Annotated in this window: 116 protein-coding genes, 1 tRNA gene and 1 riboswitch (1 of these 118 running past the window's edge); of the genes, 69 read left to right on the top strand and 48 right to left on the bottom strand. The window is 65.3% G+C overall.

The genetic code is table 11. The annotated features are described in order from the left end of the window. Window positions 1-38: 38 nt before the first annotated feature. The 8 genes from ssd to B4400_RS10830 all read left to right on the top strand — a co-directional run bounded on the left by ssd (window position 39) and on the right by B4400_RS10830 (window position 7,860). Window positions 39-1,103 carry a septum site-determining protein Ssd gene (ssd, locus tag B4400_RS10865; protein ID WP_502688393.1) on the top strand — a complete coding sequence of 355 codons (1,065 nt, stop codon included), beginning with the start codon at window positions 39-41 and terminating at the stop codon, window positions 1,101-1,103. Continuing rightward, window positions 1,100-2,128, top strand: a complete 1,029-nt coding sequence (locus B4400_RS10860) for a TadA family conjugal transfer-associated ATPase (protein WP_078311569.1) — start codon at window positions 1,100-1,102, stop codon at window positions 2,126-2,128. The genes ssd and B4400_RS10860 overlap by 4 nt, the downstream gene beginning before the upstream one ends. 362 nt (window positions 2,129-2,490) lie before the next feature. Next, window positions 2,491-3,075, top strand: a complete 585-nt coding sequence (locus B4400_RS10855; protein WP_052511080.1) for a DUF1942 domain-containing protein — start codon at window positions 2,491-2,493, stop codon at window positions 3,073-3,075. Between the two features lie 89 nt (window positions 3,076-3,164). Next, a complete protein-coding gene (locus tag B4400_RS24620; RefSeq protein WP_165589745.1) occupies window positions 3,165-3,335 on the top strand; it encodes a hypothetical protein in 171 nt (56 codons plus the stop codon). Between the two features lie 115 nt (window positions 3,336-3,450). After that, a complete protein-coding gene (locus B4400_RS10850) occupies window positions 3,451-4,164 on the top strand; it encodes a MoaD/ThiS family protein (RefSeq protein ID WP_054432060.1) in 714 nt (237 codons plus the stop codon). Window positions 4,165-4,261: 97 nt separating this feature from the next. Next, window positions 4,262-4,645: a BlaI/MecI/CopY family transcriptional regulator gene (locus tag B4400_RS10845; RefSeq protein WP_043079378.1), complete on the top strand. Its 384-nt coding sequence runs from the start codon at window positions 4,262-4,264 to the stop codon at window positions 4,643-4,645. Continuing rightward, window positions 4,642-5,586: a M56 family metallopeptidase gene (locus B4400_RS10840; RefSeq protein WP_043079339.1), complete on the top strand. Its 945-nt coding sequence runs from the start codon at window positions 4,642-4,644 to the stop codon at window positions 5,584-5,586. The genes B4400_RS10845 and B4400_RS10840 overlap by 4 nt, the downstream gene beginning before the upstream one ends. Window positions 5,587-5,919: 333 nt before the next feature. Continuing rightward, window positions 5,920-7,860 (top strand): heavy metal translocating P-type ATPase, encoded by a 1,941-nt coding sequence (locus B4400_RS10830; RefSeq protein WP_043079341.1) that lies wholly within the window; start codon window positions 5,920-5,922, stop codon window positions 7,858-7,860. 156 nt (window positions 7,861-8,016) lie between these two features. On the opposite strand, the gene B4400_RS10825 is transcribed toward B4400_RS10830, so the two are convergent. The 5 genes from B4400_RS10825 to B4400_RS10805 form a co-directional block, all read right to left on the bottom strand. Continuing rightward, on the bottom strand, window positions 8,017-9,258 hold the full coding sequence (locus tag B4400_RS10825) for an MFS transporter (protein ID WP_043079379.1): 1,242 nt from the start codon (window positions 9,256-9,258) through the stop codon (window positions 8,017-8,019). 83 nt (window positions 9,259-9,341) lie between these two features. Beyond that, window positions 9,342-10,367 (bottom strand): PLP-dependent cysteine synthase family protein, encoded by a 1,026-nt coding sequence (locus tag B4400_RS10820; RefSeq protein ID WP_054173176.1) that lies wholly within the window; start codon window positions 10,365-10,367, stop codon window positions 9,342-9,344. Between the two features lie 187 nt (window positions 10,368-10,554). After that, window positions 10,555-11,007: a putative copper homeostasis (lipo)protein LpqS gene (gene lpqS, locus B4400_RS10815; RefSeq protein WP_043079342.1), complete on the bottom strand. Its 453-nt coding sequence runs from the start codon at window positions 11,005-11,007 to the stop codon at window positions 10,555-10,557. A 75-nt stretch (window positions 11,008-11,082) separates the two neighbouring features. Then, a complete protein-coding gene (locus B4400_RS10810; RefSeq protein ID WP_043079343.1) occupies window positions 11,083-11,640 on the bottom strand; it encodes a hypothetical protein in 558 nt (185 codons plus the stop codon). A 47-nt stretch (window positions 11,641-11,687) separates the two neighbouring features. Beyond that, on the bottom strand, window positions 11,688-11,894 hold the full coding sequence (locus B4400_RS10805) for a heavy-metal-associated domain-containing protein (RefSeq protein WP_043079344.1): 207 nt from the start codon (window positions 11,892-11,894) through the stop codon (window positions 11,688-11,690). Window positions 11,895-12,078: 184 nt separating this feature from the next. Here B4400_RS10805 and B4400_RS10800 point away from each other — a divergent pair, with 184 nt between their 5' ends. The 4 genes from B4400_RS10800 to B4400_RS10785 all read left to right on the top strand — a co-directional run bounded on the left by B4400_RS10800 (window position 12,079) and on the right by B4400_RS10785 (window position 14,365). Beyond that, window positions 12,079-12,576, top strand: a complete 498-nt coding sequence (locus tag B4400_RS10800; RefSeq protein WP_043079381.1) for a hypothetical protein — start codon at window positions 12,079-12,081, stop codon at window positions 12,574-12,576. A 96-nt stretch (window positions 12,577-12,672) separates the two neighbouring features. After that, entirely contained in the window at window positions 12,673-12,939 is a 267-nt protein-coding gene (locus B4400_RS10795; RefSeq protein ID WP_043079345.1) for a hypothetical protein, read from the top strand. A gap of 192 nt (window positions 12,940-13,131) precedes the next feature. Beyond that, window positions 13,132-13,488: a hypothetical protein gene (locus tag B4400_RS10790; RefSeq protein WP_313869460.1), complete on the top strand. Its 357-nt coding sequence runs from the start codon at window positions 13,132-13,134 to the stop codon at window positions 13,486-13,488. Window positions 13,489-13,642: 154 nt separating this feature from the next. Beyond that, the gene (locus B4400_RS10785; RefSeq protein ID WP_043079383.1) at window positions 13,643-14,365 is read left to right on the top strand and encodes a YoaK family protein; all 723 of its coding nucleotides are present in this window, start codon (window positions 13,643-13,645) and stop codon (window positions 14,363-14,365) included. 37 nt (window positions 14,366-14,402) lie between these two features. Here B4400_RS10785 and B4400_RS10780 read toward each other — a convergent pair whose 3' ends face one another. After that, window positions 14,403-15,269, bottom strand: coding sequence for a polysaccharide deacetylase family protein (locus B4400_RS10780; protein ID WP_043079346.1), 867 nt, complete (start codon window positions 15,267-15,269; stop codon window positions 14,403-14,405). A gap of 161 nt (window positions 15,270-15,430) precedes the next feature. Between B4400_RS10780 and B4400_RS24615 the strand changes: the two genes are divergently transcribed. Then, window positions 15,431-15,874: a hypothetical protein gene (locus B4400_RS24615; RefSeq protein ID WP_196770509.1), complete on the top strand. Its 444-nt coding sequence runs from the start codon at window positions 15,431-15,433 to the stop codon at window positions 15,872-15,874. Window positions 15,875-15,984: 110 nt separating this feature from the next. Continuing rightward, a complete protein-coding gene (locus B4400_RS10770; protein WP_043079347.1) occupies window positions 15,985-16,329 on the top strand; it encodes a hypothetical protein in 345 nt (114 codons plus the stop codon). 89 nt (window positions 16,330-16,418) lie between these two features. On the opposite strand, the gene B4400_RS10765 is transcribed toward B4400_RS10770, so the two are convergent. Then, entirely contained in the window at window positions 16,419-17,057 is a 639-nt protein-coding gene (locus B4400_RS10765; RefSeq protein ID WP_109475890.1) for a DUF1942 domain-containing protein, read from the bottom strand. 83 nt (window positions 17,058-17,140) lie between these two features. Next, window positions 17,141-18,691 carry a multicopper oxidase family protein gene (locus B4400_RS10760; protein ID WP_043079385.1) on the bottom strand — a complete coding sequence of 517 codons (1,551 nt, stop codon included), beginning with the start codon at window positions 18,689-18,691 and terminating at the stop codon, window positions 17,141-17,143. Window positions 18,692-18,795: 104 nt separating this feature from the next. On the opposite strand from B4400_RS10760, the gene B4400_RS10755 reads away from it, so the two are divergent. The 5 genes from B4400_RS10755 to B4400_RS10735 all read left to right on the top strand — a co-directional run bounded on the left by B4400_RS10755 (window position 18,796) and on the right by B4400_RS10735 (window position 21,407). Then, complete coding sequence (locus B4400_RS10755; protein WP_109475888.1) at window positions 18,796-19,287, top strand: hypothetical protein; 492 nt, start codon at window positions 18,796-18,798, stop codon at window positions 19,285-19,287. Between the two features lie 125 nt (window positions 19,288-19,412). Then, window positions 19,413-19,733: a hypothetical protein gene (locus tag B4400_RS10750; protein ID WP_043079350.1), complete on the top strand. Its 321-nt coding sequence runs from the start codon at window positions 19,413-19,415 to the stop codon at window positions 19,731-19,733. Beyond that, window positions 19,727-20,125: a putative quinol monooxygenase gene (locus tag B4400_RS10745; protein ID WP_043079351.1), complete on the top strand. Its 399-nt coding sequence runs from the start codon at window positions 19,727-19,729 to the stop codon at window positions 20,123-20,125. The genes B4400_RS10750 and B4400_RS10745 overlap by 7 nt, the downstream gene beginning before the upstream one ends. 94 nt (window positions 20,126-20,219) lie before the next feature. Continuing rightward, a complete protein-coding gene (gene lpqS, locus B4400_RS10740) occupies window positions 20,220-20,621 on the top strand; it encodes a putative copper homeostasis (lipo)protein LpqS (protein WP_043079386.1) in 402 nt (133 codons plus the stop codon). 228 nt (window positions 20,622-20,849) lie between these two features. Further along, a complete protein-coding gene (locus B4400_RS10735) occupies window positions 20,850-21,407 on the top strand; it encodes a carbonic anhydrase (RefSeq protein ID WP_043079352.1) in 558 nt (185 codons plus the stop codon). 115 nt (window positions 21,408-21,522) lie between these two features. Here B4400_RS10735 and B4400_RS10730 read toward each other — a convergent pair whose 3' ends face one another. Further along, on the bottom strand, window positions 21,523-21,807 hold the full coding sequence (locus B4400_RS10730; RefSeq protein WP_407028674.1) for a hypothetical protein: 285 nt from the start codon (window positions 21,805-21,807) through the stop codon (window positions 21,523-21,525). Window positions 21,808-22,227: 420 nt separating this feature from the next. Further along, window positions 22,228-23,097 (bottom strand): alpha/beta fold hydrolase, encoded by an 870-nt coding sequence (locus tag B4400_RS10725; RefSeq protein ID WP_078311665.1) that lies wholly within the window; start codon window positions 23,095-23,097, stop codon window positions 22,228-22,230. A 204-nt stretch (window positions 23,098-23,301) separates the two neighbouring features. Here B4400_RS10725 and B4400_RS25145 point away from each other — a divergent pair, with 204 nt between their 5' ends. After that, window positions 23,302-23,667 (top strand): four-helix bundle copper-binding protein, encoded by a 366-nt coding sequence (locus B4400_RS25145; RefSeq protein WP_474623346.1) that lies wholly within the window; start codon window positions 23,302-23,304, stop codon window positions 23,665-23,667. A 123-nt stretch (window positions 23,668-23,790) separates the two neighbouring features. Here B4400_RS25145 and B4400_RS10715 read toward each other — a convergent pair whose 3' ends face one another. Next, window positions 23,791-24,048, bottom strand: coding sequence for a helix-turn-helix domain-containing protein (locus B4400_RS10715; protein WP_043079355.1), 258 nt, complete (start codon window positions 24,046-24,048; stop codon window positions 23,791-23,793). A gap of 62 nt (window positions 24,049-24,110) precedes the next feature. Here B4400_RS10715 and B4400_RS10710 point away from each other — a divergent pair, with 62 nt between their 5' ends. Together B4400_RS10710 and B4400_RS10705 are read left to right on the top strand one after the other, a co-directional pair. Further along, window positions 24,111-24,797 carry a hypothetical protein gene (locus B4400_RS10710; RefSeq protein WP_043079356.1) on the top strand — a complete coding sequence of 229 codons (687 nt, stop codon included), beginning with the start codon at window positions 24,111-24,113 and terminating at the stop codon, window positions 24,795-24,797. A 204-nt stretch (window positions 24,798-25,001) separates the two neighbouring features. Further along, on the top strand, window positions 25,002-25,493 hold the full coding sequence (locus B4400_RS10705; protein WP_286151336.1) for a cadmium resistance transporter: 492 nt from the start codon (window positions 25,002-25,004) through the stop codon (window positions 25,491-25,493). A gap of 218 nt (window positions 25,494-25,711) precedes the next feature. On the opposite strand, the gene B4400_RS10700 is transcribed toward B4400_RS10705, so the two are convergent. Next, window positions 25,712-26,101 carry a heavy metal-responsive transcriptional regulator gene (locus B4400_RS10700; protein WP_043079357.1) on the bottom strand — a complete coding sequence of 130 codons (390 nt, stop codon included), beginning with the start codon at window positions 26,099-26,101 and terminating at the stop codon, window positions 25,712-25,714. Between the two features lie 58 nt (window positions 26,102-26,159). Here B4400_RS10700 and merA point away from each other — a divergent pair, with 58 nt between their 5' ends. Together merA and B4400_RS10690 are read left to right on the top strand one after the other, a co-directional pair. Beyond that, window positions 26,160-27,566 carry a mercury(II) reductase gene (gene merA / locus B4400_RS10695; RefSeq protein ID WP_078311566.1) on the top strand — a complete coding sequence of 469 codons (1,407 nt, stop codon included), beginning with the start codon at window positions 26,160-26,162 and terminating at the stop codon, window positions 27,564-27,566. 24 nt (window positions 27,567-27,590) lie between these two features. Then, window positions 27,591-27,824 (top strand): hypothetical protein, encoded by a 234-nt coding sequence (locus tag B4400_RS10690; protein WP_078311565.1) that lies wholly within the window; start codon window positions 27,591-27,593, stop codon window positions 27,822-27,824. Here B4400_RS10690 and B4400_RS10685 read toward each other — a convergent pair. The 7 genes from B4400_RS10685 to B4400_RS10655 all read right to left on the bottom strand — a co-directional run bounded on the left by B4400_RS10685 (window position 27,770) and on the right by B4400_RS10655 (window position 35,673). Beyond that, window positions 27,770-28,180, bottom strand: coding sequence for a hypothetical protein (locus B4400_RS10685; RefSeq protein ID WP_052511081.1), 411 nt, complete (start codon window positions 28,178-28,180; stop codon window positions 27,770-27,772). The two genes, B4400_RS10690 and B4400_RS10685, sit on opposite strands and share 55 nt — an antisense overlap. Before the next feature lie 3 nt (window positions 28,181-28,183). Next, a complete protein-coding gene (locus tag B4400_RS10680) occupies window positions 28,184-29,068 on the bottom strand; it encodes a DUF6192 family protein (RefSeq protein WP_043079359.1) in 885 nt (294 codons plus the stop codon). Between the two features lie 715 nt (window positions 29,069-29,783). After that, the gene (locus tag B4400_RS10675; protein ID WP_043079390.1) at window positions 29,784-30,185 is read right to left on the bottom strand and encodes a DUF6262 family protein; all 402 of its coding nucleotides are present in this window, start codon (window positions 30,183-30,185) and stop codon (window positions 29,784-29,786) included. Continuing rightward, the gene (locus tag B4400_RS10670; RefSeq protein ID WP_078311564.1) at window positions 30,178-32,433 is read right to left on the bottom strand and encodes a tyrosine-type recombinase/integrase; all 2,256 of its coding nucleotides are present in this window, start codon (window positions 32,431-32,433) and stop codon (window positions 30,178-30,180) included. Before B4400_RS10670 ends, B4400_RS10675 begins: the two co-directional genes overlap by 8 nt. Beyond that, window positions 32,420-33,628 (bottom strand): tyrosine-type recombinase/integrase, encoded by a 1,209-nt coding sequence (locus tag B4400_RS10665; RefSeq protein WP_043079391.1) that lies wholly within the window; start codon window positions 33,626-33,628, stop codon window positions 32,420-32,422. Before B4400_RS10665 ends, B4400_RS10670 begins: the two co-directional genes overlap by 14 nt. Before the next feature lie 16 nt (window positions 33,629-33,644). Next, window positions 33,645-34,847: an ImmA/IrrE family metallo-endopeptidase gene (locus B4400_RS10660; protein WP_043079361.1), complete on the bottom strand. Its 1,203-nt coding sequence runs from the start codon at window positions 34,845-34,847 to the stop codon at window positions 33,645-33,647. 58 nt (window positions 34,848-34,905) lie between these two features. Further along, entirely contained in the window at window positions 34,906-35,673 is a 768-nt protein-coding gene (locus tag B4400_RS10655) for a hypothetical protein (protein WP_043079362.1), read from the bottom strand. A gap of 340 nt (window positions 35,674-36,013) precedes the next feature. On the opposite strand from B4400_RS10655, the gene B4400_RS10650 reads away from it, so the two are divergent. The 5 genes from B4400_RS10650 (at window position 36,014) to B4400_RS10635 (ending at window position 38,280) form a co-directional block, all read left to right on the top strand. Next, complete coding sequence (locus tag B4400_RS10650; RefSeq protein WP_078311563.1) at window positions 36,014-36,787, top strand: type II secretion system F family protein; 774 nt, start codon at window positions 36,014-36,016, stop codon at window positions 36,785-36,787. Further along, window positions 36,784-37,368, top strand: a complete 585-nt coding sequence (locus B4400_RS10645) for a type II secretion system F family protein (protein WP_078311562.1) — start codon at window positions 36,784-36,786, stop codon at window positions 37,366-37,368. The genes B4400_RS10650 and B4400_RS10645 overlap by 4 nt, the downstream gene beginning before the upstream one ends. A gap of 75 nt (window positions 37,369-37,443) precedes the next feature. Continuing rightward, a complete protein-coding gene (locus B4400_RS10640; RefSeq protein WP_502688392.1) occupies window positions 37,444-37,611 on the top strand; it encodes a DUF4244 domain-containing protein in 168 nt (55 codons plus the stop codon). A 50-nt stretch (window positions 37,612-37,661) separates the two neighbouring features. Then, complete coding sequence (locus tag B4400_RS24890; RefSeq protein ID WP_286142125.1) at window positions 37,662-37,937, top strand: TadE family type IV pilus minor pilin; 276 nt, start codon at window positions 37,662-37,664, stop codon at window positions 37,935-37,937. Continuing rightward, a complete protein-coding gene (locus B4400_RS10635; RefSeq protein ID WP_286142162.1) occupies window positions 37,846-38,280 on the top strand; it encodes an Rv3654c family TadE-like protein in 435 nt (144 codons plus the stop codon). The genes B4400_RS24890 and B4400_RS10635 overlap by 92 nt, the downstream gene beginning before the upstream one ends. Window positions 38,281-38,333: 53 nt before the next feature. On the opposite strand, the gene treA is transcribed toward B4400_RS10635, so the two are convergent. Further along, window positions 38,334-40,004: an alpha,alpha-trehalase TreA gene (gene treA / locus B4400_RS10630; protein ID WP_078311561.1), complete on the bottom strand. Its 1,671-nt coding sequence runs from the start codon at window positions 40,002-40,004 to the stop codon at window positions 38,334-38,336. A gap of 155 nt (window positions 40,005-40,159) precedes the next feature. On the opposite strand from treA, the gene B4400_RS10625 reads away from it, so the two are divergent. Next, window positions 40,160-41,176: a LacI family DNA-binding transcriptional regulator gene (locus tag B4400_RS10625; RefSeq protein ID WP_170914969.1), complete on the top strand. Its 1,017-nt coding sequence runs from the start codon at window positions 40,160-40,162 to the stop codon at window positions 41,174-41,176. Between the two features lie 93 nt (window positions 41,177-41,269). On the opposite strand, the gene B4400_RS10620 is transcribed toward B4400_RS10625, so the two are convergent. From B4400_RS10620 to B4400_RS10610, 3 genes are read right to left on the bottom strand one after another with little or no spacing between them, the layout of a single operon-like run. Further along, complete coding sequence (locus tag B4400_RS10620; RefSeq protein ID WP_078311559.1) at window positions 41,270-41,638, bottom strand: hypothetical protein; 369 nt, start codon at window positions 41,636-41,638, stop codon at window positions 41,270-41,272. Then, window positions 41,635-42,555 carry a carbon-nitrogen hydrolase family protein gene (locus B4400_RS10615; protein WP_078311558.1) on the bottom strand — a complete coding sequence of 307 codons (921 nt, stop codon included), beginning with the start codon at window positions 42,553-42,555 and terminating at the stop codon, window positions 41,635-41,637. The genes B4400_RS10620 and B4400_RS10615 overlap by 4 nt, the downstream gene beginning before the upstream one ends. Before the next feature lie 30 nt (window positions 42,556-42,585). Further along, window positions 42,586-43,230, bottom strand: coding sequence for a TetR/AcrR family transcriptional regulator (locus B4400_RS10610; protein ID WP_078311557.1), 645 nt, complete (start codon window positions 43,228-43,230; stop codon window positions 42,586-42,588). A gap of 46 nt (window positions 43,231-43,276) precedes the next feature. On the opposite strand from B4400_RS10610, the gene B4400_RS10605 reads away from it, so the two are divergent. Both B4400_RS10605 and B4400_RS10600 read left to right on the top strand, forming a co-directional pair. Next, complete coding sequence (locus B4400_RS10605; protein WP_078311556.1) at window positions 43,277-44,236, top strand: alpha/beta hydrolase; 960 nt, start codon at window positions 43,277-43,279, stop codon at window positions 44,234-44,236. 93 nt (window positions 44,237-44,329) lie between these two features. Next, window positions 44,330-45,433: an NADH:flavin oxidoreductase/NADH oxidase gene (locus B4400_RS10600; RefSeq protein WP_078311555.1), complete on the top strand. Its 1,104-nt coding sequence runs from the start codon at window positions 44,330-44,332 to the stop codon at window positions 45,431-45,433. On the opposite strand, the gene B4400_RS10595 is transcribed toward B4400_RS10600, so the two are convergent. Continuing rightward, window positions 45,430-47,739, bottom strand: coding sequence for a DEAD/DEAH box helicase (locus B4400_RS10595; protein ID WP_139361357.1), 2,310 nt, complete (start codon window positions 47,737-47,739; stop codon window positions 45,430-45,432). The two genes, B4400_RS10600 and B4400_RS10595, sit on opposite strands and share 4 nt — an antisense overlap. Window positions 47,740-48,076: 337 nt before the next feature. Between B4400_RS10595 and B4400_RS10590 the strand changes: the two genes are divergently transcribed. The 3 genes from B4400_RS10590 to topA all read left to right on the top strand — a co-directional run bounded on the left by B4400_RS10590 (window position 48,077) and on the right by topA (window position 51,962). Beyond that, window positions 48,077-48,280 (top strand): cold-shock protein, encoded by a 204-nt coding sequence (locus B4400_RS10590; RefSeq protein ID WP_078292536.1) that lies wholly within the window; start codon window positions 48,077-48,079, stop codon window positions 48,278-48,280. Window positions 48,281-48,396: 116 nt separating this feature from the next. Next, complete coding sequence (locus B4400_RS10585) at window positions 48,397-48,984, top strand: hypothetical protein (RefSeq protein WP_078311553.1); 588 nt, start codon at window positions 48,397-48,399, stop codon at window positions 48,982-48,984. Window positions 48,985-49,172: 188 nt separating this feature from the next. Continuing rightward, window positions 49,173-51,962, top strand: a complete 2,790-nt coding sequence (gene topA / locus B4400_RS10580) for a type I DNA topoisomerase (RefSeq protein ID WP_078311552.1) — start codon at window positions 49,173-49,175, stop codon at window positions 51,960-51,962. On the opposite strand, the gene B4400_RS10575 is transcribed toward topA, so the two are convergent. After that, the gene (locus B4400_RS10575) at window positions 51,959-53,449 is read right to left on the bottom strand and encodes an adenylate/guanylate cyclase domain-containing protein (protein ID WP_078311551.1); all 1,491 of its coding nucleotides are present in this window, start codon (window positions 53,447-53,449) and stop codon (window positions 51,959-51,961) included. The two genes, topA and B4400_RS10575, sit on opposite strands and share 4 nt — an antisense overlap. Before the next feature lie 163 nt (window positions 53,450-53,612). On the opposite strand from B4400_RS10575, the gene B4400_RS10570 reads away from it, so the two are divergent. The 5 genes from B4400_RS10570 to B4400_RS10550 all read left to right on the top strand — a co-directional run bounded on the left by B4400_RS10570 (window position 53,613) and on the right by B4400_RS10550 (window position 57,943). Further along, a complete protein-coding gene (locus B4400_RS10570; RefSeq protein WP_078311550.1) occupies window positions 53,613-54,818 on the top strand; it encodes a DNA polymerase III subunit delta' in 1,206 nt (401 codons plus the stop codon). 57 nt (window positions 54,819-54,875) lie between these two features. Next, a tRNA-Thr gene (locus tag B4400_RS10565) sits at window positions 54,876-54,951 on the top strand. 171 nt (window positions 54,952-55,122) lie between these two features. Then, window positions 55,123-55,644, top strand: a complete 522-nt coding sequence (locus tag B4400_RS10560; RefSeq protein WP_078311662.1) for a hypothetical protein — start codon at window positions 55,123-55,125, stop codon at window positions 55,642-55,644. Continuing rightward, on the top strand, window positions 55,644-56,792 hold the full coding sequence (locus tag B4400_RS10555; RefSeq protein ID WP_078311549.1) for a hypothetical protein: 1,149 nt from the start codon (window positions 55,644-55,646) through the stop codon (window positions 56,790-56,792). Before B4400_RS10560 ends, B4400_RS10555 begins: the two co-directional genes overlap by 1 nt. After that, complete coding sequence (locus tag B4400_RS10550; RefSeq protein ID WP_286142208.1) at window positions 56,789-57,943, top strand: hypothetical protein; 1,155 nt, start codon at window positions 56,789-56,791, stop codon at window positions 57,941-57,943. The genes B4400_RS10555 and B4400_RS10550 overlap by 4 nt, the downstream gene beginning before the upstream one ends. On the opposite strand, the gene B4400_RS10545 is transcribed toward B4400_RS10550, so the two are convergent. Both B4400_RS10545 and B4400_RS10540 read right to left on the bottom strand, forming a co-directional pair. Then, the gene (locus B4400_RS10545; protein WP_078311548.1) at window positions 57,883-58,305 is read right to left on the bottom strand and encodes a helix-turn-helix transcriptional regulator; all 423 of its coding nucleotides are present in this window, start codon (window positions 58,303-58,305) and stop codon (window positions 57,883-57,885) included. The genes B4400_RS10550 and B4400_RS10545 overlap by 61 nt on opposite strands. A gap of 262 nt (window positions 58,306-58,567) precedes the next feature. Next, window positions 58,568-59,260 carry a GAP family protein gene (locus B4400_RS10540; RefSeq protein WP_078311547.1) on the bottom strand — a complete coding sequence of 231 codons (693 nt, stop codon included), beginning with the start codon at window positions 59,258-59,260 and terminating at the stop codon, window positions 58,568-58,570. A 204-nt stretch (window positions 59,261-59,464) separates the two neighbouring features. On the opposite strand from B4400_RS10540, the gene B4400_RS10535 reads away from it, so the two are divergent. Beyond that, on the top strand, window positions 59,465-60,160 hold the full coding sequence (locus tag B4400_RS10535) for a CPBP family intramembrane glutamic endopeptidase (RefSeq protein ID WP_078311660.1): 696 nt from the start codon (window positions 59,465-59,467) through the stop codon (window positions 60,158-60,160). Here the strand turns inward: B4400_RS10535 and B4400_RS10530 are convergent. Then, window positions 60,157-60,591 carry a DoxX family protein gene (locus tag B4400_RS10530; RefSeq protein WP_078311659.1) on the bottom strand — a complete coding sequence of 145 codons (435 nt, stop codon included), beginning with the start codon at window positions 60,589-60,591 and terminating at the stop codon, window positions 60,157-60,159. The two genes, B4400_RS10535 and B4400_RS10530, sit on opposite strands and share 4 nt — an antisense overlap. An 81-nt stretch (window positions 60,592-60,672) precedes the next feature. Between B4400_RS10530 and B4400_RS10525 the strand changes: the two genes are divergently transcribed. Then, window positions 60,673-61,233 (top strand): TetR/AcrR family transcriptional regulator, encoded by a 561-nt coding sequence (locus B4400_RS10525; RefSeq protein ID WP_078311546.1) that lies wholly within the window; start codon window positions 60,673-60,675, stop codon window positions 61,231-61,233. Here B4400_RS10525 and B4400_RS10520 read toward each other — a convergent pair. The 3 genes from B4400_RS10520 to B4400_RS10510 are packed head-to-tail and all read right to left on the bottom strand — an operon-like array spanning window position 61,230 to window position 65,219. Further along, the gene (locus B4400_RS10520) at window positions 61,230-61,793 is read right to left on the bottom strand and encodes a DUF4352 domain-containing protein (RefSeq protein WP_078311545.1); all 564 of its coding nucleotides are present in this window, start codon (window positions 61,791-61,793) and stop codon (window positions 61,230-61,232) included. The two genes, B4400_RS10525 and B4400_RS10520, sit on opposite strands and share 4 nt — an antisense overlap. Continuing rightward, complete coding sequence (locus tag B4400_RS10515; protein WP_078311544.1) at window positions 61,790-63,436, bottom strand: CocE/NonD family hydrolase; 1,647 nt, start codon at window positions 63,434-63,436, stop codon at window positions 61,790-61,792. Before B4400_RS10515 ends, B4400_RS10520 begins: the two co-directional genes overlap by 4 nt. A 10-nt stretch (window positions 63,437-63,446) precedes the next feature. After that, complete coding sequence (locus B4400_RS10510; RefSeq protein WP_078311543.1) at window positions 63,447-65,219, bottom strand: hypothetical protein; 1,773 nt, start codon at window positions 65,217-65,219, stop codon at window positions 63,447-63,449. 105 nt (window positions 65,220-65,324) lie between these two features. On the opposite strand from B4400_RS10510, the gene B4400_RS10505 reads away from it, so the two are divergent. Continuing rightward, complete coding sequence (locus tag B4400_RS10505; RefSeq protein WP_078311542.1) at window positions 65,325-66,269, top strand: NAD-dependent epimerase/dehydratase family protein; 945 nt, start codon at window positions 65,325-65,327, stop codon at window positions 66,267-66,269. On the opposite strand, the gene B4400_RS10500 is transcribed toward B4400_RS10505, so the two are convergent. Further along, window positions 66,213-66,581: a DUF2304 domain-containing protein gene (locus B4400_RS10500; RefSeq protein WP_078292552.1), complete on the bottom strand. Its 369-nt coding sequence runs from the start codon at window positions 66,579-66,581 to the stop codon at window positions 66,213-66,215. The two genes, B4400_RS10505 and B4400_RS10500, sit on opposite strands and share 57 nt — an antisense overlap. Continuing rightward, a complete protein-coding gene (gene ppgS, locus B4400_RS10495; RefSeq protein ID WP_078311541.1) occupies window positions 66,578-67,276 on the bottom strand; it encodes a polyprenyl-phospho-N-acetylgalactosaminyl synthase PpgS in 699 nt (232 codons plus the stop codon). Before ppgS ends, B4400_RS10500 begins: the two co-directional genes overlap by 4 nt. A 111-nt stretch (window positions 67,277-67,387) precedes the next feature. Here ppgS and B4400_RS10490 point away from each other — a divergent pair, with 111 nt between their 5' ends. Continuing rightward, window positions 67,388-68,773 (top strand): WS/DGAT/MGAT family O-acyltransferase, encoded by a 1,386-nt coding sequence (locus tag B4400_RS10490; RefSeq protein ID WP_078311540.1) that lies wholly within the window; start codon window positions 67,388-67,390, stop codon window positions 68,771-68,773. Between the two features lie 19 nt (window positions 68,774-68,792). Here the strand turns inward: B4400_RS10490 and B4400_RS10485 are convergent, their stop codons facing one another. The 4 genes from B4400_RS10485 to B4400_RS10470 all read right to left on the bottom strand — a co-directional run bounded on the left by B4400_RS10485 (window position 68,793) and on the right by B4400_RS10470 (window position 76,610). Further along, entirely contained in the window at window positions 68,793-70,085 is a 1,293-nt protein-coding gene (locus B4400_RS10485) for a polysaccharide biosynthesis protein (protein ID WP_078311539.1), read from the bottom strand. After that, a complete protein-coding gene (locus B4400_RS10480) occupies window positions 70,082-71,446 on the bottom strand; it encodes a M1 family metallopeptidase (protein WP_078311538.1) in 1,365 nt (454 codons plus the stop codon). The genes B4400_RS10485 and B4400_RS10480 overlap by 4 nt, the downstream gene beginning before the upstream one ends. After that, a complete protein-coding gene (locus B4400_RS10475) occupies window positions 71,443-75,447 on the bottom strand; it encodes a Pls/PosA family non-ribosomal peptide synthetase (RefSeq protein WP_078311537.1) in 4,005 nt (1,334 codons plus the stop codon). Before B4400_RS10475 ends, B4400_RS10480 begins: the two co-directional genes overlap by 4 nt. A 191-nt stretch (window positions 75,448-75,638) precedes the next feature. Next, the gene (locus tag B4400_RS10470; RefSeq protein ID WP_078311658.1) at window positions 75,639-76,610 is read right to left on the bottom strand and encodes a TerC family protein; all 972 of its coding nucleotides are present in this window, start codon (window positions 76,608-76,610) and stop codon (window positions 75,639-75,641) included. A gap of 256 nt (window positions 76,611-76,866) precedes the next feature. Next, a riboswitch (SAM riboswitch) is annotated at window positions 76,867-76,979 on the top strand. Window positions 76,980-77,004: 25 nt separating this feature from the next. Between B4400_RS10470 and B4400_RS10465 the strand changes: the two genes are divergently transcribed. The 4 genes from B4400_RS10465 (at window position 77,005) to B4400_RS10450 (ending at window position 81,418) form a co-directional block, all read left to right on the top strand. Then, on the top strand, window positions 77,005-78,300 hold the full coding sequence (locus B4400_RS10465) for an aminotransferase class V-fold PLP-dependent enzyme (protein ID WP_078311536.1): 1,296 nt from the start codon (window positions 77,005-77,007) through the stop codon (window positions 78,298-78,300). 82 nt (window positions 78,301-78,382) lie between these two features. Next, window positions 78,383-79,972, top strand: coding sequence for a flavin-containing monooxygenase (locus B4400_RS10460; protein ID WP_078311535.1), 1,590 nt, complete (start codon window positions 78,383-78,385; stop codon window positions 79,970-79,972). After that, a complete protein-coding gene (locus tag B4400_RS10455; protein ID WP_078311534.1) occupies window positions 79,969-80,928 on the top strand; it encodes an SDR family NAD(P)-dependent oxidoreductase in 960 nt (319 codons plus the stop codon). The genes B4400_RS10460 and B4400_RS10455 overlap by 4 nt, the downstream gene beginning before the upstream one ends. A 52-nt stretch (window positions 80,929-80,980) precedes the next feature. After that, window positions 80,981-81,418: a hypothetical protein gene (locus B4400_RS10450; RefSeq protein ID WP_170914974.1), complete on the top strand. Its 438-nt coding sequence runs from the start codon at window positions 80,981-80,983 to the stop codon at window positions 81,416-81,418. 3 nt (window positions 81,419-81,421) lie between these two features. Here the strand turns inward: B4400_RS10450 and B4400_RS10445 are convergent, their stop codons facing one another. Further along, window positions 81,422-81,943 (bottom strand): 2-oxo-4-hydroxy-4-carboxy-5-ureidoimidazoline decarboxylase, encoded by a 522-nt coding sequence (locus B4400_RS10445; protein WP_078311533.1) that lies wholly within the window; start codon window positions 81,941-81,943, stop codon window positions 81,422-81,424. A 114-nt stretch (window positions 81,944-82,057) separates the two neighbouring features. Here B4400_RS10445 and B4400_RS10440 point away from each other — a divergent pair, with 114 nt between their 5' ends. Continuing rightward, window positions 82,058-82,744 carry a hypothetical protein gene (locus tag B4400_RS10440; protein WP_078311532.1) on the top strand — a complete coding sequence of 229 codons (687 nt, stop codon included), beginning with the start codon at window positions 82,058-82,060 and terminating at the stop codon, window positions 82,742-82,744. A 6-nt stretch (window positions 82,745-82,750) separates the two neighbouring features. Here B4400_RS10440 and B4400_RS10435 read toward each other — a convergent pair whose 3' ends face one another. Next, the gene (locus tag B4400_RS10435; protein WP_078292562.1) at window positions 82,751-83,239 is read right to left on the bottom strand and encodes an inorganic diphosphatase; all 489 of its coding nucleotides are present in this window, start codon (window positions 83,237-83,239) and stop codon (window positions 82,751-82,753) included. Window positions 83,240-83,363: 124 nt separating this feature from the next. Between B4400_RS10435 and dacB the strand changes: the two genes are divergently transcribed. The 3 genes from dacB to tilS all read left to right on the top strand — a co-directional run bounded on the left by dacB (window position 83,364) and on the right by tilS (window position 86,763). Beyond that, a complete protein-coding gene (dacB, locus tag B4400_RS10430; protein ID WP_078311531.1) occupies window positions 83,364-84,761 on the top strand; it encodes a D-alanyl-D-alanine carboxypeptidase/D-alanyl-D-alanine endopeptidase in 1,398 nt (465 codons plus the stop codon). A 68-nt stretch (window positions 84,762-84,829) separates the two neighbouring features. Continuing rightward, window positions 84,830-85,831 (top strand): Rv3626c family coenzyme F420 biosynthesis-associated protein, encoded by a 1,002-nt coding sequence (locus B4400_RS10425; protein ID WP_170914973.1) that lies wholly within the window; start codon window positions 84,830-84,832, stop codon window positions 85,829-85,831. After that, entirely contained in the window at window positions 85,810-86,763 is a 954-nt protein-coding gene (tilS, locus tag B4400_RS10420) for a tRNA lysidine(34) synthetase TilS (protein ID WP_078311529.1), read from the top strand. Before B4400_RS10425 ends, tilS begins: the two co-directional genes overlap by 22 nt. 9 nt (window positions 86,764-86,772) lie before the next feature. Here the strand turns inward: tilS and B4400_RS10415 are convergent, their stop codons facing one another. Continuing rightward, complete coding sequence (locus B4400_RS10415) at window positions 86,773-88,269, bottom strand: flavin-containing monooxygenase (protein WP_078311528.1); 1,497 nt, start codon at window positions 88,267-88,269, stop codon at window positions 86,773-86,775. Between the two features lie 89 nt (window positions 88,270-88,358). On the opposite strand from B4400_RS10415, the gene hpt reads away from it, so the two are divergent. Further along, entirely contained in the window at window positions 88,359-88,940 is a 582-nt protein-coding gene (gene hpt / locus B4400_RS10410; protein ID WP_078311527.1) for a hypoxanthine phosphoribosyltransferase, read from the top strand. 55 nt (window positions 88,941-88,995) lie between these two features. Here hpt and B4400_RS10405 read toward each other — a convergent pair whose 3' ends face one another. The 7 genes from B4400_RS10405 to B4400_RS10375 form a co-directional block, all read right to left on the bottom strand. Continuing rightward, window positions 88,996-89,604, bottom strand: coding sequence for an SIMPL domain-containing protein (locus B4400_RS10405; protein ID WP_078311526.1), 609 nt, complete (start codon window positions 89,602-89,604; stop codon window positions 88,996-88,998). A gap of 3 nt (window positions 89,605-89,607) precedes the next feature. Continuing rightward, on the bottom strand, window positions 89,608-90,357 hold the full coding sequence (locus B4400_RS10400) for an SIMPL domain-containing protein (RefSeq protein ID WP_078311525.1): 750 nt from the start codon (window positions 90,355-90,357) through the stop codon (window positions 89,608-89,610). A gap of 24 nt (window positions 90,358-90,381) precedes the next feature. Beyond that, window positions 90,382-91,413 carry a zinc-binding dehydrogenase gene (locus B4400_RS10395; protein ID WP_078311524.1) on the bottom strand — a complete coding sequence of 344 codons (1,032 nt, stop codon included), beginning with the start codon at window positions 91,411-91,413 and terminating at the stop codon, window positions 90,382-90,384. Then, window positions 91,413-92,606, bottom strand: coding sequence for an LLM class flavin-dependent oxidoreductase (locus B4400_RS10390; protein ID WP_078311523.1), 1,194 nt, complete (start codon window positions 92,604-92,606; stop codon window positions 91,413-91,415). Before B4400_RS10390 ends, B4400_RS10395 begins: the two co-directional genes overlap by 1 nt. Then, on the bottom strand, window positions 92,603-93,568 hold the full coding sequence (locus B4400_RS10385; RefSeq protein ID WP_078311522.1) for an alpha/beta fold hydrolase: 966 nt from the start codon (window positions 93,566-93,568) through the stop codon (window positions 92,603-92,605). The genes B4400_RS10390 and B4400_RS10385 overlap by 4 nt, the downstream gene beginning before the upstream one ends. A gap of 10 nt (window positions 93,569-93,578) precedes the next feature. Beyond that, on the bottom strand, window positions 93,579-93,722 hold the full coding sequence (locus B4400_RS24610; RefSeq protein ID WP_170914968.1) for a hypothetical protein: 144 nt from the start codon (window positions 93,720-93,722) through the stop codon (window positions 93,579-93,581). 239 nt (window positions 93,723-93,961) lie between these two features. Further along, window positions 93,962-94,780: a Coq4 family protein gene (locus tag B4400_RS10375; protein ID WP_078311520.1), complete on the bottom strand. Its 819-nt coding sequence runs from the start codon at window positions 94,778-94,780 to the stop codon at window positions 93,962-93,964. A gap of 62 nt (window positions 94,781-94,842) precedes the next feature. Between B4400_RS10375 and B4400_RS10370 the strand changes: the two genes are divergently transcribed. After that, window positions 94,843-95,505 (top strand): TetR/AcrR family transcriptional regulator, encoded by a 663-nt coding sequence (locus tag B4400_RS10370; RefSeq protein WP_078311519.1) that lies wholly within the window; start codon window positions 94,843-94,845, stop codon window positions 95,503-95,505. Here the strand turns inward: B4400_RS10370 and B4400_RS10365 are convergent. Beyond that, window positions 95,502-97,070 carry a substrate-binding domain-containing protein gene (locus B4400_RS10365; protein WP_139361359.1) on the bottom strand — a complete coding sequence of 523 codons (1,569 nt, stop codon included), beginning with the start codon at window positions 97,068-97,070 and terminating at the stop codon, window positions 95,502-95,504. The two genes, B4400_RS10370 and B4400_RS10365, sit on opposite strands and share 4 nt — an antisense overlap. A 206-nt stretch (window positions 97,071-97,276) precedes the next feature. Here B4400_RS10365 and B4400_RS10360 point away from each other — a divergent pair, with 206 nt between their 5' ends. The 15 genes from B4400_RS10360 to clpC1 all read left to right on the top strand — a co-directional run. After that, window positions 97,277-97,702, top strand: coding sequence for a hypothetical protein (locus tag B4400_RS10360; protein WP_078311656.1), 426 nt, complete (start codon window positions 97,277-97,279; stop codon window positions 97,700-97,702). 161 nt (window positions 97,703-97,863) lie between these two features. Beyond that, window positions 97,864-100,155 carry an ATP-dependent zinc metalloprotease FtsH gene (gene ftsH, locus B4400_RS10355; protein WP_078311517.1) on the top strand — a complete coding sequence of 764 codons (2,292 nt, stop codon included), beginning with the start codon at window positions 97,864-97,866 and terminating at the stop codon, window positions 100,153-100,155. 1 nt (window position 100,156) lies between these two features. Next, window positions 100,157-100,771 carry a GTP cyclohydrolase I FolE gene (gene folE / locus B4400_RS10350; protein WP_078311516.1) on the top strand — a complete coding sequence of 205 codons (615 nt, stop codon included), beginning with the start codon at window positions 100,157-100,159 and terminating at the stop codon, window positions 100,769-100,771. A gap of 7 nt (window positions 100,772-100,778) precedes the next feature. After that, the gene (gene folP, locus B4400_RS10345; protein WP_078311515.1) at window positions 100,779-101,807 is read left to right on the top strand and encodes a dihydropteroate synthase; all 1,029 of its coding nucleotides are present in this window, start codon (window positions 100,779-100,781) and stop codon (window positions 101,805-101,807) included. Beyond that, window positions 101,804-102,190 carry a dihydroneopterin aldolase gene (gene folB, locus B4400_RS10340; RefSeq protein ID WP_078292579.1) on the top strand — a complete coding sequence of 129 codons (387 nt, stop codon included), beginning with the start codon at window positions 101,804-101,806 and terminating at the stop codon, window positions 102,188-102,190. The genes folP and folB overlap by 4 nt, the downstream gene beginning before the upstream one ends. After that, window positions 102,187-102,723, top strand: coding sequence for a 2-amino-4-hydroxy-6-hydroxymethyldihydropteridine diphosphokinase (folK, locus tag B4400_RS10335; RefSeq protein WP_139361355.1), 537 nt, complete (start codon window positions 102,187-102,189; stop codon window positions 102,721-102,723). Before folB ends, folK begins: the two co-directional genes overlap by 4 nt. Then, the gene (locus tag B4400_RS10330; RefSeq protein ID WP_078311514.1) at window positions 102,723-103,190 is read left to right on the top strand and encodes a DUF3180 domain-containing protein; all 468 of its coding nucleotides are present in this window, start codon (window positions 102,723-102,725) and stop codon (window positions 103,188-103,190) included. The genes folK and B4400_RS10330 overlap by 1 nt, the downstream gene beginning before the upstream one ends. Before the next feature lie 70 nt (window positions 103,191-103,260). Further along, on the top strand, window positions 103,261-104,754 hold the full coding sequence (locus B4400_RS10325; RefSeq protein ID WP_139361354.1) for a DUF6779 domain-containing protein: 1,494 nt from the start codon (window positions 103,261-103,263) through the stop codon (window positions 104,752-104,754). 154 nt (window positions 104,755-104,908) lie between these two features. Then, window positions 104,909-105,862: a Rossmann-like and DUF2520 domain-containing protein gene (locus tag B4400_RS10320; RefSeq protein ID WP_078311513.1), complete on the top strand. Its 954-nt coding sequence runs from the start codon at window positions 104,909-104,911 to the stop codon at window positions 105,860-105,862. A 9-nt stretch (window positions 105,863-105,871) separates the two neighbouring features. Then, window positions 105,872-106,825 carry a pantoate--beta-alanine ligase gene (panC, locus tag B4400_RS10315; RefSeq protein ID WP_078311512.1) on the top strand — a complete coding sequence of 318 codons (954 nt, stop codon included), beginning with the start codon at window positions 105,872-105,874 and terminating at the stop codon, window positions 106,823-106,825. Between the two features lie 12 nt (window positions 106,826-106,837). Continuing rightward, entirely contained in the window at window positions 106,838-107,260 is a 423-nt protein-coding gene (gene panD / locus B4400_RS10310; RefSeq protein ID WP_078311653.1) for an aspartate 1-decarboxylase, read from the top strand. A 2-nt stretch (window positions 107,261-107,262) separates the two neighbouring features. After that, window positions 107,263-108,078: a type III pantothenate kinase gene (locus B4400_RS10305; RefSeq protein WP_078311511.1), complete on the top strand. Its 816-nt coding sequence runs from the start codon at window positions 107,263-107,265 to the stop codon at window positions 108,076-108,078. A gap of 65 nt (window positions 108,079-108,143) precedes the next feature. After that, entirely contained in the window at window positions 108,144-109,646 is a 1,503-nt protein-coding gene (gene lysS / locus B4400_RS10300; protein WP_078311510.1) for a lysine--tRNA ligase, read from the top strand. Window positions 109,647-109,808: 162 nt separating this feature from the next. After that, window positions 109,809-110,153, top strand: coding sequence for a histone-like nucleoid-structuring protein Lsr2 (gene lsr2 / locus B4400_RS10295; RefSeq protein WP_078292586.1), 345 nt, complete (start codon window positions 109,809-109,811; stop codon window positions 110,151-110,153). A 337-nt stretch (window positions 110,154-110,490) separates the two neighbouring features. Then, window positions 110,491-112,559, top strand: the 5' portion of a protein-coding gene (gene clpC1 / locus B4400_RS10290) for an ATP-dependent protease ATP-binding subunit ClpC (protein WP_078311509.1). Its footprint extends 466 nt past the window's final position; only the first 2,069 of its 2,535 coding nucleotides appear in the window; its start codon is at window positions 110,491-110,493; its stop codon lies beyond the right edge, outside the window.

Genomic DNA, 112,559 nt, shown 5'->3' with positions numbered 1-112,559 from the left:
CTCATCGCGCAACCTCGATGGTGGAGCGCGTGGAGGGAATGGCGGGAGAGCCGATCGTCGTCGCCGTGGGCGATCGAACTCTCGGCAACGACATCGAACGGATCGTCGCCGCGACCGGTAGACCGTTGATCCTCGCTACCGACGCCGGCGCGATCGGCAGGCAGGCGTGGACCCGTGCGGGCGCTGTGGTGCTCGACGGCGCTGATCCGTCGCTGGATGCGGTGAGTCGACTGCCGCGCCGAGCGCGGGTCCTGCTTGTCTCTCGCGACGAGCCGACGAGTGAGATGTGGCGAAGGGCAGTTGCGGTGGGTGCCGAGCAGGTGCTCGCCTTGCCCGAGGATGAGGTCCGGCTCGTCGAGGCTTGTTCAGCAATACCGCCCACCGCACGGGCGGGCCAGGCCCCGGTGATTGCTGTGGTGGGTGGGCGCGGTGGTGCCGGTGCATCTGTTCTGTGTGCCGCGATTGGCCTGAGCGTGCCGGGAGGTGCGCTCATCGTGGATGCCGATCCTTATGGCGGCGGAATCGACTTGCTGCTCGGGTGGGAGGACATCGACGGCCTGCGGTGGCCGGATATTGATATGCGCAGCGGTCGAGTGAGTTTCGACGCTCTTCGTCGTGCATTGCCACATCGTCGCGGGCTTGTTGTCGTGTCGGGCGATAGAACGGGAGGCGGCGGAAACGCGGAGGCAGTCGGTGGGGTGATCGACAGCGCACGGGAAGCCGGAGTGCCGGTGATCATTGATCTGCCGAGGCGGCTCAGCCCGACGAGTGTGGCCGCACTGGAGCGTACGGATTTGGTCGTCGTGGTGACGCCGGCCGAGGTACGGGCGTGTGCAGCCGCAGCGCTGGTGACTGCCGCGATACAAGCCACCAACCAGAACATCGGCACGGTGGTGCGCGGTCCGGCGCCGAGCGGGTTGCGCCCGGCGGAGGTGGCCGAAATCGTGGGAGTTCCAATGATCGCCGCTATGCGGCCAGAACCGAATCTCGGCAATCGTCTCGACAACGGTGGTCTACGGCTATCGGGGCGTTCACCATTGGCGGGTGCCGCGCGAGCAGTGCTGGCGCTGGTTTCGCGGGACGGCAAGGGTGCGGCGGCGTGACCGGATCGTTGATCGACCGTGTTCGGGAGCGGCTCGCCACCGAGAATGTCACGCTGCGTCCCTCGGCAGTGGCGGCCCTGATTCGCGCTGAATCCGGTGGCGTACTGGGCGATAGCGATGTGCTACACAACATAAAGGAGCTCCAGAGTGAGCTGGCCGGTGCAGGCATTCTCGAACCGCTGTTGTGCGCTGAGGGTACGACGGATGTCTTGGTCACCGCACCCGATCGGGTCTGGGTGGATGACAGTCAAGGGTTGCGGCTCACTACAGTGAGATTCGCCGACGAGGCTGCCGTGCGCAGACTCGCGCAACGGTTGGCTCTTGCGGTTGGACGACGCCTCGATGACGCGCAGCCATTTGTTGACGGACAGCTGACGGGCATCGGTCCGCCCCGTTCGGTGGTGCGTATCCACGCGGTGCTGGCGCCCGTCGCAGTAGGCGGCACCTGTGTATCGCTGCGCGTATTGCGCCCCACTGTTAAGGGTTTGGAGCAGCTGATCGCCGACGGCACCGTTGCGGAGGATGCCGGTGCGCTACTTCGCGGAATGCTTGCCGCCCGGCTGGCCTTTCTTGTCACCGGGGGCACAGGCGCAGGTAAGACCACCTTGCTTTCGGCACTGCTCGGAGCGGTCCACCCGTCAGAACGCATCATCTGCGCCGAGGACGCCGCCGAGCTCGCGCCGCGTCACCCGCATGTGGTCACGCTGTCGGCGCGCACCGTCAACGTCGAGGGCGCCGGGGAAGTGACTCTGCGCCAGTTGGTTCGTCAGGCATTGCGCATGCGTCCCGACCGCATCGTGGTCGGTGAGGTGCGCGGAGCCGAGGTGGTCGAACTGCTGACCGCCCTCAACACCGGCCACGATGGCGGTGCGGGAACCGTCCATGCGAACGCTCCGGCAGAAGTCCCCGCAAGGTTGGAGGCGCTCGGCGCTCTGGGCGGCCTTGACCGCGCCGCACTCCATTCTCAGTTCGCCGCAGCCATTTTATCTGTAACTGCTCGGGTGGTGTATCTGATTGTTCCCTAGGTGTTTTATTGATCATTTGGGGACCGTGGGATACATGATTTTGTGTAGCTGTGTATTCAACGTTGGGGGGTGACGTGCGCGGGCGATGTCCGAGTTCGTGGTTGTCCACCGATAGCGGGTACGGGCCTGAGGCCTCAGCGGCCCGCTCGCGACGACCAGATGGGCCATGGTCTGCATCGCCAGCACCAACCTATGATCTACTGTCTATGTACGTAGATAGTAGATCGGTGTCGGGACAACAGAACGCGCGGCGCCGGTGCGTACGTAGGTGCTGGGCGCCGAGGTATTGGGCGCTTGGGTATTTGGGTGTGTGGTACTGGATTTCGGCCGGAAGGGGTAAGCGCGTGCGTGGTTTGTCAAGGATGTTGATGAGTGCTGCGGCGACGGCGGCGATGGCTGCAGTCGGTGGCGTGTCGGTAGCTGAGGCGGCTACACCAGGCTGTTTGCACGCGATGGGCACACATCAGCGGATCGGTGATGCTGATGGCGCCGTGGTGCAGGAGTGGACCGTGAGCGGGCTGCGCCAGAGTGCCGATGCGGCACCGGGTTATCCGGTGGCCGGACAGCTCTGGGAGGCAACGGCGTGGGTGTACGCCGCAGCGGGGCCGGTGACTCCCCTCATCCCAGATCTGTCGGCGACTTCGGCGGCCGGCGAGCGGTACCCGGTGCTCTGGCAGGTGGCCAGTCCTTATGGCATCCCGGCGGCCACCTTGGCTCAAGGGCGCGCCGCGACCGGCAAGGTGTACTTCGATGTCACCGGTGATGCGCCGGCGATGGTGTCCTACCGCGCCGGTGGCGCCCCGATGCCGGCCGGTATGTGGTGCGACAAGGCGGCCATGAAAGCCATGATGACGGCGATGAAGTCCGCGCCGGATGCGGGCTGCCCGTGCTGCGCCGAGATGTCCGCACCCGCGCCTGCCCCGGACTGCTGCGCCGACAAGTCCTAGCGGGAGCTTCTTCGTGGCGAATTCGCCTGGCGGGCAGGGCGATGCGGCCGGCGGTTCCAGGTATATGGCCTGCCCCGGACAGGAGTGCGATGACCTACATACTGACGGCGGCGGCGGTACTGGTCTGTCCGCTGGTGATGGGCGCCATGATGTGGACGATGATGGGCGGCGATGGCGCCAAGGGTGCGGCGCCATCGGAGCTGCAGGCATTGCGCGCCGAGCTCGACGAACTCAGGTCACTGCGTGAGCGCACCCAGTAGTGGGCGTGGTGAGCGCGGTGGCGCCCCGTTTCGTCCGTGCCAGCGGGTGCGTCGGTGCATCCGGGCGTGGGGTCGGGGCCCCGTCTAGTGAATCTAGTGAACGGAAAGTTGTTCTATGGCTCTGGGGAGAAAAACGCGTGCTGTCCGGTGGCGCGGCGCGGGCACCGCGATGCCAGATTTGCGGGCAGACGTCAGTGGGCGTTGGGTCTGGGGTGTAGGTGTGGCGGTGGTGTCGGTATTCGCGGCGGTAGTTATCGCCGCGACGGTGACCTCGCGGGCCGGGCAGCGTGCCGCCCCTGATCCGGTAACGGGCTTGGACCATCCACCGGCGACCGTGGCAGTGGGCGCCCAGGTGCTGCCGCCGTGGCCTGCGCCTGCCGATGCTTCCGCGGCGGCTCAGGCGGCGGGGCTGCCGATGGCCCGCATGGAAGGCATTGTGCAACACATGCATGCCCACCTTGATGTGGTGGTCGATGGCCTGCCGGTGCCGGTGCCGGCTGACATCGGGGTCGATACCCGCCGGGGCACGATGAGCGCTCTGCACACGCACGACAACAGTGGTGTGGTCCATATCGAGTCGCCGGTGTCCCGCCAGTTCAGCCTCGGGGAGTTGTTCAGCGAATGGCAGCTCAGCTTGGCGGCCGATCATCTCGGCGGCCTGTACGTCGGGGCCGGAAAGCAGCTGCGCGTTGTGGTCAACGGGCTGATCCGGCCGGGCAACCCCGCCGCGGTCATCGTGGCCGACCACGATGAGATCGCCATCGTGTACGGCCTGCCGCACCCGGATGAGTCGATCCCCGCCACGTATCGGTTTCCCGAGGGCACCTAGGACCGCAGCGACGTACTATTTACGTACGTAGAACGTAAATAGTACGACGTAAATTTAGGTGCCGGTGGCGCCCCGGGTGGTGTGGGAGAGGCCGAGATTGAGTAGCCGAGGGTTCGGTGATCTGGAAGCTGTGGTGATGGACCGTGTCTGGGGCCGCGGCGATGACAGCTGCACCACGGTGCGGGAGGTTTTTGAGGAGCTGGCCGCCGAGCGTGACATCGCGTACACCACGGTGATGTCCACGATGGACAACCTGCACACCAAGGGCTGGCTGGCCCGCGAGCGCGACGGTAAGGCATACCGGTATTGGGCCACGTTGACCCGTGAGCAGCACAGCGCCCGGCTCATGCGTGAAGCACTCACCGGCGGCGGCCGCGCTGAGTTAGTGCTGACCCATTTCCTGGAACAGATCAGCGCTGAGGAGTCCGCGCGGCTGGCCGCGCTGCTGCCCCGTCCCGCCACCCGGCCGCGCCCCCGATGAGCATTGCGGTCTGTCTGCTGCTCTACAGCGCCGTGGTCGCCGTTTTAGGGCCGCGGGTGTTGTCGCGGCTGCGCTGCGCCGAGCACGCCCCGCATCTGGCGATCACGGCGTGGCTAGCTGCGATCGCCAGTGTGTTGGCCACCTGGCTGGCCGCGACCGCCCTCATGGGCATCGACGTTGCCCGACACTGGGATTCGCCGGCCCTGGTATTGGCCGCGTGTGTGACCCGCCTGCAGGCGATGGCCGTGGGCCAATCCGGTGTGGCGGCACAAGTTGCGCTGGTGGCCGCAGCGACGGGGACCGGTGCGGCCGCTGCGGTGCTGACGGTGCGGCTGGCCCGGGCCCTTGTTGGGCTGCGCAAGCGCGCCCACGAACACGCCCGCGCGGTACGCATCGTGGGCCGGGCCAGCGGCGACGACGATGTACTGGTGGTGGACGCCGCCACACCGGGCGCCTACTGCGTGGCCGGGCGCCCCGCGGCGATCGTGCTCACCACCGGCGCGCTGGGCGCTCTCGATGACCGACAGCTTGCCGCGGTCCTGGCCCACGAGCGTGCCCACCTGGCCGGGCATCACCTTCAGCTTGTCTGCGCGCTACGTGCTGCGGCCGCCGTCCTGCCGCGGGTGCGGCTGATCACAGAGGGAGCCGCTGAAGTAGCACGGCTGCTGGAAATGTGCGCCGACGATGCCTGCGTGCGCCAACACGGTAGCAGCGCGCTGCTCTCGGGCCTCAGGGAGCTGGCAGCCACCGCCCCCGCCGGCGCCCTGGGCGCGGCCAACCTCGCCGTCCTGCGCCGCGCCGAACGACTCGTCACACCACCAGGGAATGCAGCACGCGCCCGCGCCGCGGCGCTGTGGGCCACGGCCGCGGCGCTGATCGCGGCCGGCCCCGCGCTCATCGCGGCGCTGTCCCTGGCCGGGGCGCTGCTGTGCGGCTCCTGAACAGGACAGGGCCGATCCACCGACTACCGCGGGCATACACAGACCACGGCAAGCCCGTCAGGCACACCGGCGCTTGCTAAAAGCGGTCAGCAACACTTGAAGATATACCCCCAAGGGGTATATGTTGGGTGGGTGGACACCGCAGCCAACCATTCCGGGCACCATCAGGGACACCAGCTCGGCACACCCGGGCATGCCGAGCACGACGCGGCCGCACACCAGCGCGATCAGCATGCGGGCCATCATGAAGGCCATGCCGATCACGGCCAAGGGCAGGGGGGCCATCACGGCCACGGGGATCATGTAGGGCAGTTCCGCAGACTGTTCTGGATCATGGTGGTTGTCGCGGTCCCAGTAGTGGCTTTCGATCCCATGTTCGCGATGCTTATCGGCTATCAGTTACCCGCCGCCGGCTGGGTGCGGTGGGTGTCGCCGGTGCTGGGCACGGTGGTGTATTTGTGGGGCGGCAAGCCATTTCTGGTCGGGGCGGTCAGTGAGATTCGCAGCCGCACACCAGGAATGATGCTGCTGATCGGTTTGGCTATCACGGTGGCCTTCACCGCCTCCTGGGGGGCGAGCATTGGGGTGCTCGACCATCAGCTCAGCTTCTGGTGGGAGCTGGCGCTGCTGGTGGTGATCATGCTTGCCGGGCACTGGATCGAGATGCGGTCGTTGGCGCAGACGACTTCGGCACTGGATTCGCTGGCGGCGTTGCTGCCGGATACCGCCGAGCGGGTCGCGGGCCAGCAGGTCGTGGCCGTGCCGCTGGCAGATCTGCACGTTGGCGACATTGTGGTGGTCCGCCCCGGCGGGTCGGTGCCGGCCGATGGCCGGGTGGTCGAGGGCAGTGCCAGCCTGGACGAGTCGATGGTGACCGGCGAGTCAGCGCCGGTGCGCCGCGAGGTTGGTGATCAGGTAGTCGCCGGTACGGTGGCCACCGATTCTGGGCTGCGGGTGCAGGTCAGTGCTGTGGGGGCTGACACAGCGTTGGCCGGTATCCAACGGCTAGTTGCCGATGCGCAAGCCTCGACGTCGCGGGCTCAGCGGGTCGCTGACACCGCGGCCGGGTGGCTGTTCTGGTTCGCGTTAGGTGCGGCCATCATCACTGCGGCGGTGTGGATGCTGCTGGGGCATCCCGATGCCGCGGTGGTGCGGGCCATCACGGTGCTGGTCATCGCCTGCCCGCACGCGCTGGGCCTGGCCATCCCGCTGGTGGTTTCGATCGCCACTGAGCGCGCCGCCCGCGGCGGCGTTCTGGTCAAAGACCGGTTGGCCCTTGAACAGATGCGCACCGTCGATGTGGTGCTCTTCGATAAAACCGGCACCTTGACCAAGGGCACCCCGACGCTGACCGGGATCGAAGCTGCCCCTGGATGTGACGGCGAGGCGGTGCTGGCTCTGGCCGCGGCCGCTGAAACCGATAGCGAACACCCGCTGGCGCGCGCCATTGTGGCCGCCGCACAACAACGCGGCCTGGATATCCCGGCCGCGAGCGGGTTCGCCTCCGAGCCGGCGCTGGGCGTGAGCGCCGACGTCGCCGGGTCCGGCGTGCAGGTAGGCGGTCCGGCGCTGCTGGCAGCTCACGACGTCGCCGAGCTGCCGGTCGCTGAGCAGTGGCGCACCGAAGGCGCCATCATTTTGCATGTGCTGCTCGACGGGCAGGTCGCCGCGGCGCTGCGGCTGGCCGACGATATTCGCCCCGAGTCCGCCGATACCGTCAACGCCCTGCACAAGCTCGGGGTCAGGGTCGTGATGATCACCGGCGATGCCCACGCGGTCGCCGAGACGGTGGCGGGCCGTCTGGGGGTGGACCGCGTTTTTGCGCAGGTGCGGCCACAGGACAAGGCCGCCGCTGTAGCCCAGCTGCAAGATGAGGGTCACACCGTGGCGATGGTCGGCGACGGCGTCAACGATGCCCCGGCCCTGGCTCAAGCCGATGTGGGTATTGCCATCGGCGCCGGCACCGACGTGGCCATCGCCTCGGCCGGGGTCATCTTGGCCAGCTCGGATCCCCGCTCGGTGCTCTCGGTCATCGAGCTCTCCGCCGCCAGCTACCGCAAGATGAAGCAAAACCTGTGGTGGGCCGCCGGCTACAACCTCATTTCGGTGCCCTTGGCCGCTGGGGTCGCGGCCCCGATCGGCTTCGTCATGCCCATGAGCGCAGGAGCGATCCTGATGTCGCTCTCGACAGTGGTGGTCGCCCTAAACTCCCAGCTGCTGCGCCGCCTGGACCTGCGCCCACAAACCAGCGCCCGCCACATCCTGAACTCCTGACCCGAGCCCCCGGCACAGCTTGTGGGCGCCCACGAGTTCAGGTGCGCGCGGGGCATCGCCCCATGGGGCCCGACAGCTTTTCGGCCCGGACGGGTCCAGGCCCAGCGCATGCAGCCCCGATATGCGGCATCGTGTGCGCCCGCGCGCATCTGCGGGCTACCGCCGCGCCGCCAGCTGATGATCAGGGCAGGGCTGCTCACCCGGTGCCGCTTGGCTGCCCCGGTCGAGCAGTCCGGCCCGCCGCAGCGCGAACAATGCCGCCCCGCACACCAGTCCAATACCGGTGAGCGATACCCACAGCAAGGCGGGCTTACCGTGCTGCTGGCTGTAGCCGAATATCGAGCCGGTCAGCAGATTCCCGGCCAGAATGCCGACACCGACGATCGTGTTGTACAACCCGTAATGAGTGGCAACCAACCGGTTACGCGCCAACCTGACCACGGTGTCCATCTCGAACGGGAAGGTCGCGATGGTGCCCACGGCCAGCAGGGCCGCCGCCAGCAGCAGCGCAACGATCGCCGGGACCGACCCGGCTGCTGCCGACGGCAGCAGCGCCAGTGGGACGAAGGCCGCCGCAATGACCAGCATCCCGAGCACCAAGCTGCGACTGGGGCCGAATCGCGCGGACAACCACCCAGTGAGCCGCACCTGCCCGGCGATGGCCACCAGCCCGGAGACCACGAAGATGCTTGTCACCAAGACCGTTTCGGATTTCTTGTCGCTGGTCAGCAGCGCCGCCTGCAGCGGCAGCGCCAGGTACACCTGGAACGTCAGCACGTACGAACCGATCATGGCGCCGGAGAACAACAGGAAGGCCTTGTTGGACACCACCGAGCGCCAGTCGGCCAGCACGGGCTGCCGATCCACGTCCTGCTCGGCGCGGTTCGGTGGCAGGGCCATCAATTGGATCACCGTCAGGACCGCGAAAACCGCTGCGGCGACGGCGCAGGTGATCCTGAAATCCCAGGCTGTCAACGCCAGACCGATGATCGGCCCGAAGAGGATTCCCGCCTGGTAGAAGACGTTGAAGACCGCGAAGGCCTGCACCCGGCGCTCCCCAGAGTCCGCCGCCAGGTATGCGCGCACTGCGGGATTGAAGAGTGCGCCCGCGAAACCCGTTGCCGCCGAGGCGATCAATATCGCCGGCAGGGAGCCGACAAAGACCAACATCAGGAATCCGGCGACGCGCAAGAGACATCCGGCCACGATCAGTGGCTTGTATCCGAACCTGTCGGCCAGAGTGCCGCCGACCAGAAACATGCCCTGCTGAGAGAAGTTTCGGACACCCAGCACCAGACCCACCATCCACGCCGCCAAACCCAGTGGACCGGCAAGGTATCCGGCGAGGTACGGCATCAGCATGTAGAAGCCGACGTTGATGGCGAATTGGTTCACCATCAGGATCTGGCTGGGACGATCGAAAGACCGGAACTGGCCGAACAGGGCGTGGCCAGTCCCGGAGGGTCTTACCTGCGCATCGGTCACGCCGTGCGCCCTATCGGATCGATCACATGGGTCAGCCTGGTCCAGCGGTCTACCACCCGATCCGAGGGATCGTCGATCACATCGGGATCTTGGGCCGGGGGGCGATCCAACAGATCGTGCTCGCGGCAGTAATCGTCATCGTAGATGGTGCCGTGGTAGCGCATCGGGCCGTCGGGGAAGACGGCGGCGACCCGGGTGCCGGGGGCTGAGGTGCGCGCCACCCACCCTGCGACCAATGCCACCGCCCCGACGCTCCATCCGCCGCTGGCATGATAGCTGGCGGCCAGGGTGCGGGCCGCCCAGACGGCCTCATTGGGTGCGACCCAGTGGGCTTCGTCGAATGCCGGGTAGTCGACATTGCCCGGATAGATGCTCGACCCGAGGCCGCGCATCAGCCGCGCGCTGGCGGGCTGCCCGAAGATCGTGGAGCCGATGGTGTCGACCCCGACCAGCCGCAGGTCCGGATTGTGTTCGCGCAGCACACGTCCCACGCCTGAGGAGTGTCCACCGGTTCCCACCGAGCAGACCAGGGTGTCGATGGTGCCGAGCTGGTCGATGAGCTCCTCGGCCACGCCGCGGTAGGCGTCGACGTTGTCGGGGTTCTGATACTGGTCGGGGCACCATGAATCCGTTTCGGCGGCAAGTATTTGCGCGACGCGATCCTTGCGTGCCTGCTGCCAGCCCCCGACCGGATGGGGCTGCGTGACGATGTCCACCACGGCGCCGTAGGCGGTGAGCATCTGCACGATGATCGGTTCCAGCCCGGGATCGGTGACCAGGGTGACCGGATGCCGATAGATGATTCCGGCCAGCGCCAGCCCCAACCCCAATGTTCCACTGGTTGATTCGACGATCATGGCGCCAGGCTTGAGATCCCCGCGTGTGCGGGCTTGCTCCACCATGTACAGCGCGGGCCGGTCTTTCATGCCGTTGGGATTATGTGCTTCGAGCTTGGCCCAAAAACCGGTCCCGGGGCCCGAGAACGGTTCGGACACCCACAACACCGGGGTGTTGCCCACCAAGGTGTTGGGATCGTGAAACTTCGGTCCCAGGTGAGTGCAGCTACGACGAGATGACAGAGCAATGCTGTTGGTCATGTGAGGAAAAGTCCCTGCGTGAGGGCCACGAGGATGCGGCCGGAGATGGTCACGGGCGTAGGGGCGGCATCAGCGACCCACAGATCGCTGCGCCAGCCCAGGGGGGTGACCCTCAGCGGCGGATAATGCACAGATCGGTCAGAAGAACCCGCCCGAAGCGCGGGGTTGTGCGGTTTGGGCGCCGGGGCGGTCCCCGGCCCACCCGCGCCGACCACCACATCGCCGCGATACCGGCGCCCGGTACGGCAGCGACCACCCACAGCACCCGCAGCGGATTATCGGCGCGGGCGATGACCGCCGGGGCGGCCTCTAAGACCGAGCACCACGCGGCGTGTACGGCGGTGCCGGCATGCGGATGGGCCGATACCGCAGCAGGATTAGGTGCTGCGATGCCCGAGACGGTGATCAGTACCTGATGGTGATGCTCGGGGCGCACCGGGTGGCTCGCACCGGCAAGGCAGTGCGCCATCGGCACCCCGAGCGCCACCGCGATACCGGCCAGCAGCGCCGCCACCAACCCCAGCCGTGCCCGGCCAGAGCGAGGGCAGCGGCCCCAGATCCTCATGGCCCCAACCTACCACAGCTACCCCATACCCCTGCCGGGTATGTGATCGGATTGTGACGCAGCGTGGTGGCGCCGTTACGGCGTCTCGGCGGGGGCGGGGGGTTGCCCGTGCGGGTCTTCCAGGATCGGGGCCGCCGGTGCGCCGGGCATGACCGTGGGCGGTGCGGCAGCCTCGGCGCCGGCGATGCTCTGCGGGGACCGCCCGTAGGGGTCTTCCAGTGCGGGATTTTCATTGCCCGCCGCGAACTGCACACCGGTGGTGCTCGGCGCCGAGGCCGGCCGCACGCCCCCGGCGATCCCGTACCGGGTGCTGGAGGACGATTGGATGTTCGGTGGGTGCGCGGCGTTGCCGAGCTTGCTGCCCGGCAGCCCGGCGGCGGTGGCGCCCGGATCGGCGTTGGTGGCGATCTTGACTCCCCGGGCGTCCACCGTCGCCGGGGCCACGGCCGGGAAGTTGTAGTAGCTGTAGGTGTAACTGCCCGGCACCGCCGGCAGCGGCGCAGGTATCGCGGGAATGAACGGGATGGGCGGCGCCGGGTCCGCGGCCGCTACAGGGGCGGACAGTGCGGCCAGCACACCGGCCAGAATGCTCACCGCACCCACCGCGGGCGCCAAGATACGGGTAGTGATCATCGGATGTCCTTCACAGATCTCGGGGGATTTTCGGGGGGTGGCGGGCTTTAGCTGGCCAGTGCGTAGCCGGCCGCCCCGATCGCGGCCGCCAGCGCCTCGGCCGGCAGCGCCCCGGTGCTGGTGACGGTGACCGTGCCGGTAGCCACGTCCACCTGCACGCCGGTGACCCCCGGCACGGCGGCCACCTGTTCACGCACCGCCGCCACGCAATGCCCACAGGTCATGCCCGAGACCTTCAGCGTTGTCGTGCTCATCAGAGACCTCCTTACTCGCGCAATGTATCGGGACAGGCTACCCCCGTAGGGTTCAATCTGCAGGCTGTAGAGCGAGAGTTCAGTGCGGCCCTGCCCCGCCAGTGGTCCCCGGGCACCCGCACCCGTTCTCACTTTCTCGCCATATACCCCCTACGGGTAGCGATGCGGGGTGTACGGTCAGGTGATGGCGCTCACCGGTGATCGTGCCCGCGCCCGCGGCGGCCGCGTCGTCGCGGTGCGCTGGGTGCTGCTGTTGACGCCGCTGATGACGCTGTTGTTGGCGTTGGCCGTGGCACTGGTTCCGGTGCTGCGGTGCCCTCCGGCACTCGATGTCGAGGCTCCCCATGCGGTGGGCGCATCGCTGGCGCACGTCGGCGCGACAGCAAGCCCTCAAGTCGTGCGGGTTCAGGCCGGCGCCGAACATATCGCCGCGGCACAGCTGACCGCCGTACAGGTCGTGGATGTTCACTCCGGGTGCTCGCTGCCGGCAGCGGTCCTTGCGACCATGGCCGCTGCCGGCCCCGGGCACGGGTGGTGGGCGCTGGCCGTGGCCGCGGCGCTGCTGGCTGCTGCGGCCGCGGCATGGGTGCCGGCCTCGCGCGGACCACCCGGGCGTGGCCGACTCGGTTTTTTGTGCAGTGGACGTGAACGTTTGCAGCATCTTTGCGTGATGCGGCGCTGACCAGCTGTCCGCCGGTGCCTGCGTGCACCCGGCACACGGTCAACGCCATCCACTCATGGCCACCCTGCGGTGGCCCCCTCACGCAAGGAATCACCCATGATCATCAACTCTGTTCACCGCGTCGTGGCGGCCGTGGCCGCACCCGTGGCCGCTGTCGCGCTGGCCCTGTCGACTCCGGTGCTGGCGCAGGCCGCCGCAGAGGCCCCGGCCTCTCCGGCAACGATCAGTGCCGCCGGGCCCGCTCCGGCAGGGCCCGGCTGCCGGCACCACAACTGCTGGCCCCGCCCCGGACACGGCGGCTGGGGCGGCGGCTGGGGTCACGGCGGCTGGGGCGGACACGGCGGCTTCGGCGGGCACCGCTAACCCCCCCGTGAACCGGTGCCGTCCCCGCTCACTTGCGTCCACGCGGGGGCGGCACCCCCACCCACATCCGGCGGCGCCGGCTGCTGCCTTACGCCGGGCATCTGAACGCCCCCAATATGCCAGAGCTACTAATACTGTTGTGACACAAGGATATTCATGACCACACCAATAGCGATGTACAGGTATGCCGACATGGGTACCGCCACATATACCTCTTTGAGAGCAGCGGCCCGACGCCCTGGGCGGCTCGTGGTGGGGGTGGCGCTCGGTGCCGCGCTGACCGCGCTGACATGGGCGGCGCCGGCCGCCGCGGGGCCCGCCCGGCCCGGGCCGCAGGCCCCGGGCAACGCGCAGGTCATCATCACCGAATTGAAGGCCCGCGGCGATCAGGTCATCATCAACGGCGATACCACCGGAAAACCGTTGTCGAAATGCACCGCCACCGCCGTGCGCGTCGGGCGGCACATCTACAACCAGGTGCCCCAACGTAAAGGCCCGCCGACCCGCACCCTGGCTTCGCACGTCATGTACGTCACGGTGCAGTGCTGACCGCCGCACCCGGCGCCTGCCCGCACCGCCAGGCACTGAATAGCACCGCTAGCACGGCAGCAGCGGGGTGTGCCTGTGCCGCGCAGAGGGCCACCGGGGATGCGTCATGGCAGGGGTAAGAACGCACCCTGCGGTGGACCGGCGGGCCCTTGCGGTGGGCTACAGCGGGTCCCTGGCCGCAGTGGCCGGCTATGTCAATTCGGTGGCGCTGCTGGTGTGGGTGTTTCCTGTGGGCAACCTGACCGCGCTGACCACCCGGGTGGGCATGCATGCCAGCAATCCGCTGCTGTATTCGGGCCGCATGATCGCGGTGATCGTGGCCGGGTTCGTTGTCGGTGTCATAGCAGCCGGTGCGGTGCTGGCAGCGGCGCACACGCACACCGGCCCGCGGCAGGCCGCAGTGCTGGTGACCGAGGCGGCGCTGCTGGTGGCGGCCGCGGGAATCGAACACCCGTTGATCCGGGCGCCGCTGGCTGCGGCCGCCTGCGGATTGCAGAACGCGATGACGTCCGGGCTTCCGTCGATGGCCGTGCGGACCACCCATTTCACCGGGACACTGACCGATCTGGGGCTGCTGCTGGCCCGCGGCTACCGCCATGGCGTGGACCGGTGGCGGGCCGCGATGCTCACCGCCACGGTGGTGCTCTTCGTCGCCGGTGCGGCCGTAGGAGTGATCGTCGGGGGCCGCATCGGCGATCACGCGCTGATCCCGGCCGCCGCGGTCTGTGCTGCGATCGGCGCCGCCAACCTGCACCATCACCGCCGCCGCGCCCGCGACCCCGCACACCCCGCGGCGAGATCCCCGCGTCAGCCGGACACACCCGTGGGCACCCCGGTGGCGCCGGGCAGCGCCAGCGCACGGGACGAGCGGCCATGATGACTACCCGATCGAATACTTCTCTACCGTGCCCGCCTCATTGGGGGCCGCCGGGGTTTTGGCCGTCGATGTCGGTGATCGGCAGGTTGGGTGCCGGTCGTGGTGAGGGCGTGGCCGGCAGGGCCGGGATCTGTGCGGGCGGGATGTCGTGAATGTCATTGACGGGCGGACCGTTTTCGCGGCCCCCGTAACTGCTGCCGGGGGCGCGGTCGCCGAGCAGGTGGCTGACGGTGACCATGTGGTAGCCGTTGGCGATCAATACCGGCAGGAACTGATAGACGATATCGACGGTGCTCGAATAGGTGTCGTGCAGCAGCACCACCGAACCGGGCTTGATCTGAGTTTTGAGCATGTACACGGTGGCGGCGGTGTCGGCGTCGTTGATCCAGTCGAACGGTATGACATCCCACAAGATTTCGGCCATGTGCTGGCGGCCGGCTTCGGCGCGTACCGCCGCGCGAGAGACCCCACCGGCGGGCCGATACAGATGTGGCCGGATCCCGGTGGCCGCGGTGATCGCCTCAGCGCCCCTGCTGAGCTGGCCGCCGATAGCCTCGATCGGGATGGTCGCCATGTTGGGGTGCTCCCAGGTGTGATTGGCCACCTCCATCCCGGCCGCGGCGATGCGGCGGGCCGCAGCAGGGTCGGCGGCGACCTTGTTGCCGATCAGGAAAAAGGTGCCCTTGGCGCCGCGGTCGACAAGCACCTGCAACAGCCGATCGGTAAACGGGGTCGGGCCGTCATCGAAGGTCAGCGCCACACATTTGTAGCGTGCACAATCCACCGTGTCCGGACCCAACAGCAGCCGGTGGCGCACTGCGATCCCGACCACCCCCGCCGCAGCCAACACCACCGCCGCGACCACCGCGATCTGCAGCCGCACCGACGCCAGCACCGCACCCACCGATCCACCTCCTGCATCCAGCCGGGCCGCCGCCGCGCCCCTATCCGCCGCGCGGCCCGGCGGTACCCGTGGGGGGCATCCTTGCACGAGTTCCTGGGTATCGGCGGCACACCACCTCAATATGGCTATACCGGGTAGGGGTAGGCGCTAGGATGGGTGGCATGCGGATACGCCCGGGGCGCCGCCATTGCCGCCTGCGGCAGCAGATCGCGGTGGTCGCGGCGGCGGTGCTCATCGCGGCGCTGGCGGCGATGGCGGTGGCCGGGTGTGCGGCCGATGCGCACCGTGCCCGGGCTGCCGGCGGCGGTGCCCTGGTGCCTGTGGCCGCCGCCGCGGCGGCGGGGGCGCCGGGGCTTTTCAGGGCCCCCGCGGACCCGGTGGGCGCGCAACTGGATGCACCGTGCCCACACGCGCAGCTGGCCCCCGCGGCGGCACTCGGCGGCGACGAGCTGTCCCTGAGGTGGGCTCTGCCGATGGTGTCGAGCGCCGTGCCCGCCGCCGATGCGGTCATCGGGGCGCCCGTGCGGGGGCCGCCGGGGCCGCCCCGTGGGGCCGCGGCCGCCGGCCCGCTGTCTTTACATCAGCTCTGCGTGATTCGGCGCTGAGGCACACCCTGCCGATGTCTGGCCCCTGTGGCCGCACGGTATCGGCTTCGGGTGTTCTTCGCCAGCTCCTCGCCGCCTTGTGTGCGGCGACCTCAACGTAGGGAATTCTCATGGGCAACAACCGTTTTCTGTACCGCAGCGCCGCCGTCACTGCCGCCGCCGCGGCAGCTGTTGCTGCGGCGACCTTGGCCGCTGCCGGTCCTGCCTGGGCGGGTCCGGCCGCGCCCAATGCGCTGCAGGTCATTCTGGCGCTGCAGCGTCAGGGCGACAAGGTCATCGTGAACCGCACCGGCGGCAAGCCGCTGCAGATGTGCACGGTGACCTCGGTACGCGAAGGCAGATCCGAGTATTGGTGGACCCACCCGCAGGTGGTCGACCCCAACCGGGCCAAACGCGCCCATGGGGTGGGTACCCAGCTGCTGTATCGCACCATGTACGTCGACGTGCAGTGCTGACCGGCGCCGGCGCCGTCAACTGCTAGGAGCCCGGGCCCGGGCTGTGGCGGTGCCCGCAGGATTTACGGCGTGCAGGCAGGCTGGGTTGGCTAGGCCGGGTCCGGGGCGGGCCCGCAGCACGGGCACCCGGCACCGGGCGCAGCTGTGGGGGCGGGCATGTCCTGGCAGCACGGGCAGTGCGCCATCATGGCCTTCATCTCGGCGTTCATCTTCGGGTCCATGGTCTTGTTCGCGGATGTACCCATCGCGGCGTCGCAGCACCACATCATCGCCGGCGCGCCGGCGCCGGCGGTGTAGACCACGGCCATGGGGTCCGGCCCGGTGACATCAAAATATACTGTGCCCGAAGATGATTGGCCCTCATCGAGGGTGGCGGCGGGCAGGCCCTGATCGGTGCCAACCTGCCAGAGCACCGGGTAGTGCCCGCCGATGGCGTGGGCGGCCAGGTTCGGGATGAGCGGGGTGATGGTGCCGCGATCGGCCCGCACGGTGGCAGCGGCTTCCCAGAGCTGACCGGCCGGGGTGTAGCCGGGCAGGACGGCGGCCGATTTCTTCAGGCCGCTGACGGTCCATCCCTGGGTACCGCCGCCGGCGTCGGGCAGTTGTTGAGCGGCCCCGAAGCGGTGCGGACAGGACCCGGCGGCGTGCCCCAGCGGTGGGGCCAGCAGCCCGGCGAGGAAAAACCCGGCCGCGGCCAGGGCCAGCCCGAGGACACGCAGTGTTGACACGGTGATCTCCTTATGTGTAGTCGATGACATTTTCGCGCCGATCGCGCGGATGGCCGTGCAGCGAGACCTTGTGGTGTTCGGGATCATTGGCGGTAGGAGATGACGGTCATCATTCCGGCTTCGCCGTGATAGATGTTGTGGCAGTGGGTGAGCCACTGGCCCGGGTTGTCGGCGTCGAAGTCGACTTCAACTGTTTGCATGGGCGCCACCAGCACGGTGTCTTTGCGGGCTCCGTAGGCCCCGGACGCGGTCCGCACGGCGAAGGTGTGTCCGTGCAGGTGCATGGGATGAAACATCATCGAGTTGTTGAGGTAGCGCAGCCGCACCCGCTGGCCTTCGCGCACCGGCAGCCCGTCGGCCGGGTTGTAGGTTTTTTCGTTGATTGTCCAGGCGTATTTGGCGCCCGGCCCGGCCAGCCGCAGGTCATAGGAGATGTCGGGTTCACGCACGGCCAGCGTGACCGCCTCGGTGGCCGTCAGGGACGCGGTGTCCAGCGCGGTCATCGTCGGTAGCGCCGCGGCCGCGTTGGCCGCAGAGCCGGTAACGGGTTTGCCGCCGGCGCGCAGCACCAGCTGGGCGTAGCCGTCTTTGCCGTAGGGGGCGGCCAGCAGCGGCACCGACATCTCACCGACGGTGATGATCGCATCGATGCGCTCGCCCATGCCGATCAGCAGCGCATCGGCCTGCCGGGGCGCCACCGGGAAGCCGTCGGTGTGGGTCACCGTCAGCGCCGTACCGGGGGCCGCGACCCGAAACGCGCTGTCGCCGGCGGCGTTGATGATGCGCAGCCGCACCCGGGTTCCGGGCCGGTAATCGACGGTCTGCGGGTCGGCGGCCACCCGCCCGTTGATCAGGTAGTACGGGTAGGTGACATCGCCGCCGTCGGTACCCAGCGGCGCGGCGGCACTGACCCCCATCGAACCCATCGACATCCCCGGCATCCCCGGCATCTGGCTCATCGAGCCCATATCCATGCCGGGCATGCCCTTGTCCCGCAATCCCGCCAGCACCTTGTCGGGGTCGGTGCCGGTGCCATCGATCCAGTCATCGAGCACCACCACCAGTTCGGCGTCGTAGTCGGCGCGCTCCTCGGGGTCCTCGACGATCAGCGGCGCATACAGGCCCCGATCCAGCTGGGTGCCCACATGCGGATGAAACCAGTACGTGCCCGCATGGGCCAGCGCGAATTCGTAGGTGAACGAACCCGCCGGCGCGATCTGCGGCTGCGTCAGATCCGGTACGCCATCCATGTCGTTGCGCAGCGCGATCCCATGCCAGTGCACCGTGGTGGGCGCCGCCAGCCCGTTGGTCAAGTTCACCCGCAGCACCTGGCCCTTGCGGGCGCGGATCGCCGGGCCGGGAATCTGGGTGCCATACCCCCACGTCGACACGGTCGTGCCGGCCAAATCCAGCTGCAGCGGCCCCGCGTGCAGATTCACCGGCACCAGCCGCCCGCCGCCGTCGCGGCGGATCGCCTCGACTGCACCCACCCGCGGTGAGTCCGGCCCGATCAGCTGCCCGCCGGACCCGCCTGATGGCCGGGTGCCGCAGGCGGCCAGCACCCCAGCTGCCGCCGTGGCCGCACCCAGGTGCAAAAACTCGCGCCGGCCCCACCGCGATCGCGCTACCGCCATGAACTGCTCCCTTCCATGCCGCGTCCACACCACCGCGCCGACCACCGAAAAATACACGTCAAATACCGGGTAAGGGTATGCGCATATCATGTTATGGTGAAGGGGTGTTGCCGTCCACTGGCGAGCTGCAACCTGCCGGGAAACTCCCGGCGGGGCGGTCGGCGATGATGCGGGCCCGGGTCCGCATCCGGCCGGGTGCGCCGTGGCTGGGAGCCTTGATCGTGGCCGCGATGATCACTCTTTTGCTGCTGTTGCAGTGCGCCGGGCCGCCCCACCACATGAGCGTGCCGGCGGCGGCGCCGCATCACGCGATTGCCGCCGGGTCCGCGCTGCAGCGCAGCCAGGCCGCGATCGCCCCCCATAATCATCTGGGGGCACCCGCCCCGGCGATGTGCGCGCTCACCGATGCGGTCAGCGCCCAGCTGACCGCGCCCGCGGCGGTACGGGTGCTGTGGATCGCGGCGCTGATCGTGCTCGCGTACGCGGTAGGCACGGCAGTCTTGCCGGTGCTGATGCGCGGGCCGCCGCATACCGGGCCGGTGGCCATCGTCACCGGCCGCACCCTCATACACCGTCTGTGCGTGCTGCGCCGCTGATCGCGGCCCGGCCCAGTGCTGCACGCCGCGTTCAGCGTGCGCTCTGAGGTCTTCTCGCCGACCCTCAGCCGCCCCGTTCGCGCTCTTGTGCGCGGCGGACCCACACCTAACGAGGTGCATCTGTCATGAACAGAAATTTCCGTGGCCGTGCCGTTGCCTGGACACTGGCCGCCACTGCTGCCGCAACACTGCTAATGGCCCCGGCCGCTCAGGCCGGGCCCGGCAGTCTCGGGGACGCCGATGACGTCATCAACAGCCTCAAGGCCCAAGGCAACAAAGTCATCATCACCAAAACCGGCAACAAACCGCTGTCACAATGTGTGGCCACCCGGATCCGCAAAGACCTCGACGTCTACGGCAATCCCCGGATCTACCCGAACATCTCCTCCGGGCCCACCAGACGGACATGGCTTTACAGCGTGTACCACGTCGACGTCCAATGCTGACCGGCGCCGACGGGCCAGCGCCGGTGTATGTGGCCGGTGAGGTCACCGCAACACTGGGTGCCGAGGAAACGGTGTGGGGCCTGCTCAACATGCTGCTCGAACGCACCCGCTACGACCCGGGCAACCTGGGCTACGAGATTTTCCGGGACGCCGGCGACCCCGGCCATTTCCTGATACAGCAGACCTGGAAGACACCGCAGCTGTTGGAGCGGCACCTGCGCTCGGCGGCGGTGAGCTGGTGCATCACCAGAATCCAGCAGGTAGCCCACATCCCGCTGCGCTTGACGGTCTGCGATGTGCACCGTGCGCACAGCAAACCCGCGCCGCTGCACAGGGCGCGGGCCATCGCACCGATCAGCGGCTGGGCGGCAGCGGCGGACACCCCATGCTGAGCCCGTGCGGTGGCGCGCACCCGCACATTCCGGCTCGGGTGCCGGTGGCGGAGGCGTGAGGGCCCTGGTGCGCAGGCCCCGCCGCAGCCAGCTGGTGCTGGTGGCGCTGCTGGTCGGTGTGCTGGCGGCGGCGCCCGCGGTGGCGCATTGCCTGCCCGGACAGAGCCATCACCGCCACGGGCCTGCCCGCCAGCAAAGCACGCTGATCACAGCGTCGGCCGCAACAGCAGCCGGGGGCACCGGTGTGTCCATCACACCCCGGCGCGCCCAGGAGGCCGCACATGCGGCGCTGTGCCACAGCGTCGAGGCACTGGCCGCGACCGTGCGCGCCGAGACCAGTCCGGGTCTGTTGGCCGCATCCGCCGCAGCGTTGCTGGCCGCGGCCACCGCGGTACCGCTGCTGGCCGGCATCAGCCGGGGCCCGCCGGTGCGTGCCGCCGCGATATCGAGGTCAGGGCGTGTGCTGCTGACTGAGCTGTGCATCCTCCGCCGCTGATCTGTGCCACGTGCGGTCACCGGCGTGCGCCGGTGACCGTCGGCGATGGCATCACCGAACACCCAACGTTGCCGCAGCACCGCGATCGGCCCACTCGATCGCGTGCGGTGCTGCACCGAGGGTCCACGAGCCGCCGCCGTGCCTGCCTGCCGATTCGCCAACCTTCCATCCGGCCCGGCACACCACCGGTGTGCTTGGTGCTGCTTTTTCGATTGGGGCACTTTCGTCATGAACTCTTTCCTGGCCACCGACACCACGGCCCACCCGGACGCGCTGTATCTGACCTGCTCGGATTGGCCGGTTGGGCCGCCAGCGGCCACCGGCGCGCTGTGCACCATCCGCAATGTCGGCAACCTGGTACCCACCGATCCGGCCGAAGGATCGGTCGATGCCGCACTGGATTTCGCGCTCAACGAGCTTCGGGTGCGTTCGATCGTGGTGTGCGGGCACTCGGGCTGCGGGGCCATGGCTGCGCTGCTGTCTGAATCGATCGACGCACCCACGAGCCCGGTCGGCCGCTGGCTCGACAACGCCCGCGACACCCTGGTGGCCTACCGCGATCATCACCTGGCCCGCGTGGGTGCGGCCGCCAGCGGCTTCAGCCAGGCCGATCAGCTGGCCGTGGTCAACGTGGTGATCCAGGTCGAACGCCTTGTGCGCCACCCGATCCTGGTAGCCGCCGCGGTCTCCGGGCGCCTGCGGGTGGCCGGCACCTTCTACAGCACCGACACCGGGTGCCTGCATGAAGTCAGCGCCAACGGCATCCCGGCACCCGGGCCCCTATAACGACACACCGCACCCGACCCGGGCGGGGCCAGCATTGATGAAGAACAACCACCAAACCGGCGCCAAAAGAGATGACCACACCCACCGCCCCGTTTCCCCGCTTCCGACGGTGCAGCTAGCCCGCGTTGTTTTGGTTGGTGCCAAAGGGCACAAGCGGATTGGTGCCATAGGGAACCAGTGGGTTAGCCCCGCCGTAGGTCGGCTGATGCACCCCTTGCGGGTACTGCACCGAACCTGGGGCCAGGCACGGGATGTGCTCGATCGCGTTCACGCTCGGCTTGGCCGCATAGCAAACCGGTGGCGGGGGCGGATCAGCGTCCGCCGGTGCCGGTGTGGCCAGCCCGGCAACACCGGCCGCACCGATCATGGCGAGCGCCGCGAACATCGTCATGTGCATGATTTCGCAACCTCCTCTCCGCACCCCGGGCAGGCCTGGCCGCTCGGCCCAAAAATAGGGAACGTACACTTATTTCAACGAGTAACACGGCCCCAACGTTCACCGCGGCGACGATCATCAGCAAACTATCAGGCGATTCTTCGCTGTTTCACAGCGGCCGCCGGGATGCGGTGGTGCCCCGCCGCGGCCGGATCTGGCGGCTCGCGCTACCGCACCACGCTATCGGCAACCATTCTCGCCGGGCTAGGGGACGTGAACGTCAGGGGCCCCTGGCCCGGCCGATATACCGGTGGCGCAACGGGATACCAGTGGGCGGGGAGCTGTGGATATGCATGCCGCACATAGGAATTCGGCGGCCCGACAGCGCCGGGGGCGGACCTTGCGGGGGCGGGCTGGTTGACGGGCGCGATGTGCGCGCGCTCGTTAGCGCGGTGTGGTCGCGATACGTGCGGCGATGCCGCTGATCTCGTCGGCGATCAGGTGCGGTTCGGTGAACACCACGAGGTGCCCGGATTTTTGGGCGAGCACGTGGCGGGCGCCGAGGCGTTCGGCGGCGCGGCGGTGGGCGCCGAGGAACGCCGCGCGGATCGAGCGGTCCAGCAGTGTGGTCTTGACCCCCGAGATCACGGTGACCGGGATGCCCCCGAGATCGGGGCGCTGCGCACGCAGGCTGGCCAACCCGGCCAGAAAGAACTGCTCCTCGGCGTCTGCGGCCTGCTGCGCGGCGACGGTCAAGTCTTCGGCGATCAGATCGGCGGCCACGTCGGCGGGCAGCCCCGGTGCCGCGCGGCGCACCAGGGGCCCCAGCAGGTGCAGCCGCCGCAGCACACCCATGCTCCAACGGCCTGCCAGCGCCAGCCGGCGCAGATGTTTGAGCGAAGACCCGCAGCACACATCGAGCTGCTCATCGGAATGATCCACGAGCACCAGCGCGGCGATATCGGACCGATCGCCGGCGGCGGCCAGTGCGATCGTGCCCCCGTAGCTGTGCCCGACCAGGATGTACGGGCCGCCATCAAGAGCTGTCAACAATTCCCCCAGATCGGCGGCCAAACGCTGCACTGTGCGCGGGGCCCGGTCGGGGTCGCTGCGGCCCAGATTGGCCCGGTCATAGACCACCGTCGGGAACTGCTCGGCCACCAGCGGCGCCACCAGGCCCCACTCCGAGCGTGAAGCACCCAAACCCGACTCGAACACCACTGTCGGGCCGGCACCGCTACCGGCGCGCATATAGTGCAACGCCCGGCCATCGGCCAGAACCATCCGGGCACTGTGACCCAAGGTGTGTGCCATCTGCGCTCTCTTCTCCGCGGAAACGAATCGGTGATGCCACACGGCCATAGCCGCCGCACCCACCAACACCACTATACCCCCACGGGGTATGTCTGCGGGTGGGGTGCGTGCATCGGTGTTTACCCCCGGGGCGTACGGGTATGGCTCGCTGTGTCCGGGAAACACCAACCGCCGGGCTGCCATGACAGGGTCCGGGTCCGGTGAATGCCCAGCCGAACAAGGAGGTTCTTGATCATGTCAGTGGCAATGGTCAGCGCTGCGAACAAAGCCTGCGTGGATGCCTGTAGTGAGTGCGCGCAGGCATGTGAGGTGTGCGCGTACAACTGTTGTGTCAATGACGGGCAGATGGCCGATTGCGCCCGGCTGTGTCTGGATTGCGCGGCGATCTGTGCGGCGTGCATAACCCTGTTGTCGCGCGGGTCCAGCTGGGTCGGCCCGTTGTGTCAGGTCTGCGCCCAGATCTGCGCGGCGTGTGCCGCCGAATGCGACAAGTACGACATGCAGTATTGCCGGGCGTGCGCGGCGGCCTGCCGGCGATGCGTCCAACAGTGCCAGGCGATGGCGCACTGAATACGCCGGCGGCGCCGGGGATGATCTGAGTTCGCAACGCACCGTAGCGCCAGGGCTTTTCGCACAGGCCCTGTGCTGTTGAGGCCGCCATGGTGTTGCGCGATACCCAGCAGCAGAAATCGATCAGGTGTCGCCGAACAATGAGCCGGTAGGCACCACCAGTGCCTCGGCAATGTCGACCAAACGCTCGTAGAGCAAGCCACGGCGGCCGTGTTCGACGTCGATCAACACATTGCGGGTCACCCCGCAGGCCAATGCCAACTGCTCCTGAGTCAAACCCTGCCGCAGACGTTCACGTCGAATCCGGGCGCCCACCTCGACGCGGACGCGTTCCCACTGCGCGACACGCTCGGGATCGTTCTGACTGGGACGGGTGGGCACGCACCTCAGTAATGAGGCGCCCGTACCAAAAGTCTGCCCTACTAGTAGTACATTGCTGGATCGTGTTCGAAACTGACTCTGACTTTGAGCCCAACGAAACGGTGTCCTCGTTTGCCTTGGACGTCATCGATGAGGTGCGCATGAAAATGCTCGAATGCCTTCTGGTGCTGCACACTCTGCCCGAGGAAGCCGACCTTAATTTCACCGATCTGGCCAACGACATCCTGGCCGCGCACCGAGCCACCCTGGAGGCCTATCAGGCGGCCAGCATCGTGCACCAGGGCGCCGAACTCGACCAGCGATGGGGCAACGGCTTATCGCGCCCCAAAGCCATCTTCGCCCGGCACAACGCCGCGGTGCGCCGCGGGGCAACGAAGGTAACCGCGATGCCCGCGCTGTGCGACCGGCTAGAGCGCCACCTGTACCAGCTGCCCCGACCCGACCGCACCCAAACCGTCGCCGGCGCGCGCCCCAAATGCTCGGCCCTGGTCAAGAGCACCGGCCAGGACTGCACCAACTCGGCGATCTACCTCGGATCGGGAATGTTTGGCGCACACTGCTATTCACACGCCACCCCCACCGAACGCGAACAGTACCGAATCCATCACGAACAAAACGACGCCCGCCAAGCCCGCTCCCACGCCGATCTACGCAACCTGCAACGTGCTGTGGGCCAGAAGATCGCCGACCACTGGATCTCCACCCGCGAACAGCGGACCCAATGGGTCAACGACATCATGCTCAACTGAGAATTCCCACACGGCCACATCGCGGGCCGCTGATCGAGAACCGGGCCCTTCTTCGTCAACACCTTCCTACAGATAACCCGGCCACGACAGAGCCAAAATGCGACAGCCCGACACCGTCATGAACGTCAAACCCGCACATTTACGACTTTACGACCTAGAGATAACTTTGGGCAGGCGCCGGGCCATCGAGGAGCAGCCATCCGGGTGATCGCCGGTCAGTACCTCGCGTTCATCGCGATCGTGGCAGTCTCGATCGCGATCGCCGCCCTGGGATCGACACTGCTGCCGCCCGCCGCGCTCCCATACTTCGGGCTGATACCCATCTTGCTCGGACTCAAAGCGGGCTGGAGCGCCTACCGTGAACGCCGCAGCGACCCCGACCCGGCCCCACAGATACCGGCGGTCCCGCGTCAGGGTCCCAGAATGTGGCAGGTCGCCGCCGTCACCTTCGCTAACGGCGGCGACAACATCGGCGTCTACGTGCCGATCTTCGCGGTTGCAGCCACCGCCACTATTTCGATGTTCACCGCCGTGTTTCTCATTGGCGTGGCCATCTGGTGCGCGGGCGGAAAGTACGTCGCTTCGCACCCACTGATTGCCAACGTGCTATCGCGCTGGGGTCACATCGTGCTGCCCGTAGCGCTGATCAGCATCGGCGTCACCATCCTCATCACCGGTGGCGCCTTCGGGCCGTAGAGCCCCCCATTCGGCAACCATCTCCCGCCCGGGGCCGAACTACTTGACGAAACCGACCCATGCCGTACGCGTAGCCCAGGTTGCCTTTAGCGGGCGTGCCCAGGTCGATGCTTATGTCCTCCGGTACCGCAGTACGGTCAGGGTGTCGCTGATGACGACGGAGCGCACTATCTTTGCGTATCGGGTGTCGGTGCTCAGGGGTTTGCGACGAGCCCCTTCTACAGGTAGCGGCAGACGTCGTCAGCGTTGCACGACCCGGGGTCGACGGTGTCGGCCTGCTCGCGCAGCCGGGCGATGGTGGCCCGCAGCGCAACCAGGATGCTGATCTGTTCATCGAGATCGGCCAGGCGGGTGCCGAGCAGCTCACGTACGTGCGTGCACGGTGCGTGGCCGCTGTCTCGGACGGTGAGGATCTGGCGGATCTGGGCCAAGGTGAGCCCGGCTGCCTGGCCCCGATGAATGAAGCCGACCCGGGCGATCGCATCACCGCCGTATTGGCGATACCCCGCTGGGGTGCGCTCGGCGGGCGGCAGGAGGCCCTCGTCTTCGTAGTAGCGCAGCGTCGCCGCAGTCGTCCCGGTCGCTTCGGCGAGTTGCCCGATTCGCACGAGGTCTCCTCACCGATCACTTGACTTTCAAGCCTACTTGAAGGTTGAGGATGGGTGCATGAGGCAGAGATTCGACCTTGCGGTCATCGGGTCGGGCGGGGCGGGGATGGCCGCCGCGATACGCGCGACCTCACTGGGCAGGTCGGTGGTGATGATCGAGCGCGGCACGTTCGGTGGTACGTGTGTGAACACCGGCTGCGTGCCGTCCAAAGCGCTCATCGCCGCCGCTGGGGCCCGGCACACCGCGGCCGGCGCCGAGCGCTTTCCCGGCATTTCGGCTACCGCGGGCCCGGTCGACATGGCGGCGCTGATCGGCGGTAAGCAGCACCTGGTGGACCGGCTGCGCTCGGACAAATACGCCGACCTGGCCGACACCTACGGGTGGCGTCGAATCCAGGCTGACGCCACGTTCGCGGGCACACCCGAGGACCCGGTACTGCGGGTGGGCACCCACACGATCGAGGCCGCGCAGTATCTGGTGGCCACCGGTGCGCGGCCGTGGATGCCGCCGGTCCGTGGACTCGACCAGGTGGACGCCCTGACCTCGACCACCGCGATGGAACTGGCCGAGGTTCCGCAGTCACTGCTGGTGCTCGGCGGCGGGTACGTCGCGTTGGAGCTGGCGCAGCTGTTCGCCCGGCTCGGGTCGGTGGTCACGATGCTGGTCCGCTCCCGCTTGGCGTCCCGGGAGGAACCGGAAGTGTCCACGACACTGCAGGACGTGTTCGCCGACGAGGGCATCACTGTGGTGCGCGGCGCCACCATCGTGAAGGCCGAACGGGTGGGCGGGCAGGCGGTCGTGACCGCAGCGGTCGCAGGCGGCGAACAACCCTTCCGTGCGGACAAGCTGCTGGTCGCGCTCGGGCGCTGGCCTGTCACCGACCTGAACCTGGCCGCGGTCGACGTCAAGACCGGCGCGGCCGGCGAGATCGTGGTCACCGACCGGTTGCAGTCGTCGAATCCGCGTATCTGGGCGGCCGGTGATGTCACCGGGCACCCCGAATTCGTGTACGTCGCCGCCCATCACGGCGCGCTGGCCGCCGAGAACATGTTCAGTGGGGCGGACCGGTCAGTGAACTACACCACCCTGCCGCGGGTGACGTTCACCAACCCGGCCGTGGGGGCGGTCGGGATGACCGAAGCCGACATGCGCGCGGCGGGGATACGCTGCGACTGCCGGGTTCTGCCCCTCACGTACGTGCCGCGGGCACTGGTCAACCGCGACACCCGCGGGTTCATCAAACTGGTCGCCGACGCTGGCACCGGACGGCTGCGCGGCATCACCGCCGTCGCCGACGACGCCGGTGAGATCGCCGCCGCGGGGGTGTACATCCTCGACGCCGCGATGACCGTCGACCAGGTCGCCCGGTCCTGGGCGCCGTACCTGACGATGGCTGAAAGCATCAAGATCGCCGCCCAGTCGTTTACCACCGATATTTCGCAACTGTCCTGCTGCGCGTCCTGACCCGCGCCCTACGACGAGGTGACTATGACGAATTTCCTTGACCGCCTGGTTGTTCCGGAGAATCCCGGGCTCGACCCGGCCCTGCTGGTGCCGCTGCTGCGGCTGCTCGACGACGGCCAACCCGTCGCCCTGGACACCCTCAGATGCTTCCGGAGACCGTGGGTCGGTGCCGTGGTCCTGTGGTGCACCGTGATGGTCGGTACTCAACTGGCTAGCCGGGTGATGCTTTCCAGTGATGCACGTACGCCGACGAGTTGATCCAGCAGCAGCCTGGCGTAGTCATCGTGCGGCAGAAGTTGCTGGTGGGGATAAACGGTGCCGGTGATCAGGCGCACGAATCGGGTCAGTGCGGTGTGGGCTTGGGCTCGTTCGTAGGCGATCCAGTCGGAGGGCTCCTCGGGAAAGGCGTAGCCGTTCTTGCGGGACCAGGCAAAGGGGGTCATATGTTCCATGGCGGCGTGTTCCTTGATCTCTCTGAGGCCGTCACGGATCTGGCTTGCGGTCAGACCTGTTGCGGCACAAAGCTGTTGTAGGGTAAGGCCGCCGGGTCGGGCTTGTAGAAGTGCTAAGCGCACGCGCTCGGATTTGACGGTGCGGGGGATGCGGTGGGGCATGGTTCACCCGCCTTTGAGTAATTCGGCAAGAGCCTCATCAAGGCTGACATCCCCGGTGTCCATCGCATGTTGTATCCAATCGGCCGTGCTGCGCACCCGGGCCAGGTTCTGCTGGACCGCGGCCTTTTCCTGCGTGCTGAACTCCTGGCCGCGCAGGTTGGGCAGGATGCGGCCGACGCCGGCGACGAACTGGGCGCAGGCACCGACCAGATCGATGTATTCGATGCTATGTTCGAGCGCCCGGATGGCCGGTGTGCGTTGGCGTGCGCACACGATTGTTTGCCGGGATCGGTCGTATTGGGCGCTGTTGACCGCGTGGCGTGCTGATTGGTCGCCCATGGCTTCGAATGCGACGTTGGGGCGTTTGAGCAGGTCCCGAGCCACCGATACCGCGACGTGGTCGTCCTTGGTCAGGTCGTGGACCTGGTTGACTTTCTCTTGGCTGGTAACGGGGGTGCGTGGCGTCCACCCGACCGCCCGGCGGGCAGCCTCGCTATCCCATCGGCGCTCACCAGTACGGCTGTTCGTGGGTGGTTGTTGTATCAATGCGTACCGGTTGTCGTGGCCGGCGAGCACCTTGTGGATGTAGTGCGACACGGTGTGCACTCGCTGACCGGTGGGCCACCGCGAGGCGACCCACCGGTAGTCCATGATCGTCGATGCGGCCAGGCCAATGTCCTGGGCGTACATGGCGATCGCGGCGGTGACGCTGAGCAGCTCGACGCCCGGGCCGGGGTGCGCTCCGCCGCGCGGCTGCAGCGGCTCGATTTCCAGGGCTCGATCACCGAGCTCGAACTGGCAGCGAGATTGCTGCTCGACTAGGTTGCGGCCCTCGGCGACCAGCTGGTCGTAGCGGCGCTTGCTGACGTTTCCGATTTTTTCGGGCATTGTTGTCTCCTCGCGTGATTCCCGTCCGGGGCCACGCGGGCCTGCACTGCACCTGATGCTCGATGCACCGCGGTCACGCCGTCCGTGCGCCGTGGGCCGAGCCCCTGCGCTGCAGCGGGGGCCCGCATGATCGATGTGCTTGTGTCTATCACCTTCTTGCGCGCACCGGTGCCGCTTGAAGAACGGCTGCAAACCGGCTGTTGCATCATTGTGCGCTTGCCGCGGCCGCCGATCAAGAGTTTCGGATCGTTAATTACGCTGGTCAGGCCCGGTGTTAAAGAGATTTGTGTAGCCGTTCGCGGTAACGGTCACGGTGACGTCTACAGCGAACGGCAACGCCGCCAAGCCCGGGTCCGGCACCGATGCGAACAGTAAATAGTCCCGGCCCGGTGCTCGAGTCCGACGACCCAGGTGCTGTCACACTCAGCGCATCGGGCCCGCAGCTGGCCCTCGCCGCGCATCGCGCAGATCCGCGAGCGGCTGCGTTGGGCCCACCGCCAATGCCGTGCCCGGCACGCGGACGAACAATAGAGGGCATCGTGGCGCACCCGGTCCGGCAGTTCGGCGCCACAGGACGGGCAGTAGCGGACCGCGACCGCGCCGCGATCTACCTGAGCAACCATCTGAGCCTCCTTACTCGGGTTAGCTCAACGATAGTTCGATCTGTCGTGAGACATCGGGCATCAGGCAGAGTCCCCCTGCTGCTGCAGCTGGTCTAGCGCGGCGGGTTTGAGAGGCGGGCGATTTCGCCGTGCGCGGCCGCAAGCGCTTCGTCGCGGGCTTTGAGTTCGGTTCTGAGTTTGCTCAGTTGAGTTTGTTGGGTGGTCAGCTGGCGGCGTAGTGCGGCCACGATGGAGCTCTCGGCTGCAGGCCGTGGTTGGGGTGCCAGTGGCGCCACGTGCAGGGGTGTGTGGGCGCGGATGCGTTCGAGCAGGTCGGGGTGGGCGTAGATGGTTTTACGGGTGACCCTGGCGGTGCGGGCGACGGCATTAACGTTGATCGGCTCGCCGCGTTTGCGCCGATCGCGGATGGCTTTATCGATGCGGCGGCGGGCCTCATCGGAGCGCTGATGGGCGTGGCGGCGCAGCCCGTCGGTGCCGCGGTGATGCTCAGCCATCGCTGCGCCGCCCGCCGCTGGCATGGTTGATGATGCTCTCGTGGGCGCCGCGGGTGGCGATTGGCAGCTGGGGCCGCCTGCCCGCGGTGGCCGCGCCCGCAATCGCGCTGGGCGCAGATCCGCTGCCCGCCAAAGCATCTGAATGATTGGACAAGCGAGCGATGATGGCTTGTAGTGAGACGATTTCGCGGAGGCGTTCGCTGACCCAAACGTTGTCGTCGGTTAGCTCGCGTCCGGTGCGCTCGGCGAACTGTCGCCGGCGCCCAGCCAGGAGGGTTTGGGTGGCGGTGAGCTGACCGCGCAGATCATGCAGGTGGGTGGCATCGGTGGCGAAGTGCCCGCACGACAGGCAGGCGTTGCCCTTATCGCATGATTTCAGCGGCGGCAACAGGCACACCCCGTTGGGCAGCACCCGGTCGGTGCGCTTGCCGAGTTGGGTCATCTCGTAAATGTCTGAGGGGCTGATCGCGATCTCGGCGCCCATCGCACCGATCTTCTTGTGTTTCAAGAATTCTGCTTCGGAGGTGGCCGCCAGCGTGGCGGCGTAGCGGGCGGTCATCTCCGGGCTTTTGTGACCCAGGTAGCGCTGCACGACATGGAACGGGACACCGTCATTGAGTAGCTCGGTAGCGCGTGTGTGCCGCAGCCGGTGCGTCTGGGAGAACCGCAGCGCATTGCCCTGGGCATCGACGAGGCGGTGGACGGCGTCCAGTTTCTTGAGTGCGTTCAGATATGAGGTGTAGGGGCGGGCGCGTTGGCCTTGGTGCTGGTGCACCATCCCCACAAACAGGTACTTGGGCTTGATGCCGGGGTAGCGGCGCGCCAGCCAGCGCTGCTGCTCGCGGATGACATCGACGATCTGTTGTTCTACCAAGATGGTGGGATCCACTCCGGCGACCTTGGTCTGCTGATAGCGCAGCCGCGCCACGAAGATGCCGGTATCTGCACCGGCCGGGGCTGCGGCACCCGGAATGGCTTGCAGCGGGTCATGATCGAGCATCAGGATCTCCGAGGCCCGCCGACCGGTCATCGCCTGCAGCAGCCAGGCGCGGGCGGCTTGCGGATCGCCCAGGCCGGCCATCACCGAGATCTGCCCGTCGGGGTGGGTGAGCACCACACGTTCTTCCGTGTCGGCGCTCAGCACCTGTAAGTAGGCCAGCATCCGCTGCAAATCAGCGGTGCTATACCAAGTCAGCTCGCGCGGCCGACGGGTTTTGCGCGGCAGGTAGGCCGGTGCCCACAGCCGGGTATGGCCGATCCCCAACTCTTTCCAGCGTTTGTCCCCGGTGGCGGCGGCAGCTTCGGCGCCGTGATCGTGCATGAAGGTGTAGAACGCTTGCACCTGGTACTGGATCTCGGTCACCAGGTAGTCGCCCAGGGTGCCGGATTTGGTGGTGGCCTCAGGGCTGCGCAAGTAGGCCAGAAAATCCATGAACACGGCGCGCAGCTGCTCGGGATCAGCGGTGATCAGCGGGTTGTCGTGGTAGTTGTTGCGTTGGCAGAACAGGCCCAGATGCCGGCCGAGAGTTTGGCAGCGGCTCACCGCGGTGGTCCAGGTGAACAGCTGGTGGGTGATGGCGGTGCGCATCCAGAACCGCAGCCCCTCCCGCAGCCACACCGGTTGTATGCCAGCGAGTTTGAGCACGCGCTCGTGATGGGGTTCATGCTCGCGTTGCGGGATCCGCGGGTCGATCCGCAAGTCCCAGGTGTCATAGCTCCACCACGGCGCCGAAGCGGTGCGCACCGCCAGCAGCGTGTGCAGGTGCTCGACGGTCCATTCCAGGTTGCGGCGGTAGGAGGCGGTGGGCAGGCGGTGGCGGCGCTGCTCGAAGAGCACCGTGGCGTGCCGCACGATGTCGGGCACACTGATATCGAGCAGGCTTGCCGGGGGTCGGCCGTGGCGGCGCCGGTATTCGGCGGCGGCGGCGGGCAGGGCCTGGGTGAACCAAACGATCTTGGCCGGGTCGATCCGGCGCAGCCCTTCGCGCCAGCATGTGTACACCCACCACGCCAGCTCGTCGGCGAAGCGGGGCGGCCCGGGCGGGGTGAAATCGTAGCCATCGCATCCGGGCGTGGCTGTGGCGTAGTAGCGGTTCTGCACGAACACCTCGCTAAACGGTGCCGTATCGATCCGGTACACCGGCTGGCGCCACGGCGCAGGCACTTTCGCCCACTGCTGCTCCCACGCAGAACTCTCGGCGCGGCAGGGGCCGAGCTGTCCGGTCGGTGGTGGGTCAGTGGGTGCCATCGTGCAGGCCCTTCCATCCGGCGGCGTAGTTCTTCCACTGCGCCGCGGTGCGCATCGCAATGTCTTCGGTCACCCACCCGTAGGTGGACAGGGTGGTCTGGATATCCAGATGCCCCAGCCGGCGCATCACCACATGCGCGGGCACACCGCAGGCCAGCAGGGCGCTGGCATGGGTGTGGCGCAGCCAGTGCGGCGACCAGCCTGCCGGGAGAGGGTCTTTGGCGGCCCTGTTGATCGAGCGAACCTTGGCGTACACGGTTTCGGGGCGCAGCGGCGCGAACAGGGCGCCGGCGGCGCGGTTGACGAACACGAAATGGCTGTCCAGATCGGGCACGGCGAGGTCCGCGCCGGCGTCCACCAGCTGCCACACATACGCCGAATACAGGGCCTCTAAATCATCTCCGACATAGATGCGTCGCGGCTGGCCCTTGACCCGCACCCCGTGCGGGTGGTCCTGGCGGGCCGCCACATCGATCCACGGGGTGCCTCCGGCGCCGATACAGAAATCCTGATGCCGCAACGACAATGCTTCGCCCAGACGCATCCCCGTCTCAGCCAAGGTGGCGAACAGCAACCGGTCCCGCAAACCAGCCTGCGATCCTGACCACAGCCCATCGGTGTCCTGGATGGCGCACGCATCCAGGATCAGCTGTACCTGCGTGGGCAGCAAAATAGGTGTGCGGCGGGCATTCTCACCCCGCACCCGGTAGATGGGCCGGTCCCGGCGCGGTCGCCGCCCGACCCCGGCCAGCATCGGCACGTAGCGGGAGCGGCCCCGCTTGCCCAGGGAGCCGTAGAGCTTCTGATAGGGCACGTCCAGGTTGTGGGCGTGCGCCTGATAGCGGTAGAACGCCAGCACCGCGGCGGCCCGCTGCTGCACTGTCGCCGCCGCCAGCCAGCTTCCCTCAGGCCCTACCCGTGTGGTCCCGGGAAGATCCCCGGTGCGCAGATACGTCAGGAAACCGCCGAACAGTGAGGTCGAGATCTGTGTCCAGCCGGTCCCGGTGTGCTCCAGCAGCGTCCACCACGCCGCCAAGCCGGCGGCGTACGCGCGGACCGTGTGCGGGGAGGCCTGATCATCGCGCAGGAACGCGATGTATTCGGCGACCGGGGCGATCGGCAGGTGATCAGCACCGACCACCGTGTACCAGCGCGAACCATCAGCTACATCACGCACCCGCTGCACCCGCGCCACCACAGGCCCCGTCCGCTCAGGCCCGCCGCCGCCGGTACGCGGCGAAATCGGCCACACCACTGGAACCGCGCGGCGCCGGCCGTGTCGCAGTGCTCAAGGCGGGCACGGCCATACGCTGACCGACCAGAAATTCCTGCAGCATGTCCAGCGGCCACATCACCCGGTGTGCCATCAACGCCTCCGGAGAGCTGACACCGAACGCAAACTCGATCCACTTGCTCATCAACCGGGGTCGCTCAGGTTTACGGTCATCCCAACCCGGCTCGGTACGTCCCCAGGTGAAGCCGGTGTCAGCGTTGATCCGGGTGTACAGCTGGGTGCGCAGCATGTCGTAGCGGTCGTTATCGAGGGCGCCCGAGTCATGGAAATGCCGAAGCAACGCACCCACCGAGATACCCCACTTCTGCTTGACAGGAAGCAAATTCAGCAACGACGGAGCACTTTTGACTGAGTGCGATACCGCGGCGAACGGCGCCAGGAACTCCGAAGCGAACCGCGATGCCTGATCTTCGTGCTCATCGGTCAACTCGGCGGCATTGGTGTGCAGAATCAAATGCCCCAGCTCGTGGGCCAGTGTCCAGCGGGTCCGTTCCCAGGAATCGAGCTCCCGCAACACAATCAGCGGCCGCTCCCGGAACTCACCCACCCAGGTCGAACAACCCAGATGCTTTTCCAGCCGACCCCGTGAATTGTCTTCCGGCGCACTACCACCGAAGCGCTCGTAACGCATCACTACCGGGATACCGCCGCGCTCGAACAAGTGCGTCAGATCGCCGATCGGCACATCACGATCAACGCCCAGGCATTGGCGAGCATGCAGAGCCGCCGCGACAGGGTCCGGGTCAGGGGCCGCACTGATCTGAACCGGAGGCAGCTTGTGCCGGCCGTTCATCTCCAGCAGAAAGTCGCCAGAAAGCGCAATGAACTGCGCCATCCGGTTCTTCTCGGTCTCCGTCGTCGATTTCGGAGCCCGGAATAACAGCTGATCAGGCTCTACACGACACACCGGCATGGAAGTGAAAAACAATGCAGGAACCCGTAATACGACCATCAACGCTGCCAGCTCGTCCTCGCGGACCTGGGCGGTCTCTGCCCGCTCCAGCCGCGACAAACGCGCACCGGACCATCCCACAGCCTCCATGACAGCCTTTGCTGTCAGTCGTCTCATCAAGCGGGCCTGGCGCACCCGCAGACCAAAAATTTCTACCGTCTTCGTCATAGCGATCCCGATTCAACACTAACGCCCGTGACGCTAACCGACAGGTATGACAAACCTGTCACGCTGGTGCAGGACCAGTACCCTCTTCGCTGTCCTTGCCGAAGTCCTCGAAATCGTTGTCGGAGGTATCTTCTTGCCGGGTAACCAACTTCGGCAGCGGCGCAGAAGCCACGATCACCGTGTTCGTGCTGTCGTCGATTCCGATCACCGCAGCCAAAAACACCTCCAGGACATGCAGACTGTCCGGACTCAACGTCCACAACACGAACCAGTCGTAGCCGGTGGGCTTGCGTTCGAGATGGTCGAACTCGCCACCAAAGGTGTACTGCCCGTTGATCACTTCCGGTTCGGGCGACCCGCCGTCGTCGGCCTCCGTGGTGGCCTTCTCGGCCACACGCTGCGCCTCGGCTTCGGCCAGCTTCAGCGCCGCCTCTCGCTGCGCCTTGGAGGGATACACAACCAGCCGATCGTGCTCGGCCACCACTTTCGAGGGCGCCTTGCGCACCCGTATACCCTCCCCGCCGCGGCCATCGTCCAAGATCGCTGACATGCCCTGACCGCAGCGAGTGGTCAAAGAACCCTTCGCTGGTTTCTCCCCCTCGGGCAGACCCACACCGGATTCGCGGTCGGTGCGCGCCTTGATCAACAACCCCCGCACTGAGGTGCAATGCAACTGGCCATGCATATCGGAAGGGTCCGAGAAAACCGGCTCCCACAACTCGGCCGTCTTCAACACCGCGTCGGCCACATCCTTGCGCACCTGCGCAAGCGCCTCGTGATGCTGGCGCACCAGAGTGTCGCACTCCACCTGCACTTCTAGGTTCATGCCCGAAGGATTCCATAGACGTACCTACTTCGCAATAGGTACACGCCGTTTTCTCTTCACAAAAATTATCGCGGCTCATCTACTTAGTATACATGCATACTAAGCATAAATTGCGTTGTGGCACAACATAATTAATCAAATTCTATCAATTCTTTTACTGATAATACGTGCAATGTGTTTGTCATATCAGAAGATTTGGAAACATCCGGAGGCTGACCGAGATCGCGGTGGTCTGCAAGGGCGAGGATGGGATTGCGCGGGTGATACCCGCATGGAATGTTGACGGCAGGCCTTGTTCCGGTGCGGCGCAGCTCGAGGCGTTGATCGCACGGAGTGCGACATGACGCAGGCTCTGCTGCTACTAGCTGCCGCATTTCTCCTTGTGCCGCAGAGGCACTCGAGGGTGGGGCGGGGTGGAGCATCTCCTCGGCGATGGAATGGAAAACTGGTGGCGGCCCCACTGGGTGGTCTGATGCTGGTGGCCGTGTGGTTGTTGCCGTTGTCGGTGGTGATGGCGGTGGGTATTGCGGGCGGCACGCTGTGTGTGCGGTGGCGCCGTCGTCGACGGTTGAGAGTCCAATCGGAGGAACTGATCGTCTTGGAGTCTTGTCTCGAGGTGATTGTCGGTGAGCTGAGGGTGGGCGCGCATCCTGTGCGCGCGTTCGAGGTCACCGCAACAGAGCTTGGCGGAACGACCGGGGAGGTGTTCGCCGCCATCGCCTCCCGCGCGCGCCTGGGGGTGACGCTCGATCCGGCCGTGCCCAGGTCGGGTCCATTGGCAACGCAGTGGGGGCGGATCAGCCGTGGCTGGATGCTGGCACAGCGTCACGGCCTCGCCGTCGCGGACCTGCTTGATGTGTGTAGAACAGATCTGCAAGAGCGACAACGATTTACGGCACGGGTGAATGCCGGCCTCGCGGGGCCGCGTGCGACGGCAGCGGTACTTACCGGATTGCCGGTAGCAGGAATCGGGCTCGGGCAGATGATCGGAGCCAAGCCGCTGAGCGTGCTCTGTGCGGGCGGAATGGGTGGCGTGCTACTCGTTGTCGGGGTGGCGCTGGCATCTGTCGGTCTGCTGTGGTCCGACGCAATCACTGCGAAGGCATTGCGGTGATTACGGCTCTGCTGCTGCTGGCCTCGGCAATCTTGAGCCTGCCGGGGGCGCTGCGGGCCCGTACAAGGCTGTCGTGTGGTGATGCACTTGTCGCGGCGGATCGTGACACCACCGAAAAGGGTTTGTTAGGAATGGCGTTCAGCCTTGACATGCTGAGCGTGTGCCTTCGATCGGGGATGCCAGTGGCGACTGCGGCGTTGGTGGTGTCCTCCTGCGCGCCATCAGAATTAGGCCGTGTCCTCAACCGTGCGGGGGAGATGCTCGCCCTGGGTGCATCGCCGTCGGCGGCGTGGGCTGACGCGGGATCTGCGAATGATCTGGGATACGAACAGCGGCAGGCGCTCGCCAGATTGGCACGGCGATCGGCCGACTCCGGTGCGGTGATGGCGGCGGGCATTGCGTCGCTGGCCGTTCAGTGTCGTAGGGATGCGGTCGACTCGGCCGTGGCTACCGCCGAACGCGCCGGCGTGCTCATCGGTGCGCCGCTGGGCTTGTGTTTTCTGCCGTCATTCGTCTGCCTGGGCATCGTGCCTGTCGTCATGGGTTTGGCGAGGGATGTGTTCAGCAGCGGTGTGCTGTGATCCGCGGAAGGGCCGCGGGATCAAGAGGGAGGGAATCCATTGATACACAACATATTGACGAAGTTACGTCTGCGGATGATGGTGGTCGTCGAGTCCGAGGATGGCATGTCCACCGTGGAATATGCGATCGGCACAATCGCGGCAGCGGCCTTCGGGGCGATTCTCTACACGGTGGTCACCGGGGATTCGATCGTCAGTGCTCTCACCAACATCATCGCGCGCGCACTCAACACCAGCGTCTAGGCGACGACACCGGAGCCGCCACCGTCGAGTCCGCCTTCGGCATAGCGGCGTTGGTAGCGGTACTCGTGCTCTGTTCCGCGGGAATCCATGCGGTATCGATGCAGGTGCGCTGTGTGGACGCCGCGCGGGAGGCGGCGCGATTGGTGGCACGCGGAGATGACGCCGATGCGAGAACGGTCGCACACCGGATTGCTCCGCGCGGTGCGGTGCTCGAGGTGCGGCGTGACGGCGACTATGCGGTGGCACGGGTCGCCGCGACGAGCCGATTGCTGCCTGCCATCACGATTGCCGCCGAGTCGGTTTCGGCGATGGAACCCGAGGGCTGACAACGGCTCGGCGACCATTGTCGCGGTGGCGATGATGGCGGTGCTGTTGGCGTTGACGGCTGGGGGCGCCGCGGTGGGCGAGGCCGTGGTGGCACGGCATCGGGCTCAGGCCGCCGCCGATCTGTCCGCGCTGGCCGGGGCGCAACGGGCGCTCTACGGTACCGCTCCCGCCTGTGCGGAGGCGACCGTTGTCGCCCGGAGGATGGGCGCCGCCGTCACCCGCTGCGTTGTCGATGATCTCGATATTGTTGTCAGCGTGGATATCCCGGTGGTGTTGGGCCGGTTCGGTGTGGGCCAGGCCCGGGCCGCGGCTCGCGCGGGACCGGTTACCGAAGGCGGGTGACGCAATGACGACTTTCGCGGCTCAGTTCACGTCACACCGGACCAACGGCGACCTCACGCGCCGTACAAATCAAGCAGCTTTAGCGTGACGCCATTGGTCCAGCCGAAGCCATCTTGCAGGGGGTACTCCCCGCCGCCTCCACCACCGGTATTACCGGCTGAGACCACGTACTTCTCGACCAGTTTGCCTTCGGTCGAATAGACGTGTTTCACAGTGGTGAGAAAACGGGTTCCGATTTCCTTCGCAAGTGCGGGCTCTCCGTATCGCCGCAAGCCATCGACCGCGATCCATTGAAGCGGCGCCCAGCCGTTGGGTGCGTCCCACTGTTGGCCGGTCGTCTCGGTCGTCGTTACGAGACCGCCGGGTTGTAGCAACGATTTGCGTGTTGCACTGGCCGTCATCGTGGCGCGTTCAGGCGACGCAACGCCTGCGAACAAGGGGTACAGGGCGGCCGCGGTGATCGCGTCACGTGGCTCGCGTAGCTGCCAGTCGTAATCGCCGTAGTAGCCGTGGTCATTCCACAAGTAACGGTTGATCGCTGTCGCGCGCTGCTGAGCGCGGGTGGAGAAGTCGGCGGTGCACGGGGCATCGCGTGTGATGGTGCAACCTTTCGCGATTGTCGTCTCGAGTTGGAACATCAGGCTGTTCAGGTCTACCGGCACGATTGCGGTAGTCCGGATGGTCTTGAGTGTCCGGCCGTCACCAAGCCAACGAGAGCTGTAGTCCCAGCCGCTTTCTGCGCCTGCCCGCAAGTCGCGCCAGACTTCGTGTGCGGGACGGCTAGGCGCTTCGTCCGCGGTCACGGTGTCCTCAAGATACGACTCGTCGCGCCTGGTGTCGCTCGCGTCCCAGTAGCGGTTCAGGACCGCGCCGTCGGGCATGGTGACCACATGGTGTGCCGCGGTGCCTGGCGGAGTTTCGTGCTCGCCTTGCATCCAGTACTCGTACTCCTTGCGCAGCGCTGGCAGATACTTTCGGTAGACGTCGTCGCCTTCGGCCTGCGCGGCGAGGGCGACCATGTTCGCGAAGAAGGGCGGTTGCGAGCGGCTCGCGTAATACGTGCGATTGCCGTTCGGCACATGGCCTACCGTGTTGATCAAGTGTGCGAAGTTGTCGAGCATGTCGTCGACGAGGTCCTCGCGCCCTGACACCTGCAAACCAAGCATCGTGGAATAGGTGTCCCAGTAGTAGCCTTCCTGGAACCGCCCGCCCGGCACCACATACGGTTTGGGTAGCGGGATCAACGAACTGTTCGGTGGCACAGAGACGCTGGTTTTTGTGAGCCTGGGCCATAGCCAGTCGATGTGCTCACGCAGCGTCTGGTTTGGTGGTGGTGTGACGCCCTCATCGGCAGGTGGTGTGAAGTGCTGTTCGGTGAAGGCCTTCAGAGAGAAGCCCGGTTCTGTTTTCTGTCGCTGGTATAGCTGAACGATTGTGGCCGGGTCGGTATCTAGAACGGAATCGACGAAGGTCTTCTGATCGGGGTATAGCTGTGAGCTCTGCACCGCGACGAAGAGGTCTCCGTAGAGTTGGTGTGGCGGCTGCGGCAGTAGCGCACTGGCGGTCGGCTGAGTGGACTGCGTAGCGGCCCGATTCTCGCTTTCTGTCAGCGAAACGCAGCCAGTAATGGTCAGGCAGGCGGTGGCTACGGTAATCGTCTTGCGGAGCCGCAGTGCAGATCTGGTTCTAGTCAAGGTGGCTGATTCGGCCTGCCATGGCTTCACCGTAGGTGTCTCCTCATTGTGTGTTCTGGGTTGGGCCGCAGATGTGGCCTTGGACAGGGCCGACCGCAAGAACTCAAGTGGCTGACCCGCCGCGTGTCGAAGTGCTTCGATGAACCACTTTATACGTGGTCGCGGGGGCGGCTAGGCTGATGGTCGTGACGAGCTCTGGGGGAGTGACGATCTACCATGTCGCCGAGCGCGCAGGGGTGAGCATTTCGACGGTGTCACTGGCCATCAACCATCCGAACCGCGTCAGTGAGAGGACGAGGGAGCGGGTTGTCGAGGCAGCGGGCGAACTCGGCTACCGTCCCGGCTCTACCCCGTCGGAACGCGGAAAGGAACGCACCGGACGCATCGCGGTGATCGCGCCCTTTACGAGCTACGACTCCTTCCGGCTTCAGCTGGTGGGAGTGCTTGACGCACTCAGCCCGCATGACGTGGACGTGCTCGTCTGCGATGCGCCGTCGGCGGCCGAGGCTCCATCGCCACGCCTAGATACGTTGCCCATTCGCGGTGATGTCGACGGGGCCATCGTCATGGGGCTGCCGCTGTCGGCAGAGGGAGCCGACCGGCTGACTCGTTGGGGGCCGCCGGTGGTGCTCGTCGATGCACCCCATCCCAACTTCTCTCATGTCGGGTTCGATGACGAGCACGCGGGCTACCTTGCGGCGAGCCACCTCATAGACCGCGGGCACCGCCGCATCGTGTATCTGTGTGAACCGCAGCGCTCGAAAGCCTATGTGTCGTCAGTGATGTTGCGCGGCGACGGTATGCGTCGTGCATTCAATGAGGCGGGCGGCGCCGCCAATGGATACCAGCTCGACGAGATCGTGCTCGCCGCCAACGACATCACACTGGCAACGGAAGCCACCACCGGCCTTCTTACTGGTGGGCAACGCCCCTCTGCCATCGTGGCTCATCACGATGCACTCGCGGCCGGTGTTCTGGCCGGAGCCCGGGCGATGGGAGTAGTAGTGCCCGAGCAGCTGGCGGTCATGGGGTTCGACGACGGAATCCTGGCCGAAAGCCTGGGCATGACAACGATCCGGCTGTCCTTCGAAGAAGCCGGGCGGATCGGCGCCGGACTTCTGCAGTCCTTGATGAGCAACCCTGGGCAATCCCCCACCAGGACGGTGCTCATCCCACAGCTGGTGATCCGCTCCACAACCTGAACGCCACATTGCTGAGCGTGTGGCGACTGACGATGCGCGGGCATCCACGATCGTAGACATGGCCGATGTACTTGGTGCGCACGCTCTTACGCATCAGAACGCCGCAACCAGGACCAGTCCGCCGCTCATCGCCACGAATGAGGTGAACGTGGCGGCCTTGAAGCTGGCAGAGGATGTGATGTTCTCCTTGAACGCCATGGGGAGAAACAGGGTTGGATTCAATAGCGCGCCAAAGACCACGACCGCGGCCAGCCAGCCGGGTATGCCCGGTACGGCCAGGCCCACCGCGATCAGGAGTACACCCATCATGATGTAGTCCAGGTGGGCCTGCAGAAACCTGCGCCCGTTCGTCACGCCGATGCGTCTGAGTAGTTGCGGGGCAAGGAAGTTCGCGGCCACCGTCCACCCCATCATCGCGCCGAACGCCAGCTCGGCCAGTCCTATGCGCACCATGAGGTTCATGCGCCCACCATGTTTCTGCGATACCACCGTCGGCCATGCCATCGTTGGTAATGCCATGCCGCGGTGGGCAGTACGCCACGGGGATGCAGCCAGAAGCGATGGGGAATCTCGGCCGTGGGTATCTGACGCCCCGGGTCGATATCGCCGAGAAGGATGCCCTGGCCCTGCTCGGGACGTCGTTCGGCGATGATGTGCCCGGCGCTATCGGTGATAAGGGTGGATCCCTCGAAATGGCCCCGGTATTCGAGGGGGAGCCAGGGCATGGCGCAGCGGAAGTCGCCAACGTGCGCGGCGTGAATCACTGGAGCTCCAACATATTTCGCGAAAGTTCCCGCTGCGGCCCGGGCCGTCTCGTGGTTGCGACGTTCCATCCCTTCAAAGGTCGCGCGTGGGTGCCACGGCGGTATTGACCACCAGCCGGATCCTGTCATCACCAGGTCGACGCGTGAACGCATGCGTTGTGCCGTGCGGGTGCGCATCAACTCCCAACACACTGCTGCCCCGACCGCATACGTCCCCGCGCGGAACACCCCGTCGTCCTGACCGCCGATGTAGAAGGAGTTCTCCCACATGGTCGGCAGGTCCTTGTCGTGACGCCCGACCACCCCGGTTGCGTCTGCAGCGACGTAGGCATTGCGGACGTGCCCGTCCTCGTCTCGGCACAGGAACGAGCCGCCGACGAGCGCGTCGTAGCGACGAGCCAGCGAGCACAGCAGTTCGGTGGCGGCTCCCGAGAGGGGCAGAGTGGCATCTTTCAAGGACGGGTCGAAGGCGATCCCGCTGGTGAAGAACTCGGGCAACGCGATGATCCGCGCCCCGGATTGCCCGGCCATATCAGCGAGCGCGGAGCATCTGTCCAGGTTCGCGTCCACATCTCCCATGACTGCTTCGAGTTGGATCGCCGCCGCCAGCACCATAACCGAACGCTACTACAAAATTGAACGCTCCTACAAGAGTTTGTTGCGGATGAGGCCGCGTTCGATGATCTCGCGACCCAGCGCCAGGACGCGCTGCATTTCGGCGGGCTCAAGTCGCAGCCGGTCGGGCCGCAAATTGAGTGACAGCACACCGTTCCAGGCGCCCCATAGGAAGATCGACGTCCGGACCGGATCGGGGCAGTGCAGCTCGCCCGCGGTGTCGGCACGGCGGAGCACGTCGGCGATGTCGCCGACCAGCGATTCGACCTTGTCGGCGATCCGGCGCTCGACCTCGTCGGCCATATCGCCGGGGGGGACGTCCAGGGTGCGCAGGGCGATCATGCGGAAGTACCCCGGGTTCTGCAGATGGAAATCGCAGTAGGCGTCGCTGGCGGCGCGCAGTTCCTCCATGGGTGTACGCCCATCGCCGAAGGCCGCGGCCATCGCTTGCTCGTTGACCAACAGGGCCCGCTCGACAAGCGCGAGGTAGAGACGTTCCTTGTTCTTGAAGTGGTGGTAGATCGAGCCGACCGCGAGATCGGCGGCGTCGGCTATGGCATCCATCGTGACCGCGTGGAACCCGCGCTCCACGAAGAGTCCCTCGGCCGCATCGAGGATGGCCGCGGTCGTTACTGCGGTGCGACGGTCTTGACGTCGGGCCCTGGTCTCAGACACCCACCGAGGTTACGGGCGCACGAACTGATGGCGGTAGCGTTACCGAATGGTCGTCACCCTGCACCCCAAGTTGGGTCTCAAGGCCCGGTTGCCGTTTCTGTTCGTCCTGCTCTTCGTCAAGCCGCTGCTGATCTTGTTCCCGATCTTCGACGCGGGTCTTCGGCAGCTGAAATGGCTGGACCGGGGCGCCCAGCGGGGTCCCGACGCACCCGGCATCGCGCGGACGCGGATCGCGCTGGCCGACAGACCGACGGATCTGATGGTGCCGGCCGGGACGCAAGCCGGCGACTCCGATACCGCCATCCTCTATCTGCACGGCGGTGCGTTCATCGCGTGCGGCCCCGCCACTCACCGCAAGATCACCGGTCTGCTGGCGCGCCAGCTTCAGATCCCCGTCTACGTGCTCGACTACCGGCAGCTGCCGGAGGTCGGTGTGGGCTCCTCGGTGGCGGATGCAGTGCAGGCCTACCGCGAGCTACTCCAGCACTACACACGGGTGATCGTCGTCGGAGACTCGGCAGGCGGTTACCTGAGCGGCAAGGTCATCGAATATGCGCACACCCACGGGCTGTCGAAACCCGTTGCCTATGTCGGGTATTCACCGTTGCTTGATCTGGATCTGGCCGCCAATCCGTCCAGCACCAGCCGACACGACGCATACCTGCCCAAGGGTAAGCTGGCGAAGTTGGCACCCAAATTCGACAGGGGTCCAGTGGAATTCACTGGAGAACGTCGGGTGATATCGGTACCGGTCGAGGCATTCCCGCCAACGCTGCTCATCACCGCACAGGACGAGTTCCTGGAGCCTGACGCTCTGGAGCTCGCGGAGAAGCTTACTGGTGCGGGTGTGGTGGCCAAGGTGCACAGCTACTCGTGGCAGCTGCATGCCTTCCCGGCCATCGCCGTCTCGCGCGATACGGCCGAGGCCGTCGTTCTCTCCGCCGACTTCATCCGCGAGGCGCTTTCGGTGTCCGACCAGGAGCAGGCGACCGAGCAGACCGGATAAATCCAGCGCGGGAAATATTCGGCACGCGTCTGCGTTGGATTGTGCCGGGCCAGCCGTGCTGGCCGCCGACCCGACGCGAGGAGCCTTCGGACCATGAGCCTGCTGTTCGAGCCGTACCGGCTGCGCGACATTACAATCCCCAACCGGGTCTGGATGTCGCCCATGTGCCAGTACTCGGCGGACCCGACCGGTTCGTTGACCGGTGTGCCGAACGACTGGCACCGCACCCATCTGATCAGCCGCGCGGTCGGCGGCGCCGGATTGGTGTTCACCGAGGCCACCGCCGTCAACGCGCAGGGCCGGCTCTCTCCGTATGACACCGGACTGTGGAACGACACTCAGGAACAGGCCTGGGCGGCCATCGTGGAACGCGTCAAGGATTTTGGCGCCGTCCCCGCAGTGCAACTCGGACATGCCGGGCGCAAGGCGTCGACCGTCGCGCCGTGGGATGGGCACCGCTCACTGGATCCCTCGGACCCGTTGAGCTGGCAGACAATTGGCCCTACCGATGCGCCGTATGGCGACTTCGTGCCACCTTCGGCTGCCACCCCCGCCGATCTCACCACGATCATCGAGGATTATGTGGAGGCCGCGCGGCGTGCGTTGCGGGCGGGCTTCCAGGTGCTTGAGGTGCACGCTGCGCACGGCTACATCCAGCATCAGTTCCTTTCTCCGGCAAGCAATTTCCGCAGCGATGAATACGGTGGCTCATTCGCTGGCCGCGCCAAGCTCACCCTGGACACCGTCACGGCGGTACGCACTGTCTGGCCCGCGCACCTGCCGCTGTTCGTCAGGGTGTCGGCGACTGACTGGGTGTCCGAGGAGCCCGGGCTGGAGGCCGGCAGCTGGACACCCGACCAGACGGTCGAGCTGGCCAGGCAGTTGCAGGAACGAGGGGTAGACCTCATCGACGTATCGACGGGTGGCAATGTGCCGCATGTCCGGATTCCGACAGGACCCGGATACCAGGTGCGGTTCGCTCGGCGCATCCAGACCGAAACAGCCCTTCCCGCAGCGGCAGTCGGCATGATCACCGAGCCGCATCAGGCCGAATCGATCCTTGCCGCCGGTGATGCTTCCGCGGTGTTGCTGGGCCGCGAGCTGCTGCGCGACCCGTACTGGCCACGGCGGGCAGCGCGTGAGCTGGGTGCCGAGCTGAGCCCCGCAGTGCCCAAGCAGTACGCGCGCGCCTTCTAGCCCGACAGCCGGGATAGCACCAATCGCAGCACCTTGACGGCCGCGGCCTTGTCCAGCGGGGAATTCCCGTTGCCGCACTTGGGCGATTGCACACATGACGGGCACCCCGCCTCGCATTCGCACGCCTGGATGGCGTCGGCGGTGGCACCCAGCCAGATCGCCAGCTGCTCGTATCCACGGGCAGCGAAACCCGCGCCGCCGGGATGGCCGTCGTAGACGAATACCGTCGGTAGGCCGGTCTCGGGTTGCAGCGCGGTCGACACCCCACCGATATCGCCGCGATCGCAGCTGGCGACCAACGGGAGCAGGCCGATAGCGGCGTGCTCTGCGGCATGTAAGGCACCGGGCGTGGCGAGCGTGTCGATATCGATGACTGCCAACGCTTCCGGGGTGATCGTGTACATCACCGCTTTGGTGCTCAATGTCGAGGACGGCATGTCGAGCTCGACAAAGTCGAGGATCTCGCCGGTTGTCAGCTTGCGCAGATAGCCGATCACCTGGTGGGTGACATCCACCGGCACCAGCCCAATCTGTATGTCACCCAGGTTTACCCGCTCGCCCTCACCCGTGATCGCGATATCGATGGTGGACCGGGCGAATGTCGAGTAGTCAGGAGTAGCGTTGTGCACCAGGGCAATTCCGTCACCAAAATCGAGAGAATCGACCAGATACGTCTCGCCGGAATGCAGATAGACCGCTCCCGGATGCACCGCCGCCGGGGCTCTGCCAGCGTCGACGGTTCCCAGTACCCGCCCGGTGTCGGCCTCCAGGATCGCGATCTGGCCGCCGATCGATCCACGGATATCCACGGCTGCATAGGGATTGAGCCCCGGGGCCGCGAAGTATCCGCCGGGCCGCTTGCGTAGGAGGCCGTCGTCGACGAGCTCAGAAACCACATCCGCTGCGTCCAAGGATCGTACGTCGTCCTCGGTCAACGGCAGTTCTGTTGCCGCGCAAAGCAGATGAGGTCGCAGCACATGCGGATTGGTTGGATCGATCACCACTGCCTCGATCGGCTTGTCCAGCAGCGCACCCGGATGGTGAACCAGGTAGGTGTCCAGTGGATCGTCACGAGCGACCAGCACCACCAACGAGCCCTGTCCCCGGCGGCCGGAGCGGCCGGCCTGCTGCCAGAATGAGGCCACAGTGCCCGGGAAACCTGCCACCACAACGGCATCCAATCCGGCGATGTCGACGCCCAGCTCCAGAGCGTTCGTCGTTGCCGCGCCGGTCAACACGCCCGTCGACAACGCTTGCTCCAATGCCCGGCGGTCCTCCGGCAGATACCCAGCCCGATATGCCGCGACCTGGGATGCCAGCGCCGGATCGACCTCGGCGAGCCGATGGGCGGCACCGAGCGCCGTCATCTCCGCTCCGCGCCGCGATCGGACGAAAGCCAGCGTTCGCGCGCCTTCCTGGACCAGATCGGCCAGTAGTCGGGAGGCCTCGGTGCTGACCGGGCGCCGCACGGGTGCCCCATTCTCGCCGGTGATTGGCAGCAAGGGCGGTTCCCACAGCGCCACCGTGCGCATCCCGTGAGGCGACCCATCGCTGATCACTTCTTCGACCGGCTGTCCGATGAGTGCTTGGGCTGCCGAACCGGGGTTCGAGGTCGTGGCGCTGGCGAATACCACCGTCGGATGCGAACCGTACCGTGCGCACATGCGCAACAGCCGCTGCAGGACGAGAGCCACATTCGACCCGAAAACTCCTCGGTAGTAATGGCACTCATCCACGACGAGGTAGCGCAATCCGCGCAGGAACACCGACCACCGGGTGTGGTTATGCAGCAAGGACACATGCATCATGTCGGGATTGGTGAAGATCCACCGCGAGCTCTCGCGGGCGAACCGCCGTAACTCGTTGGAGCTGTCCCCGTCGTACGCGCAGGGCAGCACTCGCTCGAAACTTTCCATCCCCGTGATCAATTCGCGTACCGAGCGCAGCTGGTCATGGCCCAGTGCCTTGGTGGGCGCCAGATAGAGCGCGCGTGCCCGCGGCTCCTCGGCCAGGGCGGTCAGGATCGGCAGCTGGTAGGCGACGGACTTCCCGGATGCGGTTCCGGTGGCTACCACCACATGGCGTCCCGCGAACGCCAGGGAGGCGGCAGCGACCTGGTGCGACCACGGAACGGTCACCCCCTGGGCCGCAAACGCGGCGACTGCGTTGGGATGCGCCCACGGGGGCCAGGCCGCCACCTCGGCATTTCGCGCGGGGATATCACAAACATGCCGCACCGGGGTCTCGCCGCTGGGCGTACCCGCCACGATGAGATCCAGCAGTTCGCGACCGTACCCAACCGTCACCGCAAAACACCTCGTGACCTGCACACTTGTGCCAAAACGGCGCCGTGCTCGCTACCGCAGATGGCCATAACGCCAGGGTAAGGCAGGCCGAAAGAGGGTCGAAGTTTCGCCACTGTTCACCGAACTTCCCGGCAATTATGTGGCACACCGCTATCGCCAACGCCCCAAACATGCTCTACTTAAGGGGGTCGCAGCTTCTGTGTTCGTGTTTTGCACTCGCAGGATCGACGTTGTGATCGCGGTTACTGCGAGGATCATTCCACGGGGTATGGCGGTCGGAACGGGGCCCGACGTGCCGAACGGGTATGTCGAACCCAAGTAAAGAAAGATCAAAGAAATGCCACAGGGAACTGTGAAGTGGTTCAACGCGGAAAAAGGCTTCGGATTCATTGCGCCCGAGGACGGCTCCGCTGACGTCTTCGTCCATTACACCGAAATCTCGGGCAACGGATTCCGTACCCTTGAAGAGAACCAGAAGGTCGAGTTCGAGGTAGGCCAGAGCCCCAAGGGCCCGCAGGCTACCGGCGTTCGCGCCGTCTGACCCACATCCGTCGAAGGAACGCCCCCGGCCATGTGCCGGGGGCGTTTCTCGTTCCAAGAAACTCCCCGCGCGCGGGGAGAGCCCCCTAGCTCGCGGAGAAAGTACTGTCTGTGACTGTGAGCCAGCTGTCCTTCTTTTCCGCCGAGTCGGTGCCTCCGGAGGTCACCGATTTGGCGGGGCTGCTGGCCGGACCGGGCCAGGTCGTGGTCGGCGCGGGGGGTGCCCGGATTTCGGTGGTCGTGGACCAGCCGTGGCGTGCGCTGGCACTGGCCGAGATGATCACCGAAACCGGTCTGCAGGCGGAACTGGGCCACACCGAGACGGGCGCGGAGAACCATCCGCTGGTGCGTACCGCCATGGATCCCGCAGTGCTGCCGGTTGCGCGCGAGTGGACTCGCGGCGCGGTGAAAACCGTGCCCGCGCAATGGTTACCGGGTGCACGTGAGCTGCGGGCATGGGTACTCGCCGCAGGCTCACCGGAGGCCGACAGGTACCTCCTGGGACTGGACCCACATGCCCCCGATACGCATTCCCCGCTGGCGGCAGCGCTGATGCGAGTGGGCATTGCTCCGACCTTGATCGGAACACGCGGTGCCAATCCCGCGTTGCGGATCAGTGGAAGACGCAGACTGGGGCGGCTACTGGAAAACATCGGAGAACCACCCGGCGACACCGATGCATTCCGCGTCTGGCCGAGGGTCTGACCGGGTTTTAGCAGCGGTTTAGTGAGGACTCGGACACGCTTTTGGCCACCCTGACATCGGGAATACCGACGCCTATATGGAAGGCTAGGTTTGCGCAATTGGCGCGGGGGTGTCATCTTGTGACCACGGTGGACCGCCCCCTACACCGTACATATGCGGCTTAATGCGCAGGTAAGGAGACGAAGCAGGTGCGACGGCTCGTCATCGTCGAATCACCGACGAAGGCCCGCAAGATCGCTGGCTATCTCGGCGACGGATACGTCGTCGAGTCGTCGCGTGGCCACATTCGGGACTTGCCCCGTGCCGCTGCCGATGTTCCCGCCAAGTACAAGTCCGAACCCTGGGCCCGTCTTGGAGTGAACGTCGATCAAGACTTCGAGCCGCTCTACATCGTCAGCCCGGATAAGAAGGGCACCGTCACCGAACTCAAGGGCCTTTTGAAGGACGTTGACGAGCTCTATCTCGCAACGGACGGTGACCGCGAGGGTGAGGCCATCGCCTGGCACCTGCTGGAGACTCTCAAGCCCAAGGTGCCCGTGCGGCGCATGGTCTTCCACGAGATCACCGAGCAGGCCATCCTTGCGGCCGCCCAGGACCCTCGTGACCTCGACAACAACCTCGTCGATGCGCAGGAGACCCGTCGCATCCTGGACCGCCTTTACGGCTACGAGGTCAGCCCCGTGCTGTGGAAGAAGGTCGGCCGGAATCTGTCCGCCGGTCGTGTGCAGTCGGTGGCGACCAGGATCATCGTCCAGCGTGAACGCGATCGCATGGCGTTCCGTAGTGCCGGGTATTGGGACCTGGGCGCCGAGCTGGACGCCGGTAGTGAGGCCAAGCCCCCACGTTTCAATGCCCGTCTGCTGAGCGTTGACGCACTGCGAGTGGCCTCCGGCCGCGACTTCGACTCCCTGGGCCAGGTCAAGAAGGCCGACGATGTGTTGGTCCTTGACGAAGTGCGGGCCAACGCCCTCGTCGCTGGGCTGTCTCACGCCACCCTGACGGTCGCATCCGCCGAAGAGAAGCCGTACACCCGCAAGCCTTACCCGCCGTTCATGACGTCGACGCTGCAGCAGGAAGCCGGGCGCAAGCTGCGGTTCTCCTCCGAGCGCACCATGAGCATCGCGCAGCGGCTGTACGAAAACGGCTACATCACCTATATGCGTACCGACTCGACGACGCTGTCGGAATCGGCATTGACTGCCGCGCGCAGCCAGGCCGCGGAGTTGTACGGAAGCGAATACGTGCATCCCTCGCCACGGCAATACACCCGCAAGGTGAAAAATGCGCAGGAAGCGCACGAGGCTATTCGCCCGGCAGGCGAGACATTCAAAACTCCGGGGCAATTGCATTCGTTGGTCGACAATGACGAATTCCGCCTGTACGAGCTGATCTGGCAGCGCACGGTTGCCTCGCAGATGGCCGACGCCCGTGGCACCACGCTGAGCCTGCGCCTCGCGGGTACCGCCACCTCCGGCGAGCAGGTGGTGTTCACCGCGAGCGGTCGCACCATCACGTTCCCCGGCTTCTTGTCCGCGTACGTCGAGACCGTGGATGAATTGGCTGGTGGCGAGGCCGACGATGAGGAACGCCGCCTGCCACAGCTCAAGCAGGGCCAGACCGTCACGGTCACCGAACTGTCCGCAGATGGGCATACCACCAATCCGCCTGCTCGCTACACCGAGGCCTCGCTCATCAAGGCGTTGGAAGAGTTGGGAATTGGGCGTCCGTCGACCTACTCGTCGATCATCCGGACCATCCAGGACCGCGGCTACGTACATAAGCGCGGCAGCGCGCTAGTGCCCTCGTGGACCGCGTTCGCGGTGATCGGGTTGCTCGAACAGCACTTCGGCCGTCTCGTCGACTACGACTTCACCGCCGCCATGGAGGACGACCTCGACGAGATCGCCTCCGGTAACGAACGGCGCACAAACTGGTTGAACGCCTTCTACTTTGGTGGCGAGCACGGCGTCGAGGGCTCGGTGGCCCGCGCCGGCGGTCTGAAGCGCCTGGTGGGTGTCAACCTGGAGGAGATCGACGCTCGCGAGGTCAACTCGATCAAGTTGTTCGACGACGACCAGGGCCGCCCCATCTATGTGCGCGTCGGAAAGAACGGGCCGTACCTGGAGCGGATGGTGGCCGATCCGGACGGGGAGGCCGGGGCGCTCATCCCGCAGCGTGCCAACGTCAAGGACGGTGTCACGCCCGATGAGCTGACGGTCGAGATGGCTGAACAACTGTTCGCGATTCCGCAGGAGGGCCGGACGCTGGGTGTTGACCCGGAGACCGGACACGAAATCGTTGCCAAGGATGGACGTTTCGGCCCCTACGTGACCGAGGTGCTGCCCGCGCCGCCCGAGCAGCTCGACGCCGTGGAAGCGGATGCGAAGCCGAAGCGGGGCGCCAAGAAGGTGGAAGGGCCCAAGCCGCGCACCGGCTCGCTGCTGAAGTCCATGACGCTGGAGACTGTGACGCTTGAGGACGCACTCAAGCTGCTGTCCTTGCCGCGTGTGGTCGGTGTCGATCCCGCCAGCAGCGAGGAGATCACCGCGCAGAACGGGCGCTACGGCCCGTACCTCAAGCGCGGCACGGACTCTCGATCGCTGGCCACCGAGGATCAGATGTTCACCATCACCCTTGACGAGGCGCTGAAGATCTACTCCGAGCCCAAACGCCGTGGCGGACAGGCGGCCTCGGCGGCCCCGCTGCGTGAGCTGGGTGTGGATTCGACGACCGGCAAGCCGATGGTGATCAAGGACGGCCGCTTTGGTCCCTACGTCACCGATGGCGAGACCAATGCCAGCCTGCGTAAGGGCGATGACGTGCTGTCGATCACCGACGAGCGGGCCTCGGAGTTACTTGCCGACCGTCGCGCGCGCGGTCCGGTGAAGCGGGCCAAGAAGGCACCGGCGAAGGCGGCGAAGAAGGCTCCGGCCAAGAAGGCCCCCGCGAAGAAGGCTGCTGCCAAGAAAGCGACCTAGCTGTGGCGCGGACGTGCGACCTGTGTCGACACGTTCCGGCCGCGCAGCTCGACGGTCTCACCGACGTTCCAGCGCAGTGCTTCCTCGTCGCGAGCCTCCATGACCGCGGAAGCTGACGCCAGCACGTTTCCGGGTTCGTTCTTGGCCAGCTCGGTAAGCCGGGCCGCCTCGTTGACGGGGTCGCCGATGACGGTGTACTCGAAGCGCGCCTGCGCCCCGATGTGGCCGGCGATGGCGCGTCCGGCAGAGACGCCGATACCAAAATCGTTGGAGCCCAATACGTTGGTGAGCTCGTCGGCCAGCTCACGGGCGGCCGCCAACGCGGCCGCGGCGCCGTCGGGATGATCAATGGGAGCGCCGAAGATAGCCAGCGCCGCGTCGCCCTGGAACTTGTTGACGAATCCGCCGTGCTTGTTGACGGTGTCGACGATCACCCGGAAGAACTCGTTGAGGACCCGGACGACCACTGCGGGGCCACGCGTGGACGCCAACTGAGTGGAGCCCACCAAGTCCACGAAAAGTACTGCCACACTGCGTTCCTGACCGCCAAGCTCGGTGCCGTATTCGAGCGCCCGGCGTGCGACGTCCTCGCCGACGTAGCGGCCGAAGAGGTCACGGAGGCGTTGTCGTTCGCCGAGATCGCGCACCATGTCGTTGAACCCGGCCTGCAGCAGTCCCAGCTCGCTGGCGTCGTAGATCGGTACGTGGGCGTTGTAGTTGCCGCGCTGCACTTCGCTGAGTGCCCAACGTAATTGGCGCAGCGGATCGGCGATCGAGGTGGCCACCAGCAGGGTGCCCATCAGTCCGATCGCCAGGGCGATGATCGCCAGGATCAGGATGGAGCCGGTGAGGTTATCGGCATTGGACTTCAGGTAACCCGCGCGCTGCCCCACGACGGTGAGCACTATTGCCAGGATCGGCACGCCGGTGCTCAGTGCCCAGGTGAGGACCTGGCGGACGATAACGCCTGGGGCTGTGACATTTTCCGGCACTCCGCGGCGCAGTGCCTGAATCGCCACGGGGCGCAGGACGCGCTCGGACTGCAGGTACCCGATGATGCTGGTCGTGGTGGCCCCGAGCACCGTCGCGAATGCGGCGACCAGCACCGAGCTATGGGTAGATGACCAGGTGACGGCGACGAATATCGCGCCACCCACAAGCCACGTCGCCACGCTGATGACGGTGCGGTAGAAGGGCATCTGTAGGGCGCGGACGCGGACATCCTCGGACCCCTCGGACTCGAAGTCCGGGGAACTGTACTGCCAGCGCAGCACGGGCAGGAGCAGGTAGGTGCTCACGATCGCGCCGGCAACAAAGAGAATGAACAGTGAGACACCGAGGATGATGAGCCGCTGCGTGCCGAGCTCGGTCAGCTCCACCCGGTCACTCGGTGGGAGCCCGAACCGTAGGAAGCCCAACACGAACAGTGCGCCGACGAGGTTGGACTGGGCGATACCCATGATGAAGAGGGGCCACGGCGTGCGCATGACCCACCGCGAATACCGGGCTGCGCGTGCAAGCGGGCGCTGGTCTGCCCTTCCCTCCGCGCCAGTCACCCGTTAACCGTAGCTGTCGGCGGTGACGGCAGCGTTTCACACGCCTGTGCGGCTTGTTCTTCGCGTCGGATCCGGCGGCTAGGGTTGGTAGACGATGAGCGGGGTTTTCGGTCGCCTGGTGGATCAGGGAGCGGTGGTTTCCACGCTCTCATCTGCGGCATTGGCTGCACGCGGCAATGACGCGGGCCGGATGACCCATGCGTGGTTGTTTACCGGACCGCCGGGGTCGGGCAGGTCGGTGGCGGCTTTGTGTTTTGCCGCTGCCCTTCAGTGCGAATCCGAAGGTGCCGCGGGCTGCGGGGAATGTCGTGCCTGTACGACCACGATGGCCGGGACCCATGCTGACGTGCGCAGAGTCGTTCCCGAGGGGTTATCGATCGGTGTGGACGAGATGCGCGCCATTGTGCAGGCGGCCTGGCGCCGGCCGAGCACCGGGCGTTGGCTCGTGGTGCTCATCGAGGATGCCGACCGGTTGACCGAGGGCGCCGGCAATGTTCTGCTGAAGGTTGTTGAGGAGCCGCCGCCACGGACGGTGTTCCTGCTGTGCGCGCCGTCGGTGGACCCCGAGGATATCTCGGTCACCCTCCGCTCCCGCTGTCGGCATGTGGCGCTCGTCACTCCTTCGGTGGCAGCCATCGCGCAGGTGTTGATGGAACGCGACGGGATTGATGCCGAGCAGGCGCAGTGGGCGGCGTCGGTGAGCGGCGGCCATGTGGGCCGGGCGCGCAGACTTGCCACCGATGAGCAGGCCCGTGCACGGCGCCTGCGAGCGCTGGGTCTGGCCAGGGAGGCCGCCACCCCGACGCGGGCGTATGCGGCGGCCGAGGAACTCGTGAGCAGCGCCGATGTCGAGGCCAAGGAGCTGACGGCCGCGCGTAACGAGGCCGAAGAGGAAGAACTGAAGACCGCGCTGGGGGCCGGGGGCACCGGTAAGGGTGCGGCGACTGCGCTGCGCGGTTCCGCAGGTGTCCTGAAGGACCTTGAACGTAAGCAAAAATCGCGCCAGACCCGGGCATCGCGAGATGCCCTGGACCGCACGCTCATCGATCTGGCCACTTACTTCCGAGACGCGTTGGTGCTGTCGTTCGGCGCTGCGGACGAAGGCCGTGTGACGTTGCATCACCCCGATATGGCTGACCGGCTCGGGCCGATGGTCGACAGGGTGCCGCCCGAACAGCTCCTGCAATGCATCGAGGCCGTCCTGGAGTGCCGCGAAGCACTGGCGATGAACGTGAAGCCCAAGTTCGCAATCGATGCCCTGGTCGCGACGGCAGGGCAGGCGCTGCGCCCGTCGGAATGAGATTGGGAGTCGTGGCGGGGGTGCCGTAGACTCTCGGGCGCTGGGTTCGCCCGGCACGCTGCCCTAGCTCAGTCGGTAGAGCAATTCACTCGTAATGAATAGGTCGGGGGTTCGATTCCCCCGGGCAGCTCCACGCGGATTATTCGATAGCTTTCGAGACCGCCCCGGCCACGCCACATCGACCTGCTCGAACTCGGCGAGCCGCTTCTTGCGTTCGTAGCCCTTCTCCAGTACTTGACGTAAATCACTCCGCTGCCGGGTACTTCTGCTGTGGGCACAACGTCGGACCGCTAGATTGATGCTCATGTGGTTCGCGGGGCGCGGTGCCAGCCGTCATGGCGTGGTCGTTGCTGCGGTGGATCAGGTGCTGGCCACAGCCACCGGACGGCAAGGCTCGGTGGTTGATGTCGCGCATAGCTGGGCGCACGCGAACGGCCGGGTAGTGGACATCGAGGATGCGCCGCTCGCGGCCGGAGTTTTCGGCCAGTGGATCTCGTTCCCCGACAGGGACCTCGTGCAGGTGGGGCATGGAGTCGTGGGCCGCGACCGCACGATCGCACATGAATTGGGCCATATGGTGTTAGGTCATCGCGGTCTGCCGGTGGCCGAGTTCGCCGCCGAGCACGTCCGAGCGGTGCCGCCTGAACTTGTTGCGCGCATGCTGCAACGCAGTTGTGGCGCCGATGAATTGACCCAGAGCGATGATCGTTGGCCACAGGATGAACTAGCTGCTGAGCGGTTCGCGGCATTGTTGGTGCGCCGCTTGCGGGCCGGCCGGCGTGAGCGCCCGAGCTGGAGCCCATACGTCGACGACGCGCTGGGGTAATGACTCTCTCGGTTTGGGAGTCGCTGCAGGCTGTGCGCATCGCGGTACTGATCGGATTTCTACCGGTACTGCTGTTCCGGATCTGGCGGCTAGTCCGCTACCCCATGTCGATCCCTGCCATCGCCGCCACTGTCTTTGGGTTATGGGTGTGGTTTTGGATGTTGATGTTCACCGAGCCGGTGTGGTCGGTGATGCCGTCCTACGTGCACGCGGTGAGCATCGGTGGTTGGGCACCCGTCTGGATGGCTGGCTGTCTGCAGATTTTCGTGATCGGCATCAGTGGTGATGTCTCGCAGGTCTGGATTCGACGGGGGCTGCGTGCCACCTTCGCCGTCACCGGCCTGGTCCTGGCTGTGGTCGCGGTAGCGGTGAGTCAGAGCCGTGTGCTGCTGTCTTCTGATGACATGTTCACGCTCACCAACGCTCTTCTCGATGGTGGAGATCGCGGTGCGGCGATTGCCGAAGTCGTGAGCAGCGGCTACCTGGCAGTGGTGCTTGTCCAGCTCGCCTGGGTCGGATTCCGGCACGCCGACCGCACGCCAGTCGGCGTGGGGCTGGGACTGCTGGCGACGGCCGCAGTGCTGCAATTGATCGCGATCGCCTTCACGGGAATCTGGCGCCCGCTGACAGGCGGAGGCGTGGGGATTAGCGGCCGCTATGGTCCATTGCTTCAGATCCTGCCCGGATGTATCGGTGCGGCCCTTATGGTGGTGGGATTCGCCTGGCCGCCCGTGATGCTACGTATTCAGGCGCGTCGGGAATTGCGGCGACTGCGGCCACTCCATGATGCTTTCATCGAGATGTACCCAGGGCTTTTCCCGCCGACAGAATCTCAAATAAGGCTGTCAGACTTGGTATTTGAGTGGCTGGCGCATATACAAGACGGCCTCACCCTGCTATCGCAGAGCCATGGGATACCGGTGGAAACCAGTGTGCCGATTCCCGTGGATCATGTGGATCATGTTCAGGAAGTGGCAAATTGGATTTCTGGTCAATCGGTTTTGGGAATCAGCCATGAATGGCTGCGTCCGCCAACGGGCATGAGCGATCAGGCGTGGGTGCTCGCCATCGCCGATGCCTATGGGGGCCGTGCGGACTCCTTTGGTGTGCGAGAAGCACGACGTGGGCATCTGCCGGTGGCGCCGTGACTACCCGCGCGGCGTGGGAGCTGATGCAGATTGTGCGCGTGGCCGTGCTCATCTGCTTTCTGCCGGTGTTGCTGTATCGAATCCGGCGGATTGTGCGTGATCCCACATCGGTCCCTGCCGTCGCGGTCACCGCCTTCGGGGTGTCGGTGTGGATCTGGTTCGTGGTGTACACCGACTGGGTGTGGGCGGCACTGCCGCCGGGTGTACGCGCCGTCAGCGTCGTCGGGTGGCCGGCCATCACGATCGCGGCGTGTTTACAGGTTTTCGTCATCGGCATCAGGGGCGACGCGTCGCAAGAGCGTATTCGCCGTGGGCTGTGGGTCACTGTTGCGGGAGCAGTCATCGCTCTCACGATCGTCGTTGTCGCCGTGCGTCACAGTGAGTTGATCGGGATGGCGGGCGATGCGCTGACGATCGCAAATATCGTGTATTCCGGGGCTGATAGCGGAGCGGCCATCGCTGTTGCGGTGAGCAGCGCGTACATGATGTTGGTGGTCCTTCAGCTCGCGTGGGTCGGCTCTCGGAACGCCGATCGAACTCCCGTCGGCGTCGGTCTGGGACTGCTGGCGGCCGCGTCGATGTTCCAGGTTGTCGCGAGCTTCTGCGGAGGGATCTGGCGCCCGCTGAGCCATGGCGAGGGCTTTATCAGCGGCGCCGTCGGAGTGTGGTTGCAGACGTGGCCGGGCTGTATCGCCGCGGTTCTGATTGTCGCGGGTTTTCTGTGGCCGCCGGTGATGCTGCGTGTTCAGGCGCAGCGGGAATTGCGGCGACTACGCCCACTCCGTGACGCTCTCGGCGGTATGTTCCCGGGGCTGTTTCCGCCGGTGGAAACACGAATACGATTGTCGGACTTAGTATTCGAATGGGTCACACATATCCAGGATGGTCTCACGCTACTAGCGCAGAGGCGCCGGGTGCCGCTCGTAACCAACTCCCTGGTGCCAAAGGGCGGCTCCGAACGGACTCTGGGTGTGGCGAATTGGCTTGTAGATGAAGCGGTTCCGGGATTCAGTTGCGAATGGCTGCGTCCGCCCGAAGGCGTGAGTGACGGGCCCTGGGTGCTCGCGATCGCCGACGCCTACCGAGAACGTCAGGAACGCTTGGAGGCTCCGGCTTCCTTGTCAGGTATGCCCTCGACTTTGCGCAAGTGATCGACCATATCGGCGATCGCCTGCCGACTGTTCTCGGAGAGCGCGTAGCTTCGTTGTGCGATTTCGCGGACCTTTGAGTCACGCAGCTGCACAAGCCAATCCAGATCGCGATTCACCGATGCGGCGTAGTCGGCGTCATAGAAGTAGGCGGGACTCACTTGGAAGAACTCCGCCAGCGCCGTGACGATATCGGGCGCCGGGTTGGACCGCTCGCCCTTGCGTAGAAGTGACAGATACGGCGAAGACACCTCGACGCCGCGCTCGCCAAGTGCGGCGACCACTTCGTTGAGGGAATAAGGTCCGCGCCCGGCCGGATGCACTGTGGCAAACAGATGGCTCAAGCGCTGCGAAAAGTCCGGCACCGCACCCCCTCACATACTTTCACTTCGCAGCCCAACGATACACGCACATGCTGTGCTGCTCACCGTAGGTCTGCGGGTGTCCGAGCGATATGCAACTTATCGGAAGGGTAAGTGATTGACAAGGACTATTTACTGACAGTAATGTCCGGAGTGTTCGTTCGGCTAATCAAGGTCGATCGCTCTCGGCTGGCCAATCGCTGTGCTCATCGTGGGGTTGAGCACAGCGACTGGTCAGCCGATTTTTGTATGAACCTGCCGCTGTTCAGCGGAGCCCCAGTGCGCTGTGATGCACCAGCGCACTGGCAATCAGGACGACTCCGAGGGACAGGAAAATCACCCGAATCGCAGTGGGGCCGTATCGCGTCACCGTCCGCACCAGGCCGCGCTGCGCCCGCCGCGCGCGTGGAGATCGCCGCGTCGACAGTACGAGAATCAACAGACTCGGGAGAATGGCGACCAAGCCGTAGCCGACCAGCAGCAGCGGCCACGTCGGCGGCAGCGGGTGACGTGAGGCCAACATCGCGAGTGCGCTCAGGTACGGAACAGATGTGGGAGCCTCCGCATAGCCCAGCGCAAGCCCAACGAGTGCGAGAAGCCATGGGTGGCGGCGCGCAATGGTACGAATCCACGGCGGCGTCACCGGCTCGGTGAACCAGGTCAATGAGGCAAAGGCGATCAACAGAATGCCGATGACCAGCTGGGCCCAATACCGGGTAGACGGGGTGATGTCCGAACCACCGGCCACGTCGGTCAGCGAGCGCACGCCGAGCACGGTCGCCAGTCCAAACGTGAACAGTGCGACAAACAACCCGGTGACGAAGCTGAGGCCGCCGGGAAACGCCGATCGGCGTTCCAGCCGGGTCACATAGACGATCGTGGTGGCAATACCGATGTTGAGTACGTTGAGGGCGTCCAGACAGGCGAATCCCGCGAATGCCAGCAACAGGGTGAGCACGATTCCAGAACTTACGTGAGGGTGGATCGTGTTCCGGTTAACGCGGCCTTGTGGGCACTGCCACAGTCGGCCTCGCGCCGAGGTGCGGGACGATGGCCACGACTGGATCACACTCTGACCTGGGCCAACGAGACCGCCGGTACTCTGGGGCGGATGCCTACTCAGACCTCGGCTGTTGCTGCGCCCCTGCACGGATTGCGGGACATGCGCACCTACATCGACATTGCTGTCGTGGTCGCTGTTCTCGTCGCCACCAATCTGATCGCGCACTTCACCACGCCCTGGGCCAACTTCGTCGTGGTCCCGATCGCCGCGATTGGGCTCCTGGCTCTGATCCGCTACCGGGGCCACTCCTGGGCCGAGTTGGGGTTGGGCCGCGATCACTGGCGTTCCGGCGCCAAGTACGCGGCTGTCGCGGTTGTCATCGTCGGAGCGGTGATCGGCATCGGTCTCTTGCTGCCGATGACCCGACCGATGTTCCTCAACAGCAGCTACGCGACGACCGTTTCGGGCGCGCTACTGGCCTCTTTCGTCCTGATCCCGCTGCAGACCGTGATTCCCGAGGAGCTCGCCTTCCGGGGGGTTCTGCACGGGACGATGGCTCGGGCCTGGGGCTTCCGGGGAGTCGCGGCCACCGGGTCTCTGTTGTTCGGCTTTTGGCACATCGCTACTTCCTTGGGTCTGACGACCGGCAATGTCGGCCTGACGAGGCTGCTCGGGGTGGGCCTGTGGGCCCAGATCGCCGGTGTCGCCGGGGCGGTGGTCGCCACCGCGATCGCGGGTTTCGTCTTCACCTGGTTGCGGCGCCGCAGTGGCAGCCTCTTGGCGCCCATTGCGTTGCACTGGTCACTCAACGGGATGGGAGTGCTGGCCGCGGTTCTGGTCTGGCACTTGATCTAGCCCCATACGACGATCGCGGACGCTGCGAGAAATAGCAGCTGTTCAGCGGTGCGCCAGCCCAGGGGAGTGGACAGCGGGTTGGACCGCTGGGTCGCGGCATACACATTGGCCGGAAACATCACCACCAGCAGCACTCCCAGGCATCCGGCGGCCACCACACGTGTCGAGGGAACCAGCACGCCGATCGCGCCCAGCAGTTCGAGCACGCCGGTCAGCGCCACGAGGAGCCCGGCGGCCGGAATCCACGGCGGCACGATAGCGATCATCGCCTGACGCATCTTCGGGACGAAATGCGCGACGCCGGTCAGTGTGAACATCGCGGCGAGACCGACCACCACGGCGGCCGGCCATGAATTGACGGGTGTGAACCCCTGGGCGCCGATCAGGCGCGCCAACAGGGTCCCCACGACCAGGGCGACAAGTGGTGCCATGACGATCTCCAATCTTGACATTGACTAGATAGACGATATCGGGAAACTAGTCAATGTCAAGATCTGCGTTATGCTGGTGCGATGTCGTATCACCATGGCGATCTGCGGGCGGCGATACTGGCCAGCGCGGCCGATATGGTGGCCCGGCGCGGCCCCACCGAGCTGTCACTGCGGGAACTGGCGCGCGAATCGGGTGTCTCGCACGCCGCACCCGCACACCATTTCGGCGATCGCCGCGGTCTGTTCACCGCCTTGGCCGCCGACGGATTCACCAAACTCGCCGGGGCCCTCGACGGCGCGCGCCCGGACTTTCATGCCGCTGCCCTGGCCTACGTGGACTTCGCCCTGGCGCATCCCGGGCACTACGCGGTGATGTTCGAACCCGCGCTGCTGGATTCCACCGATGCGCGACTCACCGCGGCGCGAGTCCGTGCCGGTGCCGCCTTGGATGCCGGGATCGCGACACTGACACCCCGGCAGACTTCGGCCGATAAGGTCACCGCGGCCCGTGCGGCCTGGTCCTTGGTGCACGGATTTGTCTCACTGTGGTCCAGTGGGGCGCTTGCTGATTCGCGCGATGATGCCGATCCGAGGGTGATCGCCTCGCAGATCGCGTACGCGCTCTTCCCGCCCACCGATTAGCCAAGCAAGACCTTGGCGCCCTTGGACTTGTAGTCGATATGTAGGTCGATCTCCTTGGGCACGGTGCCGGGCGGGACGTCGTAGACGAGCACCGACCGCTTCTGCGTACCGGGCCCGAGTTCTGCGCCAGGCTCGAGCTGTTCGGCGTTGCGTGCCAAGATGTTTGCCATGCTGTCGGGGGTGTACTCCCTGCCCGTTGCATCCTTGAGTTTCTGTTCGTCCCCGAGGAAGGAGTGCGTTGTCTGCCCGAGGTTCAGAACCTCGACGTGAACGACGACGAAGGTGCCGCTCGCCGTCGCCTGCAGCGCCGGATCCGCCTGGTCGCCGACCGTCCCGGCATCGTTTACCCGTGTGACGACAAACGCGAGGTCGCCGTCGCGCACCTGCTGTCCGAGAGTGCCGGGCTTACCTTCTTCTGCCGTAACCACTTTGGTTTCAGCCCCGCCGCCGCTGGGGCCGACGTGGATGAGGGTTGGCCGACTCTCTGAAGCCTCATTGCCACCGCATGCCGTGAGAAGTATCCCGATAAGCCCAAGGGTGCAAAGGTGTTTCATGATCATGAAGTGCCCATCACGGGAATCGTGATGGAAGAGGGGCGTTCCTCGTCGTGGTGGATCTCGAAGCGGATCGGGACGATGCGGCTGGCGGTCGCCAGCGGTTCACCGGAACCGGTGTTGCGGGCGTGGTTGGGAAACGCGCCGCCGCTGACCTGTACTCGTAGCCGGTGTCCGCGCGTGAAACGGTAGCCGGTGGGATGCATGGTCACGGCGACCGGCGAATCCGTCGGACCATTGAACCGTACGATTCCATCGGAAACGTTGCGGGATACTCCCTTTCGGTCAACATCGCAGAGTCGGACGAACAGATCGCCCTGGCCGCTGTCCGTGGTCGCGTAGATAGACGCCGAGACGGGGCCGATGAGGTCCAGGTCGCTCGTCAGCGGATCGCTGGTGTACACCAGTACATCGGAACGCTTCTCGGTCGCGGAGTTGTCGCGCTGTCCGGAAAATCTCGTGTCCAGCAGTGGCCCACCCACAACCGGAGTGGGATCCGCCGGATCGTAGGTAAACGTGTCGGCGGGGTTATCGCTCTGTGGTGCATGCCAATCCAGTACGTCATCGGCCTGCAAATACAGCGGGGTGGGGGTTGACTTCTTGGGTGGCCAGTGATCGAAGTCGAGCCATTGGCCGGCCTTCTGCAGGTAGACCCGAACCGGAGAGCGATGTGTCGAGGAGACGTCGCCCCGCAGATGAGCGGCCAGCCACGAGAAGCTGTCGGAGACCACCGCCTTGAGTGACTTCATGTGGTCCCATGGGCCAATGGTGATCCGCCGTGGGCAGTCGGCCTTCTGCAACTCGTCGTAGTCGCGAAGCTGACCCACCAGGAGCAGGTCCCACCATCCGGTCACCATGCTCACCGGTGTGTTGAGTTGCGCGAGCCGTGGGGTGTGATCGATCTCGTCCCAGTAGTCATCGTCGGTATGGTCGGTCACGGTGCGCCAGAACGGTTCTGGCTTGCCGATGGCGACGTTGTCGGCGTTGCCCAGGGGCAGGTGATCCATGGCGCGGCGTACCTGCTTCTCAAGGGCGCGCATCCGGAGCAGGCGCTTGATCTGTGAGCCGTCGTGCGTGCCGATCGAGGCCGACCAGCTCAGCAAGTTGTGCAGATTGAAGGCCCCGCTCGGGTAGAAGAGCTCGGTGAAATTACTGGTGGTGATCGCCGGGCACATGGCCGCCAAGGGTGGCTCGAGGTAAGGCGCCACCGCCCACTGGGTGTGCCCGAGATACGACGGACCGGCCGTCGCGAGTGTGCCGTCGCACCAGGGCTGCTCCCGGACCCAGGCTGCCGTGGCCAAGCCGTCCGCGCGCTCCTGGCGGAAGGCGTCGAACTTTCCCTCGGAACCGAACTGGCCACGCGTGTCCTGCAGGACAACCTGAAATCCCTGACGTGCCAACAGCGTTGCCCACATCTGGCTGATCGCACCGTGCCTGCCGTACGGCGTGCGGAAGATGACGGCGGGTAGCGGATCTTGCCCGGGCGGCCGGAAGTGGTCGGTAGCGAGCTTGACGCCGTCGGGCATCGTTACCTTGATGCCCCGACGTGCCTGCACGTCGGCGGTGACGGGTTCGGGCAGGTCGAGCAGCTTTTCAAGGAAAGGGGCAGAAAGTCGTCCCGTCCAGGTGAAAGCCAGTTCTCCGAGCATGGCGCCCAATCTACCGGGGCGCGAGCGCTCCCACCGGCCCGACGGCGACGCACAGCGACAGCGACTGGGTAATCGGCTGCAGGGTAAGCGAATTCCCTGAACCTGGGAGTCTGATGAACACTCGGTTGAGCCCGGGGCGAACCGGAACCTTGACCCTGGGCCCATTGGTGAACGATGCCCACGCCGCGCCCTCGGTGTTGGCGAGGTAGTTCAGCTCGACGATCCAGTCCGCGGGAAGCAGCGGCCCGGTCAGTGGCATGGTCTGGATGGACTGCACCAGGTAACCGCATCCCGGGACCGGCCCCTCGGTCAGCGCGCGCACCCACGTCACCTGGGCTTCCAGCAGATGGCCGTAGCGGTCAAGCATACGTAACTGCGTTGTGGTGGAACCGATCTCTGGCCGTGGGCGGACCAGCGCGAACATATGGCTTAACAGGTTCTCCGGCCGCACCACATTCTGAAGCACCAGTGGGTCGACTTCCTGGTCAAGCACCGCGGGCCCATCCGCGATCGCTGCCAAGGATTCCTTCACGGTAGCGATGTAGGGCGAGGCGGGATTGTTTCGCCAGGTGCGCAGATAGGTGGCCGTCGAGACCAAGCTGCTTCCCACGAACAATGCCAATGCGAACGCGACTATCGCGGTGCGTCGGACAGAGTTGTCCAGGTAGGCGCTGCCCGGTCGGTTCGGGGCGGTGAGCCCCACCGCGGCCAGCAGCGTCGCGACCACCACCAAATCCGGCAGGTATCGCAAGGTTTGTGCAAGCAGCAGCGCCGTGAACGCCGATGAGCGCATGAGATAGATCGGTACCTCGCTGGCGGCCAGGTAACCCAGCAGTGTCAGCCAGACCGGTGCGAGTCGCTGTTTCCGGGAACACGTCAGTACGACCGTCGCACCCAGCGCGAGCGCTCCCAGCCAAATCACCAACGAGGACGGTTCGGCCCACGGTGAGCTGGGCACCCAGCGGTCCCAGCGCCACGGGCCACCCACCAACCCGGGGAGCACCCCGTGCGTGAAGGAGCGTTGCAGCAGCGACCACGTCATCGACAGGTCGGTGCTCCACCGTTTCTGGTCCACCACCACCAGGTACAGGGCGATCCACGCCACGGTGAGCGCCCCGGCCGGAATCCAGAGCGTCGCGCCGCGTCGCCAGGTCCGTGTCAGTGCCGACCACCCGTCGCCGCGCAGAGAGGCCAACAGCGCCACCACCGCGAACGCGACGAACGGAATGACCACCGATTTCTCGAAGAACAACAGCCCGCCGAGGAAGGCGGCCATAGCCGTCACGGCGTACCGGCGGTTTCCGGTGCGATCCAGCAGCACCGCGTCGGCCACGAACCAACACATCGCGGTCAGCATCGGCAGGGAGTTCAGCGCCGCGGCCCACCAGGTAAAGCCGGGTATCGCCAGCGGCGTGAACAGTGCGAACGTGAGCGGCACGAGCAGCACTGGTCGCCAGCCCAGAATCACCCACAGTGCCCGCAGCAATGCCAGGGATGCCAATGCCTGCAGAATCACCAGGCTCAGCGCGGGCCAGAACCAATTCAATGGTGCGAGTTTGGTGATGATGCCCGCCAGCAAGAAGGCCGCGGGCATGACATGCCCATCGTGGTCATCGAACAGGTACGACGGGGCGAACAAGCCCTGTGTGCCCGCGCGGCCAACCAAGATCAGGTCGTCCCAGTAGAAGTCGCCCCCGAACGCCAGCACGCCGCGAACCACAAGGTGCACCACGAGGAGAGCCGCGGCGGCCACGGCAACGCGGTTGGTTCTGGCGAAAGGCATCAGGGCCCGAGACTAGCGATGAACGCTCGCGCGAAGAACATCAGGCACGGTCGGTAGGGTGGGGCCGAATGCCGTGAGCTATGCGAATAAAGAGGGAGTCGCCACGTGCGGGCAATGGTTACCGGAGCCGCAGGATTTATCGGATCAACGCTGGTGGATCGGCTGTTGGCGGACGGGCACGAGGTAACGGGTCTGGATAATCTGGCTACCGGCAAGGTGACGAATCTGGAGGCTGCCGAGGCGCAATCCGCCTTCACCTTCGTCAAGGACGACATTGTCGAGGCGGATCTGAACGCCGTCGTGGCCGAATTCTCGCCCGAGGTGATCTTCCATCTGGCCGCGCAGATCGATGTGCGGCACTCGGTGGCCGACCCGCAGTTTGATTCCTCGGTCAACGTAGTCGGCACCGTGCGGCTGGCTGAGGCCGCGCGTAAGGCTGGCGTGCGCAAGATCGTGCACACCTCCTCGGGCGGATCGATCTACGGCACTCCAGAGCAGATCCCCACGAACGAGTCCGTTCCCACCGATCCGCATTCGCCGTACGCGGCGGGCAAGGTGGCCGGAGAGATCTATCTCAACACCTTCCGGCATCTGTACGGACTGGAGTGCTCGCATATCGCACCAGCCAATGTGTATGGGCCACGCCAGGACCCGCATGGCGAAGCGGGTGTTGTCGCCATTTTCGCGCAGGCGCTGCTGTCTGGTCGTTCCACCAAGGTGTTCGGTGACGGCGGCAACACCCGTGACTACGTCTTCGTCGACGATGTGGTGGAGGCCTTTGTTCGCGCCTCCGGTCCTAACGGCGGCGGACAACGTTTCAACGTCGGCACCGGTGTGGAAACCAGTGATCGGCAACTGCATTCGCTGGTGGCTGCGGCAGCTGGCGCGTCGGACAATCCTGAGTTCCACCCTCCGCGACTGGGCGATCTGCGACAGTCCTGCCTGGACGTCGGCCTGGCCAAGAGCGTGCTGGGGTGGGAGCCGAAGGTGGCGCTAACGGACGGAATCGGCCGGACTGTCGACTTCTTCCGGGGGCTCGGCGCCGCGTAGCGCGACGGCTCGCGCGAGCCGTGAATACCGCAGTTCCAAATCCTTGAAACGCAGGTAGGTGCTGAGCGTCGTGAACGCGAACGCGATGATCAGCGCGTAGAGCATGAGGTCGGTGCCTCGGCCCAGGCCGAGCCAATGCGCCAGTGTGGTGGTGTCATTGGGACGCAGGATCGCGTAGATACCCGCGACCACGAAGAGGACGAACCCGAGCTTCACCCATGCCTTGGCCTGCGCGGTGCTGCGTGAACGCAGCAGATACACCAGCAATAGCAAAACCGCGACGATGAGCAGCGGCTGTATCCAGGTGATCACGGCAACCTCCGGCGGAACGCGGTGTCGAACATGATGTTGACTCCGTTGATCAGTGACTGGCCTTTGGCCATCGAGTACTCGGTGTACAGGATGTCGACGGGCTGTTCGGCTACTCGCCAATGGTTTTCGGCGATCATCGCGATGAACTCGCTGGCGTGGCCCATGCCGTTCATCGTGATGTTGAGACCGGTGGCGACGGTGCGGTTGAACACACGCAGCCCGTTGTGAGCGTCGGTCAGGTTGAGGCGGCGGGTGCGGGGACTCAGCAGCACAACGGTTTTCAGTACGATGCGCTTGATCAGGGGAACATGGCTGGGTGCGGACCCCGCACCGAAACGGGTGCCGACGATGATGTCGAGCGGTTCGAGTCGCAGCCTGTCCACCATGGCCACCACGTCCTTGACCTGATGCTGGCCGTCGGCGTCGAAGGTGACGAAGATCTGAGCACCGGGCTGCGCGCGCGCGTATTCGACACCGGTTTGTATCGCGGCACCCTGCCCCAGATTGACCGGATGCCGGACTAGATGCGCCCCGGCACCGTGCGCCAGCGCGGCCGTGCGGTCCGCGCTGCCGTCGTCCACACAGACGATGTTGGGGAACGTGCCGAGCGCCGCTGCGATGACGTCGGCGATGACTGGCCCCTCGTTATAGGCGGGGATGACCAGCCAGACGTCACTGTTACCGGTGTTGCTCACTGGGATCAAGGTAGCACCGGCAACCCATCAGCGGATGTCGGCTCTACCCGGCCCCCGACAAGTCCTGCCATTCCGGCAGAAGGGACCGTTGGCGGCACTAATGTTTCGGCCATGCAGCGGCTGTCTGGGGTAGATGCGGCGTTCTGGCACGCCGAAACGGCGGGTTGGCATATGCATATCGGGGGACTGTCGATCTATGACCCCACCGATGCACCTGACTACAGCTTTGAGCGGGTTCGCGGCCTCATCGTGGAGAGGCTTCCGTCGATGCCGCAGTTGCGCTGGCGAGTCACCGACGTCCCGCTGGGATTGGACCGGCCGTGGTTCGTCGAGGACGAGGAACTGGATCCCGACTTTCACATTCGCCGCATCGGTGTTCCCGCACCCGGCGGTCGCAAGGAACTGGAGGAACTGGCCGGCCGGCTGATGTCGTACAAGCTCGACCGATCGCGCCCGTTGTGGGAGCTGTGGGTCATCGAGGGCGTCGAGGGCGGACGTGTCGCCACGCTGACCAAGATGCATCACGCCATCGTCGACGGCGTTTCGGGCGCGGGCCTGGGCGAGATTTTGTTCGATATCGCCCCCGAGCCACGGCCGGCGCCGGACGACACGGTGGGGTCGCTGGTGGGCCTCGGGTTGCCCAGCCGTGAGCGCATCTTGTTGAGCGCATTGGTCAACCTGGGCGTCAAAACGCCCTATCGGGTGGTTCGGCTGGTGCAACAGACGGTTCGCCAGCAGCTGGCGGTGTTCGGTATGGAGCGGAAATCGCCGGGCTACTTCGAGGCCCCGCACACCCGATTCAATGCGCCGGTGTCGCCGCACCGCCGGATATCCGGGGCGCGTCTTGAGCTGGCGCGGGTCAAGGCACTCAAGGACGCCTTTGGCGTCAAGGTCAACGACGTGGTGCTGGCCATCGTGTCCGGGGCCGTCCGGGACTATCTGGCCAAGCGCGACGAACTGCCGGACAAACCGCTGATCGTGCAGATTCCGGTATCGGTGCGCACCGAGGAGACCGACGGCGAGGTGGGCAATCAGATCAGCTCGATGACGGTCTCACTGGCGACGGATATCGACGACCCTGCCGATCGGATCAGGGCTATCTATGAGGGAACGCAGGGCGCCAAGGACATGGCGCGCGCGATGTCGGCACACCAGATCATGGGGTTGACCGATACGACACCGCCGGGGCTGCTGCAATTGGCGGCGCGGGCGTACACCGCCAGTGGGCTGTCGCGGAATCTGGCCCCCATCAACCTGGTGCTCTCGAATGTCCCGGGTCCCTCTTTCCCGCTCTACATGGCGGGCGCCAAGTTGGAGTCGATGATCCCGCTGGGTCCGCCCGTCATGGACGTAGCCCTCAACATCACCTGTTTCTCTTATATGGAGCACATGGATTTTGGGTTCGTCACTACCCCGGAGGTCGCGGCGGATATCGACGAGATGGCCGACGGTCTCGAAGCGGCGCTGGTGGAGCTGGAGCACGCCGCGGGGATCTGAGGGTGCCAGCCGGCCCGGCTCAGTCGATGATGTCCTCGTCGGTCTCCGGGTCCCGCCAGAAGGCGAGTGCGGCCACATGCACGACCATTCCGACGACCGGTCCGACGATCAACGCGATGACCGTCCGCACCTCCAAACTGAGGGGCAAGAGCAGCAGCAGCGCCGAGACCACGGTGGCCCCAACCCATCCCGCCGAATAGGCCAGGTGACGGGCGTGGGCGACGGTGGCTGCCCCGGTCAGCGTCAGTAAGGCGATCATCACCGCGCCGGCGGTCAGCCAGCCCAGAAGCGGACCACCCGCCTGGTATGCGGGATCGAACACCGTTCGCAGCAACCAGGGGCCAACGGTCGTGGCGAGCGCGATGCCTACGGCTCCCACACCGATGATGATCGCGGCAGGGGTGATAAGTGCACTGAGGCGCCGATCCCGCTCATCCACGAAATGGGCTATGAGGTTGCCCTGCAGCGCAGTCAGCGGAACCAATAGCGGCGCACGAGTCAGGGTGACGGCCAGGATTACCACGCCGCCGGTGGGGCCCAGATCGCCTGTCGTTGACTGCAACAGCACCGGGAAGCCCATCACCAGTACCGCGCTGGCCGCGGCCGCGGCGATCGAATGCCGGGCGCCGCGCAGGAACTCCATGGTGTCGACGAGTGCGGGCACTGTGAGTGCCTCCCGGGTCGGCTTCGAGACCGCGGTGAGCAGTAACCAGGACATCGATCCCGCGACCGTCGCCCATAGATACCCGACGAGCCCGATGGTGGCTACGAAGGTGACAACCGCCACCACCAAACGGATCCCCGCATCGGTCACCATGAGAACGCCGTACTGAGTCCACCGGTTCGATCCGGCCAGGGCGCCCAGGGTGGTCGCGTGCATGCAGAACCCGGCGAGCCCGCCCGCAAGCAATGCCACACTGAGCCAGCGAAACTCGGTGAACACATGAGCAGCCCACAGCGGTGCGGTGCCGACGATGCCGATGGCGGAGGCGATGGCGAAGGCGATGGCGATCCTGATCGGCAGGGTGGTGGCCAGCGGTGACCGTTCACGCTGCGCCAGCGACAGCCGCACTTCGCGGGTGGTCTCCTGCAGCAGCCCATTGGCCGCGCCGGTCACCAAGCCGAATGCGCCCCAGAAGACTGCGAACACCGAGAACGACGCGGGACCCAGCTCACGGGCCGCCAAGTACAGCACGGTGTAGCCGCATATCGCGCTGATGGCGGTGGCCACACCGATCCGTGCGACGCTGGAGCGGACCGATGAGCCGCTCGGGTTGAGAGGCTCAAACTCGGTGGGGCCGGCGTCGGTCACTTCCGGTCCAGGGGCGGGAGCTGCTTCTCGTACAGCCACGCGGTCCACAGCGGCCGCAGCGATTCGTCGGAATAACCGGCCGCCAGGCCCGTGAAGTCGTCGGTGATGACGGTGCTGTGCCGGTATCGGGTGGTCCAGTCTTGCAGCAGTGCAAAGAATTTCGTATCACCGAGCCGCAATCGCAACGCATGCAATGTCAACGCTCCACGCTTGTACACGCGATCGTCGAACATCAGTTGCGGGCCGGGGTCGGCCAGGATCAGATCTTGGGGGAGGTCTTTGAGCTTTTGGTGGTAGTGGCGTGCGCGGGCATCGGCCGACGGCCCGCCGGACTCCTCGGACCACAGCCATTCGGCGTAACAGGCAAACCCTTCGTGGAGCCAGATGTCGCGCCAGCGGCGTGCGGTGACACTGTTGCCGAACCACTGGTGCGCCAGCTCATGCGCGACCAGTCGCTCGGAGCGCCGCTCGCCATCGCAATGGTTGGCACCGAACACCGAAATGCCTTGTGCCTCAAGCGGAATATCGAGCTCGTCATCGGTGACCACCACGGTGTACCCGGCGGCGAAGGGGTACGGGCCGAACTGTTTGATGAACAGCTTCATCATCTGCGGCTGCCTGCCGAAGTCATGCGTGAACCGCTCATACAGCCGCGACGGGAGCGCGGCGTTCATCGAGATCGGGTTCTTGGCGAGCTTGACGGTTTGATAATCCCCGATCTGCAGCGTCGCCAGATAGGGCGCCATCGGCTCGGGCTGCTCATAGATCCAGGTCGTGTGTGCGGCCCGGACCCGCCGTGATACCAACTCGCCGTTGGACACAACGCAGTATGGGCTGTCGCTGCTGATGACAAACCGATAGCTTGCCTTGGAGCTGGGGTGATCGTCGCACGGAAACCAGGACGCCGCGCCGTTCGGCTGTCCGGCGACCAGCACGCCGTTGGACAGCTCCTCGAACCCGACGTCCCCCCACATGCTGCGGATGGGGCGGGGTGATCCGCCGTATCGGATAACGATGGTCATGGCGGCTCCGGCCGGGATTCCGGTGGCCAGCTTGATGGTGATCTTTCCGCCGCGATGCCCGAAATGTGTGGGACGCCTGCCATTCACGGTCACCTTCGAGACACCGAGAGAGTCGGCGAGGTCGAGGGTGAACTCCTTGAGGGTGGCGAGGGTGACTGCCGTGATCGTCGCGGTACCGGTCAGCCGGTTGATGGCCACCTTGTATTCGAGGTCCAGCTCGTAGCGGGACACCCGATACCCGTAATTGCCGTTCTGCGGCAGGTAGGGGTCGATAATCGGAGGCCGTGGGGGGAGCCTTTTGGCTAGTTTCCTTCCTGGCTTCTTATCGGGTTTGGTCATGCGGCCCCGGAGTTCTTATTTGGGGAAACCTTGCCGCCCTTGGGCTTTTTCGGTGCCATCGGATCCAGCTTGCCCCAAGGAGAAATGGGGTTGCCCTGCCACCTCGTGGACGGTGGGACGACGTCACCACGGACCACCAGCGAGGCGGGCCCGACGGTGGCGCCGGCACCCAGTTCGGCGGCGGGAAGCGCTACGCAATGTGGTCCGAGGGTGGCGCCCTCGCCGAGGACCACGGTGTCCATCCGCATGATCCGGTCGTGGAACAGGTGTGTCTGCACCACGCAGCCGCGGTTCACGGTCGCGCCCCTGCCCAGGGTCACCAGATCGGCCTCAGGCAGCCAGTACGTTTCGCACCACACTCCGCGCCCGATTTTTGCGCCCAGGCCGCGCAGCCACCAGTTCTGCATCACCGTTCCCGATGCGGCGCGCGCGAACCATACGGCAGCAACGGTTTCCACGAAGGTATCGGCAACCTCGTTACGCCAGACGAACGAGGACCAGAGGGGCTTCTCCACGGCTTTGGTGCGTCCGACCACGACCCACTTGGCGACGACGCTCACCACGCCGGCCACGGCGCCGGCGATCAGCAGTACCACGCCACTGAGTGCACCGGCAGCCCAGAAATTGAACCGGATGGCAATCGTCTGCAAGGCCAGGAGCACCCCGACTCCGATCCCGAACGTCACGATGATCGGGATGATGCGGCACGTCTCCACGATCCCCCGCATGACCTTGAGCCGGAACGGCGGCTCGAATGTCAGCGCGGAGTCGGCGCCATCGGCCTTGCGCCGAAGCCGCTTTGGTGGACTGCCGATCCACGACGAACCCGACTTGGCCTTGTGGGGAGTCGCGGAGAGGACGGCGACCAGCGCGTCATTGGGCACCTTGCGGCCCGGCTGGGTGATCCCGGAGTTCCCCAGGAATGCGCGCTTGCCAATTCGGGCCTTGGCGATGTGAATCCAACCGCCGCCCAACTCGTAGGACGCGACCATGGTGTCGTCGGCGAGGAATGCGCCGTCGTCGACCTCGGTGAACTTCGGTATCAGCAGGGCTGTCGAAATCTCGGTGTCCTTGCCGATTTTCGCGCCCAGGATGCGCAGCCACCATGGGGTCAGTTGGCTGGCGTAAATGGGGAACAGATAGTTCCGGGCAGCGTCCATCAGGCGTTCGGTGGCCCACAGTTGCCATCCCTGCCGGCCGCGCACGGGGTGATACCCCTCGTGCACGCCGATCGACATCAGTCGCACCAGGGCGACGGTGATGGCGGCGTATACGACCACGCTGACCAGCGCCGCCCCTGGTGTCCAGATGAGCGCGGGCACCACGGCTTCACAGATCGTCGCCGTATTTCTGATGCCGAAGGCCACCACACCCAGACCGGCAGCCAGCGCGAGCAAGGGCAGTCCGCCCAGCAGAATCGACGTCACCCCGTAGATCGGTACCCATTGCCCGGCGCGGGGCGGACGGTAATCAGGCCAGGGATGGCGGGCCTTGCCCGACTTCACTGCCGGTGAGCCCTTCCAGTACTGGCCGTTCTTGACTCTGCCGACGACGCCGGAAGCCGGTGCGACATCGGCGTTCTTGCCGATGACCGCTCCCGGTAGCAGGGTGGTGCGGGCCCCGACGGTGGCGTCGTCACCGATGACGATGGGGCCGACATGGAACTTGTCGCCGTCAACCCAATGCCCGGACAAATCGACTTCGGGTTCGATGGAGCTGCGGTCGCCAAGCTCGAGCCAGCCCGTCACGGGCGGAGACGAATGCAGGTCGACGCCGTTGCCCACGCGTGCACCCAGCGCCCTGGCGTAGTACACCATCCACGGTGCGCCGGAGAGGTTTTCGGCGCCGCTGGCGGTGGCGAGCCGGTCGGCGATCCACACCCGTAGATGCACACTTCCGCCGCGCTCGTATGTCCCGGGTTTGACTCCGGACAGCAGTAGCCGCGCCCCGATGACGGTGATACTCATGCGACCCAGGGGAGTGATGAAGAGGACGAACGCTGCCAGCAGCACCCACCAGTTGACCGTTACCAGCCATGGCACATCGCTGAACATGGCGAATACGTTGTTGGCCAAAGCGAGCCAGGTCGCCCATTGCAGACCCGTGAGGGTGGTCAGCGGAAACGTTGCCGCCAACTGGGCCAGCTCGGTCAGCCGCGGCACCGGCTTCACAATTCGGGTTTCGACCTCGAGGGGAGGTGCCAGCTCGTCCAAATAGGTGGCCAGTGATCCCAGTCGTGGCTGGTCATACAGGTTCGCGACGGTCACCTGCGGGTAGCGCTGCCGCAATGCCGCGACGAGCTGTGCCGCGGAGAGCGATCCTCCACCGAGAGCGAAGAAGTCGGCCTCGGGTCCGTCGACCGTGGCCGCCAGGATGTCTCGCCACAATCCGGCGAGCCAGCCCATGGTGCCGCCCAATTCGGCGGCGTCGTCGTCGGTATCCGCGCCGGGTGGTGGCCATGGCAGTGCGTTGCGGTCGACTTTTCCCGAAGTGCGCGTGGGCAGTTCGTCAAGTTTCACCAGTCGCGGCACCAGCGCCGCCGGAAGTGACTCGGCCAGGCTCGCGCGGGCTGCGGCGATATCGAAGTTAGGGTCGGCGCTGGCGATGTAGCCGACCAGCAGCGGGGTGCCACTGGCGGTCTTGCGCACCGCGGCCGCGCCGCCGCTCACGCCGGGCAGGTTGACCAGCGCCGCGTCCACCTCGCCGAGTTCGATGCGGCGTCCACCGACCTTCACCTGGTCGTCGGCGCGGCCCTGGAAGTACAAACCGTCGGGTTCCAGGCGCACCAGATCACCGCTGCGGTAGGCCCGCGACCATCCCAAAGTGTGGAGAGCAGCGTACTTTTCGGCATCCTTTTCAGGGTCGAGGTACTTGGCCAAGCCGACACCGCCGATGACCAGCTCACCGACTTCGCCGTAGCCGACCTGGTTGCCCTGCGCATCCACGACTGCCAGATCCCAGCCCGGAAGCGGTAGCCCGATACTGACGGGACTGACCCCGTCGAGTCGTGCCGCACATGCCACCACGGTCGCCTCGGTGGGGCCGTAGGTGTTCCACACCTCGCGGGCCGCGCCGTCTTCACCGGTGGCCAGCCGTTCGGCCAGATCGGGAGGGCAGGCCTCGCCGCCGAAAATCAGCAGCCGCACCGCCTCCAGCGCCTCCGCCGGCCACAGCGCGGCTAGGGTGGGCACCGTCGACACCACGGTGACATCGCGGGACACCAGCCATGGGCCCAAGTCCATGCCGCTGCGCACCAGGGACCGCGGTGCGGGTACCAGGCAGGCGCCGTAGCGCCACGCGAGCCACATCTCCTCGCAGGAGGCGTCGAAGGCCACCGATAGTCCGGCGAGCACGCGGTCGTCGGGGCCAATTGGGTTGTCCTGCAAGAACATTTGTGCTTCGGCGTCGACAAAGGCGGCTGCGTTGCGATGCGTCACCGCCACGCCCTTGGGGGTGCCGGTGGAACCCGAGGTGAAGATGATCCAGGCGTCGTCGCGCGGTGTCGGTTTGGTGGCGCGCCAGCCTCGTGACGAACCGGGTCCACGAACCAGGCCGCCCGGGGTGATCACGGCGGCGACCTGTGCCTCGCCGAACACCAGCGCCGCGCGTTCTTCCGGGTCGTCGGCGTCGACGGGAACGTATGCGGCTCCTGCGGCCAGGGTCGCCAGGATCGCCACATAGAGCGAGTAGCTGCCCGAGGGCATCCGGATCCCGACGCGATCACCGCGCCCGATTCCCCGAGTGCCGAGCCATTCGACACTTGCCTCGACGTCGACGATGAGCTCGGAGTACGTGAGCTGGATGGTGCCGTCATCGATGGCGGGCGCGTCGGGGTGCTCGGCGGCTGTGGAGTAGAGGATGTCGATCAGGGTCCGGGCCGGAGGGGCTGACCTGCCGAGCAGGTACTGCGGAGGCACCGGGTGGGCCGGGGTTTCATGGGCGACGGGCTCGGCGGCCTCTTCGTGCGCGCGGTTGGTGGGTGACTCGTCGGGGCCGGTCACGCTGCTCCTCGTTAGTTTCCGCGTCGGTTTCTGTGGGCCTGGAGGGGTACCGCAGCGAGCCTATCGGTCCGGGTGCGGCTGGGCTCGCCGCCGCGCGGAAGTGGTCCGCCGGGCACGGTGATCCCGTGGCCTCCAAGTTTGCCACGGCGGTCCGCCGGCCGATCTGTCCGGTATCGGCACGGAGTGGAGCCCTAACCCTCTGTGGCAGTGCGCCGGGTCTTGTACAGGCTGGCGACGGTGGTGATGAGCAGCGTCACGATGATCACCGCAAGGCTTGCCAATGTGGGGATTTCGGGTACGTGCACCGGCTCGCCGCCGTTGATGAACGGCAGTTCGTTCTCATGCAATGCATGCAGGATCAGCTTGACGCCGATGAAGAACAAGATGAACGCCAGCCCCTGCGACAGGTACACCAGGCGCTTGAGCATGTCGCCGAGTAGGAAGTACAGCTGGCGCAGGCCCATGAGGGCGAACACGTTGGCAGTGAACACCAGGTAGGGCTCTTTGGTGAGCCCGTAGATCGCGGGGATCGAGTCGAGCGCGAAGAGAAGATCGGTGGTGCCCAGCGCGACGATCACCAGGAACATCGGCGTCATGAGTCGCGTGCCGTTTTCCTTGACCCACAACCGCAGACCGTCCCACTTGTCGGTGGTCCGCAGGTGCTTGCGGGCGAACTGCACCACGGCGTTGTCGGCGTCGTCGTCATGCTCGGTGTCGCGCGCCAGGTTGATGGCGGTGTACACCAGGAACGCGCCGAACAGATAGAAGATCCAGGAGAACTGGTTGATGGCTACCGCACCGAGGGCGATGAAGATGCCGCGGAAGATCAGCGCCAGGATGATGCCGATCAACAGGGCCTCTTGCTGATAGACCCGGGGCACCTTGAAGCTGGCCATGATGATCAAGAAGATGAACAGGTTGTCCACGGAGAGGCTGTACTCGGTGAGCCAGCCCGCGAAGAACTCCAGCCCGAACTGGCTGCCGTGGAAGAACCACACCCAGAGGCCGAACGCCACTGCGAGCCCTATATAGATGCTGAGGGCGGTGGCGGTTTCACGAACGGTGGGTTCATGGGGCCGTCTGCCGATCACCACGACGTCGACCAGCAAGATCGCGACCGTGACGGCCAGGGTGATGATCCACTCGAGCTGGGATACCTGCATGAAATAACCTCCGGTCGCCAAAACGCCGGAGGTCTCTTCCGCCGGCGAGTGACCGGCCTGCGGCACCGACCGGTCCGACAATGGCCGATGTGATGACGACACCGCAGCGAAGGAATACTCCCCTCCGCTAGTCAGTCTGCCCTATGGCGCGGGGATCGGAAAATCGGGCTGGACTGACGAGCTGACACCGCGGATTTGAAATCACCCTGCGTAATGCGCTTGACGGTGGCTGCGGACGACGAGCAGACTGCGCACAGGTCATGAGAACCAGCGATAAGCCCTGGCTAGCTGGTCGGCAACCCTCCTCCACGGTGGGGTGCTCCAGGTGACGACCGGGCCGCGCTCAACCGGGCGTGGCAAGCGTGGACTCGCCGGGCGGGTCCGGTGAGATGGGATGTCAGTGTCCAAACAATCTGGGTCCGAGCAACCGGCCGCGCGTGTGGTGGGAGCCGACACCAAAGTTCCTCTGGCCCAAGGTGGCTGGATCAGATACGCCAATTTTGACTACGCGGCCAGCGCACCCGCGCTCTGTGCTGTCGCGGACCGCATCGCCGAGTTGCTGCCGTACTACGCCAGTGTGCATCGTGGTGCCGGATACGCCTCACGTGTGTGCACGGCTCTCTACGAGGGTGCCCGTGAGACGGTCGGACGCTTCGTCGGGGCCGCCGCCGACCACCATGTGATCTTCACCCGTAACACCACCGACTCGTTGAATCTGCTCGCCTCGGCGGTGCCGGGTGAGGTGGTGGTTCTCGATATCGAGCACCACGCAAACCTGTTGACCTGGCAGCGATATGAGGCCCGGGTGGTAGGGCATCGAGCCACCGTTGCGGACACCGTTGCCGCGCTGGCTGACGAGCTGGCCCGTCGGCCGGCCGCGCTGCTGGCCGTCACCGGGGCTTCGAATGTCACCGGCGAGGTGCTGCCGCTGGCCGAACTCGCGGCCGTCGCGCACCGGTACGGAGCGAGGATCGCCGTCGACGGCGCACAGTTGGTTCCGCACCGCCGAATCGACTTGGTGGCAAACGGAATCGACTATCTGGCGTTTTCCGGGCACAAGCTGTATGCGCCGTTTGGCGCCGGAGTCCTTGTGGGGCAAAGCGACTGGCTCGACGCCGCGAGGCCTTATCTCGCGGGTGGTGGGGCGGTGCGCAATGTTGGTATTGAGGGGGCCGAGTGGCTCGCGGGACCGCAGCGGCATGAGGCGGGCACGCCCAATGTGGTTGGCGTCGCCGCCGTGGCGGCCGCGTGCGAGGCACTGGCCGCGCTGGGGGAGATAGGCCACGTCGAGGATGCGCTCACCGCGCAACTTCGGGACGGGCTTGCCGCGATTGAAGGTGTTGACACCCTGCGTATTTGGAACAGTGGCCGGGACGTGCTGGGCATTGTCTCCTTTACTGTCGCCGGATACACACCGTCGGTCGCCGCGGCCTATCTGTCGGCCGAGCACGGAATCGGGCTACGCGACGGCAGATTCTGCGCGCACCCGCTGTTGGACAGGTTGGGATACCCGGGGGGTGCGTTGCGCGCAAGTATCGGGCTGGGAACCACCGCGAGTGACATCACACGCCTCGTCGACGCGATCGGTGAGCTTCTCCGTCGCGGGCCTGCGCTGACCTATACCGAGCGTGATGGGCAGGTCGGGCCGGTTGATGACAGGCGGCCACTCCCGGATTTCCTGGTGGCCTAGGCACCAACACAGTACCCGTAACTCATAATACGTGATACTTTCAGTTCGACACATCACAGGGTCGGACTGACAAGGACGTCGAATGACTAGTACACGTGTGCGGGGTAGCGAAGTCAACGGTGGGGAACGGGCAGTTCCCGACCATGAGGTCGTGATCATCGGAGCAGGCTTCGGCGGCATCGGAGCGGGTGTCGAGCTGACCAAAAGGGGAGTCCACGACTTCGTGATCTTGGAGAAGTGGGGTGCTGCCGGAGGCACCTGGCACGCCAACAAGTACCCGGGCGTGGCCGTCGACATCCCAACCTTTATCTACAGCTTCTCCTATGACCAGAAGACCACCTGGTCAAAGTTCTTCACCCCCGGTGACGAGCTTGAGGGGTACGCGAACGAACTCGTGGACAAGCACGAACTGCGCCGCAAGATCCGATTCAACACGCGGGTGGTGCGTCAGGAATTTGATGAGGCGCACAACATGTGGGCTCTTACTCTGGACGATGACAGCGTCATCACTGCCCGGCACGTGATCGCCGCCACGGGTGGCCTCGAGCAACCCAAGCTCCCCGAGATAGACGGCATCGATTCGTATCAGGGTGTACTGATGCATACCGCGTTGTGGGACAAGGATGTTCAGCTGGCCGGAAAACGAGTGGCAGTCATCGGCACAGGTGCCACATCGCTGCAGCTGGTTCCAGAGATCGCTCCTGAGGTTGGCCATCTCAGCGTCTTTCAGCGCACCCCCATCTATGTGGGGCCCAAGCCCGACTTGAAGTACAACGCATTCTGGCGCGCGCTGTTCGGATTCCCGGGCGTTGCCAAGGGCATTCGGCACGCCATCAACCTCAGTACCGCGTACATTCCGGACGCAGTCTTCAAGCTCGACTCCAAGTACGTCGAATCCGCGTCGATGGCCCTGGCCAACCGGATGCGTGGCTGGATGCGTACGCAGGTCGACGACCCGGTAACCCGAGAGAAGCTGCTGCCCTACTACGGTTTCGGCTGCAAGCGCCCCTCCTTCTCCAATACCTATCTCAAGACGTTCAACCGCCCCAACGTGGCTTTGGTGACCGAGCCCATCGAGCGGATCACCGAGAAGGGCCTGCTTACCGCGGACGGGGTCGAGCATGAAGTGGATGTGTTGATCTGCGCCACCGGGTTCGCGATCTGGGATCACATGCCGGCCTTCCCGACCGCCGGACGGCGCGGCAAGGATTTGAAGCAGTTCTTCCAGGAGAACCGTTATCAGGCATACCAGGGTGTTTCGATCCCGGATTACCCCAACTTCTTCCTCGTCCTCGGACCCTACGGATACGTCTTTGGGCCTTATCACATGCTGATCGAGTCGACCACCGCGCACGCGGCCCGGGTCATCGCGGAGACGAAGAAGCGTGGTGCGACCACCGCGGAGGTCAAGCAGGATGTGCACCAGGCCTACTTCGACAAGATGCACGAGCGCAATAAGAATCACCTGTGGCTCTCGCCGGCATGCTCGACGGCCAACACCTACTACATCGACAATCATGGTGATTCACCGTTCCGCCCAGGCGGTTTCGGTGAAATGTACTTCCATAACAAGTACTTCCGGCTGGACAACTATCGGTACGGTACCGAGACAGTGGCGCCGGTCGTGAAGGTGGCGTCGCGACGCAAGCGCAACAAGGAGGTTGTGGGATGAGACTGCTGCCCGGACGTAAGCCAGAACTTGTCGTGGTGACCGGTGCCGGAAGTGGCATCGGGCGAGCCATCGCCATCCAATTCGCACGGGGTGGTGCGGAGGTGGTTGCCTCCGATCTGGATCTGACGACCGCTCAGGAAACGGCCGCGATCATCCATCGCAAGGGACATCGGGCGGTGGCGTTTCAGCTCGATGTCACCGACCCGGCGGCCTGGGAGCGGTTCGCTGATCAGGTGCGGGCCGAATACGGCGTTCCCGACGTACTGGTGAACAACGCGGGCATCATGGTCGGCGGGCGCTTCTTCGACCTGGAACAGGAGCATTGGGAAAAACAGTTCAGGGTCAACGTATTCGGTGTCGCCTATGGCGGACGAGTCTTTGGCAAGCAGATGGCCGAACGTGGCCGCGGTGGTCAGATCGTCAATATCGCCTCGGCGGGCGCCATCACCCCGACGCCGATCTTCCCCGCCTATTCGGCCTCCAAGGCGGCGGTGAAGATGCTGAGCGAGTGCATGCGAATGGAATTGGGCCCCAAGGGGATCGGTGTATCTGCGGTATGCCCCGGTTTCATCAACACGAACATCGGGGTAAACGCCACTGTCGCCGGTCTGGACCTTCGTGATGATGTGCGCGAGCGTGCGAACAACGCCATGAGGGCCTTCCAGTCCTCTGCCCCGATGCGGGTATTGGACCAGTTGATCGGTCCGCCGCAGGTCGCGCGTGCCACGGTCCGCGCGGCGCGTTACAACTTTGCGGTGGCCCCGGTGCGTCCGGAAGCGTGGCTGGGCTACTTCTTGAGCAGGCTCCTGCCCGGTCTCAATCGCCATTTCATGTATCCGATTCCGTACTGGCTCGGATTGGATATCGACACGCTCATGCCGAAGGTGCAACGCGTCATCGACAATCTGACCGAGCGCACCCCGGCGGCGCCGCTCACCGAGCAGTCGACAGTGTGATCGGGGGCCTATCGGCTCACCCGGAATTCAACGATGGCCATGCCCGGACCTCCTGGGTACCGTGGCGGCTGTGGCGACACAACATCAGACGTTTCGGATTTTCACTGACGATGCTGCCAGCTGGCGCGAACTGACCAATGGAACGGGTGTCACCGCACGCGTCAACGCCCCCGATCTCAAACAGGCACAGCGGGCCCGGCATTCTCTGCGCACCGCGCGCAAGGACGCGCCCGCGGTCATCCTGGATGTCTACGTGCACATCGAGGCCGACTCGCGATCGGCGCGTAAGCACTTCGCGAGTCTGAGGGTTCCGGCGGCGGTCTCGTATGCGGGTACCCCGGAAGGGCTGGCGGGTTTGATCGCCGATATCTACCTGGCTGGTGTGGCCGACGGGGTGACTCTGATTCCGGCGTCGCCCACCACGGATATCAGTTGTGCCGCACGCCGCGTACTTGCGTTGCTGCCCCAGCGGATACCGCTGGCGGCGTAGCGATCACCAGTTGTCGTAACCACCCTCGGGGCCGAGCATGCGCTCCAGGCGGGTGCGGTTGATCTTCGCGAGTTCGTTGCGCGTCACCTTGCGCTCGGTATCCACGTCATGGTGCATGCGGTCGGAGATCGCGCGCAGCACCGAGGCGCCGTCCTGCCCACACATGTGCATGACGAAGCGATGCCCGAAGTGGTGCTCGTATCGATGCGCGGCGGCCCGCAGCGCGGCCATCATTCCCGGGGTCTCATCGCGGATCGCACACTGTTCGGCATGGGACCGCGCGCTTCCTGGACGTTTTCCCAGCGGCGGATAGGCGATCAGAACCTCGTCGAGTGACTCCTCGGACAGCGCGAACAACTCGTTGTCGGCCAGTCGGAACAGGGCGTCATGGTCGACGAACGGCCGCGCCGCGGCGATCTTCCGTGCCCAGGTCACACTGCCGCCGCATTCGTACAGCGCGTGGACCGCTTTGGTGTCGGGCATCTCGTTGAACGTGTCGCGGCCGATGCCCTGATGCATCAACATAAGACCATGATTCGACGGGTCGCCGCTGTTCGCTAGAGGGGGAGCGTGCATTTTGCAGGAGCTTAACGCGACGTAACATTGCAGCGAGTAGGACTGGGGAGGGAGTGGGGGACAGTGACGGATCCAGCCTGGCAGCAGTACCCGCAGGAGCCGTGGCCGCCCGGCGAGCCGATTCCCTATCCCGAGGATCCGAAGCCGCCGAAATGGCCATGGATAGTCGCCGGCGTCAGTGTTCTGGCGGTGCTGGCGATAGCCCTGACGGCGATCGTGGTCATTACCCGCCGCACCGAGGTGGCAGCTCCGACGACGGTCACCGTCACTCCGTCGACGACGTGGACGGGGCCCAATGACGTCCCGCTGCCGTCGAGGACGACGACCGAGCCTCCTCCGCCCTCCCCACCGCCGCCGAACCCCAGCACCGGTGCCGAGACCACACCCACGACCACCGAAGCGCCTCCGGTGCCGACCACGACCGAGGCGCCTACACCGGTGCCCACTGCCGGAGAAGGCCCTGGCGGGTCGGGCACAGGAGGCAAGAGCGTCACCTACAGTGCGTGGGGCTCGGGCGTCGACCCGCTGCCACCGCATTTCGGATTGAAGGTCAGTTATTGGACCGGCACCGAGCTGGTGACGATCCAAGACATCAAGCTGCCCTGGGGTGTCTCGGTGATGATCACCAACTCTGCGGCGTCGCCACGCATGATTGTCGACTGGGGTGAGGCCAGCTGCTCGATCACAGTCGACGGTGTCGTCGTCGTCAGTAACAGCGGCCCGATGGGCGCCGTATGCGTGGCGCCGTGACCCGGGTCAGTGGCCCTGGGTCTTGAGCCGTTCGAACGACGCGATGACCTCGGCCTCGGCCTCGGTGCGGCCTACCCAGTCGGCAGCCTTGACGAACTTGCCGGGCTCCAGGTCCTTGTAGTGGACGAAGAAATGCTTGATGGAGTCCAGTTCGAAGGACGACACGTCGCCGATTTCCTGGATGTGATCCCAGCGCGGGTCGCCTGCGGGCACGCACAGCACCTTGTCGTCACCGCCGCCGTCGTCGACCATCTTGAACATGCCGACGGGCCGAGCTTCCACGATCACACCGGGGAAGACGGACTCGGGTAGTAGTACCAGGGCGTCCAGCGGGTCGCCGTCCTCGCCGAGGGTGTTCTCGATGAAGCCGTAGTCGGTGGGGTAGGCCATCGGGGTATAGAGGTAACGGTCCAGGCGTACTCGGCCGGTCTCGTGATCGACCTCGTACTTGTTGCGCTGCCCCTTGGGGATCTCGATGGTGACGTCGAACTCCACACCCGCTCCTTGAATGTCGGTGGTACTCAGTCGGTCGGTCTTCGCGCAAGCGCTCATCAGTGTCTGCAGGCCTTCGGGCAAGCGCTCGTCCAGCGCGCACCAGGATAGCGATACCCTGCAGAGCATGGTCACCGCCAGGGCACTTGATCCGCGTCGCTGGCGGCGCTCTACCCACGTCCTGCTGGCCGTCGCCGTCGTGTTGGCGATTGCCGCGCTTGTTCTCGTGGCGTCGCTGACCACCGGAGCCTCCACCGCCCGCCAGCCGCAGAACGCCGATCCCGAACCGACGCTGGTTACCCCGAAACCGGGCGTCGTGCCGGTTTCCGATTCGGCGCCGGTTCCGACGGCAGATGGTTTGACACAAGCGCTGGACAAGGCGCTGGCCGATCCGGCGCTGGCCATGTTCACCGGACGGGTAACCGACGCACTGACCGGCCGCGAGCTGTGGCAGCAGGGCTCCACGGTGCCGATGGTTCCCGCATCTACTAACAAGGTGCTGACCGCCGCGGCGGCATTGTTGACCCTTGATCGGGCCGCGAAACTCACCACATCAGTAGTTGCGGATACCGCGGGACAGCGGGGACTGGTGACATTGGTCGGCGGCGGCGACCCGATTCTCAGTGCTGCGCCGGCGGACACCGACACCTGGTACCGCGACGCCGCGCGCATCAGTGATCTGGCCGATCAGGTACGTAAGTCGGGGGTCACGGTCACGTCGATCACGGTCGACATCAGCCGGTTTGGTGGCCCGTCCATGGCGCCCGGATGGGACCCGGCCGATATCGACGGCGGTGATGTCGCGCCCATTCAGGCCGTGATGCTCGACGCCGGACGTACGCAGCCAACCGATTATGACTCGCGTCGTTCCACCACGCCCGCCCTTGACGCGGGGCGTGCACTGGCTGCGGCGCTCGGGGTTGACACCGACATGGTGCGGTTGGACTCGGCGCCGCCGTCGGCGAAATCCATTGCCTCCGTTCAGTCAGCCCCGCTGATGGAGCGGCTGCGCGAGATGATGAATGCCTCCGACAACGTCATGGCGGAAACCATTGGCCGTGAGGTGGCGTTGGCCTCGGGCCGGCCGCAGACCTTCTCCGGAACTGTCGATGCGGTCACGAGTCAATTACGCAGCGCAGGAATCGATCTCACAGGTCTGACGCTGCGTGATTCCAGCGGGTTGTCAGTGGACGACAGGGTTACCGCGCGCACCCTCGACGAGGTCATCGGAGCCGCCGCCGGCCCTGATCAGCCGAAGCTGCGCCCGCTGCTGGATGTACTGCCCATCGCCGGTGGCAGTGGCACGTTGTCCGAACGCTTTGTCCTCCAAAACCAAGCCGCGGCAGGATGGTTACGCGCCAAGACGGGATCGCTCACGGGCGTGAACACCTTGGCCGGTGTGGTCACCGACGCCAGTGGACGGGTGCTGACCTTCACGCTGATGCAGAACCAGGCGACCGCACCGACCGCGCGCAATGCGGTGGATAACACCGCAGCGGTATTGCGGTCCTGCGGATGTAGCTGATGGCCGTGCCGGATCGCGTCGGGAAGGGCGGAGCCGGAACCGAGCGTCCCGAGCTGACGGTTGGCCGCATGGTCAACTGGGATTTCGCCGCGACCGTGGGCGCCAAACTGGCGCGGCCCGCGCCGCCCACCACCGAGTACACCCGTCAGCAGGCCATCGCCGAGCTCTCGGATGCGGCGCGGCGCGCGGAGGCCCCGGTGCGTGAGCTCACTGGCCTGGCGGACGGCCTGGTGGTACCGGAGGCGCGGATCATCGATCGCCCCCGTTGGATCGCGGCGGCGGCCGAGTCCATGCGCGTGATGGCTGGCGGTGACGGCGGTTCCGCGGGGTTCCTGTCGGGCCGTGTCACCGGGGCGCAAACCGGTGCGGTGCTGGCCTTCGTGTCGTCGGGCATTCTCGGGCAGTATGACCCGTTCACCGCGGACGGTGCGGGTGCGTTGCTGCTGGTGTACCCGAACATCATCGCCGTGGAACGCCAACTTCGGGTGCTGCCAAGCGATTTCCGGATGTGGGTGTGCCTGCACGAGGTAACCCATCGCGTGCAGTTCTCGGCCAACCCGTGGTTGGCCGACTACATGTCGGGCACCCTGGCGACTCTCGCGTACGAGCAAGAGGAGGATGTGGCTGGCATGCTCGGCCGGCTGGCCGAGTTTGTCCGCGCGCCGAAAGATCAGGGCCAGAACGGGATCGTCGATCTGCTGCGCGCCATGCAGTCCGAAAGCGGCAGGGATGCACTGGATCGCCTGCTGGTACTGGGCACGCTGCTCGAAGGGCACGCCGACCATGTGATGGACGCGGTGGGTCCGGCCGTTGTCCCGTCGGTGTCGACCATCAGGTCTCGCTTCGAGGCGCGACGCTCACGCAAACAGCCACCGTTGCAGCGGATCATCCGCGCCCTCATCGGCATGGATGCCAAGATGCGTCAATACACCCGCGGTAAGAAGTTTGTCGACCACGTGGTGGGAACCGTGGGGATGGAACGCTTCAACAGAATCTGGCAAGACGCCGAGACACTGCCCAAGCCCGCCGAGATCGAGAACCCGGACCAATGGATAGCCCGAGTACTTTAGCGCTGCGGCAGGCTGTCAAATCGTTTGGTGTTCAGCATCTTCGGGATGCGCGACAGGTTGCCGTGGCGGTCTCCGGTGGCGCGGATTCGCTGGCGCTTGTGGCAGCCGCTGTTGCGCAGGGCTGGGCCGTGACCGCACTCATCGTCGATCATGGGCTGCAGCAGGACTCCGCCGAGGTTGCGGGCCGGGCACGGAATCAGGCGTTGGCTCTGGGGTGTCATGCTGCCTTGGTTCTTTCGGTGATCGTGGACGGTGCTGGTGGTCTTGAAGCGGCGGCGCGCGATGCCCGCTACGCCGCGCTGCGCGAGGCCCGGGATGGCCTACCCGTACTGCTCGCCCATACTCTCGACGACCAAGCCGAGACGGTGCTGCTGGGACTGGGACGAGGCTCTGGGGGGCGTTCCATCGCGGGAATGCGTCCCTGGGATGATCCGTGGGGGCGACCACTTCTGGACATTCGCCGAACCGAGACGCGCGCCAGCTGTGCCGAATTGGGTCTGACCCCGTGGGAAGACCCGCACAATGTCGACTCCCGCTTTGTCCGGGTGCGGCTGCGTCACGAGGTGCTGCCGCTGCTGGAGCAGGTTCTTGGTGGCGGTGTTGCCGAGGCGCTCGCCCGAACCGCGGCATCATTACGGGACGACGGCGATGCGCTCGATGAACAGGCGCGGGCAACCTTCACGGGTGCGGAGCGCCTGGCGATCTCTGGTCTGCGTGATCGAGCACCCGCCGTGCGGCGACGGGTGCTCAGGCTCTGGTTACTGGCAGGCGGCGCACAGGATTTGAATGACAGCCAGATTCGTGCGGTGGACGCGCTCGTTGTGCAGTGGCGTGGACAGGGAGGGGTCGCGGTGGGCGCCGACCTTCCGTACCAGCGTCTGGTGGCATCCAGATCAGGTGACCATCTGGTGCTGTCGATTCACGATGTCTGACAAACGGGTCTACGTGATGGCGAAGTCCTCGCGGATTGGCGACGTGAGTGTGCGGCGGTAGTCCACGGGAGGCCAGGGCCATAGCTCCGGTACCCCGTCGGCTCCCAGATACCAGCTGTCACATCCGGTGGACCACACGGTATTGGGCATAGCCCGGCGCACTTCGGCGTTGAAGGTCTCGGCGGCGTGCGCCGTAGGCGCTACCGATTGAACTCGGCCGGAACGGATCTCGTCGATCCAATGCATCGCGAACTTCACCTGTGTTTCGGCGATCGAGATCAGTGAGTTGTTCCCGATCGGGCTGTTCGGGCCGATCAACAAGAAGAAGTTCGGAAATCCGGCGAGGCCCACGGCCCGGTATGCGCGCGGTCCGTCACTCCACGCCTCGCTGAGCTTGATCCCGTCGCGCCCGATCACCTCCATGGGGCGCAAGTATGAGTGCGCGTCGAAACCTGTGGCGCACACCAAGATATCGAGTTCGTGCAGAACTCCGTCCTTGGTGATGACGCCCTGCGGCACGATGCGTTCAATCCCCTCGGTGAACACCTCGACATTGCGGCGTTGCACCGCCTTGAAGAATGGCACCGACATCACCAATCGCCGGCAGAGCGGCTCGTAATCGGGATGCAGCTTCTGGCGTAGCGCCGGGTCGTGGATGAGTAACCGATGCGATGCCCGGACGAATCCCTGGATGAGCCGCCGCCGGATTCCGGGGTTGACCACTGATCCGCCCACACCGCGTTCAAAATAGAAGCGCCACAGGCGATAAGAGAATCTGTTCAGAATCGGCACGCGGGACCATATCGACTTTGACATGGCTGAATAGGTGAAGTTGGGAACCGGTGCGACCCATTGCGCTGAGCGCTGGAACACCGCGAGACTCTGCACATCTTCGGCGAGAGCGCTGATGATCTGGACTCCGGAGGACCCGGTGCCGATAAGTCCGACCCGCTTCCCGGCATACGGCACCGAGTGATCCCACCGGGCCGAGTGAAAACACGGACCGGCGAAGGACCGCAGCCCGTCGATATCGGGGAGGCGTGGCAGATGCAGCACTCCGGTGGCACTGATGACGACGTCAGCGGTGTCGCGGCTCCCGTCGGAAATCTCCAATTCCCAGTGGGACTGGCCAGGCCCATCGACCCATTCGGCTCGGCTGACGGCTGCCCCGAAGCGAATGTTCCGGCGCAGACCCTGCTCGTCGGCGAATCTGACGAAGTACTGGTGGATCTCCGGTCCGGGCGAGAAGCCTTTACTCCACGCAGGATTCGGGGCAAAGGAGTACGAGTAATAGCGCGACGGTACATCGCACTGCAGGCCCGGGTAGGTGTTGTCCCGCCAGGTTCCGCCGACCTCATCCGCCTTCTCGTAGACGGTGAAGTTGGTAATACCGCGGTGCCGGAGGGTGGAGGCCATGCACAGCCCGGACATGCCGGCCCCGATCACGACCACCCGGATATCGCGGGACGGCAGCTTTTCGCTTGCCCCGTAAGCGCCATTGCTCACGTTTCCATAGTGGCCTATTTCGTAAACAAAGTCACTAGCCAATGTCTCCGGCTTGGAGAGCTAACGCCCTCCATGGCACGCTGTCGGTCGTGACCTGCGAACAGGATCAGGCATGTGGCGAGCAATATTGCGGCGACGTGAAGTCGGTGCTCCTCACTGAGGAGCAGATTCGCGCCAAGACTCAGGAGCTTGGCGCAGCTATCGGCGAGAAGTATCGCGACATCGAGGGTGACCTGCTGCTGGTGACCGTGCTCAAGGGCGCCGTCATGTTCGTGTCGGATTTGGCCCGGGCTATTCCGATCCCGACCCAGATGGAGTTCATGGCCGTTAGCTCCTACGGCTCGGCAACGTCGTCCTCCGGCGTGGTGCGCATTCTGAAAGACCTGGACCGGGACATCCAGGACCTGGACGTCCTGATCGTTGAGGACATCATCGATTCGGGACTCACCCTGAGCTGGCTCATGCGCAACCTCGCCTCACGTGGGCCGCGCTCGCTGAACGTGGTCTCGCTACTGCGTAAGCCCGAGGCCAAGAAGGTCGACGTCGACGTGGCCCTCGTCGGCTTCGAGATCCCCAACGAGTTCGTGGTCGGTTACGGGCTGGACTACGGCGAGCGCTATCGCGACCTGCCCTTCATCGGAACGCTGCACCCGAGGGTCTACACCGATTAACCGGCTTTGACGGTCTCCGCGTGGGCGCTCATCGTCTGACGGTCTTCGTGCGCGCTCATCCCAGCTCCCACGTCACGGTGATCTGGGTGCTGACGGTCTGCTGACCGGCCTCCACCGGTGGCCCACTCGCCGCCCGCAACATTGCGAACTCGGCACGCGGGGAGGGGTTGGAGTGGCCGCCGGTCTCGTCGATACGCAGGACCTTTCCGAGAGTGCCGCCGGAGAGGGTGGCGTACTGCTCAGCTCGGGCCTTGGCGTCGGCGAACGCGCGCTCACGCGCCTGCGTGGACAGATCGCTGCTGTCCTGCAGATCGAAACTGACCCCGGAGAGCTGTGCGGCTTCACCTCCCGCGGTGACCGCCTTGTCCAGAACGTCGGACACCTTCGACAGTTCGCGGACGGTGATCCGTACCGAGTTGTCGGCGGCGTACCCGGTGATCCGGTTGCCGTCGAACTGCGGGTGCACCGACATCCAGGCAGTCCGGACGTCTTCGGCCGCCACCCCAGAGTCGAGTACCGCATCGATCACCGCGCGAGCCTTGGCCTTCACCTCGGCCATCACCCCGGCGATGCGGCGTGAACGTACTGAAACGCCGACGGTGGCCATGAACACGTCGGGACTCCCGCTGGCCTCTCCATGGCCGACCACCGTGATGTCACCCATGGCCTAGTTCAGCTCCCAGATGACGCTTACCTCGAATGTCACCGTCTGCTGTCCGGGTTCCAGCGGTGGCGCGAATGAGGCGTCCGCCTGCATGGGGGCCCGCTTGCCCATCATCGGTGCGGGGGGAGGCACCGAGCCGTGGGACTCATCGATCCGCAGCACCTTGCCCAGCGTGGAGCCGGACAGGCCGGCGTACTGCTCGGCACGGGCCTTGGCATCGTTGAAGGCGCGCTCCCGCGCACCCTTCACCAGGTCGGCATCGTTGTCGAGATCGAAGCTGACCCCGGAGAGCCGTGCCGCGTCGCCACCGGCCTGCACGGCCTTGTCCAGCACGTCGGAAGCCTTCTTGAGATCGCGGACGTTGATGCGCACGGAGTTGGTGGCGTTGTATCCGGTAATACGCGCGGGACCGCCCTGCGGGTAAGTCTGTTCGGGCTGGATGGACAGCTCGTTGGTCTGTACGTCCTCCCGGGCCACTCCGGCCCGGACCACGGCGTCGATGACGGCCTGGGCCTTCTCACTGGCCTGAGACAGTGCGCCGGATACGTCCCTGGCGGTCACCGATACGCCTACGTCAGCGCGCAAGACGTCGGGTGCGCCCTTGACCTCGCCCTTCCCAATGACCGTGACGTTACGAGTCGACTCTGGGCTGCCGGTGGAATCGTCACCGCAGCCGGCGAGGAGAACGGCCATCGCCGCGGCGCCTGCCACGGCGGTTGTCCGGGTCAGTGCTTTCCGACTTAGTACCCGCATGTCACTTCCTGTCCTCCCCGACCTTTACGGCACCACCAAGATCTTGCAGTGGTGCCCCGGATTACCGAGATCGGCAAATGCCGAACCGACATCTTCCAGACCTACCTCACCCGTGACGAGATGTGCAACATCGATCTCGCCGTGTGCGATTCGCCGCAACGTTTCGGAGAACTCCGCAGCGTCATAGGCGAGGACGAATTGGAGCGCAACTTCCTTGGCGATCCCGAAGTACGGCGTGATGGCATCGGGCTCCATACAGACGCCGACCACCACCACCCGGGAGCTGTGCGGCGCGTCCCGCAGCACGTCGTTGAGGATGCCCGGCACCCCGACGGCCTCGAAGATCACCGGAGCGCCCTTGCCGACCCGGGACCAGGCCTCGAAGGTAGGTTCGGTGCTGGGGTCGACGACCTCGTGTGCCCCCATGAGCCGGGCCAGATCGCGCCGGGCCGGGGAGAAGTCAGCGGCTACGATCGGCTCGATGCCCAGGTTGTCCAGGGCGGCTATCACCGCTATGCCGACGGGACCGCACCCGATGACGATTGCTCCGGTGCCCGGCCGGATGCCTGATTTGTTGACGGCGTGCAGACCGACCGCCATCGGTTCGGTCAACGCCGCGTGCCGGGGGTCGAGGCCGTTGGGGATGGGCAGCAGCAGCGGTGCGCTCAGCAGCATCTGCTCGGCGTAGCCCCCGAGTGTGCTGTTGCTGTAGACGATGGGTTCGATTCCCTTGGCGGATAGCAGAATCGGAATCGAAGTGACTGCGGTTCCGGGTGCGGGAGCCTGCGTCCCCGGTCCCGCTTCGATCACTTCCGCGGCGAACTCGTGCCCCATGAAGACATCGGCGCCAAGGTCGACGCCGTCGGTCAGACTGGGCATGCCCGCCATCTGTTGTGACAGTTCGATGGCCTGGGCCCCGTGTTTTGCGAAATGCAGATCGGATCCGCAGATTCCACATGCGGAGACCTTGACGAGCACCTGGCCCTCGCCGGGCACCGGGTCGGCCACATCGTCCCGGTAGACCATCGCGCCGTTACGCAACACCGCTGCTCGCATCAGTTCGAGGCCTTCTGCGCTCGGTCGTTCTGATGTTCGCCGATGGCCTTGGCGACGGCCTCGCCGGCACGGCCCAGCAGCTCGCCACGCTTGGCCTGCGCCCAATCGTGCGAGACCTTGGCGGCGGTGAGTTGGCCGGTGAAATGCGGAATTACCTTGCGGGCGAACAGCTCATAGGATTTGAATGTTGCTTCCGGCGAGGCCCAGTCATGGCCGAGCATCAAGAAGGTGCCGAATCCACCCGATGTGTCGAGCAGATCCTGGATGTAGTCGATGGCATCGTCAGGCGTCCCGATGCAGCAATTGCCCTCGTCCACATAAGCCTTGACGAAATCACGCGGGTCCTGATGCGCACCGTCAACGTCATTCGCGAGCGGTAGCACTCCAACCGCGCCGAAGTAGTGTGCGTAATCCGGCAAGCCATATGTGCAATCCTCGATGGCCTGCTCGCGGGTCTCGGCCAGGTGCATGATGCCGAGCACTCGCCACGTCGACCGATCCGGTTCGGGATGGCCGTGGGCGGCCGCCTGCTCGCGTACCACCTCCCAGGCATTTTCCAGTGCCGCGAATCCGCCCGGGATAGACGCCGACAACGACAGCAGGCCCGCGCCGAGTTTCCCGGCCAGCCGGGGTCCTGACGGGGAAAACATTGCTGCGGTAAGGATTTCCGGATAGGGGTGGGTATAGGGCCGCAGCTGCAGCTGCGCGTCCCGAAGGGTGAACCAGGACGTTTCGCGGCTTATGCGTTCCTCCGGCGCCGCGCGCAGCAGTGCCATGATCGCTTCCAGCGACTCCTCCTGCATCTGACGCTGATCCACGGGGTCGATGCCCATCATGTACGCGTCGGTGGGCAGCGCGCCCGGTCCGGTGCCGAAGATGACGCGGCCTCGAGTGATGTGGTCCAACAGAATCCAGCGATCCACCACCATCAACGGATGGTGATAGGGCAGCGAGACCACCCCCGTGCCCAGTCTGATGTGCTTGGTGCGTTCGGCCGCGGTGGCGATGAAGACCTCGGGACAGGAGATCAGTTCGTAGCCGCCGGAGTGATGCTCACCGAACCATGCCTCGTCATACCCCAGGCGGTCCAGGGCTACCACTCGGTCTAGGTCGTACTCCAGTGCGGTGGTCGGATTTTGGCCGACGGGGTGAAACGGCGTGATGAAGGCGCCGAATCGCAGTGGGGCGCTCATCGCGCAACCTCGTGCAGGAATCCGAGCAATGCGGCATTGACCTCGTCCGGCCGCTCCTGCTGAATCCAGTGCCCGGCACCTTCGATCAGGATGTCACCCCGATTGTCGGTACGGTATTGCACACTGCCCGCATGATCCGTGAAGCCGAGAACCGGGTCGGCGGTACCTGCGACGAATAGCGACGGCACAACTACATTCGCTCCGGCAAGCCGCTCGGTAAGCGCCCAGTTGCGGTCGAAGTTCCGATACCAGTTCAGTCCGCCGGTGAAACCGGTGCGGGTGAATTCTGCGATGTAGTGGTCTAATTCGGCCTGACTCAGCCATTCGGGAAGCTCGCCGGGATCGGCCATGCGCTCGATGAATCCGGCCGGTCCCGGTGCGATCATCGTCTCACCGTCGATATGGGCCATTCCGGCCATCATGCGCCGCATGGTGGCCGAGGGGTCGCGATTGAGGTCGGCATCGGCGACCCCTGGCTCCTGGAAGTACAGAATGTAGAAGAAGTTGTCGCCGAACAGTTTTTTCCATGCTTGCGTGGGAGCCGCCTGACTGCGCCGGGTGAAGGGCACCGAAAGACCGACAACGCCCTCGACGCGCTCGGGGACGGCGAGCGCGGTATGCCACGTGACGACGGCGCCCCAATCGTGCCCGACGAAGGTCGCCTTGCCCGCACCCACCTCGTCGAGAATGCCGAGCAGGTCATCGGATAGCGCTTCGATGTTGTAGTCGTCAATATGCGCGGGCGTACTCGATCTGCCGTAACCCCGCTGATCGGGTGCGATGACGTGATATCCGGCGGCGGCGAGGGCCGGAATCTGGTGGCGCCAAGAATATGCCAACTCGGGGAAGCCATGGGCCAGAACGACTACCGGCTGGCCAGGATCACCCGCCTCGACGATGCGCAGGTGCACGCCGTTCGTGGCGATGTCACGTTCCCGGATATCCACAGCGGCATCGGTCATGAGCGCATTCTCACCTTCTGAGGGCGGCCAACAGCGTTGTTGTCGCTTCTTCGCCGGAGAGGCTCATCAGCGTCGTGATTGCCACTAAACCACAACGCGCAATCGCCGACCAGGGATGCCGATTGTCGGTCACATCGGGATCGATGGCGTTCACCGCCCCGCTCGGCCATGGCGCGTTCGCGGGCGTTCAAATAGTAGACATTTCAGTGATTTTGTCACGCGATGTGAGTTGCTTTCGGACCGCGTTGGTGATGGCTGGGGGTTCCCCAGAGTGCGATCCGCAGGTGAAAATCATCCGGTGCTGGAAGAGGCTTGAGAGCTACTCGATCACGGAGTATCGACCACGGAAGTCACTGCTCTGTTGGGGGCGAATCATGGTGAAGTGGTGGCTTTTCAGGCAGCGACGGGTCCCGCGGTGAGGATCCGCTCGTAGTTCCATGGGGTCGGCGCCGTGATGGATGGCGGCGTCCATTCGGTGGTCCACCTACCCTGCGGATGGGCTACCTCGACTGGACTCACACCGAGGATCGACTGGGCCTCGCGATAAGGCAATTCGAGCAGCTCCTCCCAGGGAGCGGCCATCAACAGGTCGGCACGACGGCCGCGCTCCACCGCCTGGCGGTAGTAACGGAGTTTGAACGGCGCCGATGCGCCCGGCAGGGTGAGTGCGCCGAGCATGCCGAGCTTCTCCAATGGGCCCGCGGGTTCCATTTGCCCGCAATGGAATCCGATGTTGGCCATTTCGCCAGCGATGTCGGGACCGTAGCCGCCGATGGTGTGGAACATGTCGTGGAGGGCGGTGCCCCTCATGATCATGTAGTAAAAGTCCTCGTCCCAGTTGTTCTTCTCGGCGATCGGTCTGATGATCGTGGATTCACCAAAGACACCCGCGTCGAGCTTGTTGGTGTTCAGGAACGACAGGTACGCGTGCCCCAGGCTGCCGAATGGCAGCGAGTTCAGATACTCCACGTCGTTCAGCACGGCGAGCAGGTCGGGTTTGTGCTTGAACAGCTTTCGGCCATTCGGATGGGCACGCACCTGATAGTAAGCACGTGCGAAGACGGGTGCTTCCATCCCGAGGAACGCCTCGTAGATGTCGCCGTGGTACTTGGCGTCGATCAGCATGCGCCAAGCCTTCAGCCAGGGGGTCCATGTCGCGCGGTCTGGTACGACACCGCCGGGATTAGAGTATTTGACCAGGTTGTTCGGCATGCAGCCAATAATAGGCAGATCTAGTGAAGTGTCAATATATTGTTTGAGGAGGCGGCTAGGGGATGGCTCGCAAAAGTGAGGGCGAGAGTAAGGCTCCCCGCGGCCGCGGTAGACCACCTGGAGGCGGAAATACCGCAGAGCAGGCACAGGCCCAGCTTCTTGATGCCGCGGAGCGGCTGTTTGTCGAGCGTGGGTATGGCGCATCCACCATGGAGGCCATCGCACGGGAGGCCGGATACAGCCGCGCGGTGGTGTACCGGCATTTTCGGAACCGGGACGACCTGATGGATGCCCTGGTGGTCCGCGCGACGATGAGCGAGATCGCCAAGATGATCGGCCGCCTCATCGTGCTGAAGGACCTCGCCGAAATCATCCCCGAGTCGATGGTGATCGTGTCGGTGGAGGTCGGCGCCAATCCGTTACTGCGGGTGCTTGCCGACCGCGATGACCACGGGACCGTCGCATCGTTAATTGTCAACGCCCCCCATCTCATTGACCTGCTGACATCCCTGTATGCGGGTGCCTTCAGTACCCGGATGGCGGAGGTGCGCGCGGGTGTACGGCCCGAGGATGCGGCACGGTACGTGCTGTCCGTCGCGTTGTCCCTGCTGCTCGGGCTTATCCCGGGAACCGACAACCCCGAGCAGGTTCGGCGCTATGTCCGAGTTTTTGTGCTGCCCACACTGCTCGCAAACCCGCCGGAGCCGGAGGACGTCTTCGTTTAACGTGCGGTTGTGCGAGCTCTGATGAGATCGGTCACGATGTTGGGGATCTCATCGGCGCTCCGCGCGACCCTGCTGGCCCCGCCTGGGGTGGCTTCCGAAATCTGTTTGAGGACATCAGCATCCGCATCCTCGGTGATGCCGAGGGTGATGAGCACGACGGGGCGTGCCGGGTCTTGTTCCTTTTTCAAGGTGGCAAGCAGCCGATCTAGGGAGATGCCGTTCGGGTCCTCGTTCGCGCCGTCGGTAATGATCACCACGCTGTTGATGAAGTGCGGGTCGTACGTGGACTGGACCTTGTGGAACGCGGCGAGAGTGGTGTCGTACAAACCGGTTCCACCGCCGACGAGGGAGTCCAGACCGCGGCCGTCGTCGAGGAGGAGCTGGCGTTGGGTCTTGTCGCCCACCTTCTCGCTGAGGGTGCGAAGGGGCTGCAGCTCTCTCCAGTCCTGGCTAGGTCCGCCCTTGTCGATAGAGAAGACCCACAAGCCGATCTGAGCGTTCTCCGGGAAGAGGGGCAGCCCGTTGTCGATCGCCTGACTCAGCAACGCCACGCGTGACACCGGCCCCGCGGGGGCCCGCATTGACCCTGAGACGTCGAGTACGGCGAGCATGCGGGAAGGCAAGGCCAGCACCGCATATCGGCGCATCGCTGTGTCGAATGCGGTCAGGTCATTCACGGTGAGCGTCTCCACCGCGCCCACGCCCTTCCTGTCTAGCGGGGCGAAGTCCGGCCCCCGGAATCCGGCGTTCGTCAACGCATCCGCGCCACCGCTGCCGGAGAGGCGCTCGGCGAGTGCCTCTCCGGCCTGTTTGGCCTTGGCATGCCGATCGTTGGCGGATTCGGTGACCGCTATCGGATAGTTCAGGGCCAGTGTGCCGGTTGTTGGGACAACGGCGGTGAGCAATGCGCCCGGGTGCTTGTCGTTGTAGTCCAGGAGCTGTTGTTCGGTCGAAATCGCCAGTCCGCCGGTCTTTGCCACCTCGCCGAGACGTTCCTCGGCGCTGCTCTGCCGAGTGTTCGTCAGCTGCGCCTGCGCGATCGGAACGAGCGCCGCGGTGATGGCGTTGGCATCGCTCTTGCCCTGCTCGGCCTCAGCAAGTGCTCCCAGCACCGGTCCCGCGGCCACGGTGTCCTCCAGCGGATTCCCGATCCGCAGCCCGGGCTGTTTCAGAACGCTCAGCCATGAATCAAACGTCGGCGCCTCGCCCTGTTTGGCGACCACCACCACGGGAGTCCTGGCCAGGGACTGGCTTGCCGAATCCAGAGGAGACCCGGTGGTGCGCATCTGCTTCACCAGCCAGATAGAGGAATCGGGGAGCCACAGTGCGGGCGCGCCACCGGGCTTGCCGATTGCCGCCGCCGTCGCCGCGGAGGCCTTCGCGTCCACGGTGATTCTTGTGCAGCGCAGTTCCTTGGCGCTCGCGCCGTCAGCCACCTCTGATATGACCGGAGCGATGGCCGGGTCGGCGGCGACGGTGAAGGTATCGACATCTCCGCATCGGCCGGACAGCTTCGTGAAGGCGAACACCCCGACCCCTCCGAGCAGGAGGGCGATTGCCGTCAGCGCAATCCACTTGGACAGTTTCGAACCACCCGAACGCTGTCTTCTGCGATTGCGTTCACTGTGGCGACCAGGCATGACCGGACCTCTTCGTTCTCGGCGGCACGCAGACTCGGTGCCCGCGCTCGTGAGGCTCGGGCGATAGTACCGTGAACAAGATCACTGTCTGGAGGGCTGAGCAGGCAGTTGGCGGTCATCAAAGGGGAGTCATGCGGGCTTGGGTGGGTCTGGCGGTATGCGCACTATTAGCTGGGTGTTCCCTTGATTTCGGTCCGACGGACGTCGAGGTGCCCGTCGAGGAGGCAGAAGCCTTTGGCCGGATCGACATCCCTGCTGGATTGCAGGTGCTCAAGGTTCGGATGGATCACGGTATCGACACCCGCTACCGCGTCGCGTTGCGTGTCAGCGAGCGGGATGTGGCGACGATTCTGCGGAAGTCGACGTTCACCGCGCCTTTTCGCCCCGTGAACAACCCGTCCTCGATGACGGTCATCGCGGGTCCTCCGTTATCCACCGCAACGAACGTCAAGGAGGCTCAAGACCACGTGGAAAAGCCCTGGGTGTATCGCGACATCGTCCAAGACATCAGGTCACCTGACGAGGTATACCTGCACATCAGCCTCTTCAACACCTAGCCCCGCGACAGGCCCGGGCACTACCTCCGTTTTCTCCGTGGGCGTAGTGCGCGCCACAGATGCGAACATGCAGGTGAGGTAGCCTGAGAGTTCATTATGTATGCCTATGGCCTGCCCCATGACGACGGAAGGACCGGGCCGCTGACCGCGGCCGACGCTGTATGAACCGGACAAACGTGTTTCGCACCCTGGGCGTCATCGTGGTGGTGCTGCTGCTGGGGTGGTCGTTCTTCTACTTCGGCGACGACACCCGCGGCTACAAACCCGTCGACACCACGGTCGCGATCAAGCAGATTGACACCGACAACGTCAAGAGCGCCCGCATCGACGACCGCGAGCAGCAGCTGCGGCTGGACCTCAAGTCCGGAAACGGCGATACCGAAGGCAAGGACAAGGTCATTACCAAGTACCCGACGGGGTACGGAGTGCCGCTGCTGGAAAAGCTGAACGGCAAGGGTGCGACGGTCGGTACGACGGTGAACCAGGGCAGCATCCTCGGATCGCTGCTGCTGTACCTGCTGCCGGTGATCCTGCTCGTGGTGCTGTTCTTCGCGTTCAGCCGCATGCAGTCCGGCGGTCGTGGCATGGGCTTTGGTTTCGGCAAATCACGTGCCAAGCAGCTGTCCAAGGACATGCCGAAAACCACCTTTGCCGACGTGGCCGGGGTCGATGAGGCCGTCGAAGAGCTTTACGAGATCAAGGATTTCCTACAGAACCCGTCGCGCTATCAGGCGCTCGGCGCCAAAATCCCGCGCGGCGTGCTGCTCTACGGTCCGCCCGGCACCGGTAAGACGCTGCTAGCTCGCGCGGTCGCCGGTGAGGCCGGTGTGCCGTTCTTCACCATCTCCGGTTCGGATTTCGTGGAAATGTTTGTGGGCGTTGGCGCTTCACGTGTGCGCGACCTCTTCGAACAGGCCAAGCAGAACAGTCCCTGCATCATCTTCGTCGACGAGATCGACGCCGTCGGACGTCAGCGCGGCGCCGGTCTGGGTGGTGGGCACGACGAGCGCGAGCAGACCCTCAACCAGCTGCTGGTTGAGATGGATGGCTTCGGTGACCGGCAGGGTGTCATCCTCATCGCAGCCACCAACCGTCCCGACATTCTCGATCCGGCGCTGCTGCGCCCCGGTCGTTTCGACCGGCAGATCCCGGTGTCGAGCCCCGACCTGGCCGGCCGCAAGGCCGTGCTCAAGGTCCACTCGGCGGGCAAGCCGTTCGGTCCCGATGTCGATTTCGACGGTCTGGCCAAGCGCACCGTGGGCATGTCCGGTGCCGATCTCGCCAACGTCATCAACGAGGCCGCGTTGCTCACTGCGCGTGAGAACGGCACCGTCATCACGGCCGCCGCGCTGGAGGAATCGGTAGACCGGGTTGTCGGCGGTCCGCGCCGCAAGGGCCGCATCATCAGTGAGCACGAAAAGAAGATCACCGCTTATCACGAGGCCGGACATACCCTGGCCGCCTGGGCGATGCCCGATATCGAGCGGGTGTACAAGGTGACCATCCTGGCGCGCGGTCGCACCGGCGGTCACGCCATCGCGGTACCCGAGGACGACAAGGGCCTGGCCACCAGGTCCGAGATGATCGCGCAGCTGGTGTTCGCCATGGGTGGCCGCGCCGCCGAGGAACTCGTGTTCCGTGAGCCGACCACCGGCGCGGTGTCCGATATCGAGCAGGCGACCAAGAAGGCCCGCGCCATGGTCACCGAGTTCGGTATGAGCGCCAAGCTCGGTGCCGTGCGATACGGCACCGAACATGGCGATCCGTTCCTGGGGCGCACCATGGGCACCCAGCCCGACTACTCGCACGAGGTTGCGCGCGAAATCGATGAGGAGGTGCGCAATCTCATCGAGGCCGCGCACACCGAGGCGTGGGCCATCCTCACCGAGTACCGAGATGTGCTGGATACCTTGGCCGGTGAGCTGCTTGAGAAGGAGACCGTGGTCCGTAAGGAACTCGAGGAGATCTTCAAGGATGTCCAGCGGCGTCCACGACTGAAGATGTTCGACGACTTCGGGGGCCGGATTCCGTCCGACAAGCCACCCATCAAGACCCCGGGCGAGCTTGCCATCGAACGTGGCGAACCCTGGCCGCCCCCGGTCCCGGAGCCCGCGTTCAAGAAGGCCATCGCCGAGCAGGCAGCGGCGGCCGCGCCCGCAAACGGGGCACCGGCGGTGCCGAGCGGTCCTGTGCCGAATGGTCAAGGTGGCCAACCTGTTCCGGCGGGAACCCACCCTGGTCAGGCTCCCGGTGCCAACTACGGTGCCCCTGCCGGCTGGTACGCGCCAGGCTGGCCTCCGCAGGGACAGGCCCCCTACCCCCCGCCGGGATACCCGCCGCAGGGCCACGCCCAGTACCCGCCGCATGTCCAGCAGCCCTACCCGTATCCGGTGCCCGCTCCACATCAGCAGTCGGCACCGGCCCCGGATGAGGGCAGCGAGAGCAAGAGCTGACATGAACTCGCCCGAGACGGCCGAGTACAACGGCCAGCCGACCGGTCACGTCTTCGACCAGGCACGTGCCGAGGCCGCAGTCCGTGAACTGCTCTATGCCGTTGGTGAAGACCCGGACCGAAATGGGCTGGTGGATACCCCGGCCCGCGTGGCACGCGCCTACCGGGAGATATTCGCAGGTCTATACACCGATCCCGACACGGTACTGAACACCACCTTCGACGAACAGCACGACGAGTTGGTGCTGGTGAAATCGATACCGATGTACTCGACCTGTGAACATCATCTGGTGTCTTTTCACGGCGTTGCACACGTCGGATACATCCCCGGCCAGCACGGCCGGGTGACTGGACTCTCGAAAATCGCTCGTCTGGTTGACCTTTACGCAAAACGGCCCCAGGTGCAGGAGCGGTTGACGGCGCAGATCGCCGATGCGCTGGTGCGCAAGCTCGAGCCGCGCGGCGTGATCGTTGTGGTCGAGGCCGAGCACTTGTGTATGGCCATGCGTGGCGTGCGCAAGCCCGGGGCGACGACCACCACCTCCGCGGTGCGAGGCCAGTTCAAACGTGACGCCGCCTCGCGGGCCGAGGTTCTCGACCTGATGATGAGGGCATGATCGGGACGTGACGGATACTCCCGCACTGACTCACATCCTGGGAGTCGTTAATGTAACCGACGACTCCTTCTCTGACGGTGGGCAATTCATCAGGCAGTCGGATGCGGTGGCGCACGGATTGGCTCTTGCCTCCGCCGGTGCGGACATCATCGATGTCGGTGGGCAGTCGACTCGACCGGGCGCGACGCCAATCAGGCAGAAAATCGAGATGCAACGGGTCATCCCGGTGATCAAAGAGCTTGCCAGCCATGGGATCAACGTGAGTGTTGACACCATGCGCGCGGAGGTCGCGGCCGCCGCGGTGGAGGCGGGTGCGAACATGGTCAACGACGTCTCGGGCGGCCGGGCGGACCCGGAGATGGCTCCGCTGATGGCGGATCTGGGTCTGCCCTGGATTCTGATGCATTGGCGTTCAAAGAATTTCATACATACACCGGCCGCCAAGAACTACGGCGACGTGGTCACTGATGTCTCGCGTGAGCTCATGGAGTCGGTGGAGGTCGCACTTAAGGCCGGGGTCTCGCAGGACAAGATCATCCTTGACCCAGGTCTCGGTTTCGCTAAGACTGCACACCATAATTGGCTACTGCTGCAATCGATTCCGGACCTGCAGGAGCTGGGCTACCCGATTCTCATCGGCGCCTCCAGGAAGAGATTCCTGGGTGCGTTGCTCACCGACCTCAAGGGTGTGGAACGGCCGGCCGATGGGCGCGAAACCGCAACCGCGGTGATCACCGCGCTCGGGGCGTTGCATGAGGTGTGGGGTGTGCGCGTCCATGACGTCACGGCGTCCATGGATGCGCTGAAGGTGGTGCGCGCCTGGGAGACCGGTGGTGCCGAGAGCATCGAAGAGGAGGAGGAAGAGAGCCACGGGCAGCCGCAGGACCAGCAGCCCGAGCCCGTCTCCGATATTCCTCAGGACGAGGCGACCATGGAGGTGACGGTGCGGACCGTGCGACCCGAGCCCAGTAAGACCGCGGGTGGCAGGTGGCGGCGCGAGGTTGCGCAGCGCGGAACCAAGGGTGGCAAGAAATGACCGACCGCATCGAGCTGCGGGGCCTGAAAGTCTTTGGCTATCATGGAGTTTTCGAGCATGAGCGCCGTGACGGTCAGGAGTTTTCGGTGGATGTCACCGTCTGGCTGGACCTCGATACCGCGGCAGCGACGGATCAGCTGACCGACACGCTCGACTATGGAGAGCTGGCTCAGCGTGCCGCTGCGATCGTGTCCGGCCCGCCACGCAACCTCATCGAATCGGTCGCGGGCGCGATCGCCGATGACGTGATGACCGATTCCAGGGTCCATGCCGTCGAGGCGGTGGTCCACAAGCCCGACGCACCGATTCCGTTGACGTTCAGCGATGTCGCGGTGGTGGCCCGTCGTTCCCGGAGATCGAGGAACGGGGGATCCTCGCAGTGACCCACGCGGTGCTGTCCATCGGATCCAATCTTGGTGACAGGCTCACGCACCTGCAATCGGTCGTCGACGCGCTGGGCGTGGACGTGGTGGGGATATCGCCGGTGTACCAGACCGCTCCGTGGGGACCGGTTCCGCAGTCGGACTTTCTCAACGCCATCGTCATCGTGCAGGGCCACGAACCGCGTGAGTGGCTCACGGTGGTGCATCGGCTGGAGCAGGCCGCCCAGCGAGTGCGCGGCGAACGTTGGGGTCCGCGGACTCTCGACGTCGACGTGATCAGCTGCCTGCGCGGTATCGATGGCGACGCGGCCAGCACCGAGGTCCTGTCCGATGACGCTGAACTCACGCTGCCGCATCCGCGTGCGCACCAGCGTGCCTTTGTGCTGGTGCCGTGGCTGGCCCTTGACCCGGAGGCGGTACTGACCGTCGGTGGACGCCTCTGCTCAGTAGCCGATCTGGTCGCCGGTCTGGCCCCGGCCGAACGCGATGGTGTCCGACGGGTGGACGACACCCTCACCGGTCCGGTGACCTAGTGGGGCCCACCCGGATCCGCGATCTGCTGATCGCGGGCGCTCTCACCGCGATCCTCGGCTTCTTCTTTGTCTCCGCGTCCTACGGGTCCTTGCCGCCGATCCCTTTGCTTGCCGGTGTTTCGCTGCTGGTTCTCGCGATCGTGGAGGGTGGCTGGGCGTTCTACATCCGTAACAAGGTCACCGACGGCGAGATCGGGGTCGGCACGGGGCGTTTACCGGCGCTGCTGGTGGCGCGTTCGGTGGTGGTCGCGAAGGCGTCGGCGTGGCTTGGCACGCTGATGACCGGATGGTGGCTGGCGATGCTCGTCTACATCCTCCCGCGGCGAGCGCAGCTGGCCGCGGCGGTGGCCGACACACTCGGTGTGATGATCGCGACCGGTTGTGCGCTGGCACTCGTGGTCGCCGGGCTATGGCTTCAGCATTGCTGTAAGTCGCCGCCGGAGCCGCCCGCGACTCCCGCCCGGTAGCACTCGCGCATGTCGAATCGCCGATTCGAGGTCGGCCAGCACACTGCACTGTCCGGGTACAGTCACCCCCATGACCATTCCGACCCGAGCGGCGAAGCCGCGGCGTGGCAGCCGACGCCCGGGGTGGGCGTTGCTGACGGCGTTGCTGGTGCTGGCGATCGGGTCCGGGATTGCCCTGGTTTTCACCGATAAGGCCATCTATTTGCGCGTCGGTTTGTTGCTGGCGCTATGGGCTGCCGTCATCGCTTCTTTCGCCGCGCTGACCTACCGCCGGCAGAGCGATACCGACCAGGCCAAGGTGCGTGACCAGAAACTCGTCTACGACCTGCAGCTGGACCGGGAGATTTCGGCGCGACGCGAGTACGAATTGACGGTCGAGAGCAGATTGCGTCAGCAGCTGGCGGGGGAGATCGAGGCGCAGGCCGCCGACGAGATCGCAACGCTGCGCGCCGAGCTCGCCGCGCTGCGCACCAATCTGGAGATTCTTTTCAACACCGAGCTCAGTGATCGGCCCGCGATCGAACACGATCCGATTCGGGCGCTGGGGCCCTGGCCTGGTGCCGAGCCGGTGCCCGCACCGAACGCGGGCGCACCCGCAACCGCGTTCGCCCCTTCCGTGCGCGAGCCGCAACCCACGCCCGCCGCCGAGTATCAGGACGTCACCGCGGTCGAGGAAGACAATCGGACATCGGAATACCCGATCATCGATGTCGCCGAGGATCCGCATCACGTCGACGTGGACGAGGCACCTCCCACCCCGCCCTATCCGGCACCTCCGTACTACGGGTCCGCTCAACCTCACGAGCCGGAGCCGTATCAGCAGCCGGTGTCCTCCGGGACGCATTGGCGTCCGCAGCCCGAACCGCATGTGGCCCAGCCCCCAATACCGGAGCGTGAACCCGTGGTTCCAGCGGCCCCGGCCGCCGCGGAATCCGTACAGCCACCGTATTGGGCTGCCAGGCAAGAGGATTGGGATGCCGCGGCCGACGGCGAGGACTGGGATCCCGCGCCTCAGCCGATGGCCCCACCGGAGCAGCCCGCCCCTCAGCCCGCGTGGAACGCGCCTGCTCCAGACTGGAACGCGCCGCCACCGCCACCTCCGAGTGCCTGGGCTCCGGCACCCGCCGAAGGTCAATGGCTGCCTCCCGGAACCTCCGGAAGCAATTGGGCCGCCCAGGAACCTGCACCGGCACCTGCCCCGTACCAGGCGGAACCACCCGTGGGGCGTCACTCGGGGACTCCGTCACGACACCAGGCGCCGACCGCGCCCGAGGCCGCTGGTGGCGGGCATTGGGCACCCGAGCCGTCCTATCCTCCGCCTCCGCCGGCGCCTGAACAGCCGAGCCATCCCGAGAGTGCGGGCGGCCACCGCGCGCCGGAACCCGAGGAGAAGGGCGGCCGGCGCCGGGCTCCGGAACCCGAGGAGTCCGACGAGACCCGCGGCCGGCGCCGTGTCGAGGAAACCGGCGGCTTCTCGGTCGCCGACCTGCTGGGGCGCCTCCAAAGCGATCCCTCCGAGTCATCCGAGTCCGGTGGCGGCCGCCGGAGGCGCCGCGAGGATTGACCTCAGCGGATTTGGTCATCGTGCGTGAAAGTGAGCAATCTAACGGCCTAGGCCCCTGCCGATAGCGCTGCGGTGGGACTAGCCTGCTGATGACCGTCCGGTACCTGCCAGGCAGGACTGGAACGTATCTAGTCTGCGAGGTGTCTCGTTCGCCATGTCTGAGGCTTTCAATGCTGATAGCCAAGCCGATGGGCCATTCGACGGCTTGCGGCCCGCGCGTCTGGCGATCGGGATCATCTCCGCCGGCCGAGTGGGTACGGCCGTGGGTGTCGCGCTGGAGGCGGCGGGCCATTTTGTCGTCGCATGCAGCGCGGTATCCGACGCCTCGCGGCGGCGGGCTGAGCGGTACCTTCCGGAAAGTCAGATTCTGCCCGCCCAAGAGGTCGCTCCACGCGCCGAACTGTTGATCCTCGCGGTGCCGGACCACGAGCTGGCGCCGCTGGTCTCGGGGCTTGCCGCCACCGGTTCGGTACGGCCCGGATCCATCGTGGTGCACACTTCGGGCGCCAACGGCGTTGGAATCCTGGAGCCGCTGACTGCCCTCGGTTGCATCCCGCTGGCCATCCATCCCGCCATGACCTTCGCCAGCGGTGACGAAGATATTGAACGACTTACCAACTCTTGCTTCGGAATTACTGCCGCCGATGAGACCGGGTATGCCATCGGTACGGCGTTGGTGCTGGAGATTGGTGGCGAACCGGTGCGCGTGCGCGAAGACGCCCGTACTCTCTATCACGCGGCTCTGGCGCACGGCAGCAACCATGTGGTGACGCTGGTTCTGGATGCGGTTGAGGCGTTGCGTTCAGCACTCTGGGGGCAGGAGCTGTTGGGGCAGGAGACAATTGGTGATGGTCCGGGCGGGCTGCCCGAACGGATGCTGGCACCTCTGGTGCGCGCCGCCGTTACCAACGCGCTGGAGCGTGGGCAGGCCGCTCTGACGGGCCCGGTGGCGCGCGGCGACGGTGCCGCTGTCGAGCGCCATCTCGACGCACTCGCCGAGACTGATCCGGCGCTGGCCGAGGCGTATCGCGCCGATGCTCGCCGTACCGCGCAGCGTGCGCACGCACCCCAATCGGTTTTCGCCGCACTGGAACCCCGGACTAGATAGGGCTGTTTGATGACGAGTTTGTACGGGCCGAAGGGGCCGAAGGGGCCGAAGGGCTATGTCAGTGGAGAACTCACTGTTCACCACGATCCCGACACGATGTACGACGTGTCGAAGGCATTGCGGCATACCGGCCGCCGGATCATGTTGGTACCGACCATGGGTGCGTTACACGAGGGGCATCTGACACTGGTCCGGCACGCCCGGAAGGTGCCCGGCGCTGTGGTCGTTGTGTCGATCTTCGTCAATCCCCTGCAGTTTGGTGCTGGCGAGGATCTCGATGCCTACCCGCGCACACTGGAATCGGACGTCGAGAAACTACGCGGTGAGGGTGTCGAGCTGGTCTTCGCTCCCAATGCGGAGGCGATGTATCCCAACGGTCAGCGCACTACCGTCCAGCCCGGACCGCTTGGCGCCGATCTCGAGGGTGCCTCTCGTCCAACGCATTTTGCCGGAATGCTGACGGTGGTTCTCAAGCTGCTGCAGATCGTGGCTCCAGACCAGACGTATTTCGGTGAGAAGGATTACCAGCAGCTGGTGCTCATCAGGCAGATGGTCGCCGATCTCAACCTCAAGACGCGCATCGTCCCGATACCGATTGTCCGTGAGGCGGACGGATTGGCGATGTCCTCACGGAATGTCTACCTGAGCCACGAGCACCGCGAGCAGGCGGGCGCGCTGTCGGCGGCGCTACTTGCCGGAATCTATTCGGCCGCAGGCGGTTCGGAATCGGCTCTGGACGCGGCTCGTGCGGTGCTCGATGAGGTACCCGCCATCGAGGTGGACTACCTGGAGATTCGCGGCGCCGATCTCGGCCCGGCTCCCGCGCAAGGACCCGGCCGCATGCTGGTGGCGGCCAGGCTGGGCTCAACCCGGCTTTTAGACAATGTTCCCTTGGAATTGGGCGGCGGAATCGGTTCCTCCGGACCCGCCGACCCCGATCACGCGTTACCATGGCGAAACTGACTGGAGGACATGATGTTCCGGACAATGATGAAATCAAAGATCCATCGCGCCACCGTGACGCATGCGGATCTGCACTACGTCGGCTCGGTCACCATCGATCCCGATCTGATGGAGGCCGCGGACCTGCTGGAGGGTGAGCAGGTGACCATCGTGGACATCAACAACGGCGCCCGGCTGGAGACCTACGCGATCACTGGTACGCGTGGCAGCGGGGTCATCGGGATCAATGGTGCCGCAGCGCATCTCGTGCACCCGGGAGATCTGGTGATCATCATCGCCTACGGTGTGATGACCGATGCGGAAGCTCGCGTCTTCGCTCCGCGTGTGGTGTTTGTTGACTCAGACAACAAACAGGTCGAACTGGGCGAGCACTCTGACGATCCGGCGTATGTGCCCGAGAACTTCGGCTTGGTGTCGCCACGCGGTTTGGTGTAGCCGTGCTGCTGGCCATCGACGTACGCAACACGCACACCGTTCTCGGTCTGGTCGCGGGTACCGGCGAGCACGCCAAGGTTGTTCAGCACTGGCGAATTCGTACGGAAACCGAGATCACCGCCGACGAGCTGGCACTCACCATCGACGGACTGATCGGCGACGACAGTGAGACGTTGACCGGGGTTGCGGCACTGTCCACCGTGCCATCTGTGCTGCACGAAATGCGGGGCATGTTCGACCAGTACTGGTCGGCCGTTCCGCAGGTCCTCATCGAGCCGGGTGTTCGCACTGGCCTTCCGCTTCTTGTCGACAATCCGAAAGAGGTCGGCGCCGACCGAATTGTGAATTGTCTTGCCGCGCATCACAGATTCGGGTCGGCATGCATCGTGGTGGATTTCGGGTCGTCGATCTGTGTGGATGTGGTATCGGCCAAGGGCGAGTTCCTGGGGGGTGCCATTGCCCCGGGTGTGCAGGTGTCCTCCGATGCCGCGGCGGCCCGCAGCGCCGCCCTGCGGCGGGTCGAGCTGACCCGGCCGCGTTCCGTCGTGGGCAAGAACACGGTCGAGTGCATGCAATCGGGAGCGGTTTTCGGGTTCGCGGGGCTGGTGGACGGGCTGGTGGAGCGGGTGCGTCGCGATATCGACGGCTTCAGTGGCGCCGGCGCCACGGTGGTGGCCACGGGTCACACCGCCCCGCTGATCCTCCCCGAGACGCATACCGTCGACCGCTACGAGGAACATCTCACGCTCGACGGCCTGCGGCTGGTGTACGAGCGCAACCGGGCTGACCAGCGCGGCAAGGCCCGCGCGGCCAAATAGAGATCCATACGTAAGAATCGGCAGCGCACTTCCGGCGCGAGGCACTACCGCTAAGCTGCCGAGACGTGACTGATCCTGACGCGCAGACCAGCTTGCCGGAACAATTTCGCATTCGGCAGGCCAAGCGCGAGAAGCTGCTCGCCGAGGGCATCCAGCCGTATCCGGTAGAGGTGCCGCGGACCCACAGCCTCAAGCAGATTCGCGATGCTTACGTGGATCTGGAGACAGATACCAGCACGGGTGACCAGGTGGGTGTTTCGGGTCGCGTCATTTTCTCCCGCAATACCGGCAAGCTGTGTTTCGCGACGCTGCAGGAGGGTGACGGCACGTCATTGCAGGTCATGATCAGTCTCGGCGGTGTTGGCGAACAGGCACTCGCCGACTGGAAGACCGATGTGGACCTTGGTGACATCGTGTTCGTGCAGGGCGAGGTCATCAGCTCACGGCGCGGCGAACTGAGTGTCCTGGCGGACGGCTGGCAGATGGCCTCCAAGTCCCTGCGCCCGCTGCCCGTTGCTCATAAGGAGATGTCCGAAGAGACCAGAGTGCGCCAGCGATACGTGGATCTCATCGTGCGGCCGGAGGCGCGCCAGATTGCGCGGCAGCGGGTCGCGGTGATGCGCGCTATTCGTGACGCTCTGCACCGTCGCGGATTCCTGGAGTTGGAGACGCCGATCTTGCAGACCCTCGCCGGAGGTGCTGCCGCTCGCCCGTTCATTACGCATTCCAACGCACTCGATATCGACCTGTATCTGCGTATTGCGCCGGAACTTTTCCTGAAAAGGGCTCTTGTTGGCGGCTTCGACAAGATTTTCGAGCTCAACCGAGTTTTCCGAAATGAAGGGTCAGATTCGACGCATTCTCCCGAATTCGTGATGTTGGAAACATATGAGACGTACGGCACATACGACACCGCCGCAACAATGATCCGCGAGCTCATCCAGGAGGTAGCGGACGATGCAATGGGCACCAGGCAGGTGACGTTGCCCGACGGATCGAGCTACGACTTGGACGGCGAGTGGACGACGTTGGAGATGTATCCGTCGTTGTCGGAAGCTCTTGGTGAGGAGATCACCCCCGATACACCGATTGCCACGCTATGGAAGATCGCTGATCAGGTGGGTGCAGAGATTCCCACAGACCGCGGTTACGGTCACGGAAAACTCATCGAAGAACTGTGGGAACACCAGGTCGGCGACAAAATGTACGCACCGACGTTTGTTAGGGATTTCCCAGTGGAGACATCCCCACTGACTCGTCAGCACCGGAGCATCGCGGGTGTCACCGAGAAGTGGGACTTGTATGTGCGCGGCTTTGAATTGGCGACCGGATACTCGGAGTTGATTGACCCGGTGATCCAGCGTGAAAGGTTCGCTGACCAGGCACGATTGGCTGCTGCCGGTGATGATGAGGCGATGAGCCTGGATGAAGACTTCCTCGGCGCGATGGAACATGCGATGCCACCCGCGGCCGGAACCGGGATGGGTATCGACCGCTTGTTGATGGCGCTTACCGGACTGGGAATTCGCGAGACGATCTTGTTTCCGATTGTCAGACCGACGCTTTGATCTACGCGTTCGAATTTTGTCTCACTTTTCAACTATGAGTGTAGTGAATCGCTTGCCTTGAGCGGAACACGCGCAGCCTTGCGCGTATGTTGAACTTTGCGGCAATCCGTGGCATGTTTGAGGCGGACCAACGGGGGTTCTGCTTTTGGAAGGACAAAGGGAATGGCTAAGAAGGTCACGGTCACGCTTGTCGACGACGTCGACGGCGAAGCGCCTGCCGATGAGACCGTTGAATTCGGTATTGACGGCGTGACTTATGAGATCGACCTTTCTTCTAAGAATGCAGAGAAGCTGCGCAATCAGCTCTCTACATGGGTCGAGCACGCTCGACGTGTCAGCGGGCGTCGTCGTGGGCGGGGGAGCTCGGGCACGGGTCGCGGGCGCGCGAGCATCGATCGTGAGCAGAGTGCAGCCATCCGGGAGTGGGCACGCAAGGAAGGGCACAATGTGTCCTCACGCGGCCGTATTCCCGCCGAAGTCATTGACGCGTTCAACGCGGCCAACTAAGACTGCCGACGGGCACGTCTCCCCGGGAATTTCGCTTACGGCGAAGCCGGGGCAAAATCGGAAACGTTTTCACCGCATCTGGCGTTGTTCGGTTGCCTAACAAGCACCGCCGGGTGCGGTGATTCGTATATTTGGGGACGGTTCCTCCGGGTTCCGCGGGTTCCTCTGAGTACCCTCAGGGGCCGTCTCCTGGTATGCGAGCACCGCACCGACCACGGCTGACCACTAGAGTGGCGATTAGGTCCTAGTGCCAGCGGAGATGAGCCGTTTGGGGGGAGCCCCGAGCGGCACCAAGAACCGCTTGCGCAAAGGCCGGACGAGGAAGCGAGGGAGACCGATGTTCGAGAGATTCACTGACCGCGCAAGGCGGGTGGTTGTGCTGGCCCAAGAAGAGGCCCGCATGCTCAATCACAACTACATCGGCACCGAGCACATCCTGCTGGGTCTGATTCACGAAGGCGAGGGCGTTGCCGCCAAGTCGCTGGAGTCGCTGGGTATTTCCCTGGAAGGGGTGCGCAGCCAGGTCGAGGAGATCATCGGCCAGGGGCAGCAGGCACCGTCCGGGCACATTCCCTTCACTCCGCGCGCCAAGAAGGTGCTGGAACTGAGCCTGCGCGAGGCGCTGCAGCTCGGCCACAACTACATCGGCACCGAGCACATCCTGCTGGGCCTCATCCGTGAGGGTGAAGGCGTCGCGGCGCAGGTGCTCGTCAAGCTGGGCGCCGAACTGACGCGGGTGCGCCAGCAGGTCATTCAGCTGCTGAGCGGCTACCAGGGCAAGGAGACCGCCGAATCCGGTACCGGAGGCCGTGGTGGTGAGGCCGGGACCCCGTCGACCTCGCTGGTCCTCGACCAGTTCGGGCGCAACCTGACCGCTGCTGCCATGGAAGGCAAGCTCGACCCGGTCATCGGTCGCGAGAAGGAAATCGAGCGGGTCATGCAGGTGCTGAGCCGCCGCACCAAGAACAACCCGGTGCTGATCGGTGAGCCCGGTGTCGGCAAGACTGCCGTCGTCGAGGGCCTGGCGCAGGCCATCGTGCACGGCGAGGTACCCGAGACCCTCAAGAACAAGCAGCTGTACACCCTGGACCTCGGGTCCCTGGTGGCCGGCAGCCGCTACCGCGGTGACTTCGAGGAACGCCTCAAGAAGGTGCTCAAGGAGATCAACACTCGCGGCGACATCATCCTGTTCATCGACGAGCTGCACACACTGGTTGGTGCGGGCGCGGCCGAGGGCGCTATCGACGCGGCCTCGATCCTCAAGCCCAAGCTGGCCCGTGGCGAGCTGCAGACCATCGGTGCGACCACTCTCGACGAGTACCGCAAGTACATCGAGAAGGACGCCGCCCTGGAGCGTCGTTTCCAGCCGGTGCAGGTGGGTGAGCCGACCGTCGAGCACACCATCGAGATCCTCAAGGGTCTGCGCGACCGCTACGAGGCGCACCACCGGGTGTCCATCACCGACGGCGCGCTGGTTGCGGCGGCCACCCTGGCCGACCGGTACATCAACGACCGGTTCTTGCCGGACAAGGCGATCGACCTGATTGATGAGGCGGGCGCCCGCATGCGTATCCGCCGGATGACCGCTCCGCCAGACCTGCGCGAGTTCGACGAGAAGATCGCCGATGCCCGCCGGGAGAAGGAATCGGCCATCGACGCTCAGGACTTCGAGAAGGCGGCGCGCCTGCGCGATTCTGAGAAGCAGTTGGTCGCTCAGCGAGCGGATCGTGAAAAGCAGTGGCGTTCAGGCGATCTGGACGTGGTCGCTGAGGTTGACGATGAGCAGATCGCCGAGGTGCTGGGCAACTGGACCGGTATCCCCGTGTTCAAGCTGACCGAGGAAGAGACCACTCGGCTGCTGCGCATGGAAGAGGAACTGCACAAGCGGATCATTGGCCAGGAGGACGCTGTCAAGGCAGTCTCGAAGGCGATCCGCCGCACCCGTGCCGGTCTGAAGGACCCACGGCGTCCCTCGGGTTCGTTCATCTTTGCCGGACCGTCGGGTGTCGGTAAGACCGAGCTGTCCAAGGCGCTGGCCAACTTCCTGTTCGGCGACGACGATGCGCTCATCCAGATCGACATGGGCGAGTTCCACGACCGCTTCACCGCGTCAAGGCTTTTCGGCGCTCCTCCGGGATACGTCGGATACGAGGAGGGCGGTCAGCTCACCGAGAAGGTGCGTCGCAAGCCGTTCAGCGTTGTGTTGTTCGACGAGATCGAGAAGGCTCACCAGGAGATCTACAACACCCTGTTGCAGGTGCTCGAGGATGGTCGTCTCACCGACGGTCAGGGTCGCACGGTCGATTTCAAGAACACGGTGCTGATCTTCACCTCGAACTTGGGCACTTCGGATATCTCGAAGGCCGTGGGCCTCGGCTTCTCCGAGGGTGGCGGCGGCTCCAACTA

Origin of the sequence: Mycobacterium sp. D16Q13, assembly GCF_002013375.1 — a bacterium.
In the GTDB taxonomy this organism is placed as follows: domain Bacteria; phylum Actinomycetota; class Actinomycetes; order Mycobacteriales; family Mycobacteriaceae; genus Mycobacterium.
This window is presented reverse-complemented; position numbering and strand designations above follow the sequence as displayed.

What these genes read in the sequence shown, in the direction of transcription:
- B4400_RS10460 (WP_078311535.1), top strand. Translation starts at nt 78,383, where the DNA reads ATGACTAGTACACGTGTGCGGGGTAGCGAAGTCAACGGTGGGGAACGG.
- B4400_RS10605 (WP_078311556.1), top strand. Translation starts at nt 43,277, where the DNA reads ATGGTCGTCACCCTGCACCCCAAGTTGGGTCTCAAGGCCCGGTTGCCG.
- B4400_RS10390 (WP_078311523.1), bottom strand. Translation starts at nt 92,606, where the DNA reads ATGAGCGCCCCACTGCGATTCGGCGCCTTCATCACGCCGTTTCACCCC.
- tilS (WP_078311529.1), top strand. Translation starts at nt 85,810, where the DNA reads ATGGATAGCCCGAGTACTTTAGCGCTGCGGCAGGCTGTCAAATCGTTT.
- B4400_RS10480 (WP_078311538.1), bottom strand. Translation starts at nt 71,446, where the DNA reads ATGACCAAACCCGATAAGAAGCCAGGAAGGAAACTAGCCAAAAGGCTC.
- B4400_RS10575 (WP_078311551.1), bottom strand. Translation starts at nt 53,449, where the DNA reads ATGCGCACGCCGTGGCCCCTCTTCATCATGGGTATCGCCCAGTCCAAC.
- B4400_RS10680 (WP_043079359.1), bottom strand. Translation starts at nt 29,068, where the DNA reads ATGCCCGAAAAAATCGGAAACGTCAGCAAGCGCCGCTACGACCAGCTG.
- dacB (WP_078311531.1), top strand. Translation starts at nt 83,364, where the DNA reads ATGGTCACCGCCAGGGCACTTGATCCGCGTCGCTGGCGGCGCTCTACC.
- B4400_RS10800 (WP_043079381.1), top strand. Translation starts at nt 12,079, where the DNA reads ATGGCGCTCACCGGTGATCGTGCCCGCGCCCGCGGCGGCCGCGTCGTC.
- B4400_RS24615 (WP_196770509.1), top strand. Translation starts at nt 15,431, where the DNA reads ATGCGGATACGCCCGGGGCGCCGCCATTGCCGCCTGCGGCAGCAGATC.
- B4400_RS10855 (WP_052511080.1), top strand. Translation starts at nt 2,491, where the DNA reads ATGTTGATGAGTGCTGCGGCGACGGCGGCGATGGCTGCAGTCGGTGGC.
- ftsH (WP_078311517.1), top strand. Translation starts at nt 97,864, where the DNA reads ATGAACCGGACAAACGTGTTTCGCACCCTGGGCGTCATCGTGGTGGTG.
- B4400_RS10810 (WP_043079343.1), bottom strand. Translation starts at nt 11,640, where the DNA reads ATGATCACTACCCGTATCTTGGCGCCCGCGGTGGGTGCGGTGAGCATT.
- B4400_RS10530 (WP_078311659.1), bottom strand. Translation starts at nt 60,591, where the DNA reads ATGGCACCACTTGTCGCCCTGGTCGTGGGGACCCTGTTGGCGCGCCTG.
- B4400_RS24620 (WP_165589745.1), top strand. Translation starts at nt 3,165, where the DNA reads ATGACCTACATACTGACGGCGGCGGCGGTACTGGTCTGTCCGCTGGTG.
- B4400_RS10655 (WP_043079362.1), bottom strand. Translation starts at nt 35,673, where the DNA reads ATGAACCTAGAAGTGCAGGTGGAGTGCGACACTCTGGTGCGCCAGCAT.
- folB (WP_078292579.1), top strand. Translation starts at nt 101,804, where the DNA reads ATGACCGACCGCATCGAGCTGCGGGGCCTGAAAGTCTTTGGCTATCAT.
- B4400_RS25145 (WP_474623346.1), top strand. Translation starts at nt 23,302, where the DNA reads ATGCCCAGCCGAACAAGGAGGTTCTTGATCATGTCAGTGGCAATGGTC.
- B4400_RS10455 (WP_078311534.1), top strand. Translation starts at nt 79,969, where the DNA reads ATGAGACTGCTGCCCGGACGTAAGCCAGAACTTGTCGTGGTGACCGGT.
- B4400_RS10535 (WP_078311660.1), top strand. Translation starts at nt 59,465, where the DNA reads ATGCGCACCTACATCGACATTGCTGTCGTGGTCGCTGTTCTCGTCGCC.
- panD (WP_078311653.1), top strand. Translation starts at nt 106,838, where the DNA reads ATGTTCCGGACAATGATGAAATCAAAGATCCATCGCGCCACCGTGACG.
- ssd (WP_502688393.1), top strand. Translation starts at nt 39, where the DNA reads ATGGCGGGAGAGCCGATCGTCGTCGCCGTGGGCGATCGAACTCTCGGC.
- B4400_RS10370 (WP_078311519.1), top strand. Translation starts at nt 94,843, where the DNA reads ATGGCTCGCAAAAGTGAGGGCGAGAGTAAGGCTCCCCGCGGCCGCGGT.
- B4400_RS10555 (WP_078311549.1), top strand. Translation starts at nt 55,644, where the DNA reads ATGACTCTCTCGGTTTGGGAGTCGCTGCAGGCTGTGCGCATCGCGGTA.
- B4400_RS10590 (WP_078292536.1), top strand. Translation starts at nt 48,077, where the DNA reads ATGCCACAGGGAACTGTGAAGTGGTTCAACGCGGAAAAAGGCTTCGGA.
- merA (WP_078311566.1), top strand. Translation starts at nt 26,160, where the DNA reads ATGAGGCAGAGATTCGACCTTGCGGTCATCGGGTCGGGCGGGGCGGGG.
- B4400_RS10675 (WP_043079390.1), bottom strand. Translation starts at nt 30,185, where the DNA reads ATGGCTGAGCATCACCGCGGCACCGACGGGCTGCGCCGCCACGCCCAT.
- B4400_RS10760 (WP_043079385.1), bottom strand. Translation starts at nt 18,691, where the DNA reads ATGGCGGTAGCGCGATCGCGGTGGGGCCGGCGCGAGTTTTTGCACCTG.
- B4400_RS10520 (WP_078311545.1), bottom strand. Translation starts at nt 61,793, where the DNA reads ATGATCATGAAACACCTTTGCACCCTTGGGCTTATCGGGATACTTCTC.
- B4400_RS10490 (WP_078311540.1), top strand. Translation starts at nt 67,388, where the DNA reads ATGCAGCGGCTGTCTGGGGTAGATGCGGCGTTCTGGCACGCCGAAACG.
- B4400_RS10690 (WP_078311565.1), top strand. Translation starts at nt 27,591, where the DNA reads ATGACGAATTTCCTTGACCGCCTGGTTGTTCCGGAGAATCCCGGGCTC.
- B4400_RS10400 (WP_078311525.1), bottom strand. Translation starts at nt 90,357, where the DNA reads ATGCGGGTACTAAGTCGGAAAGCACTGACCCGGACAACCGCCGTGGCA.
- B4400_RS10375 (WP_078311520.1), bottom strand. Translation starts at nt 94,780, where the DNA reads ATGCCGAACAACCTGGTCAAATACTCTAATCCCGGCGGTGTCGTACCA.
- B4400_RS10640 (WP_502688392.1), top strand. Translation starts at nt 37,444, where the DNA reads ATGATGGTGGTCGTCGAGTCCGAGGATGGCATGTCCACCGTGGAATAT.
- B4400_RS10445 (WP_078311533.1), bottom strand. Translation starts at nt 81,943, where the DNA reads ATGTTGATGCATCAGGGCATCGGCCGCGACACGTTCAACGAGATGCCC.
- B4400_RS10805 (WP_043079344.1), bottom strand. Translation starts at nt 11,894, where the DNA reads ATGAGCACGACAACGCTGAAGGTCTCGGGCATGACCTGTGGGCATTGC.
- B4400_RS10735 (WP_043079352.1), top strand. Translation starts at nt 20,850, where the DNA reads ATGAACTCTTTCCTGGCCACCGACACCACGGCCCACCCGGACGCGCTG.
- B4400_RS10840 (WP_043079339.1), top strand. Translation starts at nt 4,642, where the DNA reads ATGAGCATTGCGGTCTGTCTGCTGCTCTACAGCGCCGTGGTCGCCGTT.
- B4400_RS10320 (WP_078311513.1), top strand. Translation starts at nt 104,909, where the DNA reads ATGTCTGAGGCTTTCAATGCTGATAGCCAAGCCGATGGGCCATTCGAC.
- lpqS (WP_043079342.1), bottom strand. Translation starts at nt 11,007, where the DNA reads ATGAGGATCTGGGGCCGCTGCCCTCGCTCTGGCCGGGCACGGCTGGGG.
- B4400_RS10745 (WP_043079351.1), top strand. Translation starts at nt 19,727, where the DNA reads ATGCTGACCGGCGCCGACGGGCCAGCGCCGGTGTATGTGGCCGGTGAG.
- B4400_RS10790 (WP_313869460.1), top strand. Translation starts at nt 13,132, where the DNA reads ATGGGTACCGCCACATATACCTCTTTGAGAGCAGCGGCCCGACGCCCT.
- B4400_RS10850 (WP_054432060.1), top strand. Translation starts at nt 3,451, where the DNA reads ATGGCTCTGGGGAGAAAAACGCGTGCTGTCCGGTGGCGCGGCGCGGGC.
- B4400_RS10620 (WP_078311559.1), bottom strand. Translation starts at nt 41,638, where the DNA reads ATGAACCTCATGGTGCGCATAGGACTGGCCGAGCTGGCGTTCGGCGCG.
- panC (WP_078311512.1), top strand. Translation starts at nt 105,872, where the DNA reads ATGACGAGTTTGTACGGGCCGAAGGGGCCGAAGGGGCCGAAGGGCTAT.
- B4400_RS10525 (WP_078311546.1), top strand. Translation starts at nt 60,673, where the DNA reads ATGTCGTATCACCATGGCGATCTGCGGGCGGCGATACTGGCCAGCGCG.
- B4400_RS10670 (WP_078311564.1), bottom strand. Translation starts at nt 32,433, where the DNA reads ATGGCACCCACTGACCCACCACCGACCGGACAGCTCGGCCCCTGCCGC.
- folE (WP_078311516.1), top strand. Translation starts at nt 100,157, where the DNA reads ATGAACTCGCCCGAGACGGCCGAGTACAACGGCCAGCCGACCGGTCAC.
- B4400_RS10360 (WP_078311656.1), top strand. Translation starts at nt 97,277, where the DNA reads ATGCGGGCTTGGGTGGGTCTGGCGGTATGCGCACTATTAGCTGGGTGT.
- B4400_RS10660 (WP_043079361.1), bottom strand. Translation starts at nt 34,847, where the DNA reads ATGACGAAGACGGTAGAAATTTTTGGTCTGCGGGTGCGCCAGGCCCGC.
- B4400_RS10515 (WP_078311544.1), bottom strand. Translation starts at nt 63,436, where the DNA reads ATGCTCGGAGAACTGGCTTTCACCTGGACGGGACGACTTTCTGCCCCT.
- B4400_RS10470 (WP_078311658.1), bottom strand. Translation starts at nt 76,610, where the DNA reads ATGCAGGTATCCCAGCTCGAGTGGATCATCACCCTGGCCGTCACGGTC.
- B4400_RS10685 (WP_052511081.1), bottom strand. Translation starts at nt 28,180, where the DNA reads ATGCCCCACCGCATCCCCCGCACCGTCAAATCCGAGCGCGTGCGCTTA.
- B4400_RS10395 (WP_078311524.1), bottom strand. Translation starts at nt 91,413, where the DNA reads ATGCGAGCAGCGGTGTTGCGTAACGGCGCGATGGTCTACCGGGACGAT.
- B4400_RS10770 (WP_043079347.1), top strand. Translation starts at nt 15,985, where the DNA reads ATGGGCAACAACCGTTTTCTGTACCGCAGCGCCGCCGTCACTGCCGCC.
- B4400_RS10650 (WP_078311563.1), top strand. Translation starts at nt 36,014, where the DNA reads ATGACGCAGGCTCTGCTGCTACTAGCTGCCGCATTTCTCCTTGTGCCG.
- B4400_RS10405 (WP_078311526.1), bottom strand. Translation starts at nt 89,604, where the DNA reads ATGGGTGACATCACGGTGGTCGGCCATGGAGAGGCCAGCGGGAGTCCC.
- B4400_RS10600 (WP_078311555.1), top strand. Translation starts at nt 44,330, where the DNA reads ATGAGCCTGCTGTTCGAGCCGTACCGGCTGCGCGACATTACAATCCCC.
- B4400_RS10425 (WP_170914973.1), top strand. Translation starts at nt 84,830, where the DNA reads ATGGTCAACTGGGATTTCGCCGCGACCGTGGGCGCCAAACTGGCGCGG.
- lsr2 (WP_078292586.1), top strand. Translation starts at nt 109,809, where the DNA reads ATGGCTAAGAAGGTCACGGTCACGCTTGTCGACGACGTCGACGGCGAA.
- B4400_RS10750 (WP_043079350.1), top strand. Translation starts at nt 19,413, where the DNA reads ATGAACAGAAATTTCCGTGGCCGTGCCGTTGCCTGGACACTGGCCGCC.
- B4400_RS10510 (WP_078311543.1), bottom strand. Translation starts at nt 65,219, where the DNA reads ATGCCTTTCGCCAGAACCAACCGCGTTGCCGTGGCCGCCGCGGCTCTC.
- B4400_RS10570 (WP_078311550.1), top strand. Translation starts at nt 53,613, where the DNA reads ATGAGCGGGGTTTTCGGTCGCCTGGTGGATCAGGGAGCGGTGGTTTCC.
- B4400_RS10325 (WP_139361354.1), top strand. Translation starts at nt 103,261, where the DNA reads ATGACCATTCCGACCCGAGCGGCGAAGCCGCGGCGTGGCAGCCGACGC.
- B4400_RS10635 (WP_286142162.1), top strand. Translation starts at nt 37,846, where the DNA reads ATGCGGTGGCACGGGTCGCCGCGACGAGCCGATTGCTGCCTGCCATCA.
- B4400_RS10560 (WP_078311662.1), top strand. Translation starts at nt 55,123, where the DNA reads ATGTGGTTCGCGGGGCGCGGTGCCAGCCGTCATGGCGTGGTCGTTGCT.
- B4400_RS10615 (WP_078311558.1), bottom strand. Translation starts at nt 42,555, where the DNA reads ATGGTGCTGGCGGCGGCGATCCAACTCGAAGCAGTCATGGGAGATGTG.
- B4400_RS10830 (WP_043079341.1), top strand. Translation starts at nt 5,920, where the DNA reads ATGGTGGTTGTCGCGGTCCCAGTAGTGGCTTTCGATCCCATGTTCGCG.
- B4400_RS10795 (WP_043079345.1), top strand. Translation starts at nt 12,673, where the DNA reads ATGATCATCAACTCTGTTCACCGCGTCGTGGCGGCCGTGGCCGCACCC.
- B4400_RS10385 (WP_078311522.1), bottom strand. Translation starts at nt 93,568, where the DNA reads ATGACCGATGCCGCTGTGGATATCCGGGAACGTGACATCGCCACGAAC.
- B4400_RS10465 (WP_078311536.1), top strand. Translation starts at nt 77,005, where the DNA reads ATGTCAGTGTCCAAACAATCTGGGTCCGAGCAACCGGCCGCGCGTGTG.
- B4400_RS10725 (WP_078311665.1), bottom strand. Translation starts at nt 23,097, where the DNA reads ATGGCACACACCTTGGGTCACAGTGCCCGGATGGTTCTGGCCGATGGC.
- B4400_RS10825 (WP_043079379.1), bottom strand. Translation starts at nt 9,258, where the DNA reads ATGGTGAACCAATTCGCCATCAACGTCGGCTTCTACATGCTGATGCCG.